The organism is Adhaeribacter rhizoryzae (assembly GCF_008629685.1).
GTDB lineage: Bacteria > Bacteroidota > Bacteroidia > Cytophagales > Hymenobacteraceae > Adhaeribacter > Adhaeribacter rhizoryzae.
In genome coordinates this window covers 1-115343 of the sequence record NZ_VWSF01000017.1, presented here as the reverse complement: position 1 = coordinate 115343, position 115343 = coordinate 1, and the positions used below count along the sequence as shown (strand labels likewise).

The following is a 115343-nucleotide window of genomic DNA, read 5'->3' as shown; positions in this document are numbered from 1 at the left end:
ATACGCTGGCCGAAGAATAAGGGCTATCATAATTTTCGATACCCACATTATCTTTGTAAGAAGCCGTTCTGATGCCTAAAGATAAGCCGGCATACGGGTCGAACTTATCTTCGCTCATACCCAGTTCTTTTAGTAAATCGCCTAAATGGTAAGAGCCGCGGGCACCAAAATACAGGAAGTTATAACTCCAGCGGTAGCCACCCCAGTTACGGCCATAACGGGCATAATCTACAAAACCACCCACTGCAATATTATCTTTAATGCCTACTTCAACGGAAGCACCAATGGGCAAGCCACCTGCATTGTAAACACCCAGGCCAATACCGGCATTAACATTTATACTGCGGCCACCATCCTGGGCTTGGGCTGGCAATAAAGCAAAGGCAAAAAAGAAAGCAACAAGAAGTAAGGTAACTTTTTTCATAGTTTCGGTTTAGTTTTTTTATTAGTGTACAGTTCGTTTAGCAATTAAATAGCTAAAAATCAGCTACTCAAAATGAGGTATAGTAGAATTTAAGGTCGGCACCAGCAAAAGAAAAAGATTAACTTCTGCGGTTAAATCCTGCTGTTTTATTACAGGAATATTTATTAGTAACGGGCATCTTTTGTTATTTAACTATTAGTAAACTCCTTTCTGTTTTGGTTTATTTTGTTTTGATGTTGTAAATATAGTAGTTGCCTGAGGGGCTAGGCAAATGATTATGGCTGAATACCGGAAAACGCACTTTGAAGGCGACAAATTGTAACTTGAATAGCTTTGGTTTTAATAAATTGACTACCCTGAAATTTATATTGGGTTATTTCTCTATCACCATTAATTTTTTCTGGATAATATTATTTGCGGGCAACCCGGCTAAGCAAAATTTTCAAATAAGTGCCGCCCTTTGTCCGCCACTATCCTGTACTATCCTGCCAATAAAGCGCCGTAAAAATGCGCTTCCTTAAACAAAGCTTCTTTACGCCCTGCTTGGGAATACATTTATAGCCAGCTAAAAATATAGCGCCCAATCAATTTTCTTTTTACAGTTGTAACCTGATTTTTTCTGCTTTAAAACCGAATATTTAGAAAATTAATGAAAAAAGTTTCCCAAAAAGGATACAACAGGATACGCGATTTAGAATTCCTGTTTACATTAGGCCATAATTGTTCTTTATACACTAAAACCTTAAAACCAATTTTGGGCCACGAACGAAAACTTTCCGGTTCCAGAAATAATAAATGTTTAATCCGGCAAATTCTTAAACACTTCCATGCAAGTACTTTTTGGTCTGTTATATCATTTTATTGGGGGCTTTGCTTCCGGCAGTTTTTATATTCCTTTTAATAAAGTAAAGAAATGGGCCTGGGAAAGTTACTGGTTGGTGGGCGGTGTTTTTTCCTGGCTGATTGTACCGCCTTTGGGTGCAGCCCTTACCGCGCCGGGTTACCTCGAAACTTTACTGAATACCGATTCTACTACTTTATTTTACACCTACCTCATGGGCTTGTTGTGGGGAATTGGGGGTTTAACCTTTGGTTTAACCATGCGTTACCTGGGTCTATCGCTGGGCATGGCCATTGTGCTGGGCTTTTGTGCGGCTTTCGGCACGCTTATACCGCCTATGTTTTACGAGTTTTTCGGCCGCTCCGGCAATGCTAAAACCATTTCGGAATTATTAAGCACCACTTCGGGCCTGGTTACTTTTGGGGGCGTTATGCTTACGTTGCTGGGCATTGCCATTTGCGGCAAAGCCGGCACCATGAAAGAAAAAGAACTTTCCGCTGAACAGAAAACCGAAAATATTAAAGAATTCAACTTCCCGAAAGGTTTGCTGGTGGCAATATTTTCGGGTGTTTTAAGTGCTTTTATGTCGTTTGGTTACGAAACCGGCAAGCCCATTGCCGAAGCCACCGTGGCCAAAGGTATCGATCCGCTCTGGCAAAACAACCCGGTACTGGTGGTAATATTATTGGGTGGCTTAACCACCAATTTTATCTGGTGTATTTATTTGAATATTAAAAATAAAACCGGCGGCGATTACATCAATAAAGCCACGCCCCTGGGCCGCAACTATTTATTTTCGGCTATTGCCGGTACTACCTGGTATTTGCAGTTCTTCTTTTACGGCATGGGCGAAAGCCTTTTTTCGGCCAACGGCTTAGGTTTTTCTAGCTGGACCCTACACATGGCGTTTATTATTATTGTAAGTAATATCTGGGGTATTTATTTTAACGAATGGAAAGGTGCCAGCCCCAAAACCATGCGCATGATTATTCTGGGTATTGCCACGGTAATATTATCTACAATGGTGGTGGGTTACGGCAATTACCTGGCCTCTTAAAGCCAAAAGTTAAAACCAGTAGCACAAAAATTTAAAAATATTCCGTAGCCGGGCGCAAAAAGTATTATTTTTTAAGAAAAATATAACAGATCTCAGGATAGTACAGGATGGATTACCCTTTTTAGAATTTTAGATTTGTTAACCATCACTTACTTAAATATGGGTTTTAGGCGGCAGTTCGGTTTAGTTGATAACGTTTAAGCAAAACAATTATTCATAATTATCAAAATATCATGGAAAATACGGTAGATAAAATCTCTTATAAGTATGTAAGTTATCTTTGGGACGAAGAAGTAGCAAGCTCGTTGGGCAACGACGAAGTAGCCCTTTTAATCTATCGTTCTAACCTGTTAGGTGCCGACTTACGCTTAACCAACTATGCCGGCGGCAATACCAGTTGTAAAGTAATGGAAACCGATCCGCTTACCGGCCAGGAAGTAGAAGTAATGTGGGTAAAAGGTTCCGGCGGAGATTTGGGTACTTTAAAGAAAAGCGGATTGGCCGCGCTTTACGTAGATAAACTGCACAGCCTGAAAAAACGCTACCGGGGTTTAGAAAACGAAGACGAAATGGTGGGTTTGTTTAACCACTGCATTTACGACCTCGATTCCAAAGCGCCCTCCATTGATACCCCTTTACACGCTTTCCTGCCTTTTAAGCACATAGATCATTTGCACCCCGATGCGATTATTGCTATTGCGGCGGCCAAAAATGGTGAGCAGATAACTAAAGAATTATTTGGCGGCAAACTGGCCTGGGTGCCCTGGCAAAAACCCGGTTTCGATTTAGGTTTAATTCTGGAAAGAACCGTACAGGAAAACCCCGGTATAACCGGCTTAATTTTAGGGAGCCACGGTTTATTTACCTGGGGCGATACCGCTTACGAAAGCTATATAAATACCTTAGAAACCATCGAGCGGGCTTCGGAATATTTGAACGAAAATTACGGCAAAAACCGCCCGGTATTTGGTGGCGCTAAAATTCAGTCTTTGCCCAAAGAACAACGCCTGGAAAAAGCCAGCACTTTAATTCCTTTGCTGCGCGGCTTGTGCTCTAGCCAGAACCGCATGATTGGCCATTTCACCGATGATGAGCGGGTACTGGAATATATTAACAGCAACGACTTAGACAAACTGGCGCCTATGGGTACCAGTTGCCCCGACCACTTCTTACGGACTAAAATTCGTCCGCTGGTATTAAACTTAACACCGGAGGCCGATTTATCGGATGCGCAGCAATTAAAAGAACAACTGGTGCAGCAGTTCGAAGATTATCGGGCGGGTTATAATGCGTACTACGAGCGCTGCAAGCACACCAACAGCCCGGCCGTCCGCGACACGAACCCGGTAATTATTTTGTACCCCGGCGTAGGCATGTTCTCTTTTGCCAAAGACAAGCAAACCGCTCGCGTGTCGAGCGAATTTTACATTAACGCCATTAACGTAATGCGCGGAGCCGAAGCCATTTCGGAATACCAGGGTTTACCCGAGCAGGAAGCTTTTAACATTGAATATTGGTTACTGGAAGAAGCGAAATTACAGCGGATGCCAAAAGAAAAACCTTTATCGCGGAAAATTGCCTTGGTAACCGGTGGTTCGGGCGGTATTGGTAAAGCCATTGCCGAAAAACTTGCCCAGGAAGGTGCCTGCGTGGTTATTACCGACATGAACGATAACGCGCTCAATGAGGTAAACGACGAATTCAAAAAAGTTTTTGGCAAAGATACCGCCGTAACCGCCACTTTAAACGTGACCGATGGTAACGCCATTGTAAATGCTTTTAAAACCGCTAATTTAAGCTTTGGCGGGGTCGATATTATTGTAAACTGCGCCGGCTTATCTATCTCTAAATCTATTGCCGATACCACCGAAGCTGATTACGATATTCTGCAGGATGTTTTGGTAAAAGGCCAGTTTTTGGTATCGAAAGAAGGTTTGGGCATATTGCGCAAGCAGCAAATTGGGGGCGACATTGTAAATATTGTAAGTAAAAACGCCTTGGTTTCCGGTCCGAACAACGTAGCCTATGGTACCGCCAAAGCCGCGCAGTTGCACATGTCGCGCCTGATGGCAGCCGAACTGGGGCCCGAAAAAATTCGCGTAAACGTAGTAAATCCGGATGCCGTAATCCGGGGCAGCAAAATTTGGGAAAGCGGTTGGGCCGCCGGTCGGGCCAAAGCCTACGGTATTTCTATTGAAGAACTGCCGGCTTATTATGCCAAACGCACCGTGTTAAACGAAGAAATATTAGCCGAAGATATTGCCAACGCAGTATTCTTATGCGTAGGTGGCCTGTTGCACAAGAGCACCGGCAACGTAATTAATGTAGATGGTGGCGTACCAGCCGCTTTTGTTCGATAATTTGCAGAAATAGTCGGTCACCGTGGAATTGGTTTGTTTTGGTTAAAAATTTGGGTGGTTTATTAACTTTAACTCTTTCCGGGCAGAAGCCTGGGAAAGCCATCCACGGTACCGCTATCTCTTTTCAAAATTAAAATAAACCCCGCATATAATCACCAATTATTTAGTTCCAAATAATGATTTTAGATAAATCGCTTATCGACCAGCATAACAGCCAGGGAAATGCTTTGCACCAAAAGAAATATGGGCTGCTGGCTTCTTTATTGCAGGACGAAGGGCATCAGGTGAATACTATTCTGGAACGGTTAGCGGCTTTTCAGGTAGCTATTCCGAGTTGGGCTTTAGGCACCGGTGGTACGCGTTTCGGGCGGTTTGCCGGGGGCGGCGAGCCCCGCAGCCTCGAAGAAAAAATTGAAGACGTGGGTTTGCTCCACGCCCTGAACCAATCGAGTGGCGCTATTTCGCTGCACATTCCCTGGGATATTCCGCAAAATCCGAAAGCCATTCAGCAACTGGCCGCTTCTTTTGAGCTGAAGTTCGATGCGGTTAATTCTAATACCTTCCAGGACCAGGAAAACCAGGATTACTCGTATAAATTTGGGTCGCTGTCGCATACCGATAAAGCCGTGCGCGACCAGGCCATTGCCCATAACGTAGAAGTTATCCGGCATGGCGTAGAGCTAGGCTCTAAATCTTTAACTATCTGGCTTTCGGATGGTACCGATTTTCCGGGTCAGCAGAATTTCCGGCGTTCTTTTGCCCGTACCTTAGATTCTTTCGAGCAAATTTACGCCCAATTACCCGCTGATTGGAAAGTGTTTATCGAGTACAAACCTTACGAGCCGCACTTCTACTCTACTGTTGTAGCCGACTGGGGTTCTTCGCTCCTTTTCTGCCAGAAATTGGGCGAAAAAGCTTTAGGATTGGTCGATTTAGGTCATCATTTGCCTAATACCAACATCGAGCAGATTGTATCGCGGTTTTTAATGGAAGGTAAACTGGGCGGCTTCCACTTCAACGATTCTAAATACGGCGACGATGATTTAACCGTGGGCGCCATGCGACCTTACCAGTTGTTTTTAATATTTAACGAACTGGTAGACGGCATGACCAGCAGCGAAATTAAAAATCCGGAATTAAGCTGGATGATTGATGCCAGCCACAACATAAAAGATCCGCTCGAAGATTTAATGCAATCGGTAGAAGCCATTATGATGGCCTATGCCCAAGCTTTGATTATTGACCGGCCGGCGCTGGAAAAAGCCCAATTGCAAAATGATGCCACTTTGGCCCAGGAAATATTGCAAAATGCTTACCGCACCGATGTAAGGCCTTTGCTGGCCGAGGCCCGTTTACAAGCCGGCGCTGCTTTAAACCCGGTTGCCTTTTACCGCGAGCAAAAAATCCGGCAAGCGTTAATCAAGCAGCGGGGCGAAAAAACCTACTCTACTGGTTTGTAATTTTCCGGCAAAGTTCTATATTAAAGTTAAATTTAAACAGCAGCCCCAGACACCCAGGTGCCTGAGGCTGCTGCCATTAATATCCCGTTCTTAATTATCCACTATTTTTAAACACCCGATTGCGTATGGTATCTTGTGTGGCAGTTTTCGATATTGGCAAAACAAATAAAAAGTGTATTCTCTTTGACCACTATTTTAATATTATTCATGAAATTGAAGCACGGTTTCCCGAAATCCTGGATGATGACGGTTATCCCTGCGAAGATGTAGATAGGCTTACCGCCTGGCTGCTGGCTACCTGGAAAGAACTGGAAGCCGACGAACGGTTTGATGTAGTTGGGGTAAACTTTACCACTTACGGTGCCAGCATGGTGCATTTAAATGCGCAACTTAAACCCGCTACGCCCCTTTACTCCTACTTAAAACCGTACCCCGAAGATTTAGAAAAACAGTTTTACGACCGTTACGGCGATAAATTAACTTTTGCTACCGTTACGGCTTCGCCTAACTTGGGCATGCTCAATTCTGGGTTGCAATTGTACTGGCTGAAATACAAGAAGCCGGAACTTTTCGCCAAAATAACAACCTCGCTCCATTTGCCGCAGTATGTTTCCTTCCTGTTCTCGGGCAATATGGTATCGGAATACACCAGCATTGGCTGCCACACCGGCCTCTGGAATTTCGAAACCAAATGCTATCACAACTGGGTTTACGAGGAAAATATTATTAGCTTACTGCCCCGCATTACCGAACAAAGCAATACCTTCGGTACCACTTTCCGGAAGAAAAGAATACCGGCCGGCATTGGGTTACACGACAGTTCTTCGGCCCTGATTCCTTATTTGTATAAATATACCGATCCATTTTTATTGCTTTCTACGGGTACTTGGGGCATTACTTTAAATCCGTTTGCCAAAGAAAATTTAACCAAAGAAGAACTGCAGCAGGATTGTTTAAATTTTTTAACCTACAACGGTCAGCGGGTTAAAGCGTCCAGAATGTTTATTGGCAACGAGCACGAAGAGCAGGTAAAAAAATTGGCCAGCCACTACAACAAACCCGCCGATTATTTTAAAATAGTTACTTACAATCCGGCTTATAGCAAGCCCCAACCCGATGAACCTGTTACGCCGGACGATAGCACCTTAACGGCCACTAAAACCACCAAGCTTAACATTCAGTTAGATCTAACGCAGTTCGAAACGTACGAAGAAGCTTACCACGTGCTCATGCAAAAAATTACCGAACCCCAGGTAGAAGCTATTCGCCTGGCCGGTGAGTACAACCTAAGTAATTTCGAATATTTACTGGTTGATGGCGGCTTTAGTAAAAACAAAATATTCATGCACCTGCTGCAAGCTAATTTCCCCGATTTAAATATTGTAATTTCGGAGAACTCGCAAGGCACGGCGCTAGGCGCAGCAATGATTCTGAATATCTGGTAAATGCATATGTTCTAGCAGAAGATTTAAAATAAAACAGCAAAGCCTACCTCACCTGGTGGGCTTTGCTGTTCTGGGATATCAATCAAAATTTCAGTAAGGTAGTGAATCGGACTATAAATTAGTAGAAAATCAGCGGGGAGCTTACCCGCTTAAAGTTGATTTAATAAACGGCTACGTCTTGTTCACTTCATGTACTAACCTGTTAGGCCCAGGCTGAAGAAACCAAAACTTAAAAAAAACGATTATATTTATAAAAGTACTGGAATATGCGAACCGTAAACTTAAACTTACCAGAAAACCTGGATTTAAATGAATCAGAACTAAAAGTAATTTTAGCTGGTGAGTTATACGAAAGGGAAAAACTTTCTTTAGGACAGGCCGCTGATTTAGCTGGGCTTTCTAAAAGAGCTTTCATAGAAATAATGGGTGTGTACGGATTTTCTGTCTTCAGCAAATCAGAAGCTGATTTACTATCCGACATTGCCAATGCCTGAATTAATAATTTGTGATACTAGTTGTTTAATTTTGTTGGATAAGCTAAATAAACTAGATCTACTAAAGCTTTGCTACTCAAATATTTATATTACAACAGAAATTGCAGAAGGATTTGGCAAAACACTACCTGATTGGCTAATAATAAAAGAAGCAAGCAACCAAGCACTTCAACAAACACTAACACAGATTTTAGGTAGAGGAGAAGCTAGTGCCATTGCATTAACCTTTGATATACCTGATAATGTAGTTGTGCTGGACGATCTGAAAGCAAGAAAAATTGCTAAATCTTTAAACCTGAAAATTACTGGGAGTTTAGGAATTTTAGTTAAAGCAAAACAACAAGGATTTATAGAAAAGCTTTCGCCCATTCTTGAACAAGTGCAGCAAACCAACTTCAGAATAGCTGAAAACATCATCAGAAAAATTTTAGCTACAGTAGGCGAATAATATAGCATTAAAAGGCTTTGCAGCCACATTTGATAAGTAGGCTTTTAACTAATACGCATACAATATTAGCCTTAGCTGCCGCTGATGTGCAGTTTTTGGTACAGATCTTCTTTATAATTTGCGCCAATCGGAATTTCGGCATCCCCAATAAATACCATATTACCGTAAATAGAAGTTATTTTGGCCGCATTGATAATATAAGAGCGGTGTACCCGAAAAAACATTTCTGCAGGCAAAGCAGCTTCCAGCAATTTTAAATGCATACTCAGCAATAATTTTTTATCTGTCAGGTAAACAGTACTAAAATCTTTCTCCGCCCGGATGTATTGGATTTCATCGAAGTATATTTTTATTAAGCGGCCGTTGTGCTTTACAAAAATATAGACAGGCTTTTCCGGAGTAGATTGCAACGGATTTTGCTTTAAAGCTAGTAATTCCTGCACCCTTTCTACGGCCTGAAAAAACCGGCTTAGGGTAATGGGTTTTAACAAATAATCGGCGGCGTGTAAGGCAAAACCTTCTACGGCGTAATGGCTGTAAGCGGTGGTAAAAACCACCAGCGGCGGGTTTTTAAGGGAACGCAGAAAATCAATGCCCGAAATAACCGGCATCTGAATATCCAGAAACAAGACATCAACCCCGTTCTGCATTAAAGCCTCGTACGCTTCTTCGGCATTTATACAAGTTTTTACCACTTCCCAATTTGGAATATGCTTCAGATACGTCTGAATAATTTCCCGGGCCAAGGGCTCATCATCTACAATCAGGCAGCGAATAATTTTCATGCAAGATTTATGGTTAGCTGGGTTTCGTAGGCGGTTCCGTTAATTTGGGTATGGTACGTGTGCTTGCCCGGATAATAAATTGCCAGTCGCTTTTGCAGGTTTGCCAAGCCAATGCCGCCGGTTTGGTTTTTTGCCCGCTGCGGTTCAAAACTGTTTTGGCAACAAAAGTGCAATACATGGTCCTGAACCGTTAATTTAATGTGAATGGCCGGCGATTGCGGCGCATCCAGGTTGTACTTAAAAGCATTTTCGATGAGCGGCATAAACAATAAAGGCGGCACAATATACACCTGATTATCAATAACATATTCAAAACAAACCGGGGTATAATTTAGCCGCAGTTTTTCCAGTTCCAGGTAATTCTTAATTAAACTTACTTCTTTGTTTAGCGCAATTTTATCTTCCGCCGAATCGTACAAAGTATACCGCATAAAGTCCGAAAGCCGGGCCACAGTTTCGGCCGACTGTTCGTTGCGGCCATGAATAATTAAGCCGTACAAATTATTTAAGGTATTAAATAAAAAATGCGGATTTAGTTGGGCTTTTAAAAAGTTGAGTTCTAACTGAATATTGTCGCGGTTTAGCTTCAGGTTCTGAATATACTGCCGGTGGTATTCCAGGCCGGCTTTTATGGCGATGGCCGGCGTTATATACACAATAAGCCCGAATAAAACCCCTAAGCTTACTACCCGCGACGATACTACCGCCAACCAGCCACGTTGTAAATATCCGTAATATTTAGTTTGGGTTTGCACGGCCTCGCGGCAGGGCTGGCACAGGTTTAAGATTAACATTTCGGCAATGTAATCAATAAAGGTAAAGCTTATTAAAAGGGCCAGACTAGCCGCTATAACCGCCAACCACTTTTTTTTCGGAATAAGTTTTAACCCAACCCCATACACCAACGGGTAATAAATCAGGATAAGGGTAATGGTTCCGCGCAACGGACTCAGGTAAACCAGCGGCGAATTGCGGTAAGGATTAAACGATATAGAATTAAAATGCCAGATGCTGCCAAAAAATACCAGCCAGAAAAGTACATGCGACGCAATGCGCCAACTTGGTTTAATTTGTCTTTTCAGTAGTAAAGTGTCCAGGGGCAGGCGCATGAGCAGATTGGCCGTAAAATAATTTAAATTAGGTATTAACCAGTATAAATATCTGAATTGTCTAAATTTATAAATTCTGAAAAAGGCAAAACTTAAGATAATAGAAAAATTATTTAGTTGGTTGCATTAGCTTTTTTTGCCCTTGGTTAAAAACCTGGGCCATAACTTGATTCGATAATACCACCGCGGCACTATCGCCAACCTGGTGCTGCAAAACCGCAAACTGAATATTTTTGAGAAAGCCGATTGTACTGTTTTGTAGGTTTAAATTAAAGTTATCAGCAATATTTTGCCCATCGAAGCCAAATCGGCTCTGGCCGGTGGCCCTAATATTTAGCGCCGGAAATTGGCAGTTACTAAAAGTAGCCACCGCCTGGCCGCTTAAAGCCAAATCCAGATCAGTTTTCCTAAAATCTATAATCCGGACGAAAGTATTTTGGTTAGCTATTTTATTTACCGCATTGGTTTTAATAATTATACCGGCGGGGGTGGTATTTTTACTAGCTTCATCCAGCGGAATATTGGCACCCGAAAAAATTATTTCCAGCGTATCGGCCGTGTTTTTGGCCTTTAGAAAACTTTTTCTCCTTCGTAAAACCGTCAGGCTATTACCAGTATCGTACTGAATGTGGATGGGATAACCGTTGCTGCCGCTAATTTTTAAAACTTTGAAAGCCGCCGTTGGAGTAGTTTCATAATTCCGGAGCGGGTCGTTTAAATTTATTTTGGCGGCTTCTTTTTTCAGGATAAAACCGGTAGTGAGCATACCCGCGGTAAATATTAAGGCTAAACCCAGCAAAGCAATATTACTTTTTTTCATGTGGCAGATGTTTTAAACTTCTTTTTCCCGGAAGCGCAGCCAGGTAATGCTCCAAAAAATTAGCGGTAATACTGCCCGGGCAAAAATATTGCTTATGCTATCTATGTTTTCGGGAAGGTTCACGTAAATATTCTCGCCCTGGTGCTCGAACTGAAAACCACTGAGCGGCGTACTGGAATTAATATTCGGGATGCCTGAAATTATTCCCATCAGGAAATTATTAGCATAATTCAGGAAAACCAGCACCAGTAGTAAAACCAGCAGCGTTTTAACGAAACTTAGCTTGGTAAAATAAACGCTGCCCAGTAAAATAATGCCGTTAAACAAAAAGTACGCGCACACTAACCAGTAAAATCCATTCCGAAATAAATTCAGCGGCGTGGTTCCGTATTTTTGGTAAGTTAACAGCGTATACAATCCATCGGTCAGGTAATAAATACCTAAATACGCCACTAAAAAAGCAAAGCCCGATAACAAGATGGCCGCAGCTATTTTTTCGGCGGCGGTAGCCGGAATGCTTAAGAGCCAGATGCCTTTGGCGGATTCCGAAAATTCCTGGAACATGGTAGCGGTAAATATGCCGCCGCTCCCAAATAAACCAATCAGAAAAACGCCGTTTTGTACGGCTCCGCCAAAGCTGTCGCGCCAGTGGTGTACTATTAAAAACAGCGTTGCCAGCAAGCCAAATAATACCAGGCTGCCCAATAAATAAAGCTGAGATTGCTCCTTTAACTGGCGCTTCAGGAGCAAGGTTAAATTAACTAAGTTCATAAGCCGGTATTTTTGGGTTAGTGGTAAACATTGGTTGTAAAGCCGCATTATTTTCCAGCAAGGCATTAAAAAGCAGTTCCATGTCGAGGTAAGTCTTCTGGCCGGAAGTATTTTTAGCAATGTAAGGCCAGCCGGCGGGTGATTTTTCCTGGTAAAGCACCGCCGTTTCGGGTAATGAAGCCGGCGAAATGCCAAAAATTAACCGTTGCAGAATTTCATCTTTCGCGGCATGCAAAAGTACTTTGCCTTGGTCCAGAATAATGAGGCTGCTAATCAGTTCATCTAAATCACGCACCTGATGCGACGAAATAATTACCAGCCGGTCGGGTTTAAAGGCATCTTTTATCATGTTCCGGAAAATTCCTTTGGCCGGAATATCTAAGCCATTGGTGGGCTCGTCCAGAATAAGCACGCGGGTATTGGTAGCAAGGGCAAAGCCAATCAGGGTTTTCTTTTTCTGGCCGTAAGATAGAGACCGTAATTTCCGGCTGGGTGCAATGCCAAATAAATCTAAATAACTTTGGTACTGCGTTAAATCGAAGTTGGGGTAAAAGGGTGCGTAAACCTGAATAAATTCTTTTACCGTCAGGTTGGGCAAATAACATTCTTCCGGAATAAAAAATATATCCTTCAGAAAATTGACTTGCCTTAACCGGGACTCCTGACCAAAAACCTGAACCTGGCCGGTTGTCGGGAATAAAAGACCGCCAATATTTTTGATTAGCGTAGATTTACCTGCGCCGTTTTTGCCGAGCAAACCGTAAATCTGCCCCGACTGCAGCGTCAGGTTTAAGCCCCGAAACAGCTCCTGGTTACGGGAGTAGCGGTAACAAAAGTTGTTTAACTGAATCATCCGTAAAAGGGGTTTGGTTATACAAGGCTAACCTTATCCCGCTTTATTCAGAAAAAATATCGACCAATCCTGCTTATAAACCAACCAGACTGGCTCAAACCGCAACGAAAATATTTTACTTGAAGAAGAACGGTTTTTATATAAAGAAGGAATATTTATAGGAAAGGAAGAGTAGATTTTAAATACCTATGGTTATGCAAAAAGAAAATACGCAAAAGTAAAAGAATAAAAGTATAAGTAACCCACATTTGTCATTCAGGAGGAACCTATGTAGCTAGTTGCTAAATAGTTTCCTCCTGAATGACAGGTATGGATTTTAAAGACCTAAACCAATATTCTTAATACTAGGGTGGGCACATAAACCTAATCAATTTTTTTTAGTAGTTGGTTAATGGCAAATAAAACAAAAGCAGGCAAAGTATTCTGGCTATTAAAATAATCAGAATACTTTGCCTGCTTAAAAACAGAATAACTTTAGTCTTTTACAACGCTTCGGTTAAATCCTGGTAATATTCTAAACCCAGATGCGTAATAAGGTCCTCACCCATCATGTGGCGCAGGGTATTCTGCATTTTAATTAATTGCTTAAAAATATCGTGCTCAGGATTAAGGCCGGGGGCTGTTTGGGGCGATTTAAAGTAAAAAGATAACCACTCCTGAATGCCCGACATGCCGGCTCTTTTGGCCAAATCGCTGAACAAGGCTAAATCCAATACCAGCGGAGCGGCCAGAATAGAATCGCGGCACAAGAAGTTTACCTTTATTTGCATTTGGTAACCCATCCAGCCAAAAATATCAATATTATCCCAGCTTTCTTTGTTATCGCCGGCCGGCGGATAATAGTTAATTCTTACTTTATGGTAGATTTCGCCGTACAGTTCCGGGTTCATTTCGGGCTGAAAAATATCTTCCAGCACGCTTAGTTTAGATACTTCTTTGGTTTTAAAATTTTCCGGATGGTCCAGCACATAACCATCGCGGTTACCCAGAATATTAGAAGAAAACCAACCTCTTACACCCAAAGCCCTGGCCTGCAGGCCAGGAGCCAGAATGGTTTTCATGAGGGTTTGGCCAGTTTTAAAATCTTTACCACCAATTGGCGTACCGGTTTGTTTAGCCAGTTCAATCAGGGCCGGAATATCGCAGGTTAAATTAGGTGCGCCGTTCATAAACGGAACGCCCAGTTTAATGGCGGCATAGGCGTATATCATGGAAGGCGCAATGGCCGGATCATTATTCTGTAAACCTTCTTCAAAGCTTTCCAGGGTTTCGTGTACCGCCGATGGCTCTAAATATATTTCGGTAGAGCCGCACCAAACCACTACCATGCGCGCGCAATCGTTGGCTTCTTTAAAATTCTCGATGTCGTCCATTACCATTTTAGCCAGGTCGGCTTTGGTAGCGGCTTGCTTAATGTGGTCGCCATCGAGGTTAGATACATAAGAACGGTCAAAAACCGCTTTCATGGGCTTAATAGCTTCCAGCTCCGACTTAACGGCGTGCAACATCATGGGCTCAATTACCTTGGCCTTCAGGGCAGCTTCAAACACGTTGTCGTTATACACATCCCAGCCTCCAAAAACAATATCATTCAGGTCGGCCAGTGGCACAAAATCTTTAATTTTAGGAAAGCGGTTTTCGGTTCTTTTTCCTAACCGGATATTTCCCATTTGGGTTAAAGAACCAACGGGTTGCGCCAGATTCTTCTTAACGGCTTCTACACCGGCAATAAGCGTAGTAGCTACCGCACCTAAACCAGGAGTTAAGATACCAAGCTTTCCTGTTGCTTTTTCTATGGTATTATGCATGTGAATTGTTTTTAGAATAGTAAAAACTAATTATATCGGATGGCTGAAATCGTATTGAAATAGCCAAATTATTAATTGTTGTACTGGTTTTACCTGATTTATTTAATTCAAAGTAATAAAATCTGGTATGGGCAAAAATCTTTAAAGCAGGGCTTTAATTCTTACTTCGGTTAAAAGCAAAAATTAAATAACCAATCTTTTAAAGATTATAACGCTGGAATTCTTTTCAGAAAAATAAACCACTTTATATTAAGCCAATAGAGTTAACCTGGTATAATCTGGAAGATCGCCAACTAAAACTTACACCTGTGGCAATGCCTTTAACCGAAAATAATTAAAAAAGTTTTAAATAAACTTGGTTAAATTAAGGTATTAAATTCAACAGGTTCTTATTCAGTAAGTACAGGTTAAATATTTTGTTTAAGCCGCTAATAAAGCTTAAAAAGTAAGCCCGCCGGTATCGTTTACTAAAAGTATTTGGGCTGTTTCTGGGTAAAGCTGAATAATACTAATTGAAGCCGGGCTGATTTCGAGGCGTTGAAACATATCCAGGTGAATGCCGGCAAAATAAGCAATGGCAGCTTTTATTAAATCGGAGTGGCTTACCACAGCCACAGTTTCGTTGGGATGTTGCTGGGCTAATTTTATAAGTCCCGAAACAATCCGGGTTTGGGCTTCCAGCATCAGCTCGCCGCCCGGAATGCGCGCGCTGCTCCGGAAATAATTAAAATATTTAAATTGCTGGTCGTTGGCTAATTCCTTGAAATCGGCATTGGTCCATTCCCCAAAATTCATTTCGAGAAAACTTTCGTCTGTTTGGGGTTGCAAATTTAATATTGCGGCAATGGGCTGGGCCGTTTGTAAAGTCCGCTCCAAAGGGCTGCTGTAAATTGCGGCAATGGGCGCGCCGGCGAGCCGCTGGGCTAGTTTCTGTGCCTGTGCCTGCCCTTCTATATTTAAAGAAACACCCGGCATGCGGCCGCTCAATCGTTTGCCAACCGAATCGGTGGTGGCGTGCCGAATCAAAAGAAACTTGGTCATGGCGTAGTGCTTAGCTTGTTCTTATACCTGTTTTTCCAGCCAAGTTGATGCATATTCCTTTAAAAATAAATTTTTTATTCTTCTAAATTTAAGCGGAAAGAAGCAAGTGCCCTGTTCTCAGGCATTTATTTTTTACTGGCCTCCACCCTATTATTTTTAACAAAAATATTTATAACCAAAGGGCTGTTTCTTGCGTTGGCATTGACCAACGATTTGCCAGGGTAATTACCAATGCCCAACCAAAATATTCATGCGTTTTGGTTCACTTACAGCTAATAAATTTATTCCGAAATACATTGGAGCAAACAAGTAAAAATAATTCCTTAAAAATTGGGGTATTAACCTTTCATAGGTGCATTAATTATGGCAGTTACTGGCAGGCGCGTTGCCTGGCCGAAGGTTTACAGGCACGCGGGCACCAGGCCGAAATTCTTGACCACGACTCGGACCAGGTAAACCAGGCCGAATGGACCTGCGCCTTGCAACCCGTTTTACCTACCCGGGTTCCTAAATCAGATTATGCGCTTTACCGCGAAAAAACGCTTAAATTTTTCCGCCTTTTTCCTACCCTACCTCTATCTAACCGTTTTGCCTTAAACAATCCGGCAGCTATGGATAATTACGATTTGGTGGTAGTGGGCAGCGACGAAGTTTGGAATTTATCGCACCCGTGGTTTGGCGGCTGCTCGTTGTTTTACGGCGATGGCCTGAAAACCCAGAAGCTAATTTCTTACGCCGCCAGCTTTGGTAATTACGATGCTACCTGGGGCATGGAACCAACCTGGGCCGAAAAATTGCGGAAGTTTGATTTAATTTCTGTTCGGGACGAAAATTCCCAAAATATTATTAAAAATGCGCTTGGTTTTGAGCCCGAAATGGTGCTGGACCCTTGTTTGCAATTCCCGGTTTTACCGGATGCCAGAAATTTGGAAAACTTAACTAAACCGTACGTAGCGGTTTACGGACATAATTTTTCCGAATCTTTTGCCCGCGAAATCCGGAACTGGGCCGATAGCCGCCAATTGCCGCTCATTAGCATTGGTTACCGCAACGATTGGGCCGACGAACAATGGATTACCGCCGACCCGCACGATTTTGCTCATTTTATGGCGCAAGCCGAAGCCGTGGCTACTAACTTTTTTCACGGGTGCGTTTTTGCTTTGCGCAATGCCCGGCCTTTTGTGTGTGAATCTTCGCCTTACCGCCGGCACAAATTGCAAGGTTTAATGACTAAAATTGGCGGCGAAAAGCATTTGCTGCCGGAAGGTACCCCTTCGGACATTTACCGCGCCCGTTTAAACGAACCGCTGGACCAGGAAATTACCCAGAAAATAGAGCGCCTGCGCAAAACTTCTAACACCTACCTCGATCGGGCGCTGGGTACAAAACAACTGCAATTCGCATGACAGAGCCGCTAAGTCCGAAAGATATTGTTACTTCTGGTTTGTGCATTGGCTGTGGAAGTTGCGTGGCGCAGGCCAATTTACCCGATACCCACATGGCCTTTGATGCTTACGGCGAGTTAAAACCCAGTGGCGTACCAGCCTGGTACCGGCGGCCTTCCGATAGTTTTACCCGTACCTGCCCGTTTTCGCCGGCGGCTAAAAACGAAGATTATCTGGCTACTAATTTATACCCATTAGCGAAACACCAGGATGCCGCCATTGGGCGCTTCCAAACCGCTTACGTGGGTTATGTAGCCGAAGAAGAATATCGCTTGCAGGGCAGCTCCGGTGGCATGGTTACCTGGGTAGCTACCGAATTATTACGGCAGGGCTTAATTGATGGCGTAGCCCATGTAATTGCCACCAAAGAACCGCAAAAAGAAGGCCGGTATTTTCGTTACCGTATTTCGCGCACCGTAGCGCAAGTTCAGGAAGGCGCCAAATCCAGGTATTACCCAATTGAGTTATCCGAAATATTGCAAACTATCCGGGAAGTGCCGGGCCGGTATGCGGTGGTTGGGGTGCCTTGTTTTATTAAAGCCGTACAATTGCTCCGCAACGAAGATCCGCTGTTTCGCGAACGAATCCGGTTTACCTTGGGTTTGTTTTGCGGCCACATGAAAAGTGCCCGGTTTGTTGAGAGCTTTGCCTGGCAAATGAAGGTGCCGGTACACCAGATTGAGCAGGTTGAATTCCGGCACAAAGATCCAAACCGCCCGGCCAACTGGTATAATGCCCAGCTTACCTTGCGCGACGGCAGTACTATTAACCGCGACTGGTGGCATTTAAAAGATGGCGACTGGGGAGCAGGCTTTTACATGAATTCGGCTTGTAACTTCTGCGACGATGTAGTGGCCGAAACGGCCGATATTTCGTTTGGTGATGCCTGGGTAGAACCGTATTCCTCGGATGGCAAAGGCACCAACGTGGTTGTAGTTCGCTCAACCGTGGTGGAGGAATTAGTGGAGAACGCTATACAAGAAGGCCGTTTACAACTCGAAACCGTAGACCAGAAATTTGTGGAGCAAACGCAGGCGGCTGGTTTCCGGCAACGCCGCGAAGGCCTGGCATACCGCCTTACCTGGCCCCGCAAAGGTGTACAGCCCTGTAAGCGCGTAAAACCAGATGCGGAAACGGTGGCCAAACACCGGAAAACAATTTACCGGATGCGTAGTTTTATTTCGGCTGGCAGCCACCGCGTATTTTCGTTTGCCCGCCTCCTGCAGAAACCCGAATTATATTTTAAATGGGCCCGCATGGTAGCCGCCGTTTATCATGGTTTAGCTTATCACCAAGGCAAGTTCAGCGAAATGCGAAAGCGGTTTGGCGAATTAAAAGGATAAACAAAAGGCAGGAATAAATCCTGCCTTTTTAGTTTAAAGTTTAATTTAGGAAATATTACTTCGGCAATAACGCCAGGGTTTTGGTTTGAACCAAGTTCTCCAGCTCACCTGCTACCCGCAAAATCAGGCTTTCCCAATCGCCGGCTTGTGCTTGCCGGAAAAGCCGCATGGTTGGGTACCAGGGGCTGTCTTCTCTATCTTCCATCCACCGCCAATCAGCTTCGGCGTGCAGCAAAGTCCAAACGGGTACCCCTAGCGCGCCCGCCAGATGCACCGGCATTGAATCTACCGATATTAACAAATCTAAACCCTTTATTACTCGGGCAAACTCATACAAATTAAACGCGCCAGGGTTAATGCCAAAACCGTCCTGCCAACCGGCCTCTTGGGCATCGGCTTGGAGAATATAGAGATTGATGCCTTTAATATTGGCTAAGGGTGCCAGGTAATCGAACGGAATAGAGCGGTGCGGTGCCCAATCTCCCGGTTTCCAGACCAGCCCAACTGAGATTTGCTTGTTTGCAGGTGCAAGTGGCCGCGGTGCAACGTGCAAATACGGAATTTGCCGAGGAATAGTAGCCACGGTAGTCCGGAAGATGTGCGGCAACTCCATTATTTCTACATCTGCCTCGTAATCTGCTTCCGGTGTACCATCGTGCAGCGGCAATATTTCGTCAATTCCCGCAACAGTTTCCAGCAAAGGAATAAGTGGCTCCTGTGCCCAAACAATAACTTTAGCCGCCATTGCTTTTAGTAGTGGCGCGTAGCGGATAAACTGAATAGTATCGCCTAAACCATGGTAGCAGCGTACCAGCACGCGCTTTCCTTCCAGCGAACGGCCATCCCAAATATATTGAAAATGCCGCGGCCAATGCCAGCACGGTTTACCTGCCCTCGATGCCAGTACCTTATCGCTAAATTGCCATGCTTCTGCAAAAGCCCCTTGCCGCATCTTCCTTATCCAAAAATCTGACGAGTCTTCCTGATTATCCTGGCTCATTTAGTAATATTTGCCGTATTTTTAAATTGATTTTTTAGAATTGTAGCCATACCACCTTTAAGCATAACGGCGCATCATGGTTACGCAGAAATCGGCAAATTCCTCAATATTTTGGGGCGGCGAGGTATGGTGCGGCTGTATACCCCTGGATTCGGGCGTAAAGCAAAAAGTAACGGTTAAATCAAATTCTTCCAGCTTTTTCATTACGTGGTCAAACCATTTGTCGGCATCCGGTCGTAACCAATCGGCCCAGCTTAAGCCGGTGCGCAAACGTTTAACGCCTAATTTCCGGAGCCAGTCTATTGCATTGTCGAGGCGGTGATCTTCAAAATGAAACCACTGGCAAATACCAAACTCCGGGGTATAATCTGAGAAATGCTTTAACGCTAGTTTAGGGGTGCCATCTTCGCGCAGCAAGCCCATGTGAAAATGGCGGTAATAAGAAGAGCCCTCGGCTTCGCGGTGGCGGGTAGTTGCTTCCCAGTTCCGGGGTAAATCGTACAAGCTGTACCAAAGCGCCCGGTCCACACGGCCCAATAATAATTCGGCTGTCCGGCGCAAGCCAAACTCCTGCACTTCTTCGGCCCCAAAGCTCGAAATACCTACTTCGGTAACCCACACCGGCAAATTGGTTACTGCTTCAATTTCGGCAATTTTATCGGGCCACTCGTGTATTTGCCACAGGTTCCAATCTAACGGAAAGCCATGTACAGCCACGGCATCTAAATTTTCGAGGGCGCCGTGATTTTCTAGTTTCTTAATAAAATGCGGGTCTATGGGCGATATGCCACCCAGTACCCTTAAAATACCTGGATTTTCGGCTTTAACGGCGGCGGCCGCTAATTTTACCATGTTCCCAAATATTTGCCATTCCGGGTCAATTTCAAAAGCCCAATGCGATTTATTATTAGGTTCATTCCAAAACTTAACTGCTTCGATCATATTTTAATTTGTGTCGGTTTGTTTGCCGGATCACCTTACGGAGATTAGCCCCGGCAGTTTGGTGCGGCGGCAAATATATGCTTCTTTTTTAGGACACAATTTAATCGCAGGCCTTGAGCAGCCTAATACGTATCCGCACCTTCTGTTAAAAAGGCTTGTATTTTGCGGCTTTAGTAAACCCGTTAAAAATATCTCTAGTCTGGCAAAACCCGAATTAATTTAACATCAACTAAGGCTCCACTTTAAATTTAATATAGGTTGGTTTACACGGCATCATTAGTTAGACTAGCACATATCCCATGAGAATTAGCTTGATTAATCGTCTACAAAAATGCTTCATCAGTTTACGATATCAACTAGTTTATAGGCAAAAATTTGATTTTCTATTTAACATATTATTCACAATAAAAGCAATTTATAAGAATAATAAGAGCTTTACTAATAATAGAAAAAATCCACTCCTTGCAGCTGAGATATTAAAGAGATTAAGATTTATAGATAAAACTTGTTACAATTAGACTTTCGATTTTTAAGTGGTAAAATTTTTTTTTATTAAAATATTATTAATTATTCTAATTTTAACTATATTAAATACACTTTATTCCTGCACTAAATAGTTAGCTTGTATGAAAATATTATTTTCTAAATGGACCCAAATTGCAGCTTTGTTATTAATGGCCGGCGCACTGGCATGGGCTCTGAAACTAGGCGTTATTATTTCTACGAATGGCCGCATTATAAACACCGGGGCCGCCGCATTCTTCATGAGAGCCGGTCTGCTCCTGCTGGCAATTGGTTCAACGGGAATTGGTTACCGATTTAGTTTTAAAGGCCCACTACTACTTCGCATAATAGCCATCTTGCTTTCGCCGGTTGTAGTTTTTGGTTCGATTATGCTGTTGGGTATGCTAACCAACCCTTTATTTAAGGATACTGGCGTTTGGTATGCCCAGGAGGAAGGGCCCATTGGTGTAGCCGTAGTTGTTTATTTAATTATTGGGTATGTTCTTTATCGCAGCTATAAACCATTAACCGCACAATAATAAATTACTAGCTTAATAGCAGATTGCTTAAGTTTCTTTATTCAAACCAAGCCCACGGGTAAATATTCTTAACCGTTTCAGTGTAAATTTTATAAATCATTTAGGTTAACGCGCTGTATGCAAGCGCAAAGCGACCTACTAACTTTACATTGCCTGCACCTGTTGCCAAATCTGAGGATCAACAGGAATGCCTAACCTGATATTTTCCTGGCGGGTGCGCCACGTATTCTCGCCAGGATACAGAATCGACTCGTCCGGCGAAACGGGTGTACTGCTTTTAATAAAACTGAGCGTTTTTTGAATAATTTCGTCGGTAAAAGCGGCATCCTGAAACTGAGTTACATCGAGGCAAATAAAAGTCTGGGAAACCCCGTACTCATCGCCTAATTCTTTTAGATCGGCGGTGGTGCGGCCACCAGCTAAAACGCCCAAAGCCAAATCCAACAAAATACTTAAGCCCGAACCTTTCCAGAAACCTACCGGCAACGCACGTTCGGTTTGTTCAATGGCAGCCGGGTCTTGGGTTAAATTACCGGCCGCATCGTAACCGCCCGGCACCGGCAATTTTTTACTGGCCTGGGAATATTTGTACAGTTTGCCGTAAGAATACTGACTCATGGCCATATCCAGCACCACGTGTTGCCCATTAGTACGCGGCACCGCCATTACAAACGGGTTATTACCAATAGCTGGCGTTTTGCCGCCCCAAGGGGGCATGTTCGGGATGGTATTGGTAAAACAGAAAGCCACGCAACCCGCATCGGCGGCCAGCCAGCCGTAAGTGCCGCCCCGCATCCAGTGGTTGGTGTTGCGCAGGGCAACACCACCTATGCCACCTGCTTTGGCCAAAGCTACCGCGTGATTCATAGCGGCGTACGCATTTAAATTACCCGGCCCCTGGTTACCATTCCACCGTTCAAAGCTGCCGTGCTTGTTCTCGGACTGGGGTTCGGCCGCGGGCACCACATACCCTTTCTGAATATACTGCATAAACCTTGGAAAACGATTTAGGCCGTGGGAATAAACGCCGTCTTGGTCTGTTTCCGAGAATAATTGGGCACAAAGCGCAGCTCTTTCGGGCGTAAAACCTTTTTTATCGAGTACCCGCTGTAATTCGGCTTGTAAGGTGGTGAGTGGAATCCGCATCTTTTAAATATTAATATAATAATATAGGCGTGGCTAGTAAAAGAAGTTTGGTTATAAGGCCGGAAATTAAATAAGATCCCTAAGCAGCCAAAGGCAATATTTCAGAACCAAGCAAATGCCTCCGGGTTTAAAAAAACAAAACGGCCTAACTTTCATTGTCAGGCCGTGGCTGCTTAGTCTATCCGGTTATTTTTACGCTAATATTTTGGTTAGGTTTTTATAACTGGCCGTGATGCTATCGAGCGGGTTGCCGGGGGTTTGGTCTTGCTCTACGTAATAATATTTTAAGCCGGCTGTTTTAGCTGCCGCAAATATTGGTTTAAAGTTAATAACGCCATTGCCCACTTCGGTAAAGAATTTCTTTTCAGTTTTATCCATGTCTTTTACGTGCCACATCTCAAACCGGCCCGGATGCTTTTTAAACAAGCCTACCGGATCGTTGCCCGATTTTACGGCCCAGTATAAATCCAGCTCCATTTTGGCTTTGGTTTGCGTTAGCAGCATGTTGTAAGGCACCTGGCCTTCTAAGGTTTCGAATTCAAAATCGTGGTTGTGGTAAGCAAACTTAACTCCGGCTTTTTTACAGGCCTCGTCGGTTTTGTTAAACAGCTCAATGTGCTTTTTGTATTGGTCCAGGGTTTTCCGCTCATCCGGCATTAAATACGCGCAGGTCAAATATTCCTGGCCCGATTCGGCGGCCATATCTACCAGTTTCTGCATGTCGTTTTGCAGGGTTTCGAAAGGCATTTTGGGTCCGGACGAGCCTACCATTACGTGCGAACTGCGCAGCTTCATGCCCATATCCGCGAGCATTTGGGTAAATTCTTTGGGTTTCAGGCCATAATAATGCCCTTTAGCACCAGCCGCCGATTCCATATTTTTATAACCAATGCCGGCAACTTTCTGCAAGGTGCCTTTCAGGTCTTTATCCAGCAGGGTCCGGACGGTGTACAATTGCAGGCCCGGCGCGGGCAGTTTTTGGGGAGCTTGCGCGGCTTTTAATAAATTAGGCACCACCAGAGCGCCCGCCGATAACAGACCGGCCTGCTTTAAAAAATCTCTACGATTCAAATTCATGTAAGTACTGGCTTAAAAATTGTGGGTGGAAAAGTAATATTTTAAATAATAAAGGCTTACAAAACAACTTGCATACCAAGTTTAAAAGAATATTAAATTAATTGGGTTGAAATATATCACTTATTTATTTCTGTTAAAATATTCCTAGTTCTATTTCCGCTAAAGCAGGTAAATATTTAACAATATTAAATATCAAAAAAATTCATATTTTAATGATTTTTAGTAATTTACACCAACCAATCTATTTTTAAATATTACCCGGATTAATGCTGTTTTAAATTTAAAATAAAGGCTTAGTTAAATTTAAGCGGCTTTCCGCCAATCATATTTTTTTCCGTCGGATAAGCGTTTTATTTTTACCCCTGTTCCGCTAAGTTTAGGCCGGCAATAAACCTACTTTTCCGGAACAGCTTTTTAAAATTTGCAACTACCTACCCCATGACCGACGAACTGGCTCTCCTGAAAAATAACCTGGCAGGCGATTTTTATTTCCGCAATACCGGCATCGACAATGCCATGCGGATGATTTACGCCACCGATGCCTCTATTTACCAGGAAAAGCCGCTAGCCGTAGCCTTGCCCAAAACCACCGACGATATTAAAACTTTAATTAATTTTGCCCGGCAGCACCAGGTAACGCTTATACCCCGGGCTGCCGGCACTTCGCTGGCCGGGCAGGTGGTAGGCCAGGGCATTGTGGTCGATATTTCTACGCACTTTGGCCAGATTTTAGAAATAAATGCCCAAGAAAAATGGGCGCGGGTACAACCCGGCGTAATTCGCGACGACTTAAATAAACACCTGCTTCCTTACGGTTTAATGTTCGGGCCCGAAACCTCCACAGCCAGTCGGGCAATGATTGGGGGAATGGTGGGCAATAATTCCTGCGGGTTGCACAGCATTAAATGGGGCAGCACCCGCGATCACCTGCTCGAAGCCAAGGTTTTATTAAGCGATGGTTCCGAAGCTACTTTTAAAGCCTTAACCCCTACTGAAATAAAAGCGAAAACCCACGGCCCTGATTCGCTGGAGAAAAATATTTACCAGGAGGTGCTGCATTTACTGGAGCAACCCCAAAATCAACAACTAATCCAGGAAAAATTTCCTAAAAAATCGATAACCCGCCGCAACACCGGTTATGCCCTGGATGCTTTGCTCGCGACAGCGCCTTTCCAAAACCCCGATGTGCCTTTTAACTTGTGCCGCTTGGTGGCGGGCTCCGAAGGTACGCTTTGTTTTTTAACGGAGCTGAAAATAAACCTGCTGAATTTACCGCCCAAGGAAAACGCACTGGTTTGTATTCACTGCGCAACGCTCCAGGAATCTTTGGCGGCCAACTTAGTAGCACTGCAGCACGACCCTACCGCCTCGGAATTGGTGGATAAGCGGATAATGGATTTTACCAAACACAACCCGGGCCATCTGCCCAACCGCTTTTTTATTCAAGGCGATCCGGAAGCCATTTTAATGGTAGAATTTTTTTCTGATACCAAGGCAACTGTACAGGAATTAGCCCAAAACCTGGTGCGGGATTTACAAGCAAAAAATATTGGCTACGCCTATCCCATTCTGGTAGGTCCGGATGCTAACCGGGCTTGGGACGTCCGGAAAGGCGGATTAGGTTTATTACGCAACATGCCCGGCGATACCCAACCGGTAAATTTAATAGAAGATTGTGCCGTTGATGCCGCCGATTTACCAGCCTATGTGGCCGACATAGATGCCATGCTCCGGCAGCACAATTTGGTAGCTTCTTATTATGCCCACGCCGGCGCCGGCGAGCTGCACATCGAGCCCATGCTTAACCTGAAAACTTCGGAGGGTAAAAAATTATTCCGGCAGGTTTTGGCCGATACCGTTGAAATCCTGAAAAAATACGATGGTGCCCTCAGTGGCGAGCACGGCGATGGCCGGCTGCGCGGAGAATTTATTCCCGAAATAATGGGGCCGGCCGTTTACGAACTTTTCCGGCAGATAAAGCAGGTTTTCGACCCGCAGCATATTTTTAATGCCGGCAAAATAGTAGATACGCCGCCCATGGATGAATATTTGCGCTATACACCCGAACAGGAAACCCCGAAACACAGAACCGTTTTCAACTTTAATAAAGAAGGCAGCATTCTGCGGTTAGCCGAAAAATGTTCCGGCTCCGGCGACTGTCGCAAAACCAACTTAACGGGCGGTACCATGTGCCCCAGTTTTATGGCTACCCGCCAGGAACACGACACCACCCGCGCCCGCGCCAATATTCTGCGCCAGTTCCTCACCCACTCTGATAAGATCAACAACTTCGATCACGAAGAAATCCGGAGTGTAATGGATTTGTGCATTAGCTGTAAAGGTTGTAAAACCGAATGCCCGTCGGGGGTAGATGTGGCCAAAATGAAAGCCGAATTTCTGCAGCATTATTACGATGCTAACGGCATACCACTGCGTACCCGGCTGGTGGGTAATTTTACCAAGCTTAACGCGCTGGCTTCGGTGCTGCCCGGTGCTTATAATTTAATGATGAGCGATAATGCCGCCGGCAAACTGGCCAAGAAATTGATGGGTTTTGCGCCGGAACGTTCTTTACCGCGTTTGCACAAAACAACTTTTATTGCTTGGTTCCGCAAGTGGCAGGCTGGTAACCCGGCTGCGGCGGGTGCACCCAAAGTATATTTATTCGCCGATGAATTTACCAATTATAACGACGTAGCCGTAGGCCAGCGAGCGGTGCAATTACTGCATGCACTGGGTTACGAGGTGCAGGTGCCCAAACACGAAGAAAGTGGCCGCACTTATTTATCGAAAGGTTTACTGCGCGATGCGCAAAAACTGGCTATCAAAAACACAGAACTTTTAGGCCAGGTGCTGGCAGATGGTGCGCCAATTGTAGGCCTGGAACCTTCGGCGATACTTACTTTGCGCGATGAATATTTAGATTTGGTACCGGATAATTTATTGCCTCAAGCCCAGGCTATAGCCAAACAGGCATTTTTAATTGATGAGTTTCTGGCTACCGAAATAAGCCGGGGTTTTATTAAAGCCGATAGATTTACCACTGCCGAAAAAAAGATTAAAATTCATGGCCATTGCCATCAAAAAGCGTTGTCGTCGGTAAATGCTACGGTTAAAATATTATCGCTACCGGTAAATTACCACGTCGATGTTATTCCTTCGGGTTGCTGTGGCATGGCGGGCTCTTTTGGCTACGAAGCCGAACACTACGAGGTATCGATGAAAATTGGGGAGTTGGTGCTTTTCCCGGCTGTGCGGGCTTTAGCTGCCGAAGTTATGGTAGCCGCACCAGGCACCAGTTGCCGGCACCAGATAAAAGACGGTACTGGCCGATTGGCCCAGCACCCGGTAGAAATTCTGTGGGAAGCTTTAATTAAATAAAAACACGCTGAGCAAACAGGCTGCAATCGTAAAAGATAGCTGCAAAAAATCTGCGAACCCCGGCCTAAGGTTTATAGTAAAAGCCCCATACCTTTATTATTTAGAACATGCTGCACCTCGTTCTGCATTTATTAATACCAATTCTTGTTACACTAATTTTTTACCCTCGCTACGGCCGGGCAGCCTTTATTCGGTTAATGGCCGGCATGATTATCGACGTAGATCATATTATGGCCAATCCTTTTTACGATTCGGAACGATGCAGCATCAACTACCATTTATTTCATACGCCCATCCCCATTATTATTTACTGTGCGCTGTACTTTGTGCCCCGGCTCCGGATTTTTTCAGTAGGCCTAATTATTCATATTATCCTGGATTATCTTAACTGCCTGGGCTTTCCGGATAAGTTTGTGCATAATCTTTTTGCTTAACGCTCTCCAATTTGCCAACCAACACGTATTCCGTTTAGCCTTGTTCTAAATTAAACCAAAACTAATAGCTTGTCCTGTTCGCCTGATGCGGTGAATAAAAACAAACCGATAAGAAAGCCATTAATGAAATAAGCTATAAAATAAAAAAAGCACATGGATAAAGTGCTTTCAAGTTGGCCGTTTAGATTATACCATCGGGGTACCAATTCTCTAAATATTCAATCATTTCTTTTTCGGCCGGAATCAGGTGACGGTTGGCTTCGGTAACCGGGTAAGCATATTTTTCGGCGTTGTATTTTTTTATAGGAGTGGCATAAGTAGAATAAGTTTTCTGCACCGCCTGCTGGTAAACACCTGCTCCTGCTCCTAAAGTATACGTTTTAGGATAACCTAAAGCCGCATCGACCATGGTACAGAAAGCCTCCGCTTCTTCTTTTAAGTTAAAAACTATGTATTTCATGGTAAAATAAAGTAATTAGAATAGCCTTCTACGGTCCAAATTCCTTTAGGTATTAATAATTTAGATATAAATTAGATATACACCAATTTATATTTAAATATTTTTAAAATAACCTGAAATTTCTATTTAAATCTTATTTGTAAAGCTTAAAATAAGGTTCAAAACACATTTTTAAGGCTACTTCTTACCGTAATTGTTATAGAACAGATTTTGTGCCACAAGTTTATTAAACCAGTTGCCAAACAGAATTAATTAAAATTAGTATAAAGTAAAATTATGAAAAAATACAAGGTATTAACCACCGACTCGGCCGAAGCTTTTGAGATAGATTTAAACCAATTAGCCAAACAAGGCTGGAAAGTGGTATCAGCTAACTTAGCGCAAAATGGCTCAGATACGCTGCCCGTTTATTTTGCTTTACTGGTTTCTAATGGCACCGATCTGGTTCTGAAAGAACTGATGGAAGAAAATACCGATGAGCTGAACAACCCCGAAAATATTGGTTTAAGCCCTTCGGTTAATTAACATTTTAATAAATAAGGTTGCAAAATAACTGTACAAAGCTGGTGTGGAAATGTGCCAGCTTTGTACTTAAATTAAAAAGATGGGCTAATAATTATTGTAAGCGCAAAAATTTATTTAGCATAGTAGCAAAACTGCAATTGTAAAAACATTACGTTCCTTAACTTGTAAAACTGCTGGTTAAAGAACTTTATCCGGAGTAACTAGTAATATTTGCGCTTATATAAATTCTTAATACCATTACTAACAAGAGGTAAGTTGGTGTGCCAACTACTGGTGGTTAATATTAACAATTATAAAAAATCACCAACTTATACTTCTCACCCTGCTTACATAAAATATTTTTAAGTAAAATTTTATTGTATAAAGTTTATAGACTAAGTTTAAACGATTTTTTTTTTGATTAAACAACCTTGTAAATAAATTTATAAAAAAAGCATTAACTTAATAGTAACAAAAAGTTGGCTATTAACGTGTTGTTAAACTTATCATTGTCAAGTATAAAATTTTAGTTTTATGTATGATATTGAAAAAGATTTCGTATTCTTCCTGGAGAATGAAAATAATCTGAAGCGGGAGTACAAAGACCAGTACATTCTTATAAGGGAGCAAAAAGTAATAGAAGGATTTGATTCATTTTTTGCTGCTTACAAAAAAGGTTTAGAATTATTTGCCCAGGATAAACTTTGTATTCAGCATTGCGACCCTCGTAAAAAACTAAGCTGGATTAATCGTTAAATTAAACAAGTTATTTACCAGAACTATTATTTTTTTTAACGGGCCAAATACCGGGTTGCCTCTCTAATTTTTTAACGGCTTAATGCCTTTCAGTACCAATTCTCAACGCTCTTTTTAGTTTTACTTGCCCACCTTTTATAAATATTCCTCAGCCACTTTCCTACTGCTCTAAAATAATTTTATGCTGGCTGCATCAGATAAAATATTATACCTTATATTAATACTTTGGGACTATAACTAGTTTTTTAAATTGGGTACAAGCCTGCTATAAATTCTTATTTTCATTCTTAACTTAACAAATATAAACATGGGCTTACTCGATGGCTTAATGGGCAACGCTTCTGAAGTTTCGCTGGATAAGTTGCAAAAGGAATTTTCGATGGTATTGGTAGAAGGCGAACGCCTGGAAATAGCTTTTAAGGTAATCCGGGATATGTTTGTGTTTACGAATAAGCGCCTGATTTTGGTGGAGAAACAAGGTTTAACCGGTTCTAAAGCCGAATATTTATCGGTGCCTTATCGTTCTATAACTAAATTTTCGAAAGAAAGTGCGGGTCTCCTGGATTTAGATGCGGAATTAAAAATCTGGATTACTGGTCAGCCGGAGCCCATCCGAAAAGAGTTTAAAAAAGATAATAATATAAATGTGGTGTACCAACTGCTTAGTACGCATATTCTGAAATAATATTAGAGCAGGTTTGCCGGAAAAATTTACAGCGTTATGTGGGTATTGTAATCGTAATAGAGGGTTATTACTTCTTTGTTGCAATAAGTTTCTTTTTCAGTAGCAGTTGCTTCCCGTATTTCGTGGCGGTTCAACTTCCCGACAAATGTATACAAATCGGTATAATCAAAATATAAATCGGCGGGGATAATGTGGGGCATAAATAGTTCTACGTAGTGGCGGAGCAGCTTTATAATATTTTCGTTCAGAATTGCTTCTACTTCCTGCGCCGGCATACCGGTACTGGATTCGAACTGGTAACTGTTGTTTATTTTGGCTTGCACCGTATAATCTTTAGGAACTACCAGATAGGCAATGCCATCTATTTTAAACATTTCGAAACCCATAACTCGCAGCATTCAAAAAAAAAAATATGACCACTGTTACTCTTTTATAAGCTTTCACCTTAACGCATCAGTTAAGGCTAAAACCTGCCCGCTCTTTATCATTTACCCTGACTTCATTTTAAAAATAGTTTTAAAATTAAAAACACTCCCACCTAAATTAGATGTATTTTAGACACGTACACCCTTACTCAAACCAATAAATACAGGGTATTGGCTCCAAGAAATTTCATTATTAATTTCAGAACTGCTGCTTTTTGGCGTTTAGCTCAATATTTTTTGTAGTAAGCCCAAACAAGCTGCGAACTCTAATAAAATTTAAAAAATACAAGGCTGGTAGTAAATATAACAACAATATTAGTATAAAACAAATAATTAATATAAATTTTTTAACCTAAATATATCTATTGTTAAATTATTGAATTCTAAAGCCGGAATATAGTGCCAACTTTTTTAAGTTTACGGTCCTACCTTGATCCTCAATATTTTTTATAGTTAAATTTATTACTACATATATTATTAATGCATAGTAATTATTTCTATGGGTTTAGCAGCCTGAACTTGGCAGGTTATTGTTAATTTTGAAGCATGTACACAAGAGAACAAGCTTCGCAATTACGCCAGGCTTTCTGGACTACCTTTGGGCAATACATGGCACCCGTGCTGTCGGCGGAAGGATTAAAACCCAACTGGCTGAATTATAATACCGGCCAGAAACACGTTTATTTCCGGATGAAAGCTGATAAAAATATTGCTTCCATTGGCATAGAACTAACGCACCCGGACCCTGAAATTCAGGAAATATTTTTTGACCAGTTTACTACTTTAAAAACCTACCTGCACGAACAAGTTGGCGAAACCTGGGAATGGGCCTTGCATACGCAGGATGAAAACGGTAAAATTATTAGCCGGATATATAAAGAAATTAGTTCTGTAAATTTGTTTAACCGCGACGATTGGCCTACGCTCATTTCTTTTTTTAAGCCGCGAATTATTGCCCTGGATCAATTTTGGGGCGATGCACAGTACAGTTTTGAAGAATTACGCTAATATTTACCCCTGAGCACTGCTACCGCATACGCTGAACAATAAATATTTGCTGGCTAAGAATGCAGTAAAAAATGGGTTTATGATTAAAAAAGCCTTGTTTTTAACCTTACCAGATTACCCCAGAGCAAGGTACTTGCGGTATTCCGAACAAAAAATAATAGGAAATACCCAGATAATATAGCTATTTTGTTGCCGTTAATTTTAATTTAATTTATATACCACCAATTATGAAGAGGCCCTTTTTAGTTTTAGCCTTAAGTTTATCTGTAGCCGGAACTACTTTATTTACCGGGTGCCAGCAAAAAGGAGGCGATGCCGGAAAAACCACCACTCCCAACACGGCTGTTACCGCCGATTCCGGTGCCGTTGCCACTACCGAAACTTCGGCCACCAGCACCCCTGCCGCCACTGCTACCCCAACCACGGCAACTGCTCCCAACCAGAAGTTTGGTTACATTAACTCCGCAGAACTGCTTAAAGTAATGCCCGAAACCAAAAGAGCCGAAGCAAACCTGGAAGCTTTTGTAAAAAACCTGGAAAAACAATTTGGCGGTTTGCAGTCTGAATATCAAACCAAAATTACCGAATTCCAGTCTCAGGAGAAAACCATGGTAGATGCGGTAAAAGAAACCCGCATCCGGGCCCTGCAAGATTTAGAACAGCGTTTACAACAATCGCAGGTATCGGGGCAGCAGCAGGTAGCCAAAAAGCGGGAAGACTTGTTTAAGCCTATTCTGGACAAAGCCGAAAAAGCTGTGAAAGATGTAGGCAAAGAAAATGGCTACGATTATATTTTTGATACCAACACCGGCTCGTTTATTTACGCGAAAGAAAGCCACAACATAATGCCGCTGGTAAAAGCTAAATTAGGCATTAAATAAAATAATCCCATCATTTAGCAACAAGAGCACAACTGGTTAACAGTTGTGCTTTTTTGTTTTTGGCCAATTATATTCCTACTTGTTAATCTGTTAAAAACAAGTGCCCGGTCTTAGTTAAAACGCCAAAACAATTATTTAAATTAAAGACGAAATAATCCACCCAAACCTCTAAAATCGTTTGTTCAAACTTTTCTGTTATGAAACATAAATTATTCTTTTTTCAACTATTTGCGCTGGCCTTGCTGGCTTTAGCAGGTGCGCCTTACGCTTCTTGGGCCCAACAAAATAAGCTAGGTGTTTTCGAAGGACAATCCGATGTGGGACCGGTTTTACACAAAGGTTCGGCCACGTACAACGCCAAAACCCAGGAATATACGCTTACGGGCTCCGGCACCAATATTTGGGCCGAAAAAGATGAATTCCATTTTGTCTGGAAAAAGCTTAAAGGAGATTTTATTTTGTATACGCGGGGCAAACTAATGGGTAAAGGCGTAGATCCGCACCGTAAAATTGGCTGGATGGCCCGCACCAGTTTAGAACCTAACGCACCGCACGTAAACGCCGTGGTACACGGCGATGGCCTCACCGCCCTGCAATACCGGAAAGCAACCGCCGCTGTTACCGAAGAAGTTCGTTCTAAAGTTACAGCTCCCGATGTAATACAACTGGAACGGCGCGGCAATACTTACACCATGCGGGTAGCTAAGTTTGGCGAGCCTTTTGTAACCGAGCAGGTAGCTAACTTAAATATTGGCGATGAAATTTATGTAGGTTTATTTGTGTGCGCCCATAACAAAGATATAGTAGAAAAAGGCCTTTTCCGGGATGTGCGCCTAACCGTACCAGCCAAAGAAAACTTTGTGCCTTACCGCGAATACATTGGCAGCCAGATTGAGTTGCTGGAAATAGCTACCGGCAACCGCGACATTATTTATACCGCCCCCAAATCGTTGCAGGCGCCCAACTGGACTCCCGATAACAAAACGTTAATTTACAACAGCGAAGGCCTGATGTACCGATTCGATTTAGACCAGCGCACCCCCGAGGTAATAAATACCGGCAACGTTAAAAGCAACAACAACGACCATGTACTTTCTTTCGATGGCAAAATGCTGGGCTTAAGCAGTTCTTTGCCCAACCAGGGTTCTATTATCTGGACGGTACCGGTTACGGGCGGCACACCCAAACAAATTACGCCCACCGGCCCCTCTTATTTGCACGGCTGGTCGCCGGATGGCAAAACGCTTACCTTTACCGGCCAGCGCAACAATGAATTCGATATTTATACCGTACCCGCGGCGGGCGGCCCCGAAAAGCGTTTAACGAATCATCCGGCCCTCGACGATGGCTCCGAATATACCCCCGATGGCAAATGGATATATTTTAATTCCAATCGTACCGGCACCATGCAAATCTGGCGCATGAAACCCGACGGTAGCAACCAGGAAGCCGTAACTACCACTAACGAATTCCACGACTGGTTTCCGCATATATCGCCGGACGGTAAATGGATTGTGTTTTTATCTTTTTTGAAAGAAGAAGTAAAACCCGACGACCACCCATTTTACAAACACGTGTATTTGCGTTTGCTACCCATCAGCGGCGGTCAACCCAAAGTAATTGCTTATTTCTACGGCGGGCAAGGCAGCATCAACACACCTTCCTGGTCGCCGGACAGCAAGCGCGTAGCTTTTATTAGTAACACTGATGTTAATGTTATTAAATAATTAGCGGCCAACAGATAAGTAATCAGCCTTAATAAAAGCCAAAGATTTTGGCTTGCCTAAGTATAAACGGCTACTAAACCCGTCTTAAATTTACTTTTTTACCACCCCAATAAAAGGTTCTGCGTAAGTATACAAACAAAAGCAAAAAGCTTTTAATGTTTAACTTAACCTTAAATATTATGAAGGATAACAAAAATAAAGATCAGGATGCTGGCAAAGATATTTTAAAAGATATTAATTCGGTGCCTAAAATGGCCGGAAATAAAGACAATGTAGGCGATCCGAAAAGGCCAGCCAAAGGCGGCAGCCGGGGTACCAGCTCCGATCAGGATGGCGGACAAGATGCAGGTTCATCGGCCGGAAGCCATTAACAATATTTTCTTAAACAAACAGAAATAGCGCTGTGGCTAATGGGCACAGCGCTATTTTTTTGCATAAATATTTCCGGCAATATTTTAGGCTAAACTAAGTATATGCCCTTACTAATTTTATCTGGTTAAGCCAGCCGATTACGTATTTATGCCTAATAGCCGCGCTGATATTTTTAATATTTTTACCCGTAATTAAAAATATTCAATTAATTACTAGTTTATCCACCAAATGAAAACAAACAAAAGTGTATTGGGCCTGCTTTGGGCCGTGTTGTTCCTTAATTTTGTAGGGCTGGCTTTGCCTGCCTACAGTGCGCCCGCCCGCGAATTTTACGAGTTAAAAGTGTATTCGCTTAAAACCAAAGAACAGGAAGAACGGGTAGAAAATTATTTAAAAAACGCTTACCAGCCGGCCATGCACCGCGCGGGCATCAGTAAAGTGGGCGTATTTAAACCCATTAGCAACGATACCGCCCGCACCAAAAAAATATTTGTATTAGTGCCCATGAAGTCGCTGGACCAGTTAGTTAAACTGCCGCAAGCGTTGCAGAAAGACAAACAATATGCCCAGGCCGGTGCCGATTATATTAATGCGCCCTTCAACAATCCGCCTTATACCCGCATGGAAAGCATCGTTATTCAGGCGTTTGAGTTAATGCCCCAAATGGCTTTGCCTAAACTAAAAGGGCCAAAATCCGAACGCGTGTATGAACTACGCAGCTACGAAGGCCACACCGAAAAAATTTACCAGAACAAGGTACAAATGTTTAACCAGGGTGGCGAGATCGATATTTTTAACCGATTAGGCTTTAATGCGGTATTTTACGGCGAAGTAGTAGCCGGCAGCACCATGCCTAACCTGATGTACCTAACTACTTTCGAAGACCGCCCTACCCGCGACGAAAAATGGAAATCGTTCAGCGCCGATCCGGCCTGGAAAACTTTATCAGCCAAGCCCGAATACAAAAACAACGTATCTAAAAACGTAACTTTGTTTTTACGGCCCGCCGAATATTCCGATATTTAAGCAACTGGTTTAGATAAAACAAAAGCGGCCTGTTTTAAAAAGCAAGCCGCTTTTATTTTATCTATTGTTCACATTTCGTTAAAACTTGTTATTAAATACAAACCGTACTACCTGCCGGTAATCACTAAATATTTCTGGTTGGCAATTGTGCTGCTACCTGTATCTTTGCCCTCCCAAACTTTACCTAATTTTATTCATGCTGGTAACTTCCGAAGTAAAACTAGAAAATATTATTCTGCACAAAGTAGGCAATAAAAGTCGCGATGAAGATATCCGGTTTTCGAAAGAACCCTTAAAGCTGGATAACTTTGTAAAAGAACTCCTTTTAAAATATTTCTTGTCGCCGTTTAAATCCGAAGAATATTTTAACCTGCACCACGAATCGGATATAAACCTGAATGAGGTATTTAGTTTTGTCTCTAAGATTTTTGCGGAGCCCGAAACGCTGCACGAACAATCCATAAACCTGGCCCGGCACCTGTACGAGCAAAGCACCCACGCCAAAATTAAAGAAGGTGAGTTTTATGTAACTTACCTTTCAGATTGTGTGGTAGATGGCGAAGCCGTAGATGCCGTGGGTTTGTTTAAATCCGAGTCGCGGGAAACGTACCTGAAAGTTTTTCCGAACGGCGATAGCTTTGACATTGATAGCGAAGATGGCGTAAATATTAATAAACTGGATAAAGGCTGTTTAATATTTAACACCGACCAGGAACACGGTTATCTGGTAGCTACCGTCGATAATTTAAGCAAAAGCAACGAAGCCCTTTACTGGAAAGACGATTTTCTGAAGTTGAAATTCAGGCAGGATAGTTATTTTCATACCCAGAAAATAATGAACCTCTGCAAAAGTTTTGTGGAAGAGCGCCTACCCGAAGAATTTGAAGTAAGCCGTGCCGAACAAGCCAACCTGCTGCACAAATCGATGGACTTCATGAAAGAAAAAGAAGTCTTCGATTTAAATGAATTCCAGAACGAAGTTATTGGCCAGCCTGACCTTATTGAAAGCTTCCAGAACTACAAAACCACTTACGAAACCGAACGGAATTTTGAAATAAAACCCGAATTCGATATTCACGATTCGGCGGTAAAAAAGCAAACCCGCTACATGAAAAGCATTATCAAGCTCGACAAAAGCTTCCATATTTACGTACACGGGAATAGCCAGAACATAGAAAAAGGCTACGACGAAGAGCGCGGCATGCATTATTACCAGCTCTTTTTTAAAGAAGAAGCTTAGACAGTAAACAGTTATCAGTAAACAGTTAGCAGTTAGCAGTAAATGGTGAACTATAAAAATTGGTAGAATACTTCAGGCTTAATTATTTAGTTAATAAAATATTAAGGCTGAACAATCCACATCTTTCATTCAGGAGGAACCTATTGTGTTACCTGCTAAATAGTTTCCTCCTGAATGAAAGATATGGGTTTCAATAATTTAACTATTCATTATTAATTCTTGTTAACTGTTTACTGCTAACTGCTAACTGTTTACTGCTAACTGCTAACTGATAACCGTAAAACTATGGACGATACTGTTTATAAACCCATCGCCGAAACATTTTACGCCACGTTGGAAGACCTGGCGGCCCGCCGGAAATATTGCAAGGTGCAATATTTTACGCCTATACATGAATTTATAACTGCCCGCGCCGTTGTTACCGGTATTGTGCAGGAAGCCGGCGAAGAATATTTAACTTTGGCTACCGGCGAGCAAATACGGTTAGATCGCCTTTACAACGTAGACGACAACTTTGCGCCGGGCTTCGAAAATTACCACGAGTTTTCCTGCGACTGCTAATTAATATTACATAGTACGTACCTGCTTATCCGCTTGCCCGATAGTTCCCTCATCGGCTTTGATCCGCTTTGTAAAAAATAAAAAATAATCTCCTAAAATAATTTGGGCCTGGTTCCTTTCAGGCATAAATCTGGCAGCGCCATTTAGCTTTTGCCAAATAAAATATTTTAATTCCTATGTAGATAACCCATTTTTTATATTTTTACGCGGACTTAATTATTCACCAACTTAAACTCAGTATTATTCATCATGAAAGTAACCGTAGTTGGAGCAGGTAATGTGGGCGCCACGTGTGCCGACGTATTAGCTTATCGCGAAATAGCAAACGAAGTAGTATTATTAGATATTAAAGAAGGTGTTGCCGAAGGTAAAGCCTTGGATATTTGGCAGAAATCGCCCATTAATTTATACGATACCCGTACCGTGGGCGTAACCAACGACTATGCCCGTACTGCTAATTCGGATGTTGTAGTTATTACCTCGGGGTTACCCCGCAAACCCGGCATGACCCGCGATGACCTTATTTCTACGAATGCAGGCATTGTGCAGTCGGTTACCCAAAATATTGTTCAGCATTCGCCTAATGCCATTATTATAGTGGTATCCAATCCGCTGGATGTAATGACTTACGCAGCGCATATTACCTCTAAACTGCCGCGCAGCAAAGTTATTGGTATGGCCGGCATCCTGGATACCGCTCGTTACCGGGCTTTCCTGGCCGAAGCTTTAGATGTATCGCCTAAGGATATTCAGGCAGTGTTACTGGGTGGTCACGGCGATACCATGGTGCCGCTGCCCCGCTATACTACTGTAGGTGGCATACCGGTTACCGAATTAATTGAGGAAGAAGCGTTAAACGCCATTATTGAGCGCACGAAAAACGGTGGCGGCGAACTGGTGAAACTGATGGGAACTTCGGCCTGGTACGCACCGGGTTCGGCAGCAGCTCAAATGGTAGAAGCCATTGTGCGTGACCAAAAACGTGTTTTCCCGGTTTGTATTAAACTGGAAGGTGAATACGGCATTGATGGCACTTACCTGGGCGTGCCCGTAGTATTAGGCAAAAACGGCGTAGAAAAAGTAATTGAACTAAAGCTAAACGACCAGGAAATGGAATTACTGCACTTATCAGACAAGCACGTAAAAGAAGTAATGGCCGTGTTAGATAACATGCAATCGGGTAGCTAGTAATTAGTTGTTAGTAATTAGTTGTTAGTTAAAAATCATTAATAGGTTAAAACAAGAAAGCACTGCTTTAGCAGTGCTTTCTTGTTTATAACAGAATATTTAATTTCACTTATTACTAACAACTAACAACTAACAACTTGCAACCCTACTCCTTCTGGCTGGCGCGGAAAAGTTTTTGCTTTTCTTCTTTGCTGAGGCTTTCGTAACCGGATTTAGATATTTTATCCAGAATAAAATCAATCTCATTTTGACTGGGTTTGCCCGAATGAGATGAAAAAGTAGTGGCTGTAGCCGGGCTTTTATAACTTACTTTCATGCGCGGCCGACGGTTAAACAAACCGGTAATAAAATCCCAGGTACTATGAATTGGTCGGCCTAAATCGCTGCCATTTTTTAACTGCCGAATAAAAATATAGCCTAGCAAAGCGCCGCCTAAGTGCGCCACGTTACCACCGGCATTATCGCCCACTGCGCCCGAAACGGAAAGCAGTACCAGAAACCAGGCAATCCATTTAATTTTAACCGGCCCTAAAAGCAGCAAATTAAACGTATAATCGGGCAGCAAAGTGGCAGCGGCTACAATAATGGCCAACACACTCGCCGAGGCGCCAATCATTTCGGCACTGCCTCTTTGAATAAAAAAGGGCACAAAGTTATAGAACAGCAAGTACAGCAAGGCGCCGCACAAACCACCCAGAATATACAAACTCACGACTTTTTTGCTGCCCAAATATTCCTGCACCAGCATCCCGAACCAATACAGGTTAAGCATATTAAAAATAATGTGCAGCCAATCGCGGTGCGTAAAAAAGTACGTAAATATAGTCCAGGGGTGCCAAAGCAGTTCTCTGGGGTTAGACGGCAACGACAACCAGGTCATGATAGTCCCAAAATAATCGGTTTGGGCTAACCACAAAATGGTACGGAGTAAAATAAGGGCAACAAAAACCAGAATATTAATTAATATTAATTGGTTTAAGGCATTATCGCGCCGGTTAAAGGCATTTTTTATATCGTTAAAAATACTGTTCATCTTTAGTAAAAATGATTTTTATCTTTTTCCCAAACCTTTAACAGAATGAAAGCAAATAACATCCCGCCCAGGTGGGCATAGTGCGCTACGTTATCGCCCGGATTTCGTTGGATACCCGCGTATAACTCGTACGCACCGTAAAGCATTACAAAATACTTGGCTTTAATTGGAAACGGAAAGAACAACAACATGAGTTCGGTGTTCGGAAACAACATGCCAAAAGCCATGAGAATGCCAAAAACCGCGCCCGAAGCACCCAGCATGGGCACATTTATTAAATCGTTGTAGAGGTTACGCACCGATTGCACCGTAGCCTTTACCATAGACTGATCGGAAGCATTTTTGCGAAACTGTTCTACCGCCTGCTCGTTGTACCGCCCGGTTAGGTGTTCTTCCAAGTAATTCCGGAAATTAATGGGCGTAGGATCGGCAATATATTGAACCGTGTCTTGCTCCAGTTGGTGAAATTCGTAAGACCGTACTGCCGTAAATAATACGCTGGCGCCAAAGCCGGTTATCAGGTAAAACAACAAAAAACGCTGCGGGCCCCAGCGGTATTCCAGCATTGGCCCGAAAATAAATAAGCTGAACATGTTACTGAACAAGTGGCCCCAACCACCGTGCATAAACATGTGCGTCAAAAACTGGTAAGGCCGGAAATTAGCCGACCGGAAATCGTACAGCGCAAACATGTTGCCGCTCCCGAAATAACTAAAAGCTATAAAGGCAACCAGATTAATGATTAGGAGGTTCCTAACCATTGGTGTTATATTCATCATAAGTTATGCAGCAATTAAATCAGCTTTTCCCGAACAAATGCTGTAGTTGGTTCAGGTCCATCATGACCAAGGTTTTCTGGCCCGATGGGGTATAATTAGGAACCTGGGTGGCAAACAATTTATCAACCAGGGCATTAATTTCGGATTCGGTAATCCGGTTTACCAATCGGGCCGCCACCCGTTTGGCCATAGCCCGCGCCATGGCTTCTTTTTTATCCAACGCCAACTCGTCGCGGTTGTTTTGGTACTGCTCTATTAAACCTTCAAAAAGTTCTTTCTCGCGGTTAGGCGGTACATCGGCCGGAATGGCATTAATCACAATCGTGTTTTTGCCAAAATCGTTGTAAACAAACCCCAGGGCTTTTAACTCCTCTCCCATTTCCTGCACAATGGAAAAATCGGTAGGCGAAAACGACAATACTTCCGGGAATAACAAAGTTTGCGAAATGCCTTTGTTTTTTTGCAGCGCGGTGTAAAACTTCTCGTACAAAATTCGTTCCTGGGCCGCTTGCTGATCGACCATCATTACCCCTGATTTAACTTGTACCAGCAAATATTTATTGTGTATTTGCATGGCTTTGCTGCCCGCTGCGGGTACCGGCTCCGGCGCTTCAGTAAAAATATCGGCAAAAATATCTTCATTCTGGCTGTTAAACTTCTCTGGTTCGGGCCAGGTAATAGTAGCCCGGGGCATAGAAAAAGAAGAAGTCCGGATTTCGGTTGTTCCGTTACGGGAAGAAGCATTATTAGCCGGGTTAAACGCATGTATGGGAATTACCGGAGCTTCTGGTGCAGGCGGAAAATCAAAATCGGTATGCACTGGCCGAAGCGGCGCAAAATTCACATCGCCCTCAAAATCGAGCGAAGGGGCAATATTATTAAGGCCCAATGATTGTTTAGCCGCTGCCCGCACAATGGCGTAAACCGTTTTTTCGTCGTCGAATTTAATTTCGGTTTTAGTGGGATGTACGTTAATATCAATGCTCTCGGGGTCAATTTCCAGAAACAACACGTAAAACGGAAAACTGTCTTTCGGCAATAAACCTTCGTAGGCGGTTAATACAGCGTGGTTCAGGTAAGCATTCCGGATGTAGCGGTTATTTACAAAAAAGAATTGCTCACCCCGTGATTTTTTAGCAAACTCGGGCTTGCCCACGTAGCCGCTTATTTTAATAAAAGGGGTATTTTCTTCGCAGGCAGCTAATTGCTCTTTATAGCTTTTCCCAAATATGGCCACAATGCGCTGGCTCAGCTTGGCCGCCGGCAACTGAAAAACTTCCAGATCGTTTTGGTACAGCGAAAAAGCAATATTGGGATGCGCCAGGGCAATTCGGGTAAACTCGTCCAGAATGTGCCGCATTTCTACAGCGTTGGATTTTAAAAAATTACGGCGGGCCGGCACGTTAAAAAATAAATTTTTCACGCACAAATTAGTACCATCCGGCATGGCTACCGGCTCCTGATTTATTACTTCAGACCCTTCAATCACGAGCCGCGTACCCGTATCGGCGTCACGCTTTTTAGTTTTGAGTTCTACCTGGGCTACGGCCGCAATAGAAGCCAGCGCTTCGCCCCGGAACCCCATGGTCCGGATGCGGAATAAATCTTCCGTAGACTTTATTTTGGAGGTAGCGTGCCGTTCAAAACTCATGCGGGCATCGGTCGGCGACATGCCCATGCCGTTATCTACCACCTGAATAAGGGTTTTACCGGCTTCCTTTACAATTAACTGAATATTGGTACCACCGGCATCCACCGCATTTTCCATGAGTTCTTTCACCACCGAGGCTGGTCGTTGAACCACCTCACCGGCCGCTATCTGGTTCGCCAGATACTCAGGCAATAAATTTATTATATCGGCCATGCAGGTTTAATAGCTACTAGAAAAATAAATTATACAGCACAAAAAACGTTTTTACTAAACAAAAGCTTACCATCTATAGCCGTTTTACTGGCAACGCCGGTAAATAAAAACAAGCTCGTAGTTACCCAATCGTAAAAAGAGCAAGCATTTTGTTTAAATATTAAGCAACAATAAGGCCGCCGGGTTTAAACCCCAAAGCACTATATTTTGTTGTAGCCTTAAATCAGGATTAAAATTCATTTGCCGGATTAAACAAAAATTGTTTAATTTTCGAGTACGGTTCAGAACCGTATCGGGCGGACCAGCTGAATTTCTCTTCTGAAATTCCGGCTGCACCTAAAATCTGCTTCTTGCAAAATTAGATTTTATTCTGAGCTATTCAAATTACTAGGGTTAAGTGCGCATGCTGAAAGGCTTTAATATTTTATTAGTTTTATTATTGTTTGTAGGGGCTGGAATAATCAGTTCCTCGTCTCCGTCTGCCGAAAGAGTTGTTTCGGAAGCGGAACAGCATTGGGTAGATAGTGTTTTTACTTCTCTAACCCCGGATCAGCGTTTGGGCCAGCTTTTTATGGTTACGGCTTACTCCAACAAAGATGCGGCCCACGTGCGCCAGATCGAGCGTTTGGTTTCCCAATATAATGTGGGCGGCCTTATGTTTTTGCAGGGCGGCCCCAAGCGCCAGGTAAACCTGACGAACAAATACCAAAGTAAAGCCAAAGTGCCTTTGTTTATTGCCATGGATGCCGAGTGGGGCCTAAGTATGCGCCTGGATAGCAGCATGTACTTTGCGAAACAAATGACGCTGGGGGCAATTAACGAAGATAAATACGTGTACCTGATGGGTCGCGAAATTGCCTTAAAATTAAAGCGGATGGGCGTGCACGTGAGTTTTTCGCCGGTGCTGGATGTAAACAGCAACCCGCGTAATCCGGTAATTGGCAACCGTTCTTTCGGCGAATCTATCGAAAAAGTTTCCAGCCGAGGTATTGCGTATATTAAAGGTTTGCAAGACCACGGTATTCTGGCAGTAGCCAAACACTTTCCGGGCCACGGCGATACGGATAAAGATTCGCATAAAACCCTGCCGGTGATTAGAAGTGATATGCGGCGGTTGCAGTCCGTGGATTTATACCCGTTTAAAAAATCGTTTGATGCCGGCGTAATGGGCGTAATGGTGGCGCACATTCATTTACCGGTACTGGATACCACCGAAAATATTGCGGCCACGCTTTCGCATAACCTGGTTACGGGTTTACTGAAGCAAAAAATGAATTACAAAGGCCTGGTATTTACCGATGCCCTGAACATGCGCAGCGTTACCAAATTTCATAAGCCCGGCGAAGTAGATGCACTGGCCTTAATTGCCGGTAACGATATTTTACTGTATTCAGAAGATGTGCCCGTGGCCATGGCTAAAATAAAGGAAGCCGTTACCCAAGGTAAAATAAGCCAGGAAGAAGTAGATTACCGGATTAGAAAAGTGCTGCACGCTAAATATTGGGCTGGTCTGAATAATTATCAACCCGTAGAAACCAAAAACTTAACCGAGGATTTAAGCCGGCCGGTAAGTAAAATTATTCAGCAACAGTTGTACGAGCATTCGGTTACCGTGGTAACCAACAAAGATAGCTTTTTACCTTTCCGGACCCTCGATACCATTAATTTTGCTTCGGTAGCTTTTGGCGGCCGTACCGATAATACTTTTACCCGCACCCTGCAAAAGTACGCCCCGGTTACCGCTTACGAAGCCCCTATTCGCCCCACCGACGACTCGGCTTATGCCCAATTGTACCGGAAATTACAGGCGCATAACGTAGTAGTAATTAGCTTACAACGCATTAATAATACCCCGGTAAATAATTTTGGCATACCCGAAGCTACCCGCAATTTTATCCGGAAACTGCAAGCTAACCCGAAACAAAAAGTGGTGGTGGTAGCCATGGGAAACCCGTACAGTCTGCAATATTTCGAGCACAGCAACTGGCTGGTTTGTGGTTACGAAAACAATGAAGTTTCGCAACTGGTGGTACCTCAAATATTATTTGGCGCCTTGCCGGCTCAGGGCACTTTACCGGTTTCCCCTTCTACAATTTTATCGGTGGGCCGGGGCTTTGCGACCAACTCTTTAAACCGGCTGCGCTTTACCTTACCCGAAGCCGTGGGTTTAGATTCTAAAGTATTAACCCAGATTGATAATATTGCCCGTGAGGCCATTGCCTATGCCGCTACGCCGGGTTGCCAGGTGTTGGTAGCTAAAGATGGCGCGGTGGTATTCGAAAAAGCCTACGGCCACTATACTTACGATAAAACCTTACCGGTTACCACCAATACCATCTACGATATTGCATCTATTACCAAAGTATCGGCTACGCTGCAGGCTATTATGTATCTGAAAGACCGGGGCAAGCTGAACCTGGATGCCAAATTGGTGCAACATTTACCCGAACTGAAAGGTACTAACAAGCAAAATATTGTGATGCGGGATTTACTGGCGCACCAGGCCGGTTTACAACCAGGTTTGCCTTTTTACCAGCGTACCATCGACCCCAAAGTAAAACAAAAATATTACGCCGAAACGCAGAGCCTGGACTTTCCACACGAAGTAGTACCAGGCATGTATGCCGCCAAAGACATAGAAGAAACCATGTGGAAATGGCTGGTTGCTTCGCCGTTGCTAACTAAACCTAAAAACAGCAGCTACGAGTTTAAGTATTCGGACCTGACGTTCTATATATTGCGCCGGGTAGCCGAAAAACTCCTGAACCAGAACCTGAGCGACTTTATGGATCAGAATTTTTACGGACCAATGGGTTTAACCACGCTGGGTTATACCCCTTTAACCCGGTTTACCAAAGAACAAATTGCTCCAACCGAAAACGATACTTATTTCCGGAAGAGCTTAATCTGGGGCACCGTACACGATCAGGGAGCAGCCATGCTGGGCGGTATTGCCGGCCACGCCGGTTTATTCTCGAATGCTTTTGATTTAGCTGCCCTGATGCAGATGAATTTACAAGGCGGTTCTTATGGCGGTTATAAGTACTTTAACGCTGATGTGGTAAGTGAGTTTGCCCAGCGGCCTTTTAAAGGTAACCGCCGCGGTTTAGGCTGGGATATGGCCGCTCCGGATGGTGTTGGTGCTACCTCTAACCTGGCTTCTTTAAGTACCTACGGCCATACCGGCTTTACCGGCACCTGCGCCTGGGTAGATCCTGAAACCAATTTGGTATATATATTCCTGTCGAACCGGGTAAATCCGGATGCCGTGAATAATAAGTTAACGAGTTATAATATTCGTACGCGCATTCACGATGTAGTCTATAAAGCTATTATTCCCAAAACTTAATTATTGAATAAGTAAGCATTTAGTTCAACCCTAGCGCGAACTAACAGCTTAGTTAATTTTGATAATTGATGTTATGCAAAGCTTAATATTAGAAGTTTAAGTAATCCATCCCTGTCATTCAGGAGTAAACTATTTGGTTATCTGCAAAATAGGTTCCTCCTGAATGACAACAGGGGGCTCTTTTGACTAATAAACTGTTTGGAATAAAATTGGGCGTAGCTAAATCAAAAGTTATTTTATACCAGTATAAAACCAAGCTTGCGCTTAAGTGTTTACTACTGGGTCATCCTGAGCTTGCCGAAGGATCTAAATCAACTTTACAATGCTGTTATAGATCCTTCGGCAAGCTCAGGATGACTACAATAATGCAAGCGCACCTAATTAATATTCGTATTAGCTTAACCGCTCATCTACTTTATTGAATATTAGCTCAGCTTTAAATCAATTTCTATAATGGTGCCTTTACCGGCTTGAGAATTAATATTCAGGGTGCCGTTGAACAACTTTACCCGGTTGTGGATGCTGCTTAAACCAATGCCGTTAACCCAAGAATCCGGATCTTTGTGGTTAAAACCGCGGCCGTTATCTTCTACTGTTATCATTATTTTACGACCGGTTTTGGTTAGATGCACGTGCACTTCGGTAGCTTCGGCGTGTTTAATTACATTATTGAGTAACTCCTGAATAATGCGGTAAATAGCCGTTTCGTATTCTTTTTTCAAAGGCTTTTCTAAACCTTCAAAATGGAAATATAAATCGAAAGGTGCTTTAAAGAATTTTTGTTTTAAAGCCAACAGAGCGCGCTGCAAACCAAAATCCCGGAGAATAACCGGCACCAGTTCAAACGAAACGGCCCGTGTATCTTTAATGGCTTCGTTCAACAAACCCGAAATTTGTCCGCTTAATGTTATAAGTTCGTTATTTCGGGGATCTATCTGGCCTTGGAGTAATTCTAAATTAAGTTTAGTCGCATATAAAATTTGCCCAACCCCGTTGTGCAACGATTCGGCAATGCGCCGGCGCTCTTCTTCCTGGGTTTCCAAAATAGCATTTAATATTTCTTTCTGACGGCGCAATTTAAGGCGCGTACGTTCCTGCTCCAGTTTTACGCGCTCGGTAACATCGTGCAAAAACGCAATTCCACCGGCTACTTGTTTATCAGCATCAAAGAGGGGTACCACCACGGCATCTAAATATCCGTTCCAGTAAAAGCAGTATTTATTCTGGTGCCGGATTGTTTTGCCATTTAATACCTGTAAATAAGAATCGGCTTCTTCGTACAAATTCAGGGCTGTTGTTACCTCAGACAAGTGCTTGCCAATTGCATGTTCTTTTTTTAACGGATAGCGGGCTTCCATTACCCGGTTCCAGGCGTTAATTTGGCCGTTCTGGTCGAAAGCAAAAATACCATCTATGCTATTATCAATCAGGTTTTGGGTGAAATCGGCTTGCGCTTTAAGTTGTTCCTGGGTTTGCTTCAACTCGGTTACATCTAGGCAAAAACCTACGGCTTGCTGGCTTTCTAAATCGTAATAAAAATAATTCTGCTTGTATTTTCTTTCCCCGTTTTTATCTGATTGCTTTAAAAATGAGCGGGTATTTCCGGCCAACACCTGGCTGAGTACTTCTTTCAGTTCCGGGAATAATTCAAAATAATTTTCTCCTTTCAGTCCCTCTAAATTATTCATTTGCAAACCCGCCCCCATTGCTTCCCGGATAAGCCCCTGCTGGTCAATTCGCCAAACGGCTATGGGTAAATGGCTTAATATGCCGTTCAATAGCCTGGTTTTAGAACGGAGTTCGTGTAAAGCGGCTTTTTCATCCGAAATATCTTTGGCTAACCCAATTACCTGCAGCGGTTTTCCGGTGGCTTCGCGTTTAAACACGCGTTCGCGGGTATTTATCCAGCGCCAGTCGCCGTTTTTATGCTGAATGCGGTACTCGGTTTGGATAACTTCGTTTTCTTTGGCCCGCATCAATCGTTCTTCCCACTCCGCTATTTTTTTCTGGTCCTCGGCATGTAGAATTAAATTTACCAGCGATAGGCCCATTTGGTTTAGTTCCTGCGGGGTATAGCCCAAGGTACCGGCTATGCTGCGGTTGGTGTACAGGGTCTTTTTTTCTTTTAAATCCAGCAAATAAAGCGTGTCCGGCATGGCATCAGTTACCTGCTGTAGTAAAAACTGTGTTTCGGCTAATTGGGTATCGGCTTCAGCTTTAGAAGTGAAATCTTTGGAAATGCCCGATATTTTAGTCGGTTGCCCGGCTTCGTTGTAATAAGTTATGCCCCGGCTGTTAATATAACGCACCGAAGCGTCTTCGAGCACAATCCGGAAATTTACCGTTAACGCTGTTTTTTGCCGAATAGCAGCCTTAATTGCTTTTTTAACCAGCGGAAAGTCTTCCGGATGAATAAGATTTACAACGTCGTGGTAAGTACCAAAAAATGTACGCGGTGTCAGCTCGGTTTGTTCGTACTTAAAATCGTTCCAGTAAACATGCTGGTCTTTAAGATCCCACTCCCATATACCAATGCGGGCAGCTTGCGAGGCGAGTTTGAGCCGGTTTTCGTACTCCAATAATTGTTTCTGGGCAGCCTGTAACGCCGCATGTTCCAGGAGCGGCTGCTTACCGTCTTTTCCGGGCTGCCTATTGCCAGATAAATAAGTTTCGGCCGCTAAGTAACTTTCCTCCGGCCAATAATTTGCCCCAACAGGATTATTATTGGAAACCGACGAAGCTATTATTACTTCGGGGGGAATGTTGTTTAAGGTTAAAGTGCCTCCCGTAAACGCTTGGTTGGGGCCATAAAGAAAAGAAAACTCCAGCATAAAACGGCTGGCGGGGAACACAAAATAATCTGATTGCTGCGCTTCCTGGTAAAGATCTACTTCCTGTAACCCCGGAAAAAGTGTTTCCAGTAGCTGACCAATTGGCTCCTGGTTAAAACGGCCGAATTGCGCCCGGAATATTGCATTACAAGCGTAAACCCGAAAATATTGATCGAAAACGGCGGTACCGGCTTCTGCTTTTGCATAAGCGGGCGCCGTTTGGGAAAGCGATTGACTTGTATGAATACCTGACATAGCAAAAATATATACTTAAAATAAAAGCCAGGATACTTTGGTATTTAATAAAGTAAAGCCAGAAGAATTCCTCTTTGTATGAAATTAACTATTTAAAACCAGAAATTACCTTTTCGTGAGCGCGTTCTGTTAAAAATGGTTAGTAATCAGGTACTTCATCGGTAAAAACACTTAGGCTGCTACTGATAAATAACCACCTAAAATAACCCCAATAGTTGGTGTAAAAACCAGTACTATTTTTTTTCAGACGTTCGCTTTTTTTGTAATTGCTGCCAGAAATATTGCAGCGAATCGGAAGGTGGCGGGAAAGCGTTGTTTTGCTTTATTCTTTTCTGAATATTGCGGATGCGAGAACTTAAAGCCGGGTGCGTGCTAATAAACTCTAAATCCTGACTCCGGCCCTGGTTGTGCGCTTGCAACTGCTCGAAAAGTTGTACCATGCCCTTTGGGTTAAGCTGGTGCTGTTGCATTATTTGTAAGCCCAGCAAATCGGCTTCGGTTTCAAAGCTGCGGCTATATTCCAACGATTTCAGGGCATTGGCATTTTCGATTATTATAGCCGTAATGGCGCTTACATCGCCAATTATTGCCGATATAAAAATATACCCACTTAAACTCCGGAACAAAGCACGCAATGAGTGACGCAGTTTCAGATGGCCGTATTCATGGCCCAGCAAGGCCGCTAAGGCTTCGGGGCTTTTAATAATATGAAACATGCCCTGGTGCACCACAATGTGTCCGCCGGGTACGGCAAAAGCGTTTGGCTCTGCGTTACGAATAACCGTAAAAGTAATAGGATAAGGGGCAGGTAAATTAAGTTGCCGGGCAAAACCACGCAAATTAGCCGTTTGCAGGCTGTCTTCACTTTCCGAAATAATTTGAGTAGCCAACGTTTGGCCAAGTTTCTGCTCGTAGGCGGGTGGTATTTGGCGGGCGGCAAAATCGGCTACGGCGGGCAGCACCCAGAAGTACGTTACGGGTATTAACGCCAAGAAAAACAAAATAATCAGCCACCACCAACTGGTGCCCCGGTTAGCTTGTAAAGAAATTTGTTGCGTAACCAATGGCGCAGCGGCATAATAACTATCCAGGGCAGGCAAAAAATCGGGCACTGTTACTTCCAGCGATTGGGCCGGGTAATTGCCGTAGCGTAAAATTGTTTTGCCCGCCTCGGCGTATGCTTCTTTTTCGATGCGGTGGCTTTGCCAGTGAACGGTTACGGGCAGGGTACCATCCTGCGCTTTATAGGTAATTTGCAGCGCACCGGGCTCTAAACTTACTTGAGCCCGGTGCGGCTGCGACGATTTTCCATCAAAATAAATTACTTCGTAAACCGTCATTAGATTTATTTAAACAATACTAATATCCAACATATCGGATACGTCTTCGTAGGTAGCGTTTTTGTAAATAGCTTCGGTCTGCAGCAAGCTATCGGCATCAAAATCGCCTACTAGCTCTGCATTTTGCAACACAAACCGCATGGTCCGGATGGTGGCAAATGGTGCCGCAATTCCCAACGAAAATACTACAATAAATAAATTAACGGCAATTAACTTAAAATAACCCCAACCCGTTACCGACGAACTCAGGCGGGCAAAGCGCCTATCTTGCTCCAGATAAACATTGTTCAGGTAAAAATTGTGTAAATCGCGGGTGTACGCAAATAAATAAGCGCCCAACGTTACAACCGAAAGCAATATTCCCTTTAGATTAATCAGGAATAATTCGGTGCCGGTACCTTCGTAAGAAAACTGCACGTTACCCATCCGGATGTTGCCGATAATTTCTTTGCGTAAGTTTACGGTATACCACGAGCCATAAATACCCAGCGTAATAATAGTTAGCAGCAAATTAGAAATAAACAACCCGTAAAGCCGCATTAATTCGCCGCGGTAGCCAAAATGAATGCCCCGCCACGAGGTACGCGACATGCGGTAGCGCATGCGGCCGTGAATGGCCAGCGGTATAAGCGCCAGAAAACCAATGTAAAATATACCAAAACCAATGTACAAGCCCGTTTTTGAACCGGATATGACGCCGGCCATTAAAATGCCGTACAGCAAAATAAAAATACCAATGGCTTTAATAAAGCCCAGAAACATTTCTTTACCGGTGCCATGAAAAGTAAAGCGGCTGCCCGCAAATTCGGTTTTGCCGTAGAGGAAGCGTAAGGAGTTAGCTTTGGCCCACGGATAATAAAACCCCAGCGAAATAAAAGTAAGTACCCAGTTGGCTAACTGAATCTCGAAATAGGCTGTACCTTTACCGCGGAATACAAGCTGATGTGATGTTGTAGAATTTTCTTCCATATATTAATATTTAAAGTGAAATAAATGCGCAGCGTAAAATAGAAGCACTTAAATATAAATATTATTTTATATATAGAAAAAATCCATTTAATATTTTCTGAATTTATTTTTAATTTATTTTCGCTGGTTTGTTCCGATCATAATTATTTACGCAGCTTGTTTTCCGTTTTGTTAAATCAGCCTTTTCTTTGCTAAAATATTTTTAACCAAAATGGAATTAAGTTACACTTTATTCGCTTAAGAGAGAATAAAACTTCAAGCTAATTCTATATATTTAATTCGGATTATTAATCTAAATAAAATATGCATCCAACCCTGGACCTAATATTGCTGGTAGACGACGACGAAACAACAAACTATGTAAACAAGCGCCTGCTTACCCAATTAAATGTGGCTAAGGAAATAAAAATAATGACCAACGGTCAGGAAGCGCTCACTTATTTACAGAATGTAGCGGCTGGTAAAGGGGATATTAATCCGGATTTAATATTTTTAGATATTAAAATGCCTATTATGGATGGCTTTTCGTTTCTGGATGCTTTTGAAAAACACGATATGGGCAACAATAAACCCATTATTGTTATGATGCTTACTTCCTCGGCTAGCTTCTATGATTTGGAACGGCTTAAAAATTACAATAAAGTTAAAAAGCACATTTCCAAAGCCCTCACTAATGCCGATGTGCGGGAAATTTTACAGGAATATTTTCAAGGATAGTATTAATATTAATAAGCTGCAGCCATCAGGCTACTACGCTGTTTACTAATTCGTTGGCGGGCCAGGTAAATTTAAAAACGGCTCCCGCCGAGCCTTTAGATTCTACCCAAACCGCCGTACCTTTTACTTTTATTATTTTATCTACAATTGAAAGCCCGATGCCGCTGCTGGTATTGCGGTGCAAACTGCTGTTTTCAAATATCCGGAATATTCTTTCCTGATCAGCCAGCGGAATACCCGGTCCATTATCCGCAATGGCAAATTCCAGATACTTCTTTTCCTGGCGGTAATTAATCGAAATGGTGCCGTTTTCCTGGTTGGTATATTTACAGGCATTGCTGATGAGGTTGCCAAATACCTGTTGCAAATAAATTTCTTCGGAGAAAAGTGTGGGTAAATCTGGCTGTAAATAAACTTTTGTAGTGGCTTTAACCGGGTGAGCTGCCAGAATATTCCGGATTAATGTATTTAAATTTATTTCTTTGCGGGGCAAGTTGTGCCTGCCGGCGGTAGAATAAAGTAAAATATCGGTTATTAATTTATTCAGGTGGTTGGCTTGCTCGTTCAACATACCAATTGAGGAAACCGCTTCGGATAAGTTTTGCATTTGCAGGCATTCTTCTATTATACCCGAAAGCGCAATAATATTATACAGCGGTGCCTTTAAATCGTGCGATACCACGTGGGCAAACTGGTCGAGCTCTTTGTTAATTTTTTGCAGGTCTTGGTTGGCCACACTTCTTTCCTGCAACAGTTTACCTATTTCCTGGTTCGAGGTCTGTAATTCTTCGTTCAGGCGGGTAATTTCGGATAGCTGGGTTTCGGTCTGAATATTTTTCAGGCGCAGCTCTTCCAGCAACTCAATTAGCTGCATGTTCTGGTTTTTTATTTCGGCGTAAGGCGATAATTCTTTTTCCGAATCAAAATATTCTACCCAACCTTTAATAATACTGTTGTTAATGGGCGGATGATTAGCCGGTATGAGTTTGCGCAGTTGCACCCGGGTCCCTTTTTCGCTGTCGCTCTGAATAACAAACGATTCTACCAGCTTTTTAGAGTTAATCAGGCCCGAACCTTTGTGGCCTTCCTGCGGTGCCCGGTCCAGGATCTGCGGAAAATCCGGAATGCCACGCCCGCGGTCCGATACAAACCCTTCTAAAAATAAGCGGCCTTTATCTTCTGCCAAACTAAATTTTATTAGCCCCTGCCCTACGTGTTCCAGCACATTACGGCAAATTTCGGATACGGCCGTGGCAAATTTAGTTTGGTTAGCCGATGCCATACCGCACAAACCCGATAGCTGCATGGCCCGCTTATACGCCAGCACCACATCCAGTTCGTTCTGTATTTCTATTCTGATAATATCTTTGTCCATTTTTTTCCTGTTCTTCTGTTATCAGCTTCGGGTTCTGGCTACCAGCACCAGCGTATCGTCGGTGCCGCGGTTAAAATCTTTGTATAATACGGCTGCAATAATACTGGTATCGTGGCGCAGCAAATCTTTGTACCGGCTAAAATCCCACTTACTTTTCAGACCATCGGAATGCAAAACCAATAAATTATTGCCTACCCACGGAATAACATGATTATTAAGGGTATTGGGTATGTTGTGCCCCAAAATACCATTATACGAAATAATACTTTTAGGACCTTCGGGACCCGCAAGAACCCGGCCCGCAATATTCCCAACACCGCAATAAGTAAGCTCCTGATTTTTAACGTTAATGCTGGTAATATTAGCTACGGCTCCCCGCGTTTTTTTTATGGCCGCATGCACATTCCGGATCATGTCGGCGGGCGGCAGGTTGGTATTTTGCAGAAACGTTTGTACCGCGCCCTGGCTGGCAACTTCGGCATGTTCGCCGTGGCCCAAACCATCGGCCACCAGCAAAGAAAAATAATCAACGGCCTCGTAAATAGCCCAGCCATCGCCGCAATGTTTTTCACCGGCTTTTGGTACCATTACTACGCTTACATCAAATTTCTTCGGGGCCCTGGCTTTGGGTTTATGGCCTTTTTTATAAACCCGCGATAAAATAACGGTACCCACGCCTTTGGCCGAGTAAAGGTCAAATTCATCGGACTGTCGTTTAATAGCGCCCAAGCCTTCGCCGGCGGTGCCGGCCGTAGAAACCCCGTCTTCCTGCATCCGCAATGGCTCGCTCATGCCGGGGCCCTGGTCTAAGCAAATAATTTCGAAACCAATATTATGACGGCCAAAAGGTTTTACCAGCAATTCGCCGGCTATGGTGCCGTGTTTTAATAGGTTAGAGACCATTTCGGATATTATAATATTTATCCGGCCTACTTCGGTTTCGCTAAAGCCGGCGTTTTCGGCTACTTTGGCAATATCCCGTTTTATTAAATTCTGAAAAGTGCGATCGGTTAACGAAAACCGGGTGTGGGCTTTAAAGTCCATTTTTCCAGCGAATAATGGTTACGGTAGTTCCTTTTCCTACCTCCGATTTAATATCGAACTCGTTGGATAAACGTTTGGCACCGGGTAAACCCAAGCCTAAACTCCGGCCCGTAGAGAAACCGTCTTGCATGGCTTGTTTCACGTCTTTTATACCAGGGCCTTTGTCGGCGAAAGTTAAGCGTACGCCTTTTATGTTGTTCCGGATTACAATTTCCAGTACGGCTTCGCCGCCATTGGCGTAGCGTAGCATGTTCCGGACCAGCTCGCTGGCCGCGGTAATCAGTTTGGTTTGGCCCACCATGCTCATGCCTATTTTTACGGCATATTCTTTGGCTTTATTTCTAAAGTAAATTACATCTGGCTCGCGCTGTATGGTTAAAGTTTCCTTAGATAATGTCATCATACAGATCTTCCTCTTCTTTGGGCAGGTAACCAATTTTGTTCCGAAGAAGCTCCATACCTTTTTCTACGTCCAGCGCGGTGTGTACACCGGTTAGGGTTAAACCAAGTTCTACCAGGGTTATGGCCACGGCAGGCTGCATGCCTACCACCACGGTTTCGGCATCCATTATTTTAGACATAGATGCAATATTGCCCAGGATGCGGCCCATAAAAGAATCTACAATACTCACCGCCGAAATATCGATTAACACGCCCCGGGCCTCGGTTTTGCTAACCATGTTTATTAAATCGTTTTCCAGGGCCAAAGCCAGCCGGTCGTATAAATCTACCTGAATGGTCACGAGTAAAAACTCGCCCATTTTTAGGATCGGAATTTTATCCATTTACTCTAAATCTGCTTTCTAAAAAATTGTTTTCCGCTCGGCTCTTCTAACCTCAATGCCCAACATGCTGTAAGCCAATTTAAGCGCACTGGCCAAAGAGGCTTTGGTATTAATACCCGATAAATCAATACCTAAATGCACAATGGTTTGGGCAATTTCGGCGCGAATACCGCTAATAATACACTCGGCGCCCATTAAACGGGTAGCGCTTACGGTTTTAATTAAGTGCTGCGCCACCAAAGAATCTACGGTGGGCACGCCCGAAATATCCAGAATGGCAATGCGGCTGCCGGTTTCTACAATTTGCTGCAATAAATTTTCCATTACCACCTGCGTGCGGGCGCTATCGAGGGTACCAATAATGGGCAGGGCCAGAATACCTTCCCAAACCCGGATTACCGGCGTCGAGATTTCGCTTATTTCATCGGTCTGACGCAAAATAACCTCTTCCCGCCCTTGTATAAAGGTTTCCATGGTTACAATGCTCATGCTATCGAGCAGGTTGTTCAGTTCTACCGTTTCCTGGTACAACGTGGCCGGATCATTTTTATATTGATCTTCCAGCATGGCGTAAAAAGCTTTTTTCAGGCTCATTACAAACATACTGGTTTCGCGGGGCGAAAAGCCCTGACGCGCGCGGGTAACAGAAAGCTCGCTCAGAATATCTGATACAGGCTGAAATTTATCAGAATCAACATTCAGTTTTCCGGAACCCAACGCTACTAATAAGGCATCCAACAAATCATCCGACTGCTTGCTTAATTCTTCATTCGAAATTAAATCATCCCGCAGGGTACTATCGCTCATCTGGTTTTGTACCCAGGCTTCTAAAAGTCGCTTTTTGTTCTTTTTAAGGAAGGCAGCCGTTTCAGATTTCATATCAATAATCAAAATTTATCGGGTTTAGAAAGTATAGAGCAAAATTGCCCAAACAACAGAAATCAAAAGTAGAGATAATAATTTTAACTTTTCAGAAGATTACTACAACCGAAGCGGATAATTTTGCTATTTGCCTGAACTTAATGTTTTTGGTAAAAAGCAATAGTTACTAAATCCAGAATAATAATTTTTTTGGTTTTAAACAAGTAAACGTTTAGCCGGTATATTTTAAAAGCTGAGGAATAATGGCTGATAACCGCCTTAAACCTGCTCCGGCACAGCAACGTATGTGAGTGGCCTATCGGTTATTTTAGATTACTTAAATATTACCTAACTTTAAGTAAACAACGCTTAAACTATTATGTTTTAACCCCAAGCCCATGAACCTAAGCGAAAACCAGGAAAGCCTGCAGATTCTGGAACAAATTGCCGAACAGACCGACCAGGTTTTTTTTATTTATGATATTCAGCGCAACAATATTAGGTACCTGAACCCGAGTTTCGACGAAATTTGGGGCCGCAGCCGCCAGCATATTATGGATAACCCGGCACTTTTGCTGGAAACAGTTCATCCGGAAGATCAGGAATATGTGCGCAACAGCTTAACCCGAATAAGTAAGCGGGAGCAGCAAGTAAGTGAATTCCGGATAGTATCTAACGCCCAGCAGGAAAAATGGATTTCGGTTAGAACCTATGCTATTTATAATCCGGACAAAAGCTGGAGCATAGCCGGTTTTGCCGAAGATGTAACCGATAAAAAAGCCAAACACCATACCTTACTAAAATTTAGCGAACGGAAAAACAGCATCCTGCACAGTTTTTCGCACGAACTAGCCGGGCCCTTAGCTTTAATTCAGAGTTTATCGTCTTCGCTGGAAGGCGAAAAAGCAGATTCTGAAGTGGTGCACGAAACCTTGGGTTACATTCAGGAAACTTGTAAAAAAAGTATTTCGCTGATTAAAGAATTATTAAATAATGAATTTTTAGAATCGTCGGGGGTTACCGTCCGAAAAACCAGGTTTAACCTGTTGGCTAAAACCCACAATTCCGTAACCATGTTCCGGCAAGCCGATTTTAATGCCCGCAAAAATATTAAATTGATTTCGTCGCACGACCCGCTTTTTATTGTAGCCGATGAAGTTACGATGATGCAGGTAATTCATAATTTAATTGCCAACGCGTTAAAATTTACCCACGAGGGCGGCAATATTACCGTTACCTTGCTCGAACGGGAAAATACGGTTTTGCTTTCGGTGCACGACGATGGCATAGGTATACCCAAAGACTTACAGCCCTATGTTTTCGATAAATTTACCAAAGCGCGCCGGCCGGGTTTGCGCGGCGAAGAAACCGTAGGCCTGGGATTAAGTATTGTTAAAAATATTGTAGAACTACACCAGGGCCGCATCTGGGTTACCAGCGAAGAAAACCAGGGCTCAACTTTTTTTATAGAACTGCCGAAGGAATAATATTTTTCTTGCGCAGCCATGGCGACTATCGCCGCGCAAGAAAAATATTACTCTTTAAATTATTCGTACTTCCAAACCCGGTGGAAAGCTTGTTTACATTCCTCGCGAATATTTTCGGGTAAACCGGAGCCCTGGTTAAAAGTAAAGGAAACCTGGCCGCTGGCAGTGCGCAAAGCATAATGGTTGTGTAAGCGGTCGTGTTCCTCGGTTTCATTTGCGGGTGGGCGATTTTTAAAATAATCGGCGTGCCGTTCTTCTATCCTAAACATTTCTTCTTCAAAAGCTTTATTTCTTTCGGCGTAATCCTCGCCATAAATATATTCCGAGATATCGTGCATAGGTTAAGCTGTTAGTGCTGGCTTTGTTTACGGCTTTTTACCTAAATAATTTTCAGGAATTTTAAATTATTCTTCGGCTTAGTTGCGGCCAACCATTAAATATTAAAATATTAACCGCAATCCTGTTTCTTTATTTTTCCGGAAAACATACTACCTTTCTCGATTACTACCGAAGGCGATAAAATATTTAAATTAATTTACTTTATGAGATTAAAACCTTTACTAATTGGGTTGCTTTTGTTTCAGCTTTGCTTACCGGCTTTTCTGGTTAAAGCTCAGAACAGCGGCGCTTTGTACTGGCTAAAAACCGGTAATGCTTTTGCCCAGCACGAAGCCGGCAATATTGTAAAATTCACCTTACCCTCGCGCGAAAAACAGTTATTGGTAGCCAAAGAAAAATTAGTTCCCGCCGGCCAAAAGCAACCGTTGCGTATCCGCAGTTTTTCGTTATCCGGCGATGAGCAAAAAATATTAATTTATACCAATACCCAAAAAGTATGGCGGCTCGATACGCGCGGCGATTACTGGGTTTATAACCTGGCAACGAAAACCCTGCAACAGATTGGCCCAAAACAGCCGGCCGCTTCGCTGATGTTTGCCCAATTTTCGCCGGATGGCAACCAGGTTGCTTACGTGAGCCAGCACAATATTTTTGTAGATGATTTAACCAGTAAAACTACCAAACAACTTACCACCGATGGCACCCGCAAACTAATTAACGGCACCTTCGACTGGGCTTACGAAGAAGAATTTTTCTGTCGCAACGGTATTCGGTGGAGCCCCGATAGTAAAAAAATAGCTTTCTGGCAGCTAGATGCCACGCAGGTAAAAGATTACCTGATGATTAACCACACTGATTCTATTTACCCCGTAGTGCAACCCGTAGAATACCCGGTAGCTGGCGAAGCGCCTTCGCCTTACAAAATTGGGATAATAGAAGTAGCCGCAACCAAAACTACCTGGCTGCAAATTCCCGGTGATCCCCGGCAACATTATGTGCCGCGGATGGAATGGGCCGCTAACGCCGACGAAATTATTTTGCAGCAATTAAACCGCAAACAAAACGAGAGCCGGTTGTTTATTGGCCAGGCCGGCAGCGGTCGCGTTAACCAAATTTATCAGGAAAAAGATGCAGCCTGGATAGATATTTTACCTTCCTGGGACCAGAAATACACCAATGGCGGCTGGGACTGGCTGAACAACGGTCGCGATTTTTTGTGGGCGAGTGAAAAAGATGGCTGGCGTCATTTGTACCGCGTAAGCCGCAACGGCAAAAAAGAAACCTTAATTACCCGTGGCAACTACGATGTAATGGAAATTGTAAAAATAGACGAGCCGGGCAATTTTGTTTATTTTACGGCCTCGCCCGAAAATGCCACGCAAGCTTACCTCTACCGCACCCGCCTCGATGGCAAAGGCAAATTAGAGCGCGTATCACCAGCTTCGCAACCCGGCACCCACGCATACGAATTTTCGCCGGATGCTAAATTTGCCCGGCATAAATTCTCGAACTACTACACCCGGCCCACTACCGAATGGGTATCGGTGCCCGACCATAAACCCCTGGATAAAACCAGTGCCGTGGCGCAAGCAATTACAGAAGGAAGTAAAGCCAAGCCTAACCTGGAGTTTTTTAAAGTTAAAACCAGCGAAGGCGTAGAAATGGATGCCTGGATGGCAAAACCCGAAAACTTTGATCAGGCCAAAAAATATCCGGTGGTGTTTTATGTGTATACCGAGCCTTGGGGCCAAACCGTGAAAGACAGCTACGGCACCGGCAATAATCATTTGTACCAGGGCAATATGGCCCAGGATGGTTACCTATATGTATCCGTCGATAACCGGGGTACGCCCGTACCCAAAGGCCGCGCCTGGCGGAAAAGTGTTTACCGCAAAATTGGGGTTGTAAATATTAAAGATCAGGCGCTGGCGGCCCGCGAAATATTAAAACTGCCTTACGCCGATTCGTCGCGCGTAGCGGTTTGGGGCTGGAGCGGCGGCGGCTCAGCTACACTTAACCTACTTTTTCAGTACCCGCAAATTTACAAAACCGGTATTTCTATAGCCGCCGTGGGCAGCCAACTCACCTACGATAATATTTATCAGGAACGCTACATGGGTTTGCCCCAGGAAAATTTAGAAGATTTTGTAAAAGGTTCGCCTATCACTTACGCCAAAAACCTGCGCGGCAACTTGCTCTACATACATGGCACCGGCGACGACAACGTGCATTATAACAACGCCGAACTGTTGATTGATGAGCTGATAAAATATAACAAGCAATTTCAGGTAATGCCCTACCCCAACCGGACCCACAGCATATCAGAAGGCGAAGGCACCACCAAGCATTTAGGCACCTTGTTTACAAATTATTTAAAACAATATTGCCCGCCGGGCGGCAGATAACCCGAAGTTGATTAAGACAACCCTTAATTTAAGCGCATAAAAAAAGCCAGACGTTTCAAGTCTGGCTTCTTTTTGTTTACTAAAACTAATGTCTCAGCTTACATTTATCTTTAACGGCAAACTTGTTCTAGGGTTACAGTATTTTAAGCTTTTTTTATTTTTTGCTAGCTAATTTCCTGCGCTACTTACAACTGCTACTGTTAATTATGGTTTAATCTCTCGTTCAAACAGAATAAATGCTACTTAACTTTTGTAAAAAGAAAACCTCATAGCCTCTAACTTTATTTAATTATATTAGTTATTTAGGTAAGTGCGTTTAAACAGCGGTACTCCTTACCCCATGCATCTTTCTAAATTTTTTAAAAGAATATTAATTGGCATTCTGTTGCTGCTGGGCCTGGGCCTGGCGGGGCTGGAAGTCATGTCGCGGGTATACCAGCAAAACGCCGCTGATTATTTCCGGCAGAAGTTTACAGAGCAATCCGATTTAGTTTTGCAGCCTTTCGAAACCAGTATTTCGGTGTGGCGGCATTTCCCGAATGTTACGTTCTCGTTTAAGAATATTTCGTTGCTCGATACCAGCCATACAAATCCGGTACAGGTATTTTGGGTAAAGCGGGCTTCGGTAGCTGTACCATTGGGTCAGTTGCGGTTGCACCGGATAAAAATTAACCAGGTAGAGTTAGATGAGGTACTTTTTTACCAGCGGGTAGATAGCAGCGGCCAAAAAGTTGGTTTGCGGTTTAAGCCACGGGCCAACTCAGATACAACCGGCAGTAAATTTCCTTTTATTATTCCGCGGGTAACTATCCGGCAGGGCCGCATCATCACCCAGAATAAATATAAAAACAGCTCCTTTGCCTTAGATATAGCCCAAGCCAACCTCTCGGCCCGGTTAAGAAACCAGAAATTAAGCTTAGAAGGCAACTTAAACGGAAAAATAAAAGAAATAAAAAATAACAAACTAAGCCTTTTCCGAAACCAGACTTTTACTGCCAACGTGCATTACGTTTATGCTTTAAATCAGAAAACCGGGACTTTTTACAACACCCACGCCCTCGTAAACAATAATAAAATTTCTATTGCGGGTACGCACACCAAACTTACCTCCGGTCCGGGGGCTAAGTTAAACTTAAAGGTGGCGGGTTATCAGCCCCTGGTATATTTATTCCGGCAATTATTACCTCCGCAGGCGCAACCGTTTTTAAACCACTTTAGCACTAAGAGCAAATTACATTTTGTACTGCAACTAACCGGCGACAGCGGCCCCATGCAACGCCCCCACAACAGCATTGCTTTTAAGTTAAAGAACGGAGAATTTTATTTGCCGGCTAGTAAAAAAAATATTCGGGCGGTGCAAATAACCGGCGAAATGAACAACGGCCAGGCGCATTCGTTACAAACCAGCCAATTTACCATCTCCCATTTTTCGGCTAATACTGACGAAGGAAATATTAAATTAGGCTTACAAGTATCGGATTTTACCAAACCCACTTTTAAAGTAGAAGGTGAAGGGAAAATAGCTTTAACCGATATGGCCGGCTTTATAAATTTGCCTTTTACCCATATATCGGGCGGGGTTGTTTCGGGTAAATTAAGTTTCAGCGGCAATATTCCGGACACTTTACAAAATACCAGCTCCGACTGGCTGGGCAACGGTATTTTGCAATTACAGAATGCCGGTTTTCGGCCATTTGGTTTAAAAGTAAATTGCCGCCAGGTAAACAGCCGCTTAGCATTTACGGGCAAACTGCTGCAACTGCAAAATTTAAGCGGTACCCTCGGTGGCCGACCCTTTAAAATGCAGGCCTCTATTCAAAATTATTTTTCTTATTTGTTTAACGAACCAGGCTTTATTAAAGCTAGTGCGGATATTTACGCCGAGCACCTGGATACCGAGTGGCTGCCCGATAATTTACTGGCTTACCAGGAACCCGGAAATTCAGGCAATATTTTACTAACTAAACCAGCCCACTTACAAATTTCAACTGGTACAGCAACAGCAACGCAGCTAAACCAAAATATTAGTACTCCTGAAGTAACAAATAATGAATCGGCATTACCCACAATTCATCTGGTGCAAAAAAAACAACTAGATAAATATATGGGCCGGTACCGCAAAAACCCCTGGGAAAACACCCAAACGCAGGTAAACTTGCGGGTAGCCAATGTTAATTTGCCTGGTGGCGAAAAAATTAAAAATTTAACGGTTCAGGTAAACCAACTAAACCACCAGGTAAAATTAACACAGATGCACTTTATTACCACCGGGGGCGGCAAAGCTTCGGCAAATGGCGGTTTTAATTTAATTACTGCCGGCATTAGCCGGCCTTACTTAAACGTAAAATTGCAGTACAATAAGCTTAATTTACAGGAATTTATGCTCGATTTAGCTTCTTTAAACGAGCAAGACCAACCCCAAAATGCAGTATCGGCCAAAGCCCAAACCAAACGTAACCAGGAAAACCTGAATACCCTGCGGGAAAAAAATTATTGGTTAAACTTGCAGGTGCGCGCCAAACAAGTAGAATATTTATATTTAAAAGGCACCAACCTGCTGCTGGAGGCTAACCTGAATAAGAACCGGGCCCGGCTAACGCGGTTAAACTTACAAGCTTTCAACGGAAAAATAAGTGCGCGCGGCGAGATGCGCCTGGATGGTGCCGGAGGCAGTTTTCCGGTGCGGCTACGGTCGCAGGTAAATAATATTAACCTGCAACAGGTTTTCGCTTTTGCCGAATCGATGAAGCTGGACGTACTAAGCAGCCAAAGCATAAAAGGCACCGCCGATTGTAACTTAATGGTGTATACCCAACTGGATAAAACGTTTTCGCCTAGCTTTGCAGGAACAATAGCTTACGCCAAAGCCTCTTTTCGGAAAATGGAGCTAATACAGGTGGCTCCTATTCAAAATGCCCTGCGTTTTTTACGGAAAGAACGCACCAACCATTTATACTTCGAGGATGCCACCACCAATTTTGTAATGCAGGATTACGAGTTTATTACGCCCGGTTTAAAACTAAACAGCAACTTAACAGCTTTTGAACTGAGCGGTTCTTATACCATGGGCGGCCCCGCCCAATTAAACATGGATGTAAACGTGCTCAGTGTTTTATTCGGCAACAATAAGCGGCGCATCGAAAGAATAAAATCAGATTCGGCTACCACCCAACGCTTCCAACGAAAACAACATTTGCAGCTTTTACGCAATAATAATAAATATAAAGTGCGGCTAAGCGACCGGAAAGAACAAGAACAAACCCGCAAAGCCCTGCAACAACAATTTTTAACTTTTCTGCACCAGCACCAGATAGATACTGTTTTTTCGATGAACCGGTAGAAACCAGTTTCTTGAATATTTTTAAGGCTGCTTATTTTAGGTGCTTATCGGTTTAGCACTTCAACAATTTTACCGGAATTAAAACAAAGTTGCCGCAAAGCGGGTATTTAGCTGAATGTCCTGTTTATAAAATTAGCCTATATAAATATCTGCCGCATGCAACCTTCTTTTAGAATTGAACACGATTTTCTGGGCACCAAAGAAATTCCGAATAATGCCTACTATGGCGTGCAAACCATGCGGGCGCTGGAAAATTTTAATATTACCGGCATAACCAATGCCACCGAACCCTTGTTTATTAAAGCCTTGGGCTACGTGAAAAAAGCCGCTGCCCTGGCCAACCGCGATTGCGGTGTAATAGATCCCAAAATAGTTGAAGCCATTGTGTATGCCTGCGACAAATTAATTGCCGGCGAATACCAGGACCAGTTTTTAACCGATTTAATTCAGGGCGGCGCGGGTACTTCGGTAAACATGAATGCCAACGAAGTAATTGCCAATATTGGCCTCGAATATTTAGGCCACCAGAAAGGGCAATACGAATATTTGCACCCCAACAACCACGTTAACTTTTCGCAATCTACCAACGACGTATACCCCACCGCCCTGATGCTGGCGCTGTACCGGAAACTGGATTTTTACCAGGAAGCGCTCCTGGCCCTGCAAGCTTCGTTCGCCAACAAAGGCGTAGAATTTAAAGAAGTAATAAAAATGGGCCGCACCCAGTTGCAAGACGCCGTTCCTATGACTTTGGGTCAGGAATTTCAGGGTTTTGCTACTACGCTCGGCGACGAACTCAGGCAACTAAAACAAGCCCAAACCATGCTGCTGGAATGCAACATGGGCGGCACGGCCATTGGTACCCGTATTAATGCGCCCGAAGGTTATCCGGAGCTTTGCACCAAATATTTGGCCGAACTTACTGGCTTACCTTTTATCCTCGCCGCCGATTTAATTGAGGCTACTTCCGATACCGGTATATTTGTTCAGGTTTCGGCTGCTTTAAAACGCAGTGCGGTTAAACTTTCTAAAATTTGCAACGACTTGCGTTTGCTCTCGTCGGGCCCGCGCACCGGATTTAACGAAATATTTTTGCCGCCCATGCAGCCGGGCTCTTCTATTATGCCGGGCAAAGTAAACCCGGTAATTCCGGAAGTGGTAAACCAAACCGCTTTTTACGTAATTGGCGCCGATGCTACCGTAACCATGGCTGCCGAAGCCGGGCAATTGCAGTTAAATGTAATGGAACCGGTTATTGCTTTTAGCTTATTTACCTCCATTAATTACCTGACCAATGCCGCTACTACCTTGCGCACCCGTTGCGTAGATGGCATTAAAGCCAACGTAGAAGGCTGCCGCGAAATGGTAATGCGCAGTATTGGTATTGTTACGGCCCTAAACCCCATTGTGGGTTACGAAACCTCTGCTGCTATAGCCAAAGAAGCCCTAGCTACCGGCAAATCTATTCATCAGATAGTGGTGCTGGAACAACAACTGCTAACGCAAGCCAAATGGGACGAAGTGTATTCTTTCCAAAACATGATTCACCCGGTATTTATCAACGACAAACGCGTGGGTGTCGAGCGGAAATAATTTTCTTGGCTGAATATTAAGTAGCCAGATAAATTAAAGTAAGTATTAAGAACGAAATTAGTTTAAACTATAATTTATATTAAAATATTAATTATCAATATTTTAATATAAATTTTTAAGTTAAAATAATTTCTTCCTTACACTTCTACAAATAATAATGCCGGAAGCTCCCCTCCTGTTTTAGGAGGGGCAGAGGTGGCAAATATTTACCTGTTATTTTTTGCCTAATTTTTTATTCTTGTAATTATAATTAACCATAGTTTCTTTAATTAATATTCCCGAACCTTTAACCCTAACATGCATAAAACAAACGTTGCTATTGCTACTATTTCGTGGGTGCGCGATGCGCAGGAAGAAAAATTATTACGAGCATCTTTCTCCCAACTGGCTACTTTTGGAATTCCGGTTTTTATTACCGATGGTGGTTCTAATAGCAGTTTCCTGGATTTTCTGAGAACTTTTCCTCAGTTTAAAATATTAACCCCCACCGGTAAAGGAGTATGGGCGCAGGCGCGTACCAGTGTATTAGCCGCCACCGAAACCAAAGCGCCTTTTATTCTTTACACCGAACCGGATAAGCTTATTTTCTTCCGGGATTTTTTACCGGATTTTCTTTCCCAAGCCCCAACCGCTGAATCAACTGGCGTTGTACTGGCCTCCCGTTCGGCTACCGGATTTGCCACTTTCCCGGCTTTCCAAAGAACCACCGAAACTACCATAAACGCGTGCTGCACCGAAATAATTGGTCCTGCCGTTGATTACACGTACGGTCCTTTCCTGATGCGCCGCGAGCTGGCTCCTTACTTAAACCTGGTGCAGGAAGATATTGGCTGGGGCTGGCGGCCTTATGTGTTTGGCCTGGCACACCACTTAGGCTTCGAAGTTATTTCTTATGAAGCCGATCTTGCCTGCCCACCCGATCAACGCGAAGACAGCCGCGCCGAACGCATTTACCGGATGAAGCAGTTAACCCAGAATATTCAGGGCCTGGTTCTATCCACCACAGTGGCCTTAAAGTAAGCCGTAAATGCACTAACGCTAGTGGATAGAGACTAAAAAATATTATTTTGCCCATTCAGGGCTATGTTCTGGATGCGTATATAATCCGATGGGCTCTACCCATCGCTGATTTATTTCGCCCTTTCAGGGCTGTTCGAAGATTTTGGCATTTGCTTATCTGAACCGGGTTTGCCATTAGGCCTAGCAGTTCCACTACTTACAGGCGCTCCGGCACTAGTAAATTAAAACAAACAAGCCTTTTAGGTACTTTTATAATCTCATACCAACTTACGGTTTGTTTTCCTGTTTCATCCAGGGATAATTTTGTCCTCTTTTCAATATTTTAACTCTATGGACAAGAAAGTAATAGGCAATACCAAATAGAATAAAAAGCCTCCCATAGCGAGAACTTACCTCATTGTAGCCATTCCTGTCATTCCGCAGGAACCTTCTGCTTAGATGGCGTTACAGGTAAATTCCAGACGAGGTTTATTACCTGTTTATCCAACTCATGCACAAGATTCTTAACAGAATGACTGGGTGTGGAGGAAAGCCATTTGCTAGGCAGCTATGGAACAACATATTTACTATTTGGTATAAGTTGGTATCACTTCTGAGTTATTACACGCTAATTCCTAATAAAAAGAGGTCTGAATAATTAATTCAGACCTCTTTTTGTTTCTATTAAGTAGCTATTAAAAAGATTAGCGCTCTAAGGATTAATTCAAGGCCCGATCGAGGTGGACGTAACCGCCATCTACGTGAATAAGCTGGCCGGTAGTATGGCTGGATTTTGGTGACAGTAAAAAGGCGACCATATTGGCAATTTCTTCGGTAGTGGTCATGCGTTTTTCCAGCGGAATTTTTTCGGTAATGCATTTTAGCTTGGTTTCTGGATCGTCGAAAGTTTTAATCCAGTTTGCGTACAACGGCGTCCAGGCTTCGGCTACTATAATGGCATTTACCCGAATGTTGTAAGGCAATAATTCAACGGCCCATTCGCGCGTGAGGGCATTGCGCCCACCATTGGCGGCGGCGTAGGCCGAAGTGCCGCCCTGGCCGGTTTCGGCGGTTTTGGAGCCAATATTTACAATGCTGCCTTTGCTTTCTTTTAAGGATGGGAGTGCGTAATGCGCCATCAGGTAATAATGTACCAGATTTTTGTGCAGCGAAGCCATAAATCCTTCGTAACTACCTTTTTCCAGTCCCACCCCATCGTTTACCCCGGCATTATTTACCAGTCCGTCAATCCGGCCAAATTGATTTAAAACTACAGCAACGGCTGCCTGGTTGGCCGTTGGGTCGGTGAGTTCGGCTACAACCTGGGCGGCTTGCCCGCCAGCCTCATTTACCGCGGCTACAGTAGCTAAATTATCTTCTTCATTCCGGCCAATTATTACCGGAATTGCGCCTTCGGCGGCCAGTACTTTTACAATACCTTCGCCAATACCCTTGGCACCACCCGTTACAATAATTACTTTGTCTTTTAATCCCAGATCCATAAATTAAGTTATTACAAAGAAGGCTCAGATTTAAATAAAAATCTGAGCCTTCCAATTATAAAAGTATATTCCTTACATTCTGTTGAGTTCGGCCTCGGTAAAGGCTTTCTGGCGGCCTTTTAATTGCGTGCGAACTTTGGTTACATCCTCGGCGCTTACCTTATCGGCATTATTTTGCCACGATTTACGAATAAAGCTCAGCAACTCCGCAATATCTTCGTTGGGTAAATCTTTGTTGTAGCCAATGCCGGGCATATCGCCGTTAATCTCCGGGGCTTTGTAAACGTGGCCTTTTACGGTAACCGGACCAGTTAAACCAAATAATACCACCGAAATTAACCTGTCCTTTCTGCCGGTTACATATTCCGAGCCATTTAATGGCGGCCCTAAGGCATTAACACCATTACCGTCTGGTCCGTGGCAAGTCTGGCAGGTAGCATTAAACATAGCTGCGCCTTTCGGAAATTCTTTCCGCAGCATATCCGGATTGCGGTTAGCACGGGTATTCCGAATACTGGTAACAATGCGGCCCATTTGTTTATTAATAGCCAGGTCGGGTCCGGATGCCAGTGAAGCCAGTTCTTTGCCAAGAGTTTCTTCCTGGTCCTGCAAATTGCTGATTACAGCATCGGCTACGTACGGGTTATTGGGGTATTTTTTTACCACCTGGCGTAACAAATTATTAGCGGCCGTTTTATCGAGAGGCTGAATATTATTGGTAATAAAGGCAATATAAGGTGCCGCCAGCGTATCGGTTTCCAGCATTTGGGTTAGCACCGAAGTTACTTGCGCGTAATTGCTTTTATTTAGCACAGATGGTAAGGCGCTTAGTGCCTGCATCCGCAACGGCCAGGCCGGGTTATTTAATAAAGCTAATACTTCATCGGTTTGCAGCGCACCTAAACCTTCTAAGGTCCAGAGGGCGTGTATCGCCTGCAACTGGTTCTTCTTGTCTTTTACAATCTGCCGCAGGGCCGGAATAGCCTGAGTAAATTTGCCATCTATAAGCGTTTGCTGGGCATTATCGCGTACCCAACCGTTGGCATGACCCAATAATTTTACCAGTTGCTCCGGGTTCTGCGGCACGGTAACAGCGGCTGTTTTCTTGTTTTTGGGTACTACTTTGTAAATACGGCCGGCGCTTAAAGGCTGGGTTAACTGGCGCTTTCCAATTTCTTTTTTCAAGTAAGTGGTTAAGTAAGTTTCGTGCTGAATAATACCCCGGTACATATCTACCACGTACAACGCACCTTCGGGCGAATTATACAAACTTACCGGCCGGAAACGTTCATCCAGGCTGGAGATAAATTCGCGGTTCTGGTAAGCTTGCTGACCGTTTATGACGTAACCGGCTTCCGAAACAATATTCCGTTTAATTAAATTGGCCGAAGGTTCGGCTACAAAAATATTGCCGGCGTAGGCCGAACCAAATAAATCGCCGCGGTAAACCAAGGGTCCGCAGGCGGCGGTAAAGTTAGTCAGGCGCAGGCTTTCGTCTAAAACACCGGCCATATACCCGCGGTTTACACCCGGCGTTGGGCGAAGCGGATAAACTTTATTATCAGCTACAATTTTCCGGTTAAAGCCGGCTACACCGCGTTGGTTTTTGTTATTGGCACCTAAACCTGGCGCGAAATAATCGCCTAATAAATTTTCGGAGTTGGTGTTGTAAAACAAACGGCCGTAATTATCCTGGCTAATACCCCACTGCCCTCTGAAGTGCGTGCGTTCAATTTCCCATTTATCACCCCGCTTGCGGTAACGCTTACTCGATTTGGCATTGTAAATCCAGTTATCCATGGCGCGCAGCAAACCATTGGGCTGGTGCTCTACGTTACCGCCTTCGGTATATTTTTCGTCTACCAATATTTTTTGTACCGGCTTGTCGTTTTTAATTTTGTAATACCACAGGCGCGGCGGTTCAGCCACTAAAATACCATCTTCTATCAGGCAAATGGCCCGGGGCAACACCAGCGAATCCAGGAAAACTTTACGTTCATCGGCTACACCGTCTTTATTTTTGTCTTCCAGAATTACAATTTTACCATTGGGAATATCTTCGCCGGTACCCACGGTATCGGGCATGTAGCCAATCATTTCCACGGCCCAAATCCGGTTATTATTGTCGAAGGTTATGGCTACCGGCGTACTGATTAAGGGCTCGGAAGCTACCAATTTTACTTCAAACCCATCTTCTACCTGCATCATTTTTATGGCGTCGGATGCCGACACAAACGGCGAGGCGTTTAAATCTACCTGCGCATTGGTCAGTTTATCGTTCGCAGTTGGCGTGGTATCAGCGGCTTGCCCGCTCAGCGTTTTGTTAGACTTACAATAAAATAAAATACCTGTAAGCAGCAGTAACAGAAAGGGATAATATATTTTTTTCATCTAAATTTTAACAGCAGAAATATTAAATTAATTCAGCTCCTTTATTTTTAAGCTCCGGAAAGAAACCAGATCGCCGTGGTCCTGCAGCAAAATTCTGCCTTTAGGCGCCATGCCAAAATTAGGGTAGTCTTTGTATTTGCTGCGGGCTACCAGCGCTTGGTAAATGGGGGTACCGCGGGTATATTCAGTTACTTTCTGGCCGTTTAACCAATGCTCTACTTTGCCGTCCGGAAACACTTTTAAAATAGCGGTGTTCCACTGGCCAATGGGCCGGCGGGCCTGCGGGGTTTTAAGCGACGGAATTAAATCGTACAAAGAACCCAAGGTACGGTTGCCGGCAGCACCCATTTTGGCATCCGGGTGTTTTTCGTCGTCGAGGAGCTGGAATTCCAGACCAATAGCCGAGCCTTTGCTTTTTTCGGATTCGGTTACAAAATATTTGAGGCCGCTGTTGGCACCGGGCGTTAGTTTAAAATCAAATTTTAACTCAAAAGCGCCGTATTCTTTTTCAGTTACAATATCGCCACCGTTCGTCGATTCGCCGCCATCCGATTTTAGCACACTCAGTACGCCGTCTTTAATTTCCCAGCCTTGTTTCGGAAATTCGGTTTTGTGCGCCCCGCGCCAGCCATTAGTGGTTTTGCCATCCCATAACAAAGTATAGCCGTCTTTCTTTTCCTGCTCGGTTAATACGTTAGGCAAATTATTTACCACCGGAATATCTGCCGGCGGGCTGGCTTTCAGGTTGGTAGTTTGAATACGAATATTGCGCCACCGGATAGATTGGCCGTCGGTTTTTTGTTCTCTGCCAATAGAGTGTACCTGTAAAGCAATAAAGCCTTTGGCGGTTTCGGCATCGAGTAAATGGGCTACGGGCTGGCCATTTACCCAGGTCCGGATAGTATTACCAATACATTCCAGGCGATATTTGTTCCAGTCGGTTTTGTTAAAAGCTGTTTTGGCCGCCGGATTGGTTTCGAGTGTGTATAACCAGCCCCGGCGAGCTTCGTCGTAAATACCGCCGCTCCAGGCGCGGTCGCTGGGGTCAACTTCCATCTGGTAACCGTGTACGCGGCCATTCATGTAAGCCGGGTTGCTTAAACTCCGGAACTGAATGCCCGAATTCATGGGCTGGTCCAGTTTCAGTTCCAGTTCCAGAATAAAATCGCCGTATTCTTTTTCGGTAACTAAAAAAGAATTGGGTTCACCTTTAACAGTTGTGCCAATAATTTCGCCGTTTTTCACTTCGTAACGGGCTTTGCCGTTGAGCTGTTTCCAGCCTTTTAAATCTTTGCCGTTAAATAAACTTTGCCATTTGCCGGCACTTTTCCTTTGAGCCGATACCGAAAAACTAAAAAGCAACAACCCGGCAAAAAGTAATAATCTTAAATTCATGATAACAATTAAGTTTGGTATTAATGGTGGATAATTTAGAGTTCAACCGGTTTCATGCGGGCTGTCAGGAGCTGAATAATAATCCAGGCTAGGAAATACGCACAACCGCAAATAATAAACAGAATATTGTAACCAGCGCCAATATTGCCGGCGCTTTTGTAATATTCGAGTAAAGAGCCCACCAGCAACGGGAACAACGTAGACCCAATAGAACCGGCCATCCCGCCAATACCTACCACCGAACTAACCGCGCGTTTGGGAATAATATCCGAAACAATGGTAAAAATATTGGCACTCCAGGCCTGGTGCGCCGCAGCCGCTAAACTAATAATACCTACTGCTACCCAAATATTAGGGGCTTGCTGCGCCAACATAATGGGTAACACCGCAAAAGCCACAATTAGTAACGTGGTTTTACGGGCTTTTAAAATAGGCCAGCCTTTTTTAATTAAATAAGAAGATAAATACCCGCCGCCAATGCTGCCCAGGGTAGTAGCCGAATACACAATAGCCAAATGGATGCTTGGTTTTGTCAGGTCGAGGCTAAAGGTAGTGGCAAAGTAAGAAGGCAGCCAGAAAAGGAAAAACCACCAAATAGGGTCGGTGAGCAATTTACCAACTATAAAAACCCAGGTTTGTTTAATACCCAGCAGGCGGCTCCATTTAACTTTAGCCGCACCTTCGGCATCGGCCGGTTCGTTATCGCTGTGAATGTGGGCATACTCCTGCGGACTGATTTTTTTGTGGCGCGATGGAATTTCGTATAATAACCACCAGAAAATTAACCAGATAAAACCTATGGCACCCGTAATAATAAAAGCTTCTTGCCAGCCGTAAGCGCTTAACAACCAAGGCACTAACAGCGGCGCCGCCACTGCCCCAATACTGGTACCGGAGTTAAAAATACCGGTGGCCAATGCCCGTTCTTTTTTCGGGAACCACTCAGCTACTGCTTTTACGGCCGCCGGAAAGTTACCGGCTTCGGCCAAGCCTAATAAACCGCGTACTACACCAAAACCAAAAGTGCTTTTAACGGCGGCGTGCAACATGGCAGCAATACTCCAAACCACAACCGAAATGCCGTAGCCCATTTTGGTGCCAATTTTATCGATAAAGTTGCCGAAAATAACGTAGCCCAAAGCATAACAACCAGCAAAAATCATTACAATATTGCCGTAGTCTACTTCGGTCCAGTTAAACTGCTTTTCCAGCGTTGGTTTCAGTAAACCAATAACTTGCCGGTCGATGTAGTTGATGGTGGTAGCAAAAAACAAAAGGGCGCAAATGACCCAGCGATAATTAGTTATTTTGGATTTGTCTTCGGTTAAATCGGTTTCTGATGGCAATTTAGTGGAGTTAGGGGAGTCGGTTTTAAGCATGTGTGGTGGTAAATAATTATAATAGAAACTAAATCTGAAAACACTTTAAATTGCAATTAACTAAACCATGGGCAACTTAACAACCCTTTCTTTAAATATTGAGTTACATTATAGGAATAATTAAATAATATGTTTAAAGAAATTAATTATAGCTATGAGTTAATATCCTAAAACTGTTGCGGTATTTCGTTACAGGCGTTTAAGGGGGTTAAAAAAAGCTCCTGGCAAAAATATATTTGACAGGAGCTTTTTTTTAAATATTAAATATTAAAGATTTGTTATTTTATCTTAAAGTTACGAACAAGAGCGCTCTACGCCATATTATTGCATACTACTCTTTTAAACTTTTGAGGTAAGCCATGGTTTGCGGTACCTGCTGCCGGAACTTCGGGCTTTCGTCTTCGATAAAGTAATATTTTACACCCACTTTTTTAGCTGCTTTTAAAATGGCCGGTAAATCCAGTTGGCCGGTTCCCAAAGCAACATCGTTATCGGTAGAAGTGCCACCGGTATGGTCGCCTTTAACCCCTTTGCGCAAATCTTTCAGGTGCATCAGTTTCCAACGGTTCGGATATTTTAACAGCAACTTAGCCGGGTCGCCGCCCCCGTGAAACACCCATAAAATATCCATCTCGAACGAAACGTATTCCGGGTTGGTGTTTTTAACCATGTAATCGAAGAGGGTACCGTTTTGGTACGGAATAAATTCGTAACCGTGGGTATGGTAGCAAAAGGTTATACCATTCTCCTTTAATATTTTACCAGCCCGGTTAAAATCAGCTACGGCTTTCTGCGCATCGGCCAGCGTAAACTCTTTTTGATGCGGTATCCAGGCCGTCATAACGTAAGAAGCACCAATAATTTTTGCTTTACGCGCTACTTCTGCCGGGTCTTTTACCAACTCTTCGTAGCCAGCTCCTACCGACGGACTAGTCATACCGCGCGCATCGAGTAACTTCCGGAAGGCTTCCGGGGTAAGGCCATTAGGGTTAGTGCTGCTTTCGAGTACAGTTATTCCCAGGCTTTTAATAGAATCGAGGGTGGCCGCTACATCTACCTTCATACTGTTCCGGAAGGTATAAGTTTGCATCCCTGGCGCTTGCGGAAACAACGGCTTTCCTTTTTGGGCAAAAGTGGCGGTTACCCCAAACGTTACTATTAAGGCTAAACACAACAAGGCAATAATTTTCTTCATAATAACTTTGTGTAGTTTTTAATATTTACAACAGCTTTAATTAAATATTACTTTCTAATTTTAAATAAATCACTTTTCTGAAATAAGATTATTCTTGGTTAACAGACCAAAACTAGATTTCTGGTAAAATAATTATGGGCGTAAAAACCATTTTAAATATATAGAAAAGAATCAGAAACTATTGCCTGCCTTCCATATAAAGGACAACAGCCCAATATTTTTAAACCGGTAATTAATCATTGTTTCGCCAATAATCGTACTTTTCTCCGGGTTAATATTCTTTATTAAACAGATAAAAATTAATCCGGGACAGTAGCAGCGCTTATTAAAGCTGGTAATTACAATATTATTTATTAATAAAATAGCTATACTTTTTGTGATAAACCGGCCCAAGTTTAAGTTAAAATCAAAAATAATATGAAAGCAAAATTGCTTATACTTAAGCTTTTAGTTGCCTTCCTGCTCTGCTTAACAATTATTCCGGGGTTTTCTCAGCCTCCTAATAAAATGAAAGTTTTGGCTTATTATGCAGGAGGAGTTGAAGGATTAGATATTTATGATGTTAACCAGGTAACGCATCTGATTTTCTGTTTAGGCCGGCTGGACGGCAATAAATTTAAAGTACGCACTGCCCGCGACACGGCTATTATTCAGAAAATGGTTTTGCTAAAAAAGAAGAATCCGCAACTTAAAATAATATTATCGTTAGGTGGCTGGGGAGGCTGCGAAACCTGCTCCATTGTTTTTGCAACCAAAAAAGGCCGGCAGGAATTTGCCCAATCTATAAAAGCCCACCACCAATATTTTGGCACCGATGGTCTGGATTTGGATTGGGAATATCCTACTATACCGGGTTTTACAGGGCATAAATATGGGCCGCACGATAAAAAGAATTTTACCCGCCTGGTGCAGGAATTACGGAAAATAGGCACCCAATACGAGTTAAGTTTTGCGGCGGGCGGCTTCCGGCAATTTTTAGAAGAAGCTGTGGACTGGAAGAAAGTGATGCAACAGGTAGATTATGTAAACCTGATGACCTACGATTTAATCAGCGGCTATTCCAAAACCACCGGTCACCATACACCTTTATATTCAACGCCACAACAAGAAAACTCAACAGATTTTGCGGTTAAATATTTATTAAAAGCGGGAGTTCCGGCCGAAAAACTAATTGTGGGCGCTGCTTTTTACGGCCGGGTTTTCGAAAACGTACCCAACGTAAATAATGGCTTGTACCAACCGGGCCAATTTAAAACTACCATAAACTTTAAAAATATACCTACCCAATTGGCGCCCGACAGCGGTTTTGTTTACCACTGGGATAATATCGCCCAGGCACCTTATCTTTACCATCCGGAAAAGAAATTATTTTTTACTTACGACGATAAGCGCTCTCTGGAATTAAAAACCAAATACGTAATGGATAATCGTTTGGGCGGCATCATGTTCTGGCAACTGGCCCACGACCCTTACTACAACGGTTTGCTAAACACCATAGATTTGGTAAAAAAGAACTACACACCGGCATTACAGTCAGCAGAATAAATGGCAGTTTTAATTATAAGTGTAATTTTTAATATACTTAAAACTTTCTGTAAATATTTAAGGCTATTTAATTAATTTGCAAGCTAGTAGAGAAATAATACTTTTTAATATATAATACATAATGTTAAAGATTTCTTTGAGTTTGTTTTACGTTTTTTTCATTCTGTTTGGCTTAGGCAAAAAAACCGAACTGACGGAAGCAGCTAACCCGAAAGCGCCAGTCAAAAACGCAAAAATTATTGCTCCGGCTTTAACTGCCGATGGTTCCACTGAATTAGATATTACCAATTTTGCTGGTCCGGACCTGACGCCAAGCCCTGCCTGTTTGGCCGTGGCCCCTACCGGCGAAGTTTATGTGGGGGTTGACATGATGGGCTCTTTAGGTAAAAAACCCGGCAAAGGCAGCATTGTAAAACTGATTGATAAAAATAACGATGGAAAAGTAGATGCGCATACTACTTTTGCCCAGGTAGATAACCCGCGGGGTATTATTTCGCTCGGCGACCAGCTATTTGTATTACACACTACCTTCTCTAAAGAAACCGGCATTGCATCGGGCATGGATTTGGTAGTTTTTGAAGATAAAAACCAGGACGGCGTAGCCGATGGCCCTTCTAAACCGCTTATTCAAAATATCAGCTCGCCTAAATTTCTGCAAAGCCGCGGTACCGACCATGCTACCAATGGCATCCGGATGGGAATTGACGGCTGGATTTACATTGCCGTTGGCGACTTTGGTTTTCATGATGCGGTAGATCGTAGCGGTAAAAAAATGACCATGCTGGGCGGCGGCATTGTACGCGTTCGGCCCGATGGCACCGAAATGGAAGTTTATACCCATGGCATGCGTAATATTTACGATGTGGCCATAGACCCTTACATGAATATTTTTACCCGGGGCAATACCAATGACGGTGGCGGCTGGAACATTCGTTTTAGCCACCAGGTGCAATCCGGCGAATACGGCTACCCGGTATTATTTAAAAACTTTACCGACGAAATTATTCCGGCCCTGATAGATTTGGGTGGTGGTTCCGGCACCGGCTCACTTTTTATGGATGAGCCTACCTGGCCCGAAAAATACAACAAAGTGCCTATGATGGCCGACTGGGGCCGTAGCCAGCTATATATTCACCGGGTAACGCCTACGGGCGCCGGCTTCACCCAAAAAGAAGAAGAATTTATTAAATTGCCCCAGATTACCGATTTAGACGTGGATGGTTCCGGCCGGATGTATATGGCTGCCTGGGATGGTGCGGGCTACTCTGGTAACCCCGGCAAAGGCTTTGTAGTGCGGGCCGTGCCTAAAAACTGGCAGTATAAAGCTTTCCCTAACCTGAAAAAAGCTTCTGATAAAGAATTAATTTCTTTGTTAAAATCGCCAAGCGCCGTAGCTCGTTTACACGCGCAGCAGGAATTTATTTCCCGCTCCTCTAAAAAAGCTGCGAAAGCCGCCTGGCAAATTGCCGCTGATAAAAAGCAACCGTTAGAAGTTCGGGTAGCGGGCATATTTACCTACGCCCAGGCTGCCGGCGAAAGTGGTGTTAAAAACCTAACCAAACTTACCGCCGAAGCAGATGTGCGGGAATTTGCTTTACGTGCCCTCACCGACCGCAAAACCAACCTGAAGAATGTACCCACCGAGCCCTTTATGCTGGGCTTGAAAGATGCCTCCCCCAGAGTACAGGTAGCCGCCATAGTTGGTTTAGGCCGCTTGGGTCGCCCGGAAGTAGCCCCGGCTTTACTGCAAACAACTGTACCCGCCAACCATAAAGCTCCGGCAAAAGGTACCGAAGGTCCGCACGCAACGCCCAATGCGGCTATTATTCCGGCGCACGTTGCCGTACGGGCCTTAGTAGACCTGAATGCTGTAGATGCCAGCGTTAAAGCCATTGGCACCGAAAATTCTAAATTAGCCTTGTGGGCTTTGCGCTACATGCACGACACCAAAGCAGTAGATGGTTTAATTGCCGCGTACCAGCAAGCCCAGGACGAAAACCTGAAAAAAGAAATTCTGACTACGTTATCGCGGTTGTACCAGAAAGAAGCGCCTTACGATGGTTCGTGGTGGTGGAGTACCCGGCCCGATACCCGCGGCCCTTACTACAAACCTATTGCCTGGGAAGCTTCGCCGAAAATTCAAAAATTACTGAAAGACGAATGGCAGAAAGCTGATGCCAGTGGTAAAGAGTTTTTTGCCGAACTGAATGGCCGTAATCGCATGGGCATAGTTGAATTTGGCGGCGAAGAAACCGTGGCTACCACCGAAGAAGTAAAAGTGGATCTGGAAAAAATCCGGAATCAGAAAGGCCAGATTGGAAAATCTTCGATTGAAGACGTAATGCTGGCGATGGCTAAAATAAAAGGCGATCCAATAAAAGGCAAAGCCCTTTTTGCCCAGCAAGGCTGTATTGCCTGCCATAGCTTAAGCCGCAGCGAAACCCAGAAAGGTCCGTTTATGGGCCAGATTGGCTCTATCATGAACCGCGAACAAATTGCCGAATCTATCCTGAAACCCAATGCTTCTATTTCGCAGGGCTTTGCCTCGGTACTGGTAAACACCAAAAAGGGCCAGAGCATTATGGGGTTTGTGTCGGAAGAAACCGCCGATAAAATTGTAATGCGGAATATTGCCGGTCAGGTATTTACAGTAAAAACCAACGAAATTGCTTCCCGCAAAGAATTGGAAACATCTATGATGCCGGCCGGTTTGGCAAACTCCTTGTCTTACGAAGAATTTGCCTCTTTAATCACATTCCTGTCGCAGCAGAAAAAATAAGAATATTATAGAAATACCTTTTTCTAAGTGCAATAAAAAAACCTGGTTTATAAAGCTATAAACCAGGTTTTTTTATTTTATATAACTCCAATAAATATTCCCGTTGGTTTTCCTAACCATTATTGCACGCCCAACCTTTTCAAAAGCAACTCCCCTTACTTAGATAATTTCGTTTTTTAGTATACAAGTATTTATACTTATTTAAATAATACTAATTACTGATAAACAGATATTTGCTGGTTAAGCTGTTTTAATCGCGCAACTTATCCTGATAGAATGCGTCCTGATTCTTGGTAAAAGCACTTAAAATCCAAATTACTTTCTTTTCCATTTTGAATTTAATCAAGTCATTAGTATTTGTAATTCGGCTTTGTATTATTAGGAACTAGTATTGCCTTTATTTTATAAAACAGTAGTTGCGCAAACAATAAAAAAATTTTAACGAATTATATATATAAATAATAAAATATTCTATATTTACAATGTAATCACCCACTGGCCTTCAGGTATTTGTAGTTCTAGTTACCTAAATAGTAACGAATAAATTATTCGGAGTAAGCCAGGTATTACAGCGTTTATAACAATTTCAGTTCTATTTCTATGAGTAATAATAGCCGAGCCCTTTTTTCTGAATCACCACTAATAAATTTTAGTTTACTTTTTACTTTCTGCTGCTTTTTGTTCATGCTGGTCATGCGCATTTTGCTAATATTTAGCCCGGCCGCCGATTTGGGTGGCGGCGTAGAACAGAATGTTATTTACAGCATCCAAATGTTTCTGGATAATCAGCCTTTATATACCAATCCGCATTATTTACCTTTTTCTATTACCCAATATACACCGCTCTATTATTATGTATGCGGCTTAACGGCCAAAATATTGGGGTTGGACCCACTGCAGCATATTCGGGAATTATATATTATTGGGCGGTCGTGGAGCATTGTTTTCAATTTATTTTCGGCCGCGGCTATTTATTTTATCAGCCGCCGAATATTTAGTATTACCCAACCGGTAGCCTATATTCTTAGTTTTGCTTCGTTTGTGCTTGTATTACTCTGGGATATTGCGGCCCGGCCCGATTCGCTGCACGATGCTTTTGCCTTATGGTCGGTTTACCTGGTTATGCTTTATCTTAATACCAGCGAGGGGGCAAAACAAAACGCAAAGTTGTTAATTGGCGCAGCATTGCTCGCGGTAGCGGCCATTTATACCAAACAAAGCGGTATACAACTGCCGGTGCTTTTTATTAGTTTCTTTCTTTTTATTAAAGATTGGCGTTCGGCCTTTCTTACCGCTGTAGTTATGGGGTTGGCCTTTGCAGCTTTATTGGTGGTTTTTACCGGCCTTTACCACGAAGCCTTTTTAATGAATGTAATTGGCGGTGTAGATAACGGCATTAGTTTACCTTATTTTAAAAAGTTTGTAATGGGTAAATTTTTGTATAAATCCGAATTATTGCCGCTGGCTTTACTGGTAGTTTATATCAGTTTGGGCAAAATGGTGGTTTTTAAGGGCCGCTTGCCTTTGCGTTTTCTTTGCTGCTGCTGCGTGGGCATGTTTGTTTTTGCTACCGGTACGGCTCTTAAACAAGGTTCCAGCATTCACTACTACTTTTTATTTCTGAATTTAGCCCTAGTACTGCTATTTTATTATTTTGTAAACCAAGCCATTTCAGTTCATGCGCAGGCCAGTTCTACAAAAAAAGGCGCTTTCGCCAGCTTTGCCACTTATGGCTATGTAGTGTATTTTCTTGCCTTACTGGCCCTGAATATGCTGGTACAATTCCGTAATGTAGCCGATTTCCGATACGGCAATGCTGCGCAAATTCGGCAAGAAAGAGATTTAGCTGCCGCCCAGGTGGCTACTTTCTTAAAAAATAACCTTTCGAATAATTCAGATGAATACGTGTTTGCTAATTTACCCATTCAGGAAACAACAGCAAACCGCAGCTTAATTGATAATGTGCTTTTCCGGAACTGCGTTATTCCGCAATTAGATATTTTTGAATCGTCTACCCGCCCGTCTAAAGTGCTGGGTTACGATAACATAGAAAAATGCCTGCGCAACGGTACCATTAAATTTATTGTGGAGCCCAACACACCTTATCATTTTTCTATTCTGCAAAACTTTAAAGAATTAAAAAAACATAATTACCGGCTGGATAAAGTTATAGGTCCTTACCGCATTTTTAAATACGATCACCACTCGCTTCAGCCAACTCAGATTACGGGAGCCGCCATATAAATTTATTTTATTGTACCAATGGAAAATAATATAGCCATTATAACGCCCTGCTTTAACGAAAACGTTACGGTAATTGCTTTCTTAAAAGAATTAACCCAAATAATTAAAAACCTGCCATTTCAGTTTACGGTAATAGTTGTTGATGATGCCTCTACCGATAATACCTTAAAATTACTCCGGGCTTTTCGCCCCGAAGCCGCAAATATTGATTTGCAAATATTAACGCTTAAATACAATTCCGGTCACCAGGGCGCTATTTACCAGGGTTTGTTGTTTGCCCGTAACCTCGACTGCAGCAAATTTATTATTATGGATTCGGACGGCGAAGACGACCCGGCGGCCATAAAAGAATTGGTGCAAATTGATGACTTTAGAGTGGTAAATGTGGTGCGGGGCAAACGCCAGGAAAGCCTGTCGTTCCGGCTTTCTTATGTTATTTATAAAGTTATTTTTAAAGCCATAACGGGCCGCACCATGAACTTTGGCAATTATTGCATGATCGATAACAGCATTTTACAAAGTGCTTCTTATACCTCGTTTGTGCATCTGGCGGCTTATTTATCGAAACAACGGGTAGAAACCAAAAAGCTGGTATACAACCGGCGTAAGCGGCTCGATGGTTCGTCTAAAATGAACCTGACCAGTTTGGTACACCATGCTTTTAAATCTTTTGTAGAATATGCCGAAGATTTTCTGATGTTGTTTTTAAAACTTTTTATGGTAATTGCTATTGCCATTGGCGGTTTATTAGGGGTGGTACTGTATAAAAAATTTATTTCGCACCAGGCTGTATTAGGTTGGGCCAGTACCTTATCGGTTAATTTATTTAATACCGCGCTTATTTGTCTCGGCTTTTTTATTATTGGTATTTTACTTTTAAATATTGCGGCCAAAAACAAAGCTTCTAATGCCGAAATCTACATAAATATTTCGGAGCATAATCCGGCTTATCTCGAATCTGTGGGCCGGTAAATAGCCGGAAAATCTTTACTTTCAACCTAATTTGGCATGAGCAGCTGTTAGCTTAATTAAACCTGCCCGATATTTAGCCTATGCTGGGTAAAGAAAATCTATATCTGAAATATTGGTTAATTGCTTTACTCGGGCTATTGCGTTTACCAGTACAGGCCCAGGCTTACCAAAAAATTCACCAGGAGGCTTTGGTAATAGATTTGCACAACGATGTGCTGATTGCCGTGATGCGTGGTGCCATTATCAGCCAAAACCTTAGTCAGAAAACCCACTCCGATTTAAGCAGATTTAGCCAGGGCGGCGTAGATGCCCAGTTTTTTTCAATTTGGTGTAGTCAGCAATACGGTGCGGGTAAAGCTTTCCGGTATGCCAACCGCCAGATAGATTCGCTGGAAAAGATTATTAACCGGCATCCAGATAAAATAATGCTGGTGCGCACGCCCGCCCAATTAAACCAGGCTTTAAAACTTAATAAATTGGCGGCCCTGATGGGGGTAGAAGGCGGCCACATGCTGGAAAATAACCTGGCTAACCTAAATAAGTTTTATGCGCGCGGCGTTCGTTACCTTACCTTAACCTGGAATAATTCTACTACTTGGGCCAGCTCGGCCAAAGACGAAAGCCGGCGTAATTTTCCGGCTCAACGCAAAGGCTTAACGCTGTTTGGCCAGCAAGTTATCCGGCAAATGAACCAGTTAGGCATGTTAGTAGATTTAAGCCATGTGGGCGAAAAAACGTTTTGGGACGCGCTTAATACCACCACTAAACCCGTAATTATTTCGCACAGCAATGTTTACCGGCTGGCCCCCCATTTCCGGAATTTAAAAGATGCCCAAATAAAAGCCATTGCCCAAAACGGCGGCATTATTGGCTTAAATTTTAATGCTGAATTCATCGACCCCGCCTATTTGGCCCGCGAGAAAAGTTTTTTTAACAAACACCAAACCGAGGTGGCAGCGCTCCGGAAATTAAAGAAAAGTAAAGCTTATATCCTGAAAACCCTTGCCCGAAAATACCCGCAGGAAGCAATATTAATGCGCCCTCCTCTTTCTAAATTGCTCGACCACCTGGATTATATTGTTAAGTTGGTAGGCGTTGATTACGTAGGGCTGGGCTCCGATTTTGATGGCATTACTGCTACGCCCCGCGAACTAAACAGTGTTGCCGATTTTCCGCAGGTAACCAAAGCATTATTGGCCCGCGGCTATTCCCAAGCAGCTATTAACAAAATACTAGGTGGTAATTTTATGCGGGTTTGGTTGGCAAACACCACAGAATAAATCTCAATAACAGTAGTACTACCACAACTAAGAAGGCATTGCTAAAATATCCTGCAATTATTAATCAACAATTATTTAACATAATAATTAAAATATTAACCCCAATATTCTTCGTTACAGATTTGCTTCATAACTTTACCGTTACTTGCTGAATAGTTGATTTATTAGTTCCACCTCAATCCTAAGCTAAATAATAACGTTTAACTCTTTTAATTGCCTATTATTCTCTAAACAAACACCAAGCATGTCTTTCTGGACACGATTACTTACCCTTACCAAACCTAAATCTGCCGCCGGCAAACCACATCTATCGGTAAAAGAACGGTTTACCGCTTTAAAAAATATTCCGGCTTTTCTGAAATTAATCTGGGAAACCCACCGGGGTATGGCTTTGGGCAGCATATTAGTGCGGGTAGTGCGGGCGGCTATTCCGCTGGCCATGTTACAGGTAGCCCGCCTAATAATTGACGAAGTTATTTTCCTGACGCAGCATACCGGCCAGTACAGCCATTCGCATTTATTTAATTTGGTGCTGATTGAGTTTGCCTTAGCAATATTCTCGGATGTGCTGAACCGGGGCGCGGCTTTACTCGATAGTTTGCTCGGTGATTTACTTTCCAACAGCACCTCGGTAAAATTAATGGAACACGCCGCTTCCCTGGACCTGGACCAATTTGAAGATGCAAATTTTTACGATAAACTCGAAAGGGCCCGCCGCCAAACCCTAAGCCGCACGGTTTTAATGTCGCAGGTGCTGGGGCAAATGCAGGATGCCATTACCATGGCTTTCCTGGCGGTGGGTTTACTTACTTTCAACCCGTGGCTGATTGTGCTATTGGTAATTGCGGTTATTCCGGCCTTTTTAGGCGAATCGCATTTTAACGAGCGGAGCTACTCTTTGGTACACGGCTGGACACCCGAACGCCGCGAACTGGATTATTTACGCCTGACCGGGGCCAGCGACGAAACCGCCAAAGAAATTAAAATATTCGGTTTATCAGGTTTTCTCATCGACCGCTTTCGCGAACTTTCGGACCAATTTTACAACGATAACCGCAAACTGGCCATCCGGCGGGCGAGTTGGGGTAGTTTGTTTGCCGCGCTGGGCAGCGCCGGTTATTACGGCGCTTACCTGTTTATTATTATTCGTACCGTAAACGGGCATATTTCTATCGGAGACCTTACTTTTTATGCTGGCTCTTTTGCGCGCATGCGCGGCTTACTCGAAAGTATTCTCAACCGTTTTTCTAGTATTGCCGAAGGTGCCCTGTACCTACAGGATTTCTTTGATTTTTTTGCCATTCAACCCAATATTTTACCTAAACCCAATGCCCGAGCTTTCCCTAATCCCATTCAGGAAGGTTTTCGGTTCAATAACGTAGGCTTTAAATATGGCAACTCCGATAAATGGGCCATTCGCAACCTGAACTTTACCTTACAAGCCGGCGAAAAACTGGCGTTGGTTGGGGAGAACGGCGCTGGCAAAACCACTTTGGTTAAATTATTGGCCCGGCTTTACGACCCTACCGAAGGCCGCATTTTGCTCGATGGCTACGATTTAAAAGAATATAACCCGGTAGATTTGCGCAAAAATATTGGGGTAATATTTCAGGACTTTGTAAAATTCCAGATGACGGCTTCGCATAATATTGCCGTAGGCCGCATCGAAGAAAAAGATAACCAACCGCGCATTCAAACTTCGGCGGCACAGAGTTTAGCTGATACCGTAATCAGTAAATTGCCCGAAGGCTATAACCAGATGATTGGCCGCCGCTTTGCTAAAGGTGTTGATTTATCGGGCGGCGAATGGCAGAAAATAGCCTTGGGCCGCGCTTACATGCGCGATGCCCAGTTATTAATTCTGGACGAACCCACGGCGGCGCTGGACGCCCGCGCCGAGCACGAAGTTTTCCAACGTTTCGCCGAACTAACCCACGGCAAAACCGCCGTATTAATTTCGCACCGCTTTTCAACCGTTAGAATGGCCGATAGGATTCTGGTAATTGAACGGGGGCAACTGCTGGAAATTGGTTCGCATCAGGAATTATTAAGCCTTAATGGCCGCTACGCCGAGTTGTTTAACCTGCAAGCCAAGGGTTACCAATAATTTGCAAGGGCTTTTAACTAAATAATGTCCCGCAATATTTCTTTAAAAACAATTTTAATCAATTACTCTAAGCAACCCACTCGTGTCATTCAGGAGGAACCTATTTAGCAGGTAGCCAAATAGTTTCCTCCTGAATGACAGAATTGGGATCTAAAGCCTCATATTTTTTAAATAGTGCGCGACTTCAGTTAACCAATTAAATATATTACCGGGTGTAAAATATACCCTACATAAACAATTTACCTTATTACAACCTTAGTCTAAAGTGTACCGGCATTGTTCAGAAACTATCCCGGCAATATTTAGCTCCTATTCACCCAAAGTTTATACAAGCGAAATTTTATAGCTGCATTATTACAATATTCGTTTAATTAATTTAAAGCCTTGCTTATTGGTTTTGTTTTGGCACATTGGAATAGCGTATATTTCGTAAAACAAACAAGATGAAAATTAAGCTTTACCTGATTCTGCTCCTATTTATAATGGCTTGCCAGCGGCCGGTACAAATTGGTCGGGTAAAGCAGGAAAAGCAGTCGCTGCCGGTAAATAAATTTTCGGATGCGACCCTCCGGAAAATTTATACCTTACAAGATGAACGGAAAGCCGACGAAATAATATCTTTTCTAAAACACGAATTGCCGGTATACCGGCAGCATGCCGCACTGGCCTTAGCCTCCGTGCAGGCAAAAGAAACCATACCGGCTTTAATGCCCCTGCTGGCCGATAAAGAACCAGCTGTTCGTCGGGCGGCGGCTTATGCTCTGGGCCAGATTGGCGATGTTGCCGCCGAAGATGGTTTAATAAAATATTCTACTTTGGAAAAAACCGCCTATGTGCACGCCGAAATAACCGAAGCCTTAGGCAAATGCGCTACCCAGAAAGGTTTAAATTATTTAACCAGTTTTACCCCCACCAACGATACCGAAAAAGCTGGTCAGATTTGGGGATTGTACCGGACCAATGCTAAAAATTTAAACTACGATGCAGTAGCCCGCAAAGCCATTAGTTACCTGGCAATAAGTAATATTCAGTTGGTTAGGTTAGGAGCTGCGCATTTCCTGGCCCGCACGCCCAAACTAAACTTAAATTCGCGAAGTAAATATTTAATTCAGGCCGTTACTACGGAGCCCAGCCCCGAAGTGCGCATGGCACTTGCTACCGCGCTAGGCAAAGTAAAACCGGCCGATGCTACAACAATATTATTGCAATTAATTCAAAAAGATCCGGATTACCGGGTACGCCTTAATGCTATTCGGGCTTTAAACAACGCTAATTTTTCGGAAGTTAAAGAAATTGTTTACACTGCCTTAGGGGATAAAAACGCGCATACGGCCTTAACCGCAGCCGAATATTTAGCTACCAAAGCGCCACCGCAGGAAGCCGCTATAATATTAAAGCAAGCAGATAAACAAACCCATTGGCGAGTACGGGCCGCTTTGCTGGCTGCTGCCCTTAAAGAACATCCGGAGAAAGAATTAGTGCTGAGAAAGATTAAACAGCGCTACGCCCAAAGCAATAATATTTATGAAAAAGGCGCTTTATTGAGCGCGTTAGCGGCAGATGTAAATGCCTATAATTTTATTCAGCAGGAAACATTTAGCGGCGCTTCTACTGTGCTGGCAACTTACGGTATTCAGGCCCTGGCCGATATGCGCCAGCAAAAAGCATTTCCGGAAAACTTAAAAGCGCCGTTCGCAGCTATATTCCAAAAAGCCATTGAATCGGGCGATGTGGCGTTAATTGGCATTACGGCCGGGGTTTTACAAGCCCCAACTTTAAATATGAAAGAAGCTTACCCCGATTGGAGCTTTCTGAAAATAGCCCAGGATAAACTGGTACTGCCCCGCGACATGGAAACCTACCAGGAACTAACCAAAACTATCCGGTTCTTCGAAGGTTTACCGCCCGCCACACCACCTAAAAATCCGTTTACCCACCCCATTGATTGGGACTTCGCCAAAAAAATACACCCGGCGCAAAACGTAATTTTAACTACAGCCAAAGGCACCATTACCCTGCAATTATTTACCGAAGAAGCTCCCGGCACGGTAACTAATTTTGTACAACTGGCCCAGGCAGGTTTTTTTAACGGCAAAAATTTTCATAGGGTAGTGCCTAACTTTGTGGCGCAGGCCGGCGACCCGCGTGGCGACGGCTGGGGCAGCACCGATTATGCGATTCGGTCGGAGTTGGCCAATTTGCGGTACGGCGAAGGATTTGTGGGCATGGCCTCGGCCGGCAAAGACACCGAAAGCTGCCAATGGTTTATAACGCACTCCCCTACGCCGCACCTCGATGGCCGTTATACTATTTTTGCCCGGGTGATTTCGGGCATGCCCGTGGTGCACCTCTTAGAAATCGGTGATAAAATCGAAGCGGTTACTATTCCGGAATAAGCTTTTACTTAGAACCAAACCGCTAAAGCAGGTAAATATTTTAAGCATTTAAACCGATTACTATATTGCTTTCCGGACACCTTGTAAGGTAATATTTTCGCGGTCGAAGGCGGCGCGGCTGCGGTCGTGTAAATCGTTGGTAAGGCCACCAATATTTTCGCGGGTAGCCCAGGCCCTGATAATAATTGCAATGCCCAAGTCCGTATTTTCGGTTACAACCTGCGGCGCCGGTTCCGGCAATATACGGTGGTCGGTTTTTATGATATCCTGAACTAAGTTTTTGGCGAGCTCTATATCATTACCGTGTTGCACCAACAAGCGAATTTCGGTGCGGCGGTTGGGTTCTACATCGTAATTGGTAATGGTACTATTAGCCAGCGGGCCGTTGGGAATATAAATGGTTTTGTTGTCGTTGGTTTTAATAACGGTATTCAAAATATTAATAATAGAAACCCGGCCGCCCACGCCCTGCGCTTCTATGTAATCGCCGACCCGGAATGGTTTAACCGCCAGAATAAGTACCCCGCCCGCAAAATTAGACAGGCTGCCCTGCAAGGCCAAACCTACGGCTAACCCCGCCGAAGCCAAAACCGCAAAGATTGATGTCATCTCTACTCCTAACTGACCGATTACCGCAATTATGAGCAAAACCCGGAGCGTAACACTTAAAATATTGCTCATGAAGGGCCGCAACGTCGGGTCAACGTGGTACGATGTCATGATGTTGTTGACAATTCTTATCAGTCTTTTAATAACCCACAAGCCTATCAGGAAAATAATAAGGGCTGCCAACAGGCGGGTACCGTAGGTAATCAGGTAAGTGGTTATGAGTTGCGGGTAGCGGCTTAAATCAAACATGGGAAACAGCTTCGGGTAAAATAAATATTTTAGGCTTTGGTTTTGGTAAACAGAATAGCGGCGTTCGGATAAAAAAATTAATCTAAATACTTACACTGCAGCATAAGGTTGGGATTGGGGCAGATTTGCCGGAATTGCGCCAGTTGGCTCGGAGCGCATACCCCCGGAAAATCGCCGGCTAAGCTCAGCATATCCGTCATTACCTGGAAATGCAAATGCGGCGGCCAATCGCCGTTCTCGGGAAAAGGACCAACTTGGGAAAAAATATTGCCTTTATTTACTCTTTGCCCTACTGCTAAATTCAGCAACGACAAGCGGGTTAAGTGGCCGTACAAGGTGTAAAAAATTTGGTTTTCCAGTTCGTGTTCCAGAATAATACAGGGGCCGTAATCGCCAAAATTACTGTTATCGCGGAAGCTGTGTACCCGACCATTGAGCGGCGCCAGCACTGGGGTAAAAGCCGGCAGCCAAACATCTACTCCCAGGTGAATGGTACGCTTTTCGGAAGCGGTAGTAAAATGTTCGCTACGCCGGTAAATCACCCTATCTTCTAAATAGCCGCCTACGCCAATTGCAGCATTTTTTGCCCGCAACAACGCCTGAACCATTGCCTCAAAATCAGCAGTATCTTCTAAAGACGCATCTTGCCAAAAAGGATTTTCTGCCGAAAAGTCGAGGCGGCATACCGCTGGCCCATTTAAATCCAGAGGTAAAACCGGACCAATTTCTGCCGAATATTTTCGTAAAATATCGGGTAAAACTTCTGCTGCCATAAATAAGTTAATATTGCCCGTAAAAGTAAGAATGTTCCGAAAACCTCGCCTAGAAAAATTAAGTCGTAACTTTGCCCGTATATATATGTTTAAGGAATATTCGTTTTTAAGCCGAAAGAATATTAATGAGTAGTGCTTACCACCAGTTAAAAGTAGTTCAGGTTATCCGCGAAACCCCGGATGCCGTTACCATTTATTTTGAACACCCGGAAAGAAAAGTTATTCCAAGTAAAGCCGGTCAGTTTTTGACCTTAATACTGCCGTTTAAAGGCAAAAAAGAAAGACGTTCTTACTCTTTAAGCAGTGCCCCGCACGAAGCTCCGCGCCTGGCAGTAACAGTAAAGCGGGTTGATAATGGCTTGGTTTCTAATTATTTAGTAGATAAATGTACCGAAGGCACCCTGATAGAAGTGATGGAGCCTTTAGGCAATTTTAATATTGTACCCGACCCAACGCTAGCGCGCAATCTGGTACTGATTGGCGCCGGCAGCGGCATTACACCCCTTATTTCTATTGCCAAAGCGGTGCTGCACGACGAACCTAAAAGCCACGTAACACTCATTTACGGCAACCGCCACGAAGGCACCATTATTTTCCGGGAAAAGCTGACGCAAATGGGGGCAGAATACCCGGGGCGGCTAGTGGTGGAACATGTGCTGAGCCAACCAAAATATTCTCCGGATAGCGCCGCTATTGCAAGCTCACCCGCTCAGCCAGCTAAACTTTCTTTCAAAGACCGACTGAAATCATTATTCGGGCAACCGGCAACTGCGCCGGAACAAAACCGGAATATTTCGCCGCTGGAAAATCTAAAATATACCGGCCGCTTAAACCGGAAAATGCTGCTGGATATTCTGCGGTACCACAACCTGACCGATTACCTGGACACGGAATTTTACCTTTGCGGCCCCGAAGGTTTAATGGACGAAGCCCGCGAAGCTTTAAAAATATTAAAAGTAGGTCCGGAACGAATTCACAAAGAAAATTTTGTAATTACCCATACCGATCCGCTTCCGGATTCCGGCAAGGTGAGCACAGCAGCCGATACAACAACAACTTCTGACTGCCCGGTGGTAACCTTAATTTACGAAGGAACTGAGTATAAAGTACCCGTGCCGAAAGACCAAACTATTCTGGAAGCTGGTTTGGCTCAGGACATTGATTTGCCTTATTCGTGCCAGGCCGGTTTGTGTACCGCTTGCCGGGGCAAATGCTTATCGGGCAAAGTACACCTGGATGAGCGCGAAGGGCTCTCGGATGCTGAAATGGAAGAAGGTTACGTTTTAAACTGCGTAGGCCACCCCTTAACCGATGATGTGGTAATTGAAATTGGTTAGTTGGATGTTGGACGTTGGTAGTTGGATGTTGGTAATTGGAAAATATTTCTAAAGCATCCAATATTTTAAAGGCTGGCGCAAGTTTAGCGAAGCGTAACTTGTGCTTGATGATTAAAGATGATGAAAGGAAATCTGTGGCTTCCGGAAGCTGGAAACTTCTCTAACCAGGCCACTAACATTTTTTAGAAAATCCATATAGGAAAAGATAAAATCAAAAAACTTAAAAATATGGCAGAAAATACAGCCGTTTTAACACCCAGAACCCGCACCTTGTTACCCACCAATTTCACCGTAACCGATTGGGCAGCGTTAGAACCTTACCTCGAAAATTTAAAAACCCGGGAAATAAATTCGGCGGACGATTTAGAACAATGGTTACTGGACCGGAGCGAACTGGAAAGCGTAATAGCCGAAGACATGGGCTGGCGTTATATCCGGATGACCATAGATACCCAGGACGAAGCCGCTACCGAAGCTTTTCAATATTTTGTAAACGAGATTGAGCCCAATATTGCGCCCTACGACCATGCTTTTAACCAGAAGCTGGTAGATTCGCCGTATTTGCCGGAATTAGACGAAGAAAAATACCGGATTTATTTGCGTTCAGTGAAAAAAGCCATTGAAATATTCCGGGAAGAAAATATTCCGCTTAATACCGAAATAACTACCAAACAACAGCAATATGCCGCTATTACCGGTGCCATGACTGTAACGTTAGATGGCGAAGAAATGACCTTACCACGCGCCGCCGACCGGCTGAAGAACCTGAACCGGGACGTACGCCACGAAGCTTACCTGGCCATTCAGGAACGGCGGATGCAGAACAAAGACGAGCTGAATAATTTATTTACCGAACTCATCCGGTTACGCCACCAGGTTGCTCAAAATGCGGGTTTTGCCAACTTCCGCGATTATATGTTTGCCGCCCTGGGCCGCTTTGATTATACCGTACAAGATTGCTTTAACTTCCACGAAGCCATTGCCACCAACGTAGTACCGTTGAATAGTGCTATAGACCGCGAGCGCAAGCAAAACCTGGGTTTACCCGAACTAAAGCCCTGGGATTTAGATGTGGATGATACCGGCAAGCCGCCGCTAGAACCATTTAAAACCGGCGAAGAGTTACTGCAAAAGACCACCAAAATATTCTATCGCTTAGATCCGTTGTTGGGCGATTGCCTCGTAACCATGAAAAATATGGGCCGTTTGGATCTGGAATCGCGGAAAGGAAAAGCACCCGGTGGCTATAATTACCCGCTCGATGAAACCGGCGTGCCCTTTATTTTTATGAACGCTACTTCTTCGTTGCGCGATGTGGTAACCATGTTGCACGAAGGCGGCCACGCGGTGCATAATTTCTTAACCCACGAATTGCCGCTGGGTGCTTTTAAACACACGCCTTCCGAAGTTGCAGAACTTGCTTCTATGTCGATGGAACTCATTAGCATGGACCACTGGGATTTATTTTTTGAAGACGAAGCAGAATTGCGCCGGGCGAAGAAAACACACCTCGAAAGTGTGCTGGAAACTTTCCCGTGGGTGGCCACCATCGACCGTTTTCAGCACTGGATTTACGAAAACCCGGATCATACCCTCGCGGAACGGGAAAAAGCCTGGCTCCAAATATTCGACCAATTTAACCAGCACGAAGTAAACTGGGCCGGACTGGAAAATTATAAATCTTATATCTGGCAAAAACAACTTCATTTGTACGAAGTGCCTTTTTACTACATAGAATACGCCATGGCCCAACTGGGTGCCATGGCCGTCTGGAAAAATTATAAGCAAGACCCGCAAGCAGCATTAACTGGCTACAAGAATGCGTTAAGCCTGGGCTATACCAAGTCTATTGCGGAAGTCTACGCGGCTGCAAATATTAAATTCGATTTTTCGGCCGAGTATATTAAAACCCTCACCGATTTTGTGCAAGCCGAAATGGAGAAGCTTTAATCGTTAATCGTTAGTCGTTGTTCGTTAATCGTTGTTCGGAGTGGGGAGATTAACTAACTGCTAACAAACCTCACAGGTCTTTAAGACCTGTGAGGTTTATTTTTACCTTTAAACCATAGAGCAGCTATGAAAGCAACTTCAAACAATTCGGTATATGCAAATAAATAAATCCAGAATTTCAAATTGCGTGTAGCTGCTTTCGTTCATTTGGCAACCGAACAACGATTAACGAATAACGAACAACGCCTACAGCGGCTTAAACTGCTCGAACATTTGGCGGCAGTTGTTACAGTAATGCATGGCCCGGCATAAGGTAGGGCCGAAAGGCGTTCGTAAAATAGTATTGGTGCTGTTGCAATATGGGCAGGCAATGTGCTCCAAAATATCTAAATCCGGTACAACCTGGTAAACCGGTGGCGGAGCTAAACCAAATGCTTGCAGCGCCTTGCGACCATTAGCGGTAATTTTATTTGTATTCCAGGGCTTATCAAAACTCATTTGTACTTTAAAATCCTGAACGCCCGCTTCGGTTAAAGTTTCCTCTACGCTTCTGCGCATATATTCCATGGCCGGGCAACCCGAAAAAGTAGGCGTCATTCTCACCATAACCTGATTTTCCTGAGTAATATTAATGTCAGTAATAACTCCCAAATCCAGGAGCGAAAGCACCGGTATTTCGGGGTCCATTACTTTTGCCAGCAAAGCCAATATTTCTTCCTTTGTCCACATCAGGTATTTACCATTCGGTGCTGGGATCTATATTAATTACTTCGGCCATTTCATCGAGTAAAGGTTGCAAATATTCAGAATGCTGCCCCAGCCTACCACCCAAAACCGGCGAAATGGTATGAACAGCGGTCTGTTGCAACTGGGTTTGCGCTAATATTTTTTGTATACTTTCCAGCCATTGCGCTTGAATATTACTTTCCCGCGGGAATATATTGCTGCTTGCCAGATCTGCCTCGTACGGCGATGGCTGGAACATACCCAGCGCATAGGGGAACGCATAATTTAAAGATTGCTGCAACCGGCTGATGCTCTCAGCGGTTGCATTGCCCAATTGCTTTACCATAGTATTGGCATGCAACAAATGGTATTTTAACTCTCCTCTTAACTTGGCCGCTACTTTGGCAGCGGGTTCATAACTACTTTGAGCTAAATATTCGAACCGGATAGCTTCGGCGTGATCATATAAAAAGTGCCGGATTAAGCTAAAGTCGTACTCACCAATAGGCAACTCAACCAAGTGGCAACAATGAAACTGCGCAGCGTTTCGCATAAAAGCTAGGGTATCCGGGTCCGATTCGCCGAGTTCGTGCAACAACGTATAAAAAGCCAGGCTATGCCCCAGCTTGTCCTGCGCCATCGAAGAAAAAGCAATATCTTCTTCCAGAATCGGACCAATGCCTGTCCACTCAGAATTGCGGTGTCCCAGAATTAATTGGTTATCGGCCAACGTATAGAGTAATTCTTTTATAGCAAGCTCGTTCATGGGGTGTTAGTCGTTCGGTTTTTGAAAGCATTAATTTTATCGAGCACTTTATACGCCACTGGCTCGCGATATTTTTTCTCGTTCAGCGTTAACCACCAATCCTTATCTTCTTCCGAAGATTTTAATATTTTTGCTGCCGGTGCTACCCAAATATTTACACACGGTATTTGTTCACCAAACTGCTGTTTGGCCTGAGCTAAAGCATTCTGATAACCCGAAGCTAAAACGGTGCCCGCATGCGTATGCGCTTTGCCCCTTTTTTTCAGCATAAATATTTCGAATGCCTCGCTTTGCTCAGAAGCCGTAGCTGGAGCGGGAATATTTAGTAAGTTAAAAACAGATTCGTTGTCGTCGACATAAGGCGTATGTTGAATATCCTGGGTTTTAACCACCCAGAGTCCGAAGCAAGCAGCCCGCCGGCTGTATTGTTCTTTCGCAAATACAAAGGCCACTTCTAAATCCGGAGCGTGTACCGGCCCCACGTAAGCATAAGGTGTATTTTCCCGCTTCTGTGTAAATACCTCGTAAGTGGCCCATTGGTCCAGTTGCTTTTTAACTGCTGAATTAGGCCAATCTGCCGGAACTTGCAACCGGTTTATGCGGGGATCGAGCGAGGTAAGCAGCATATATTAAATAATTAGAAAATAGAAATTAGAAATTATGAATTCCTTCATGTCAGATCTTATGCGTTTGGAAATTTTAATTTCCGGAAATCAAAGACTTCCCTCTTTCAAAAGGTACAAGTGACGCTTCGCTTAACACTTGCGCCAGTCTAAATTATAAGCCCACTTCAACTAATCAACAATCCGGAATAAATTAGCTCTAAACAACAACTAACAACCAGCAACCACTAATCAAGCCAGTGGTTTTACGTAAGTTGCTTCGGGTTTTAAAAGGGCTTCTCTTACCCAGGCACCTTTTTCCTCAGCCATGCGCCGTACGGCTAGCCTTTCTTTGTTGCAAGTCCCTTTACCGTTAATTACCTGTTTAAATTCTTCCCAGTCTGGTTCGGTATATTCCCAAGTGCCGGCTTCATTTTTGCGAAGGAGCGGGTCGGGTAAAGTCAGGGTTAGTTCCCATACTTTAGGCACGTACATATCCAGAAATTGCTGGCGGCACTCGTCGTTGGTAGCCATCTTCACTTTCCACCGCATCAATATTTCGGTGTGGGCCGATATTTTGTCGGCTGGGCCGAAGAAAGTCATAATGGGTGGCCACCAGCGGTTTAGGGCTTCCTGAATCATTTGCCGTTGTTTAGATGAACCCGTAGCTAAGTAAACCACCGCATCGTGGCCGTATTTCAGGTGAAAAGATTCTTCGGCGCAAATCCGCTCCAAAGCCCGGCAATACGGACCATAACTACCACGGGCATTAGCCATCTGGTTTACAATGGCACCGGCATCAATCAGCCACGAAATAACCGTAGAATCGGCCCAGGTAAACGTGGGGTAATTAAAAACGTTGGAATATTTAGATTTGCCCGAAATTAAATCCAGCGTCATTTGCTCCCGGGTTTTACCCAAGGTTTCGGCGGCGCTGTAAAGCAACTGCGCGTGGCCCACCTCGTCCTGTACTTTCGCCAGTAAAGCCATTTTCCGCCGGAAACCGGGTGCCCGGGTAATCCAGGTACCTTCGGGTAAGGCGCCAATAATTTCGGAATGGGCATGTTGCTCTATCATCCGGATTACTTGTTTCCGGTACAAAGCCGGCATCCAATCGTCGGGTTCAATTTTTTCGCCCCGCTGAATTCTTGCTTCAAATTCGGCCAGTTTTACCGGATCTTCGTGCGCCAATTCATCCAGTTTAACCGGCTCAAATATGCTTCCTCCTCCGTACATCTTTTTTAGTTATGAATTAGAAATAATGAATTGCTGCAATTAGCAGTTTTATGTAAATTCTATATTATTAGCATATCAGACAACGGATAACGAACAACGATTAACGACTAACGAGCTAATGATACTTTGGCCGGTCATCTTTGTGGGTGTTTAGGCCGTTTAAAAATAAATCGGCCAGATTGCCAGCAATTGCTTCGGGACTTAATTCGCCATCTAGTTTGTACCATTGCGTAATACCATTGAGGCTCGAAAGCAAGGTGCGTGTAACAAAGCGGGTATCCGACGAAATAAATTCTCCTGTTTCAATTCCCTGTTGGATTAATTCGCGGATGCGGTGCTCGTATTTTTCGCGTAGGCTTAAAAAATCTGTTAAAAATGGCTCGCTCAGGTGCCGCCACTCCTGCTGAAAAACAGTTGAAGCTGCTATGTTGTGGGTTATTATTTTTATGTGAGCGGTTATTACCTGCCGTAGCTTCTGGGTATAGGTTATAGATTGTGATTCAATTTCGGCTAGTTCCGCAAAAAACTCGTTCGCCATTTTAAAACATATACTTTGCAGAATTTCTTCTTTGGAGCGTACGTGGGCATAAATACTGGCAGCCTCAATCCCGACTGCACTGGCTAAATCGCGCATAGAAGTAGCCGCAAAACCGCGCTGCTTAAACAAAGCCGTGGCAATGCTTTCTATCTGCTCTTTGCGGGTAAGTTTAGCCTTATTCTGGCTTTCGGTTGCTGCCATTCCTATTTTAACCAAAATCTACAATTATCATATTTAGGTTAGGCGTTGGAGCCTATTTCTGTCATTCAGGAGGAACCTATTTGGCTAACTGCTAAATAGGTTCCTCCTGAATGACAACTGTGGGTTTCTTAAAACTATTTTCATTTTAACTTATTTGAAAAACCACCTATTAATTTTATAAGAAAGCACTTATTAATATTTATACCCTTACACAATAAAAAAACACATATAAAACTGATAACTGATTACTAACAACTAACTTCTAAAATTTATACGCAAACTAACGTTCGTTAGGTATGTGGTTTAATAAAAATTTACAGAATATATCTATTTACCAAAGTGCCCAGATTTAATAATAACTTTGCCGTATTAAAACTTGCCTGCAGCTTTTGAAATTTTTGAAATAAAATAACTATGAGTGAATTTACTTCTTTAGATAAACTAGGTGAATTTGGCCTGATCCGGAAAATAAAAGAAACGGTTAAACTCGAAAATGCTTCTACGCTGGTGGGCATTGGCGATGATGCCGCGGTGCTGGAACCCGGCGAGAAAAATATTGTGGTCTCAACGGATATGCTGGTAGAAGGCGTGCATTTCGATTTAACTTTTTGTCCTTTGCGGCACCTGGGCTACAAAGCTGTGGCGGTAAATGTATCGGATATTGCGGCTATGAATGCCATACCTACCCAAATTACAGTAAGCCTGGGCATCAGCGCCCGTTACACCGTAGAAGCTATTGATGATTTATACGAAGGCATCCGGTTTGCCTGCGAAAATTACAAAGTAGACTTAGTGGGCGGCGATACTACTTCTTCTAAATCGGGTTTAATTATAAGCATTACGGCTATTGGCGAGGTGGCCAAAGGCGAAGCAGTATTGCGCAGCACGGCTAAACCCAACGATTTAATTTGTGTAACCGGCGATTTAGGGGCGGCCTATTTAGGTTTACAGGTACTGGAACGGGAAAAACAGGTTTACCTGGATAACCCTGAAATGCAGCCCGATTTGCAGGAAAAAGAATATTTGGTACAGCGCCAGCTTAAACCCGAAGCCCGGATGGATTTTATTCATGAACTGAAAGAACTGGCCGTAAAACCAACTGCTATGATCGATATTTCGGACGGACTGGCTTCGGAGTTGCTGCACATTTGTACCCAATCTAACACCGGCGCTGCCATTTACCAGGATAAACTGCCCGCCGACCAGCAGGTATTAAACACGGCCGAAGAATTTCAACTGGACCCGGTAATGTGTATCCTGAACGGTGGCGAAGATTACGAGCTACTTTTTACGGTTAATTTGGCCGATTACGATAAAATCCGGAACCATCCGGATATTACCATTATTGGTAAAATGACCGAGGCCTCAGAAGGCGTACGGTTAGTTACGCCCAGCGGCAATGCTTTTCCAATTCAGGCCCAAGGCTGGACACATTTTTAAGCAATATTGCTGCCTGCGTAATTGTATTCAGAAGCATTTTTAAACAACCCTAATATTTGTAGTAAACAATTTATAATAAACAAAAAGAGCGGTTACTGGTAACCGCTCTTTTTGTTTATTATAAATTGTTTACTAATATTTAAGTATTTATTGCCTCGTAGCGGGCTCTAACAAACATAAAAACGCCGTAGCAAACCAAACCTAAGGCAATAGCCCCCAGCAAAATAGAACCATAAGATTGCTCCAGAAACTGAAAAGCACTGGTGGTTCCACCGGCTTCCTGGGCGTTTGAGTTCATAGCTGCTTTCAAAAACAAAAAGCCAATAATGCCCCAAACAATACCCCGTGCAATGTAACCTACTTTACCCGCTTTCATCAGCATATCTTTAATATCGGATTTTATTTGGGCGGTCTGTATATTTTTCAGGTATTTACCCGTAATGGCTTTATAAATCTGGTATAAGCCCATGGCCATAGTACCCACGGCTACAATACCTACCAGCCATTGCCCAAAAGGCTGTTCCAGCAATTTACCGGCCAGGGTTTGCCGCGAATCGCCACCGCCGCTGCCACCGCCGCTACCCAGCACCAGTTTCGCTGCATAAAAGGCTAAACTACCATAAATTAAACCGCTAAACGCGTAGCCAAGCCTTTTGCCAATTCCTTTGGCATCGCCACCTTTTCGCTCCGAATCCATAAAGGCCTGAATAAAGCGCCAGATGGTGTAACAAACAAGGCCTAATGCTACAATACCCAATAATATTTTACCAAAAGGCTGCTCCAAAATAAATTGAAAAACACCTTGTTTACCGGCTCCTTGTTCTGAGTTGCCATTTATTTCGAAGGCTGCCATAAAAGCAAGCGCTCCTACCAGGGTATAAACAACGCCTTTTGCGGCCATACCAAAACGGGCAAAACTTTCGGTCCATTGTGGCCTGGGGTGAGGTATGCGTGTATTATGAATTGAAATTTCCATAGTTTTATTTTATGTATAGTTCTATAAGCCTATACACGTAAAAATTAAACCAGGGTTAATCTTTTATACAGAATAAATATTTAGCAAATAACCTTAACCATTGATTTACAAAATATTGCGGATTAAGTGCAGGAATATATTTAATTAAAATTTATTATAAACCATTAATTAACAAAGGCAACCATGCATAAGGGCACTTAAATACAAATTGTATTTAAACAACAATTTTTAATCTTCCGGAAAAGGAATAAAAACAAAATTGGTAAATCCTTCGTCGATTACAAACAAGCAACAGAATTCATCCGGATCTTTATAGGCCAGTTCAAACTCTTCTACCTTTTCTACACTAATTACATTGCGTTGCACAAAATCGAAGAGATACGAGGCGTATACGTGCCACTCCAAATCCATTTCATCGGCATTAATTAGTAAGGAGCCCAAAGGCGTAGCTTGTTTGGTAAAAATAAAAATAGGATACTTTGATATTTCTCTTTTGCGAATCTGGTAAGAGGCCTCTTTCAGGGTATCGGAAACTAAAGCAAAATCTTTGGTTATGGTGCCTAAATATTTACCGTTTAGTTCAGGATCGTTATTCATACAACAAAGCAGGTTTAAGAGAATAAATTATCTTTTACGAAAATTAGAACAGAAAAACTATAGGTGTTTAGGTCTTAACTTTTAAGATTTTAATTCCAGGGTTACAATATTCTCGACGTGGTGGGTTTGCGGAAACATATCTACCGGCTGAATTTGGGTAACTTCGTAATTCGCCGAAAGTCCTTCTAAATCGCGGGCCTGCGTAGCCGGGTTACAGCTTACGTACACAATTCTTTTGGCCTTTAGCTGGTTTAGTTTTTCTACCACGTCGGGGTGCATCCCAGCCCGGGGCGGGTCGGTAATAATTACGTCCGGCTGTCCGTGTTCGGCAATAAAAGCATCGTTCAGTACATCTTTCATATCGCCGGCGTAAAACTTGGTGTTGGTAATGTTATTTATTTGGGAGTTAATGCGGGCATCCACAATAGCACTTTCTACATACTCCACCCCTATTACTGCTTTGCATTGGCGCGCTACAAAGTTGGCAATGGTGCCAGCTCCGGTGTATAAATCATAAACCAATTCTGAACCCGTTAAGCCAGCCATTTCGCGGGTGAGGCGGTACAGTTCGTAAGCCTGGTCGGAGTTGGTCTGGTAAAAAGATTTTGGCCCCACCCGGAAACGCAAATCTTCCATTTGCTCATGAATATAAGGTTCACCGTGGTAACAAATTACCTCTAAATCGTGAAAGGTTTCGTTGCCTTTGGGGTTTACGACGTATTGCAGCGAGGTAATCTCGGGAAAAGAATTTTTCAGCTGTTCGAGCAGCCCGAATACCGCTTCGTTGTCTTCGTAATACACCTGTAAAATTACCATTACATCGCCGGTGTTGGCTGTCCGGATAATCAGGTTGCGCAAGAAACCTTGCATCTTCACCATATCGAAAAATACCAACCCGTGCATTTTGGCGTATTGCCGCACCGCCAACCGAATATTATTAGAAGGCTCTGGTTGCAGGTAACAATGCTTAATATCTAATATTTTATCGAACCGGCCCGGAATATGAAAGCCCAACGCGTTGCGGTCGTATTCCTGCCCTGATTTTATTTGTTCCGAGGTAAGCCAACTGTTGTTAGAGAAGGTATATTCTAATTTATTGCGGTAATACGTGGTTTTTTCGGAGCCAATAATAGCGTTTACGGGTTTGTGCCCAATTTTGCCAATTCGCTCCAGGTTGTCTTTTACTTGTTTTTGCTTATAAAATAATTGGGTATCGTAGCCAATGTGCTGCCACTTGCAACCGCCGCAAACGCCAAAATGCTCGCAAAACGGTTCAATACGCAACTCCGAATATTCATGGAAGTGTACTGGCGCAGCTTCCAGAAAATTTTTCTTCTGTTTCGTTACCTGCAGGTCCACCACATCGCCGGGGGCCACATCTTTTACAAAAATTACCAGGTTCTCGTGCCGGGCCAGACACTTGCCTTCGGCGGCCATTTCTTCTATCCGAATATTCCGGATAATTTCAAATTGCTTTTTCTTTTTTTGCTTTCTCACAGTTCCGCAAAATTACGCCAAATATTATTGGTTTTAAACCCGAATTTTTAAGTACTTATTCTAATTGACTTCTTAGAATTTCCGGTTAGCTACACCTGTAGCTGTTAGGTTTGGATAGCCCATGAGTTGCTCTTCTTATTAAACCAACGTAAAATATTACCTTTGTGCGGTTTGTGGTAAGCTTATATTCACCGCAAATATTAAACAGCAGATTAGAATAAATATGAAAAATAAAGTGGTGCTGATTACCGGCGCAACCTCCGGCATTGGGAAAGCTTTGGCGCTTGCTTTTGGCAATGCTGGTGCCGTTGTGGTAATTACCGGACGAAACGAGCTGAATTTAAAACAAACAGCCCAGGAATTAAACCAGCAAAATATCCGGCATTTAGCTTTGCAAGCCGATGTAAGCCAGGAGCAAGATTGTGAACGCATGGTAACCGAAACAATTGCGCAATTTGGCAAATTGGATGTTCTTATTAACAATGCGGGTATTTCTATGCGGGCCATGTTCGAACAATTAGACTTGGATGTTATCCGGAAGGTAATGGATATTAATTTTTATGGTACTGTTTACGCTACCAAGTATGCATTGCCTCATATATTAAATACCAAAGGCTCTGTTATTGGTATTTCGTCTATTGCGGGTTACCGGGGTTTGCCCGGCCGCACCGGCTATTCTGCTTCGAAATTTGCCATGCACGGATTTTTAGAAACCTTACGTACCGAGTTGCTGGACCGCGGTGTACACGTAATGATTGCCTGCCCCGGTTTTACGGCTTCTAACATCCGCAATGCTGCTTTAGCTGCCAACGGTCAGGCCCAGGGCGAATCGCCGCGTGAGGAAGATAAAATGATGTCTGCTGAAGAAGTAGCGGCCCGCATCTTAAAAGCCACTTACCAGCGCAAGCGCGATTTAGTAATGACTGCACAAGGCAAATTAACGGTTTTCCTGAATAAATGGCTACCTAGCCTAACCGACCGCCTCGTGCTCAACCATTTCAAAAAAGAAAAAGACTCACCGGTTTAAACAGTTATCAGTTAGCAATTATCAGTAAACAGTTATCAGTTATCTAAATTATTTAACAGGAAAAAGTAGTAGTACGCGTTATTTCTTTAAATACAGCAAAAATAAAGAGAAAGGAAGTAAGCTTTACTTTGATACTTCTATTTAGGTTAACTGATACATCGTTAACTATTTACTGATAACTGTTTACTGCTAACTGTCACGGCAGTTCCAATACGTTCTTTTTCCGGATAAAGGCCCGCTGGCCGTTCCATTCGGTTTCGTACCAGATATCCCTTTCACCTTTTAAATTAATGCGGTGCCCTTGGTTAGTGGTTGCCAGCCAACGTGCGCCTGCTGCAGGCGCGGCCATAATGGCAATACCGTTCTGCCTGATTATTCCCTTTCGGCCAAAACTAAGAAAGTTGATATAAAAACCAATGAATAATAAATAGCCTAGGAACAACACCTGTTCTGTGCGACCGGGTAATATTTTTTTCTGACGGTAAATAAAAATCATGATAGTCAGGATTGCCACAGCCAACATTAGCATTCCTTGCAAAATCGGGTAATAATATTTCTGAAGTTGCGTTTGAAAAAATTCAAAATCGCTGTATTCGTACCCTAAATATTGCTGCCGTTGCGCTAAATCTTCCATTTTCTTCAAGACTGCCCGGCTGGGCCGTTTGTTGTAATACAGGTGCAGGTAATAAATAGTAGCCGTATAATTTTGCTGAGCTTCCTGCGTATAAGCCATTTTCAGGAGCATCTGCGCTGAATATTTTTCTTCCTTATCGAGGATTTTTTTATAAGTAGCAAAGCTTTGGGCGTATTGGTGCTCTTGGAACAAACTATCGGCCCTTTTTAATTCAATGCTATTCTCCTGAGCGTAAACAGGTTGGGTTAAAATGAAAAAAAAATTAAAAAATATTAAAGAAAAACTACTCAATTTATTTGCCATTTATAAAATAGTGTCTTAGTTTTGCATCGCAATTCAGGGAAACGCCCGGCGGTTGTAAAGATAATAAAAAGATTCTGTAGCTCAGCTGGTAGAGCAATACACTTTTAATGTATGGGTCCTGGGTTCGAATCCCAGCGGGATCACTTTTCATTTAGATAAAGCCTTATAAGTCAATAGCTTATAAGGCTTTTTTGTTTGCAGGTTACATTATAGGTTCCATTTACTTTTGTCCTAAACATTTGATGTACCTTTTTAATGTAACTCTTAAACATTTAATGCTTTAAAAGGCATACTTCCGCATGAATAAATAATTTATATAACTTTAATAGCCTGTTTTTATTTTTTACTTTAAAAGCTAATATAGGAATCGATTTATAAATTAAAATCATGGTAAATAAAGTTATTAGTTATAAAGGAGCATGGGATATTGTTAAAGAGGAAAATAGGTTAGAATTAGACGAGATAATCGAAATATTGCCAGAATTCATCGAAGAATTCCATAAACGAATAAAAGAAGGAAAGAGTATTTCCCAATCAGAAATAATGAGTGAACTTTTATTGCAAATGGATTGGATAACTAATATTCGAGGGTTAGGAGTAGAACATAATATGAAATTAAGAGGAGTTGGGAATTTAAAAAATGGAATTTCTATTATGGCTTATCACGGATCAATTAATAATATACATAGTTGGATTTTTAATACCTCTACTTTTGCAGTGAAATACAATTATGTTAAAGTCCCTATAATGTTGCTCCCATCTAAAAACTTTGCGCAAAGTATTAATATAAATAGATTAGGCGTAGCAACTATTGAAAGATGTGAAGAACAGCTTTTGCCGCTTACACCTTTTAGCCACCCATATCCATTCCTAATCCTTGGTTTTACATTTCCATCATATTCTGACTCGTTTTCTTTAGATGATTTTAGAAATGTAGTGGAATTGAAAACCACTAACTTAAATGAAAAAAGTAATGAAATAATAAATAAAAGTATAGAGTTTCCAGAGGAATACCATGAAGCCGGCTTAGGGATTTTGAACTTTTTTGGAACTTATATTCGGGAGCAGTATCCGAATGAGAAAGCAAAAGTAAAGATTGAACAAGAAGGCAAGCTTGTTAGATTAATTGTAGAAACTAAGGATGGTAAGTCCGAAATAATCGAAAAAGCACTTGAAGAATACCAACTTATAGTTTCTAGGAAAGCCCAACCAGAAGAATTTATCAAAAATGATATATTACTTCTAAAAATGGAAAATCAATTACAATTGGCTGAAGTTCAAATAAAAAATCAAGATCGTATTATAGGAATTCAGAGGAAAGATAACGAAACATTAACGAAGCTTCTTAGTGATGCTTTATCCAGTAATCATAATATTTCTATTGTTGTAAACTCAAGTAACTCAAATTCTATTGATAATAATATAACCTTTACTCAAAGTATTTCTTCTGCTTTTGGAAACATCAGCGAGTTAAAAGAATTATTAACAGATGACATTGAAATTCAGAAGAAGTTCCAAGCGTTAGAAACTGCTCTTGAGAAAATAGAAAAAGAAACCAACCCGGAGGAAGTTAAGAAATCGCCAGCCATGAGCAAATTTAAGCGCATAGTTGAAACAATGACCGATGGCAACGAGCAATTAGGAAAAGCCATAAAAGCCTTAGAAGGCGGCATAGACATAGCCCGGGATTTAGCAGGAAAATACAATAATATTGCACAATGGTGTGGTTTACCCCAAGTTCCTACAATTTTTACCAAATGAATTCTATAATTTAATAAAAAAGCTGTTTTACCCTACTTACTATTTATAAACTGGTTATTAGCATTATTTACCTGCACCACTAAATTCATTTTCCGCATCTTAGAAAGCAACTCCAGGGCCCTAGTATAACGCCGGCTGGCAAAGGCTAATCGCTTTTCCCAATAAATACCTAATTCAATACTAGGAGATTGAGAAAGGATATTGGCGTGTTCTATTTCGGTTTGGTGGTGGTTAAACCAGCAAAGGACTATTTGCTCAATTGCCAGCTTCTCTAATCGGTTTGAAGTTGAATAACCCAATTCTTGGCGTAGTTCCTCACATTTAACATACATGACCTCCCTAAAAGAATCTGAGCAACTCATATTCTCAATCCGGGTACTTAGTGCAACAGGATACATATCTTCCTGTGCTTGAACATACTCTTTACATTCCGGACTGTTTTGGATAAGCTGTTTTATTTCTTTTCTAACATTAGCATTAATTTTATCCGAATCGTTACAGATTTTCATGAGGTCACGAAAGCGGTTTAACTCTGTTCCTTTTAGCGTTTCTTTCTCCATTGCCTTTTAGGTTTATGGTAGCCATTTGCTACGGCTATCCAGGTAAACAATTCTTTTAATTTTTCTTCCAGGTATTTTAACTCGTTATCCGCTTGGAGGTGTAAAGCCTGTTCTTTCCGTTCTAAATTCTTTTCTTGTGTATTATTATATCGTTCGTAAAAATCTAGGTCGGCTGAAACCAAAGCAAATTCACCACTGCCAACATAAATAGAAATTACTTTATTGCCTTTTCTTTTCTTACGATAGTAATATGGTCTTCCATTTCTAATTTCTAATGCCATTGTGCTACAGTATTTTAAATGCCCCACTTACCTACCTTTGCTTTACCCTTTTATTTTAAGTAAGCTTCACATCTTTAACTACTAATCCAAGCTTTTCGGTTAGGCTCCACAGTATTGGGTTATTATGGAATAGGACCTCTAACATTACTTTTTTATTCTCAGGTAAGGTATTAACCACGGGTATTTGCCGGCTTATTACTTCTGTTTTATTTGTATGATGAAGCGAAATAATATAATCAGCTAAGTCTGTTTTATCATTTCTTTCCGGAAATAGGTCCAGAATTTTGTTGGATATACTCAGCTTGGTTAAAATTTGAGAAGTACTTTCTGAACCTTTACGTCCTGGCTCATCTGCATCTGGCAAAATTATGACTTGACGGCCTTTTAAAGCATTAGCCCGTTCCAGGTTTACCTTATCTCCGCCTATTGCTACCCAGATGTATTGGGGCATAGCTAAATAACCAATACAAGCTGTTTTCTCGCTTTCAACCATAAATACAGGGGTATCTACCGGAAAGTAATTTTTTTGTAGCTGGTGTTCTCCAAACAAGCAGAGCCTATAACCTTTATCATTGGTATAACCCCCAAAATTAGGCTTCTTACCTTTAATTCTTTTACCATCTAAATTATAATATACAACCTTTGGTTTTCGGACATTGCGGGCTTTATCAACGTACCAAAAAACTGTTCCTCCATTTTTAGCTGTTCCAATCCTAAATTGACTCAGTACTTTTTGAGTGCCATCCTTCCCGAATTGGCTTTCCAGAAATAGAACGAACGGGTTTAAATCATAGCACTTCAAACTTTTTTGAACTATCTCTTCACTTATATATTTATCCGGTAATAGTGGTTTCTCTTTTAAGGCATAAGATTGAGTTGGGATATTCAAATTTTTTCCCGGGAAATTTTTTTTACCACAAGAGAAACATTGGCCAAACTCTTTGCCATGATTTCGCAAATAAGACCAACCTGTTCCGGAAGAACAATAAGGGCATTTATAGCCGCCTCCGCTAAACCTGAATTTAGTAGTTTCTCTAGGTTCCATTGTTGTACACTTTAGTGTTTCCATGTTTCCATTTCCTATGGGTTTGGAAACATGGAAACTGGAAACTTCTTTAGCCATTTAGATATAGTTCCTTTAGCGATACCTACTTCCAAAGCAATTTCATCATATTTTTTACCTTGATTTAGTAGGGTTATTACCTGAAGCATTTTATCTGTTCGCGCACTTTCTTTTGGATTTTCTTCTACTCTTTTTAATGCTTCAAAACCCGTACGTTCGCCGGTATTGGTGAAAATCATGTTTGCATCAAAGTGGAGTTCGTATGATTGATTTTTATATGCCTGTGGAAGGTAGTTTCCTTTAACCAGGCAAAAGTGCCGGATTTCTTCTCTTTCGGGGTCAGTTCTAAGCTCTACAACCAAGCGCATCTTCGCTTCAAATCCCTGACTACCTAATAAATTATGTTTAGAAGGAGTGCCGGTATCTGTACGTTTTCCGGTATGATGCAGGAATACTATTAAACAGTCGTATTTATCCGAAAGTAGTTTGTACCGGTTCAGAAAAGACCTTACTTCATTTGTCTGGTTTAAGCTCCCGACAAATAAATCTGAAAAGGCATCTATAATAACTAAATCAGCGGGATTAGCTGCTAGTTCTTTTCCTAGCTTATCCAATATATCTTCCGTATCGAAAATAAACCTTAAACCTTGGTATTGCTCCGGACTATACCCCTTACCTTGATTCTGTTTACGCAACAGGAAATTAATGGCTAGTTCGTCATCTTCGGTAGATACATAAATAGCACTTGAATAACGGGCCTGAATTGGGAAATTTAGAAAGTGCGTTTCCTTACAGCTTACTGCTATAGCTAACTGCCTTAATAAGGTACTCTTTCCGGTGTCACTACTTCCAGCCAGTGCAATTAATCCCCGTTGTGGAAAAATGGGTTTAATAAGGGTTGGAATCTCTTGGACGGCATGGGCTAGTAATTCTTTACCAGTATAAACAAATGGGTGTTTACTTTGCTGATGGCCCGAGTCCGGTTCTGAAACTTTAAAATTTGTTGCCTCATTAGCTAGTTTACTCAGTACGGGATCTGAATTTACATTCAAATGCTCTAGGTTAAGTTTACCCGAACCATTTACGGCGGAAGTGTAGAGCCCACTCATTTCCGGCCTGAATTGATGTAAGCTAGTAAATCTTGTTTCTGAAACCGAAGCCGGTTTATTCCCAGGTAAGTTGACTTCAACTTACCCTCTTTCATAAGGGAATAAATAGTAGGTTTGGATAAGCCTAAGTATTTACAGGCTTCTCTGATGGTATATAACTTCTCAGTTTCAGGTTCCGTGTGGTAGTTATGATTTTTGTTAATTTCTTCGCTTACTACCTCCGCTAATATTTTACGAAATTGAGGTAGTGTAATAATAGGGATTAATAATTCTAAATGTTCCTGCATCGCTTTATTTGTTAAAAGTACAATGCAAGTCTAGTTAAGCAGAGAAAAATAGTTCTTTTACTAAAAGCTTACTAAAAGCAAATTTTTTTTACTCATCTTTATTCAAATAGTTTATAAAGCCATCTTTGAGTTTATCAAGTAAAATAGTTGGGTTATCACTATTTCTCCTTTTTATTGCATTAAGAGTTTGGTTTGGATTGGGAATTTTAAAATTAAAAAATTCCGAAAAGGCATTAACTACATCTTTCTTCTTATTGTACTTGATAACACCACTTTCTATTAAAGCATATACTAATTCAATTAAATTAGTCTGATCATCCTGCCATTTTATATTGTATTTGTTACCTATATTAAACTCCTTATTCAAGGTAACACCAATATCCTCTTTCCTTTTAGAAACCCAACCTATGATAAGTTTCTTAAAGTTCTCAGTTTCCTTTTTATCAAAAACCTTATTGGTTATAATTTCATATTCTAAATGTTTTAACCATAACTCAGGTTTGAAATCAGTTTTACTAAAATGATATTCTAAAAATTCTTCTACTTCGTACGCTGGGTAAAAATTAACTAGGCGGCCTATAAATTCATTGTCATAATCCTGAATAGTTGTTGGTCTGGTTCTATTTTCCCTAGAGGCCTCTCCCGTTCTCCTAACCCTAGTTCCTCCTATCCCGGTTCTTTCTCCTAAATTCCTGAGGTTATATGGGTGGTCAGAACTTATACCTTGAACCTGATAAAGCGTTTGCATATTATAGAAAGATTAAGCTTTAATTTTGATAGTCTTTCCCGGCTTCTCCTTCACAAATAAACCAGCGGTATATTTCTCGTACAGCTCAAACAAAAACTCCATGCGTTTGGCTTCGGAGGCGAAGGGTTGCGGACGGTAGCAAAGGTCTACGGCTTTATCGAGGTCTTGGTGGGCTTTTACGAGGGCGGGCGGCATGGTGAGCGGGTCGTAGAGGTCGGCGAGGGAGCTGGTGGGGAAGCCTGCGCGGGCATCCAGCACTTTTTGCGCGGCCACTTCTACGGCTTTTATTTGCTTTTCGTTCGGGTTCTCCGGCCACGGAAAGTTGTTATAGACAATATCTTTAGAATATCGAAAATCACTCTTTAATCTGCCACAAATATATTTTACCCAAGCCATGTGCATTTCAGATGTTAATATACCAAAATGATATAATGTTCCATTAGGCACTGTATGACAGCTATTATTAGCAATATATTCTTTAGTAAAGAAGCCAAGAGGTATATATCTTCGATTTTCTGAAGTCGTGCTTGGAATTAATATATAAGTATCTGGTTGATTTCTATCTCTGAATAAAGTAGGAGTTGCTGCAAATTTTTGAGTTGATGGTGCCACACTAGCTAAACGGAATTTCTTTACTAAATCAACTCTTTTTAAAATTTCCGGCATTTGTTTTAACTCACTTGGATTTGCATCTACTAACCAAATACACCAGCGGCTTTTTCCATTTAAAAATTCATAAGCCGAAATTAATGGCTTAATATATTTTGCCGAGCTAGGTTCTTTAATTAATAGTTCATTTTTCTCCTCGTCCGATAACAATAAGTTTCCACCGTCTAAAGGCATATTCCCAAAACTCATTTTTGGCACATTACTTATCGGATTAGATTTACTATTAATTAATAAATCTGTGGCATCAACCAAATAAGGATTGATATTCTTTGCTTTTACTTCGTGGGGCTCACCTTTAATATTTTCGTACTCATAAATATATTTATTAGCTACATCAAAATTAGCAAAGCCAATAATTACGCAATAAACGGCTGCATTACCTTTTGCCTCATTGCTCCATTTAAAAGTCCGGTGCGCAAAATGAATTTTAATATTATATTTATTCAGTAGCAGCCCCCATAAAATACTGGTTTGTTCACCTTGCACAATGGAATTAGTCGAAACAAAACCGACTTTTATTTGTGTATTCTGAATATATTTAGCCGCTTTTACATACCAACCGGTTACATAATCCAAAACACCAGCATTATCTGAATTTCCAAATAATCTTATTACATCATCCCGCTGGTTTTGCTTCATTATTTTGGAACCTATAAAAGGCGGATTTCCTAAGATATAGGAAAGCTGGTTAATAGAAATTATTGATTCCCAATCAATAGCTAAAGCATCTCCGTGGGTAATATTCGCGGATTTTTTCAGGGGCAAACGCGCAAAATATTGCCCAAACTCTTGGCTGATGCGCATGTTCATCTGGTGGTCGATGAGCCACATGGCTACTTCGGCAATACGGGCCGGAAATTCTTCGTACTCAATGCCGTACACCATATCCACATCGAGCCAGATAATATCGCTTACATTTAGCCAGCCCTGGCCGCTTTTGTTCAGGGCACGCAAGACTTCTATTTCGAGCAGGCGCAACTCGCGGTAGGTAATAATTAAAAAGTTGCCGCAGCCGCAGGCCGGGTCCAGGAATTTTAAGGTGCTTAGTTTTTTATGAAACTCCGGCAGTTTGTTTTTATTCGTTTTTATGCTTTCAAACTCCTGCCAGAGCGCATCTAAAAACAGCGGCTTTATGAGTTTTAAAATATTCTTTTCGGAGGTATAGTGCGCGCCCAGGTTGCGGCGTTCCTGCGGGTTCATTACGCTCTGGAACAACGACCCAAATATAGCCGGCGATATTTTGCTCCAGTCCAGGGCACAGCAGTTGAGCAGAACCTCCCGCATTTTGCTGTCAAAACTGGCCGGTGACAAATATTCGGCAAACAGCTTGCCGTTCACGTATGGGAACCCGTTCAGGTGCTCATCAATATTCCGAAGGCGCTTCTCAGGGGGTGTATTCAGGATATGAAACAACTGAGCCAAGTGCGCCGCTAAATCGTGGCCGTCTTCGGCGGTTTTCTGCTCAATATAATCCTGGAAATACCGCTTCTCAAAAATGCTGGTGTCTTCTGCAAACAAGCAAAACAGGATGCGTACCAGGTATACTTCCAGTTCGTGGCCTTCGTAGCCAATGGCTTTTAGCTGGTCGTGCAGTTTGCCCATGCGCCCGGCGGCCTCAATATTTACGGGGTCTTCGCTCTTGTAGCTCTTAGTTTGGTAGCCCAGTATAAACCCAAACAGCTTTACGTTTTGGTAAAAGTCTTTTAATAAAAATTCGTGCTGCGTGTTTTCTTCCAGGTCGTAGAGCCGGAACTTCTCAAAATCCGAAACCAGAATATATTTGGGCAAATCGTAATCTTTCAGGCCCGGAAAATAATCAATGGCTTGTTTATAGGCTTTGGTTAAATCTTTGCCCCGGCTTTTCATTTCCACCAGAATTACGCCTTTCCAGAGCAAATCAATAAACCCATCCCGGTCGCCGGCTTTTTTTACGCGCTGTTCAAAGGCGGCCATGCGCCGGCGGGTAATGCCAAACACGTTAAAAAAGCCATCCAGAAAAGATTTGGCTTCCGCGTCTTCGCTGGTTTCGTTTTCCCATTCTTTGCTAAACCGCACAGCGCGGTCTTTTACTTCGTTCCAGCTTAAAGCTGCCATAAGAGGTGTTTAAAATAAAAAGCGATTGTTGCTATACCTGCTGCGTTAAGTGCTAAGCATGCTTCGAAAGCTTAAAATAAGCAAAATACAGGAAAGTAAAATAAAGAACGGAAAATATATAAAATTTTGCTTTATTGATAAAGGGATTATTGTTTAAAGACCTTATCTAAAGGAAACTTCTATTTTGAATGAATTGGCAGTTGAAGAATCGGTTCCTAATGATAAAATTATTGAGGATGCAATTTTAGTTAAATAGCCTTTTTAAAAGCAAACTATCTTACCAAGCCCCTTTATATTTTTAACATCTTAATATAAAGAGTACTTAAATCTATGAAAAAGAACTTAAAAAATGCTGACTTTCTTCTGTTTACCATAGATGCAATTTTACCTTTTGGAAAATATTGTGGCAAAATAGTTGAGGAGGTATGTATTGAAAATGTTAATTATTTAAGTTGGTGTATTATTAACATTCATAATTTTACACTTACTCAAAAATGTTTTGATGGAGTTCAGTTTCTTTCTAATTCTGGTTTATCCCCAAACGCTGTAGGTAAGAACTATACCAAGTTAGCTAATATCTCAAATATCTTAAAAATTAAAAGTTGCTATATGGTTAGAGATAATGTTGCCGAAAAAGGGGAAGACTTTTATTCTTATAACAGTAATATTTTCATTTGTTACAATAGAAATAAATTTACGAGAATAAAGAGCTCTTATTTAAGGAATTCAGAAAATCTATCCTTTAAAGGCCAACACAATGGCTTTTATTATGCTAGGTATTTTTCTAAGAGAGTTCATAGCTTTTTGAATAAGAATTATTTAGTGAAACCCTCTGACAAGAAAGTTAAAATTAAAATAAAATTAGTTGACTTTAATGATTTTAAGGTATTTAGTAAATATCAGGAGGACTATTTTTTTAAAAAACACCATATTTTTAAAATGGTTGGAGATGCTATCGTAGTTCTTTATGTAGATATAGATTATTCAAACTTTGAATATGAAGATTACTTTTTTGAAAATGGCTATGGTATTAATGCTTTTATGACCCCATTCTGTTCGGATAATGTTGAATCTATTCTGTTCAGTGAAATAACAAATTTGGACCAAGCTTTGAAAGACTATGTTAAATACAGGGAGAAATTTCCTTCTTTAAATCTAAATAATTTAATAATTCAAAATTGGGAAAATAAAAAATCTTTAGAGTCTTTCTGCCAAAAGGATTTTCAAATTGAATTAGGATTAGAAGAATTAACTAAATATGTTTATGATTGGTGTGTAAAGTTTAAATTGACCGATAAGTATTTGAGTTTACAATTGACATTAGTAACCAGGTATTTAAAAAATTTTGATGGTGATAGCTCTCTTAGTTATGCAGAAAGTGAAAAGGATGCTTTTGATGCGTTAACAGATGGGCAATATGGCACCTGGGAAGACTATAATGGTGATTTAGATTTTGTGAACGACTAAATTGGTAATTTATATCTTTTATAATTTTAAATTATTGTTGCCCGGTTAAAATATTGGCTAAGCAGTGTTGAAATTGTCCCAAGCCTTTAACATTTCTACTTCTTTAACTTTATCTGTTATTTTTACATAGCGCATAAGAGTTTTAGTATCCTTATGACCACTTATTTTCATAACAGTTTCGGCTCTCATTCCTTTTTCTAATGAAAGAGTGATAAAGGTTCGCCGGCCAGTATGGCTGGTAAGCAATTCGTACTTAGGAGAGGTATTTTTAATTCTGGTACTTCCGTTATACTTTATTACTTCAGTAGGTTCATCTATTCCACATAATTGACCTAACTCTTTGATATAATTATTAAACTTTTGCTGTGATAATTTTGGCGGGCTATTGTCATACTTAGCTAATATAGCTTTAGAATAATAATTAAGGGGTATCTTTAGCGGGTCCTTTGTTTTTTGAGTAGAAAGGGTAATATAATTTTCTTTAATGTTTTCCGGCTTCAAAGCGGTAAAGTCAGAATGACGGAGACCGGTGGTACAGGCTAATACAAATAAATCCCGTACTTTTTCAAGCCTTTTATTTCCTTCCAAATTATAAGTATATAAAGTATTTAATTCATATTGAGTTAAGTATACAATATCACATTCATTTTGCTTAACTCTTTGAAATTTTTTAAAGGATAAATCGGTATGTATACCTCTTTCATATAAATAACCGAGAAAGACCTTCAACCTTTTTATCTGATTATTAACTGAACCACCACTCATTTTTTTATTAGTTGTAAGAAACTGAATAAATTTATCGTAGAACTCCAGGTTCATTTTTTCTAATGAGATTTTAATTTTTTTGGAAATAGAGAATTCCCTTAAATGGTTGAGGGAGGACTTATAATGCTTATTCGTTCCGTAGGCTTTAGAAGAGGCAGTTTCCAGTATATACTTTTCAAATAAGGAGAAGAAATCTTTGTTTACTTCCGGAAAATTTGGCTTTTTAGAATTCCAAACTGATTTAACGTGCTCTAAAGTTGGGTCTAGTTTATTCTGCTTCGCAATACGGGAAATTTCCTTAATTTCCTCAGCCTTAACCTGGATGGTTTCATTTAAGGCATTAAATCCCCGTAAAGACTTTCTTGCCTTTTGATTTCGAGCATCCCAGTATTCCGGCGCAACTTTCTCACCGGTGCTAAATAAGGTATAGTTTTGATTATGGGTGTACTTAACGTAGATGACACATAATCCTTCTGAATTTATTTTATTTTCCCGGATAATCAGCTTTACTGTGGCCATACTTTCATAATTTAGGTTCCGTTATAGGTTCCATTAAGTATAGTAAAGATAAGAAAAAAAGGGTAAAATATTTATAGAAAATAGCTTTATTTGATAATTAAAGGCATTTTAAGTAAATGTTAGTTAAAAGGTATGTGATCCCAGCGGGATCACAAAAGTAAAATAAAAAAGCCTCTTAGATAATATCTGGGAGGCTTTTTTATTTTAACAATATAAACTTTCTGAATAAAGCTTATACGAATAGCGTTAAGCAGATGTAAAGTTTTAGGGCGCAGAGAAGTGGCTTAAAAGAATTAGCGTAAACATCAAGCCGTTGGTAGAAGATGAAGTAGATAAAGGCATATTGGCCTTTAAACACCCTCTCGCGGCTCTGTTATAGTTGAGAATGCACGGATGTTTAAAATAGCAAACTGAAGCCATCTAGAGCAAGAGGAATAACCGCTGCATCAATGTAACTGACGAGCAGTTCAGAACTGGTATTCAAAAAAAAATACTTACATCTTTTATCGATGAAAATTTAAATAAAGTCAGGACAGAGTAGAAAGGCGTAATATTCAAATATGTAGTAGATATATTGATAGAATCGATATAATCGTGTCAGTACACTTAAAAGTGTGCTGTATAACAATAGCCATACAAGAACGCTAAGTCAAACACTTACTTTACCGACAAAAACGCTTCTGCCATGTTAAAGCGACAGTTGTAAGTGAGTTTTCTATAGTGTTCTTGTGTAGAATAACAGAAACGGGGCGAAAAGTTTACTATTATTACTAACGTGAATTGGCTACCATGTTGTAGCGTTAAAGCAAGAGCAATTAGGGAAAATATGCTGACACCACAAACGGCATTATGGCTGTAGCCAACTGTTGGCTGATTTTCGGCAGCAGTTATAACCTTGGTCACCGGCCAGGAAAATTCATGCGCAACCACGATGCCCAAAATTATCCCAATCATTCCGAAATAATCAATGTTTAGATCCAGTTTTATTTCCGCAATAAGATAGCAAGCATAATAAGCATCTATGCAAATCTCTTATTCGGACCCTCATTGTCTAGTGCAACCAATCAGCTATAGGTACGTGATATTACTTACGAGCCTATCTAGGCCCCTTACCTCAACTATCCTTAACTAGCGGAGAATTATAAGTAGACAGAGCAAAACTCAATAAATTTTGCTCTATTCGTATGCGTGAAAAATATTTAATTCCATCTGCAAAAAGGATACAGCACTTTTCATATACTAAAGTTTTATTAAAAAAGAGAAGCAGAGCAGTCGGATTTACAAAGACTATATTAAGACAAGTGGAAGAAAGCTTTTTCAAGACTATGAAAACTTAAAAATGTATCATCAGAAACGTACCACCAATAAAAAACGGGTTAGCAGTGTCTATTATGAATCATAATTTAAGGTCTTTTAAACTACAAGAGCCCCAAGTTCATAATTGTAGTAGACTTCGTTATAGTCTTCTTCAGGATATTAAAGAGCGGTTAATAACTTCCCCCCCCTCTTAACCTTCCCAATCTCCCTATAAAGCAAAAAGCCCCGTTACATTGCTGTACCGGGGCTTGAGGTTCTTACTTCTTACAACTACTACTTATTACTAATCAGTAGTCAAGCAGCAAAGAGGAAATAAATAAGGTTGGCGGCTA

The 115343-nt window shown here is 42.6% G+C and carries 93 protein-coding genes and 1 tRNA gene (1 of these 94 running past the window's edge); 43 read left to right on the top strand and 51 right to left on the bottom strand.

The genetic code is table 11. The features are described from left to right. Positions 1–424 carry the 5' portion of a hypothetical protein gene (locus F0145_RS18855; protein WP_150090838.1) on the bottom strand. 113 nt of this gene lie to the left of the window's left edge, so the window shows 424 of its 537 coding nt (coding positions 1–424); it begins with the start codon at positions 422–424; its stop codon lies beyond the left edge, outside the window. A gap of 827 nt (positions 425–1251) precedes the next feature. Here F0145_RS18855 and rhaT point away from each other — a divergent pair. The 6 genes from rhaT to F0145_RS18825 all read left to right on the top strand — a co-directional run bounded on the left by rhaT (position 1252) and on the right by F0145_RS18825 (position 8529). Further along, positions 1252–2322 carry an L-rhamnose/proton symporter RhaT gene (gene rhaT, locus F0145_RS18850; RefSeq protein ID WP_150090836.1) on the top strand — a complete coding sequence of 357 codons (1071 nt, stop codon included), beginning with the start codon at positions 1252–1254 and terminating at the stop codon, positions 2320–2322. Between the two features lie 233 nt (positions 2323–2555). Beyond that, the gene (locus tag F0145_RS18845; RefSeq protein WP_150090834.1) at positions 2556–4682 is read left to right on the top strand and encodes a bifunctional aldolase/short-chain dehydrogenase; all 2127 of its coding nucleotides are present in this window, start codon (positions 2556–2558) and stop codon (positions 4680–4682) included. A 176-nt stretch (positions 4683–4858) separates the two neighbouring features. Further along, positions 4859–6142: a sugar isomerase gene (locus F0145_RS18840; protein ID WP_150090832.1), complete on the top strand. Its 1284-nt coding sequence runs from the start codon at positions 4859–4861 to the stop codon at positions 6140–6142. A 125-nt stretch (positions 6143–6267) separates the two neighbouring features. Further along, a complete protein-coding gene (locus F0145_RS18835) occupies positions 6268–7587 on the top strand; it encodes an FGGY-family carbohydrate kinase (RefSeq protein WP_150090830.1) in 1320 nt (439 codons plus the stop codon). Positions 7588–7853: 266 nt separating this feature from the next. Next, complete coding sequence (locus F0145_RS18830; protein ID WP_150090828.1) at positions 7854–8081, top strand: UPF0175 family protein; 228 nt, start codon at positions 7854–7856, stop codon at positions 8079–8081. Continuing rightward, complete coding sequence (locus F0145_RS18825) at positions 8074–8529, top strand: DUF3368 domain-containing protein (RefSeq protein ID WP_150090826.1); 456 nt, start codon at positions 8074–8076, stop codon at positions 8527–8529. Before F0145_RS18830 ends, F0145_RS18825 begins: the two co-directional genes overlap by 8 nt. 71 nt (positions 8530–8600) lie before the next feature. On the opposite strand, the gene F0145_RS18820 is transcribed toward F0145_RS18825, so the two are convergent. From F0145_RS18820 to F0145_RS18790, 7 genes are all read right to left on the bottom strand, one after another. After that, a complete protein-coding gene (locus F0145_RS18820; RefSeq protein WP_150090824.1) occupies positions 8601–9314 on the bottom strand; it encodes a LytR/AlgR family response regulator transcription factor in 714 nt (237 codons plus the stop codon). After that, the gene (locus F0145_RS18815) at positions 9311–10423 is read right to left on the bottom strand and encodes a sensor histidine kinase (RefSeq protein ID WP_150090822.1); all 1113 of its coding nucleotides are present in this window, start codon (positions 10421–10423) and stop codon (positions 9311–9313) included. Before F0145_RS18815 ends, F0145_RS18820 begins: the two co-directional genes overlap by 4 nt. A gap of 109 nt (positions 10424–10532) precedes the next feature. Beyond that, complete coding sequence (locus tag F0145_RS18810; RefSeq protein ID WP_150090820.1) at positions 10533–11243, bottom strand: hypothetical protein; 711 nt, start codon at positions 11241–11243, stop codon at positions 10533–10535. Between the two features lie 12 nt (positions 11244–11255). Next, positions 11256–12014, bottom strand: coding sequence for a hypothetical protein (locus F0145_RS18805; protein ID WP_150090818.1), 759 nt, complete (start codon positions 12012–12014; stop codon positions 11256–11258). After that, positions 12001–12867 carry an ABC transporter ATP-binding protein gene (locus F0145_RS18800; protein ID WP_150090816.1) on the bottom strand — a complete coding sequence of 289 codons (867 nt, stop codon included), beginning with the start codon at positions 12865–12867 and terminating at the stop codon, positions 12001–12003. The genes F0145_RS18805 and F0145_RS18800 overlap by 14 nt, the downstream gene beginning before the upstream one ends. A 482-nt stretch (positions 12868–13349) precedes the next feature. Beyond that, positions 13350–14675 carry an inositol-3-phosphate synthase gene (locus F0145_RS18795; protein WP_150090814.1) on the bottom strand — a complete coding sequence of 442 codons (1326 nt, stop codon included), beginning with the start codon at positions 14673–14675 and terminating at the stop codon, positions 13350–13352. 438 nt (positions 14676–15113) lie between these two features. Continuing rightward, a complete protein-coding gene (locus tag F0145_RS18790) occupies positions 15114–15716 on the bottom strand; it encodes a histidine phosphatase family protein (protein WP_150090812.1) in 603 nt (200 codons plus the stop codon). Positions 15717–16012: 296 nt separating this feature from the next. Between F0145_RS18790 and F0145_RS18785 the strand changes: the two genes are divergently transcribed. Together F0145_RS18785 and F0145_RS18780 are read left to right on the top strand one after the other, a co-directional pair. After that, positions 16013–17122: a polysaccharide pyruvyl transferase family protein gene (locus tag F0145_RS18785; protein ID WP_150090810.1), complete on the top strand. Its 1110-nt coding sequence runs from the start codon at positions 16013–16015 to the stop codon at positions 17120–17122. Then, positions 17119–18504 (top strand): Coenzyme F420 hydrogenase/dehydrogenase, beta subunit C-terminal domain, encoded by a 1386-nt coding sequence (locus F0145_RS18780; protein WP_223816147.1) that lies wholly within the window; start codon positions 17119–17121, stop codon positions 18502–18504. The genes F0145_RS18785 and F0145_RS18780 overlap by 4 nt, the downstream gene beginning before the upstream one ends. Before the next feature lie 55 nt (positions 18505–18559). On the opposite strand, the gene F0145_RS18775 is transcribed toward F0145_RS18780, so the two are convergent. Then, positions 18560–19504 (bottom strand): glycosyltransferase family 9 protein, encoded by a 945-nt coding sequence (locus tag F0145_RS18775; RefSeq protein ID WP_150090809.1) that lies wholly within the window; start codon positions 19502–19504, stop codon positions 18560–18562. Positions 19505–19561: 57 nt separating this feature from the next. Next, positions 19562–20446 carry a glycoside hydrolase 5 family protein gene (locus tag F0145_RS18770; protein ID WP_150090807.1) on the bottom strand — a complete coding sequence of 295 codons (885 nt, stop codon included), beginning with the start codon at positions 20444–20446 and terminating at the stop codon, positions 19562–19564. Positions 20447–21072: 626 nt separating this feature from the next. On the opposite strand from F0145_RS18770, the gene F0145_RS18765 reads away from it, so the two are divergent. Then, positions 21073–21489, top strand: coding sequence for a hypothetical protein (locus F0145_RS18765; RefSeq protein ID WP_150090805.1), 417 nt, complete (start codon positions 21073–21075; stop codon positions 21487–21489). A gap of 144 nt (positions 21490–21633) precedes the next feature. Here F0145_RS18765 and yiaK read toward each other — a convergent pair whose 3' ends face one another. Both yiaK and F0145_RS18755 read right to left on the bottom strand, forming a co-directional pair. Continuing rightward, the gene (gene yiaK / locus F0145_RS18760; RefSeq protein ID WP_150090803.1) at positions 21634–22635 is read right to left on the bottom strand and encodes a 3-dehydro-L-gulonate 2-dehydrogenase; all 1002 of its coding nucleotides are present in this window, start codon (positions 22633–22635) and stop codon (positions 21634–21636) included. Positions 22636–22827: 192 nt separating this feature from the next. Then, the gene (locus tag F0145_RS18755) at positions 22828–23712 is read right to left on the bottom strand and encodes a sugar phosphate isomerase/epimerase family protein (protein ID WP_150090801.1); all 885 of its coding nucleotides are present in this window, start codon (positions 23710–23712) and stop codon (positions 22828–22830) included. Between the two features lie 438 nt (positions 23713–24150). Here F0145_RS18755 and F0145_RS18750 point away from each other — a divergent pair, with 438 nt between their 5' ends. Further along, positions 24151–27093, top strand: coding sequence for an FAD-binding and (Fe-S)-binding domain-containing protein (locus F0145_RS18750; protein WP_150090799.1), 2943 nt, complete (start codon positions 24151–24153; stop codon positions 27091–27093). Between the two features lie 107 nt (positions 27094–27200). Then, positions 27201–27527 carry a DUF6122 family protein gene (locus F0145_RS18745; RefSeq protein WP_150090797.1) on the top strand — a complete coding sequence of 109 codons (327 nt, stop codon included), beginning with the start codon at positions 27201–27203 and terminating at the stop codon, positions 27525–27527. A gap of 181 nt (positions 27528–27708) precedes the next feature. Here the strand turns inward: F0145_RS18745 and F0145_RS18740 are convergent, their stop codons facing one another. After that, a complete protein-coding gene (locus tag F0145_RS18740) occupies positions 27709–27987 on the bottom strand; it encodes a hypothetical protein (protein ID WP_150090795.1) in 279 nt (92 codons plus the stop codon). A 276-nt stretch (positions 27988–28263) separates the two neighbouring features. Between F0145_RS18740 and F0145_RS18735 the strand changes: the two genes are divergently transcribed. From F0145_RS18735 to F0145_RS18725, 3 genes are all read left to right on the top strand, one after another. After that, on the top strand, positions 28264–28512 hold the full coding sequence (locus F0145_RS18735) for a hypothetical protein (RefSeq protein ID WP_150090793.1): 249 nt from the start codon (positions 28264–28266) through the stop codon (positions 28510–28512). Positions 28513–29025: 513 nt separating this feature from the next. Continuing rightward, complete coding sequence (locus tag F0145_RS18730) at positions 29026–29247, top strand: hypothetical protein (protein WP_150090791.1); 222 nt, start codon at positions 29026–29028, stop codon at positions 29245–29247. A 307-nt stretch (positions 29248–29554) separates the two neighbouring features. Continuing rightward, positions 29555–29932, top strand: coding sequence for a PH domain-containing protein (locus F0145_RS18725; protein ID WP_150090789.1), 378 nt, complete (start codon positions 29555–29557; stop codon positions 29930–29932). A 26-nt stretch (positions 29933–29958) separates the two neighbouring features. On the opposite strand, the gene F0145_RS18720 is transcribed toward F0145_RS18725, so the two are convergent. After that, positions 29959–30330: a hypothetical protein gene (locus F0145_RS18720; protein ID WP_150090787.1), complete on the bottom strand. Its 372-nt coding sequence runs from the start codon at positions 30328–30330 to the stop codon at positions 29959–29961. Between the two features lie 573 nt (positions 30331–30903). Between F0145_RS18720 and F0145_RS18715 the strand changes: the two genes are divergently transcribed. The 8 genes from F0145_RS18715 to mdh all read left to right on the top strand — a co-directional run bounded on the left by F0145_RS18715 (position 30904) and on the right by mdh (position 38360). After that, on the top strand, positions 30904–31365 hold the full coding sequence (locus tag F0145_RS18715; RefSeq protein ID WP_150090785.1) for a DUF4268 domain-containing protein: 462 nt from the start codon (positions 30904–30906) through the stop codon (positions 31363–31365). A 227-nt stretch (positions 31366–31592) separates the two neighbouring features. Beyond that, the gene (locus F0145_RS18710) at positions 31593–32246 is read left to right on the top strand and encodes an OmpH family outer membrane protein (RefSeq protein ID WP_150090783.1); all 654 of its coding nucleotides are present in this window, start codon (positions 31593–31595) and stop codon (positions 32244–32246) included. Positions 32247–32443: 197 nt separating this feature from the next. Further along, positions 32444–33973 (top strand): TolB family protein, encoded by a 1530-nt coding sequence (locus F0145_RS18705; RefSeq protein WP_150090781.1) that lies wholly within the window; start codon positions 32444–32446, stop codon positions 33971–33973. Positions 33974–34152: 179 nt separating this feature from the next. After that, positions 34153–34344, top strand: a complete 192-nt coding sequence (locus F0145_RS18700; RefSeq protein ID WP_150090779.1) for a hypothetical protein — start codon at positions 34153–34155, stop codon at positions 34342–34344. A gap of 229 nt (positions 34345–34573) precedes the next feature. After that, a complete protein-coding gene (locus tag F0145_RS18695; protein ID WP_150090777.1) occupies positions 34574–35371 on the top strand; it encodes an NIPSNAP family protein in 798 nt (265 codons plus the stop codon). Positions 35372–35567: 196 nt separating this feature from the next. Next, on the top strand, positions 35568–36611 hold the full coding sequence (locus F0145_RS18690) for a nucleoid-associated protein (protein WP_150090775.1): 1044 nt from the start codon (positions 35568–35570) through the stop codon (positions 36609–36611). 285 nt (positions 36612–36896) lie between these two features. After that, a complete protein-coding gene (locus F0145_RS18685) occupies positions 36897–37172 on the top strand; it encodes a hypothetical protein (RefSeq protein WP_150090773.1) in 276 nt (91 codons plus the stop codon). 249 nt (positions 37173–37421) lie between these two features. After that, complete coding sequence (gene mdh, locus F0145_RS18680) at positions 37422–38360, top strand: malate dehydrogenase (protein WP_150090771.1); 939 nt, start codon at positions 37422–37424, stop codon at positions 38358–38360. Between the two features lie 145 nt (positions 38361–38505). Here mdh and F0145_RS18675 read toward each other — a convergent pair whose 3' ends face one another. Genes F0145_RS18675 through mutL form a run of 3 tightly spaced genes read right to left on the bottom strand, consistent with a single transcriptional unit; the run spans position 38506 to position 42036 of the window. Then, positions 38506–39393 carry a rhomboid family intramembrane serine protease gene (locus F0145_RS18675; protein ID WP_150090769.1) on the bottom strand — a complete coding sequence of 296 codons (888 nt, stop codon included), beginning with the start codon at positions 39391–39393 and terminating at the stop codon, positions 38506–38508. Positions 39394–39395: 2 nt separating this feature from the next. Continuing rightward, on the bottom strand, positions 39396–40154 hold the full coding sequence (locus F0145_RS18670) for a rhomboid family intramembrane serine protease (protein WP_223816146.1): 759 nt from the start codon (positions 40152–40154) through the stop codon (positions 39396–39398). Positions 40155–40191: 37 nt separating this feature from the next. Further along, positions 40192–42036, bottom strand: coding sequence for a DNA mismatch repair endonuclease MutL (mutL, locus tag F0145_RS18665; protein WP_150090765.1), 1845 nt, complete (start codon positions 42034–42036; stop codon positions 40192–40194). A gap of 403 nt (positions 42037–42439) precedes the next feature. Between mutL and F0145_RS18660 the strand changes: the two genes are divergently transcribed. Further along, a complete protein-coding gene (locus tag F0145_RS18660; RefSeq protein WP_150090763.1) occupies positions 42440–45385 on the top strand; it encodes a glycoside hydrolase family 3 N-terminal domain-containing protein in 2946 nt (981 codons plus the stop codon). Positions 45386–45810: 425 nt separating this feature from the next. On the opposite strand, the gene F0145_RS18655 is transcribed toward F0145_RS18660, so the two are convergent. The 3 genes from F0145_RS18655 to F0145_RS18645 all read right to left on the bottom strand — a co-directional run bounded on the left by F0145_RS18655 (position 45811) and on the right by F0145_RS18645 (position 50780). Then, entirely contained in the window at positions 45811–48471 is a 2661-nt protein-coding gene (locus F0145_RS18655) for a PAS domain-containing sensor histidine kinase (RefSeq protein WP_150090761.1), read from the bottom strand. A gap of 233 nt (positions 48472–48704) precedes the next feature. Next, a complete protein-coding gene (locus tag F0145_RS18650) occupies positions 48705–49811 on the bottom strand; it encodes a M48 family metallopeptidase (RefSeq protein WP_150090759.1) in 1107 nt (368 codons plus the stop codon). A gap of 9 nt (positions 49812–49820) precedes the next feature. Next, positions 49821–50780 (bottom strand): YjgN family protein, encoded by a 960-nt coding sequence (locus F0145_RS18645; RefSeq protein WP_150090757.1) that lies wholly within the window; start codon positions 50778–50780, stop codon positions 49821–49823. 303 nt (positions 50781–51083) lie between these two features. Here F0145_RS18645 and F0145_RS18640 point away from each other — a divergent pair, with 303 nt between their 5' ends. Then, entirely contained in the window at positions 51084–51497 is a 414-nt protein-coding gene (locus F0145_RS18640) for a response regulator (RefSeq protein ID WP_150090755.1), read from the top strand. A 25-nt stretch (positions 51498–51522) separates the two neighbouring features. On the opposite strand, the gene F0145_RS18635 is transcribed toward F0145_RS18640, so the two are convergent. From F0145_RS18635 to F0145_RS18615, 5 genes are read right to left on the bottom strand one after another with little or no spacing between them, the layout of a single operon-like run. Further along, positions 51523–52872, bottom strand: a complete 1350-nt coding sequence (locus F0145_RS18635; protein WP_150090753.1) for a sensor histidine kinase — start codon at positions 52870–52872, stop codon at positions 51523–51525. Positions 52873–52893: 21 nt separating this feature from the next. Next, positions 52894–53916 carry an ATP-binding protein gene (locus tag F0145_RS18630; protein WP_150090750.1) on the bottom strand — a complete coding sequence of 341 codons (1023 nt, stop codon included), beginning with the start codon at positions 53914–53916 and terminating at the stop codon, positions 52894–52896. After that, complete coding sequence (locus F0145_RS18625) at positions 53906–54319, bottom strand: anti-sigma regulatory factor (RefSeq protein WP_150090747.1); 414 nt, start codon at positions 54317–54319, stop codon at positions 53906–53908. Before F0145_RS18625 ends, F0145_RS18630 begins: the two co-directional genes overlap by 11 nt. Continuing rightward, positions 54303–54701, bottom strand: a complete 399-nt coding sequence (locus F0145_RS18620; RefSeq protein WP_150090745.1) for an STAS domain-containing protein — start codon at positions 54699–54701, stop codon at positions 54303–54305. The genes F0145_RS18625 and F0145_RS18620 overlap by 17 nt, the downstream gene beginning before the upstream one ends. Positions 54702–54719: 18 nt before the next feature. Further along, positions 54720–55580, bottom strand: a complete 861-nt coding sequence (locus F0145_RS18615) for an STAS domain-containing protein (protein ID WP_150090743.1) — start codon at positions 55578–55580, stop codon at positions 54720–54722. 380 nt (positions 55581–55960) lie between these two features. On the opposite strand from F0145_RS18615, the gene F0145_RS18610 reads away from it, so the two are divergent. Continuing rightward, on the top strand, positions 55961–57049 hold the full coding sequence (locus F0145_RS18610) for a PAS domain-containing sensor histidine kinase (RefSeq protein WP_150090741.1): 1089 nt from the start codon (positions 55961–55963) through the stop codon (positions 57047–57049). 59 nt (positions 57050–57108) lie between these two features. On the opposite strand, the gene F0145_RS18605 is transcribed toward F0145_RS18610, so the two are convergent. Beyond that, positions 57109–57387 (bottom strand): hypothetical protein, encoded by a 279-nt coding sequence (locus F0145_RS18605; RefSeq protein ID WP_150090739.1) that lies wholly within the window; start codon positions 57385–57387, stop codon positions 57109–57111. A 204-nt stretch (positions 57388–57591) separates the two neighbouring features. Here F0145_RS18605 and F0145_RS18600 point away from each other — a divergent pair, with 204 nt between their 5' ends. The 4 genes from F0145_RS18600 to F0145_RS18585 all read left to right on the top strand — a co-directional run bounded on the left by F0145_RS18600 (position 57592) and on the right by F0145_RS18585 (position 65746). Beyond that, entirely contained in the window at positions 57592–59793 is a 2202-nt protein-coding gene (locus tag F0145_RS18600) for a S9 family peptidase (protein ID WP_150090737.1), read from the top strand. Positions 59794–60103: 310 nt separating this feature from the next. Beyond that, on the top strand, positions 60104–63133 hold the full coding sequence (locus F0145_RS18595; RefSeq protein WP_150090735.1) for an AsmA-like C-terminal region-containing protein: 3030 nt from the start codon (positions 60104–60106) through the stop codon (positions 63131–63133). A gap of 156 nt (positions 63134–63289) precedes the next feature. Next, positions 63290–64726 carry an aspartate ammonia-lyase gene (gene aspA, locus F0145_RS18590; RefSeq protein ID WP_150090733.1) on the top strand — a complete coding sequence of 479 codons (1437 nt, stop codon included), beginning with the start codon at positions 63290–63292 and terminating at the stop codon, positions 64724–64726. A gap of 297 nt (positions 64727–65023) precedes the next feature. After that, positions 65024–65746: a hypothetical protein gene (locus tag F0145_RS18585; protein ID WP_150090731.1), complete on the top strand. Its 723-nt coding sequence runs from the start codon at positions 65024–65026 to the stop codon at positions 65744–65746. Between the two features lie 698 nt (positions 65747–66444). On the opposite strand, the gene F0145_RS18580 is transcribed toward F0145_RS18585, so the two are convergent. From F0145_RS18580 to F0145_RS18560, 5 genes are all read right to left on the bottom strand, one after another. Next, positions 66445–67227: an L-fucose dehydrogenase gene (locus F0145_RS18580; protein WP_150090729.1), complete on the bottom strand. Its 783-nt coding sequence runs from the start codon at positions 67225–67227 to the stop codon at positions 66445–66447. A 72-nt stretch (positions 67228–67299) separates the two neighbouring features. Next, complete coding sequence (locus F0145_RS18575; RefSeq protein WP_150090727.1) at positions 67300–69618, bottom strand: DUF7133 domain-containing protein; 2319 nt, start codon at positions 69616–69618, stop codon at positions 67300–67302. 27 nt (positions 69619–69645) lie between these two features. Next, positions 69646–71013 (bottom strand): 3-keto-disaccharide hydrolase, encoded by a 1368-nt coding sequence (locus F0145_RS18570; RefSeq protein ID WP_150090725.1) that lies wholly within the window; start codon positions 71011–71013, stop codon positions 69646–69648. A gap of 35 nt (positions 71014–71048) precedes the next feature. Continuing rightward, positions 71049–72392: an MFS transporter gene (locus F0145_RS18565; RefSeq protein WP_150090723.1), complete on the bottom strand. Its 1344-nt coding sequence runs from the start codon at positions 72390–72392 to the stop codon at positions 71049–71051. A gap of 331 nt (positions 72393–72723) precedes the next feature. Next, the gene (locus F0145_RS18560; RefSeq protein WP_150090721.1) at positions 72724–73587 is read right to left on the bottom strand and encodes a sugar phosphate isomerase/epimerase family protein; all 864 of its coding nucleotides are present in this window, start codon (positions 73585–73587) and stop codon (positions 72724–72726) included. 507 nt (positions 73588–74094) lie between these two features. On the opposite strand from F0145_RS18560, the gene F0145_RS18555 reads away from it, so the two are divergent. From F0145_RS18555 to F0145_RS18525, 7 genes are all read left to right on the top strand, one after another. After that, the gene (locus F0145_RS18555; protein ID WP_223816145.1) at positions 74095–75132 is read left to right on the top strand and encodes a glycoside hydrolase family 18 protein; all 1038 of its coding nucleotides are present in this window, start codon (positions 74095–74097) and stop codon (positions 75130–75132) included. 121 nt (positions 75133–75253) lie between these two features. Beyond that, a complete protein-coding gene (locus tag F0145_RS18550; protein ID WP_150090717.1) occupies positions 75254–77911 on the top strand; it encodes a DUF7133 domain-containing protein in 2658 nt (885 codons plus the stop codon). A 684-nt stretch (positions 77912–78595) separates the two neighbouring features. Then, on the top strand, positions 78596–80155 hold the full coding sequence (locus F0145_RS18545) for an ArnT family glycosyltransferase (RefSeq protein ID WP_223816152.1): 1560 nt from the start codon (positions 78596–78598) through the stop codon (positions 80153–80155). Positions 80156–80173: 18 nt separating this feature from the next. Then, the gene (locus tag F0145_RS18540; RefSeq protein WP_150090713.1) at positions 80174–81127 is read left to right on the top strand and encodes a glycosyltransferase; all 954 of its coding nucleotides are present in this window, start codon (positions 80174–80176) and stop codon (positions 81125–81127) included. 80 nt (positions 81128–81207) lie between these two features. Continuing rightward, positions 81208–82407, top strand: coding sequence for a dipeptidase (locus F0145_RS18535; RefSeq protein WP_150090710.1), 1200 nt, complete (start codon positions 81208–81210; stop codon positions 82405–82407). Positions 82408–82651: 244 nt separating this feature from the next. Further along, complete coding sequence (locus F0145_RS18530; protein ID WP_150090708.1) at positions 82652–84514, top strand: ABC transporter ATP-binding protein; 1863 nt, start codon at positions 82652–82654, stop codon at positions 84512–84514. 443 nt (positions 84515–84957) lie between these two features. Then, positions 84958–86910: a peptidylprolyl isomerase gene (locus F0145_RS18525; RefSeq protein ID WP_150090706.1), complete on the top strand. Its 1953-nt coding sequence runs from the start codon at positions 84958–84960 to the stop codon at positions 86908–86910. A gap of 60 nt (positions 86911–86970) precedes the next feature. On the opposite strand, the gene F0145_RS18520 is transcribed toward F0145_RS18525, so the two are convergent. Beyond that, positions 86971–87768 (bottom strand): mechanosensitive ion channel family protein, encoded by a 798-nt coding sequence (locus F0145_RS18520; RefSeq protein WP_150090704.1) that lies wholly within the window; start codon positions 87766–87768, stop codon positions 86971–86973. A 77-nt stretch (positions 87769–87845) separates the two neighbouring features. Continuing rightward, positions 87846–88541: a peptidoglycan DD-metalloendopeptidase family protein gene (locus tag F0145_RS18515; protein ID WP_150090702.1), complete on the bottom strand. Its 696-nt coding sequence runs from the start codon at positions 88539–88541 to the stop codon at positions 87846–87848. Between the two features lie 125 nt (positions 88542–88666). Here F0145_RS18515 and F0145_RS18510 point away from each other — a divergent pair, with 125 nt between their 5' ends. Together F0145_RS18510 and F0145_RS18505 are read left to right on the top strand one after the other, a co-directional pair. After that, positions 88667–89878 (top strand): ferredoxin--NADP reductase, encoded by a 1212-nt coding sequence (locus F0145_RS18510; RefSeq protein WP_150090700.1) that lies wholly within the window; start codon positions 88667–88669, stop codon positions 89876–89878. Positions 89879–90106: 228 nt separating this feature from the next. Beyond that, positions 90107–91828: a M3 family oligoendopeptidase gene (locus F0145_RS18505; protein WP_150090698.1), complete on the top strand. Its 1722-nt coding sequence runs from the start codon at positions 90107–90109 to the stop codon at positions 91826–91828. 246 nt (positions 91829–92074) lie between these two features. Here F0145_RS18505 and paaD read toward each other — a convergent pair whose 3' ends face one another. The 5 genes from paaD to F0145_RS18480 form a co-directional block, all read right to left on the bottom strand. Beyond that, the gene (paaD, locus tag F0145_RS18500) at positions 92075–92557 is read right to left on the bottom strand and encodes a 1,2-phenylacetyl-CoA epoxidase subunit PaaD (RefSeq protein ID WP_317133194.1); all 483 of its coding nucleotides are present in this window, start codon (positions 92555–92557) and stop codon (positions 92075–92077) included. A gap of 7 nt (positions 92558–92564) precedes the next feature. Continuing rightward, complete coding sequence (paaC, locus tag F0145_RS18495; protein ID WP_150090694.1) at positions 92565–93320, bottom strand: 1,2-phenylacetyl-CoA epoxidase subunit PaaC; 756 nt, start codon at positions 93318–93320, stop codon at positions 92565–92567. Further along, positions 93317–93946: a phenylacetic acid degradation b gene (locus tag F0145_RS18490; RefSeq protein ID WP_150090692.1), complete on the bottom strand. Its 630-nt coding sequence runs from the start codon at positions 93944–93946 to the stop codon at positions 93317–93319. Before F0145_RS18490 ends, paaC begins: the two co-directional genes overlap by 4 nt. A 228-nt stretch (positions 93947–94174) precedes the next feature. Next, entirely contained in the window at positions 94175–95158 is a 984-nt protein-coding gene (gene paaA / locus F0145_RS18485; protein WP_150090690.1) for a 1,2-phenylacetyl-CoA epoxidase subunit PaaA, read from the bottom strand. Between the two features lie 115 nt (positions 95159–95273). After that, positions 95274–95897 (bottom strand): TetR/AcrR family transcriptional regulator, encoded by a 624-nt coding sequence (locus F0145_RS18480; RefSeq protein WP_150090688.1) that lies wholly within the window; start codon positions 95895–95897, stop codon positions 95274–95276. 414 nt (positions 95898–96311) lie between these two features. Here F0145_RS18480 and thiL point away from each other — a divergent pair, with 414 nt between their 5' ends. After that, positions 96312–97337 carry a thiamine-phosphate kinase gene (gene thiL / locus F0145_RS18475; RefSeq protein ID WP_150090686.1) on the top strand — a complete coding sequence of 342 codons (1026 nt, stop codon included), beginning with the start codon at positions 96312–96314 and terminating at the stop codon, positions 97335–97337. A 139-nt stretch (positions 97338–97476) separates the two neighbouring features. On the opposite strand, the gene F0145_RS18470 is transcribed toward thiL, so the two are convergent. The 3 genes from F0145_RS18470 to rlmD all read right to left on the bottom strand — a co-directional run bounded on the left by F0145_RS18470 (position 97477) and on the right by rlmD (position 100407). Further along, positions 97477–98313, bottom strand: coding sequence for a DUF1206 domain-containing protein (locus tag F0145_RS18470; RefSeq protein ID WP_150090684.1), 837 nt, complete (start codon positions 98311–98313; stop codon positions 97477–97479). 228 nt (positions 98314–98541) lie between these two features. Then, complete coding sequence (locus tag F0145_RS18465) at positions 98542–98910, bottom strand: hypothetical protein (RefSeq protein ID WP_150090682.1); 369 nt, start codon at positions 98908–98910, stop codon at positions 98542–98544. An 81-nt stretch (positions 98911–98991) separates the two neighbouring features. Next, a complete protein-coding gene (gene rlmD / locus F0145_RS18460; protein WP_150090680.1) occupies positions 98992–100407 on the bottom strand; it encodes a 23S rRNA (uracil(1939)-C(5))-methyltransferase RlmD in 1416 nt (471 codons plus the stop codon). 223 nt (positions 100408–100630) lie between these two features. Here rlmD and F0145_RS18455 point away from each other — a divergent pair, with 223 nt between their 5' ends. Further along, positions 100631–101434: an SDR family oxidoreductase gene (locus F0145_RS18455; protein WP_190277594.1), complete on the top strand. Its 804-nt coding sequence runs from the start codon at positions 100631–100633 to the stop codon at positions 101432–101434. Between the two features lie 196 nt (positions 101435–101630). On the opposite strand, the gene F0145_RS18450 is transcribed toward F0145_RS18455, so the two are convergent. After that, a complete protein-coding gene (locus F0145_RS18450; RefSeq protein WP_150090676.1) occupies positions 101631–102371 on the bottom strand; it encodes an SH3 domain-containing protein in 741 nt (246 codons plus the stop codon). Positions 102372–102441: 70 nt separating this feature from the next. Between F0145_RS18450 and F0145_RS18445 the strand changes: the two genes are divergently transcribed. Both F0145_RS18445 and F0145_RS18440 read left to right on the top strand, forming a co-directional pair. Continuing rightward, positions 102442–102514, top strand: a tRNA-Lys gene (locus F0145_RS18445). A gap of 244 nt (positions 102515–102758) precedes the next feature. Next, positions 102759–104132: a hypothetical protein gene (locus F0145_RS18440; protein WP_150090674.1), complete on the top strand. Its 1374-nt coding sequence runs from the start codon at positions 102759–102761 to the stop codon at positions 104130–104132. Between the two features lie 32 nt (positions 104133–104164). Here F0145_RS18440 and F0145_RS18435 read toward each other — a convergent pair whose 3' ends face one another. The 7 genes from F0145_RS18435 to F0145_RS18405 all read right to left on the bottom strand — a co-directional run bounded on the left by F0145_RS18435 (position 104165) and on the right by F0145_RS18405 (position 110943). Continuing rightward, positions 104165–104692, bottom strand: a complete 528-nt coding sequence (locus F0145_RS18435) for a hypothetical protein (RefSeq protein WP_150090672.1) — start codon at positions 104690–104692, stop codon at positions 104165–104167. Beyond that, entirely contained in the window at positions 104674–104973 is a 300-nt protein-coding gene (locus tag F0145_RS18430) for a hypothetical protein (protein ID WP_150090670.1), read from the bottom strand. The genes F0145_RS18435 and F0145_RS18430 overlap by 19 nt, the downstream gene beginning before the upstream one ends. Before the next feature lie 55 nt (positions 104974–105028). Next, positions 105029–106018 (bottom strand): DUF6371 domain-containing protein, encoded by a 990-nt coding sequence (locus F0145_RS18425; RefSeq protein ID WP_150090668.1) that lies wholly within the window; start codon positions 106016–106018, stop codon positions 105029–105031. Positions 106019–106053: 35 nt separating this feature from the next. Then, positions 106054–107145, bottom strand: coding sequence for an AAA family ATPase (locus F0145_RS18420; protein ID WP_150090666.1), 1092 nt, complete (start codon positions 107143–107145; stop codon positions 106054–106056). Then, the gene (locus F0145_RS27040) at positions 107142–107432 is read right to left on the bottom strand and encodes a helix-turn-helix transcriptional regulator (protein WP_150090664.1); all 291 of its coding nucleotides are present in this window, start codon (positions 107430–107432) and stop codon (positions 107142–107144) included. The genes F0145_RS18420 and F0145_RS27040 overlap by 4 nt, the downstream gene beginning before the upstream one ends. 88 nt (positions 107433–107520) lie before the next feature. Continuing rightward, positions 107521–108180, bottom strand: a complete 660-nt coding sequence (locus F0145_RS18410) for an RteC domain-containing protein (protein ID WP_150090662.1) — start codon at positions 108178–108180, stop codon at positions 107521–107523. 12 nt (positions 108181–108192) lie between these two features. Next, complete coding sequence (locus tag F0145_RS18405; RefSeq protein ID WP_150090660.1) at positions 108193–110943, bottom strand: class I SAM-dependent DNA methyltransferase; 2751 nt, start codon at positions 110941–110943, stop codon at positions 108193–108195. A 330-nt stretch (positions 110944–111273) separates the two neighbouring features. Between F0145_RS18405 and F0145_RS18400 the strand changes: the two genes are divergently transcribed. Next, positions 111274–112410 carry an exodeoxyribonuclease X C-terminal domain-containing protein gene (locus F0145_RS18400; RefSeq protein WP_150090658.1) on the top strand — a complete coding sequence of 379 codons (1137 nt, stop codon included), beginning with the start codon at positions 111274–111276 and terminating at the stop codon, positions 112408–112410. A 57-nt stretch (positions 112411–112467) separates the two neighbouring features. Here the strand turns inward: F0145_RS18400 and F0145_RS18395 are convergent, their stop codons facing one another. Beyond that, positions 112468–113694, bottom strand: a complete 1227-nt coding sequence (locus F0145_RS18395; RefSeq protein WP_150090655.1) for a site-specific integrase — start codon at positions 113692–113694, stop codon at positions 112468–112470. A 657-nt stretch (positions 113695–114351) separates the two neighbouring features. Next, complete coding sequence (locus F0145_RS18390; RefSeq protein ID WP_150090653.1) at positions 114352–114648, bottom strand: hypothetical protein; 297 nt, start codon at positions 114646–114648, stop codon at positions 114352–114354. Between the last annotated feature and the right edge of the window lie 695 nt (positions 114649–115343).

What these genes read in the sequence shown, in the direction of transcription:
- paaC (WP_150090694.1), bottom strand. Translation starts at nt 93,320, where the DNA reads ATGAACGAGCTTGCTATAAAAGAATTACTCTATACGTTGGCCGATAAC.
- F0145_RS18810 (WP_150090820.1), bottom strand. Translation starts at nt 11,243, where the DNA reads ATGAAAAAAAGTAATATTGCTTTGCTGGGTTTAGCCTTAATATTTACC.
- F0145_RS18470 (WP_150090684.1), bottom strand. Translation starts at nt 98,313, where the DNA reads ATGGAAATTTCAATTCATAATACACGCATACCTCACCCCAGGCCACAA.
- F0145_RS18690 (WP_150090775.1), top strand. Translation starts at nt 35,568, where the DNA reads ATGCTGGTAACTTCCGAAGTAAAACTAGAAAATATTATTCTGCACAAA.
- F0145_RS18725 (WP_150090789.1), top strand. Translation starts at nt 29,555, where the DNA reads ATGGGCTTACTCGATGGCTTAATGGGCAACGCTTCTGAAGTTTCGCTG.
- yiaK (WP_150090803.1), bottom strand. Translation starts at nt 22,635, where the DNA reads ATGCGGATTCCACTCACCACCTTACAAGCCGAATTACAGCGGGTACTC.
- F0145_RS18555 (WP_223816145.1), top strand. Translation starts at nt 74,095, where the DNA reads ATGAAAGTTTTGGCTTATTATGCAGGAGGAGTTGAAGGATTAGATATT.
- F0145_RS18560 (WP_150090721.1), bottom strand. Translation starts at nt 73,587, where the DNA reads ATGAAGAAAATTATTGCCTTGTTGTGTTTAGCCTTAATAGTAACGTTT.
- F0145_RS18490 (WP_150090692.1), bottom strand. Translation starts at nt 93,946, where the DNA reads ATGCTGCTTACCTCGCTCGATCCCCGCATAAACCGGTTGCAAGTTCCG.
- F0145_RS18430 (WP_150090670.1), bottom strand. Translation starts at nt 104,973, where the DNA reads ATGGCATTAGAAATTAGAAATGGAAGACCATATTACTATCGTAAGAAA.
- F0145_RS18410 (WP_150090662.1), bottom strand. Translation starts at nt 108,180, where the DNA reads ATGCAAACGCTTTATCAGGTTCAAGGTATAAGTTCTGACCACCCATAT.
- F0145_RS18730 (WP_150090791.1), top strand. Translation starts at nt 29,026, where the DNA reads ATGTATGATATTGAAAAAGATTTCGTATTCTTCCTGGAGAATGAAAAT.
- F0145_RS18820 (WP_150090824.1), bottom strand. Translation starts at nt 9,314, where the DNA reads ATGAAAATTATTCGCTGCCTGATTGTAGATGATGAGCCCTTGGCCCGG.
- rhaT (WP_150090836.1), top strand. Translation starts at nt 1,252, where the DNA reads ATGCAAGTACTTTTTGGTCTGTTATATCATTTTATTGGGGGCTTTGCT.
- F0145_RS18710 (WP_150090783.1), top strand. Translation starts at nt 31,593, where the DNA reads ATGAAGAGGCCCTTTTTAGTTTTAGCCTTAAGTTTATCTGTAGCCGGA.
- F0145_RS18455 (WP_190277594.1), top strand. Translation starts at nt 100,631, where the DNA reads ATGAAAAATAAAGTGGTGCTGATTACCGGCGCAACCTCCGGCATTGGG.
- F0145_RS18815 (WP_150090822.1), bottom strand. Translation starts at nt 10,423, where the DNA reads ATGCGCCTGCCCCTGGACACTTTACTACTGAAAAGACAAATTAAACCA.
- paaD (WP_317133194.1), bottom strand. Translation starts at nt 92,557, where the DNA reads ATGTGGACAAAGGAAGAAATATTGGCTTTGCTGGCAAAAGTAATGGAC.
- F0145_RS18670 (WP_223816146.1), bottom strand. Translation starts at nt 40,154, where the DNA reads ATGGTTAGGAACCTCCTAATCATTAATCTGGTTGCCTTTATAGCTTTT.
- F0145_RS18765 (WP_150090805.1), top strand. Translation starts at nt 21,073, where the DNA reads ATGAAAATATTATTTTCTAAATGGACCCAAATTGCAGCTTTGTTATTA.
- F0145_RS18745 (WP_150090797.1), top strand. Translation starts at nt 27,201, where the DNA reads ATGCTGCACCTCGTTCTGCATTTATTAATACCAATTCTTGTTACACTA.
- F0145_RS18650 (WP_150090759.1), bottom strand. Translation starts at nt 49,811, where the DNA reads ATGACGGTTTACGAAGTAATTTATTTTGATGGAAAATCGTCGCAGCCG.
- F0145_RS18775 (WP_150090809.1), bottom strand. Translation starts at nt 19,504, where the DNA reads ATGAGCCAGGATAATCAGGAAGACTCGTCAGATTTTTGGATAAGGAAG.
- F0145_RS18615 (WP_150090743.1), bottom strand. Translation starts at nt 55,580, where the DNA reads ATGAAATCTGAAACGGCTGCCTTCCTTAAAAAGAACAAAAAGCGACTT.
- F0145_RS18540 (WP_150090713.1), top strand. Translation starts at nt 80,174, where the DNA reads ATGGAAAATAATATAGCCATTATAACGCCCTGCTTTAACGAAAACGTT.
- F0145_RS18630 (WP_150090750.1), bottom strand. Translation starts at nt 53,916, where the DNA reads ATGGACTTTAAAGCCCACACCCGGTTTTCGTTAACCGATCGCACTTTT.
- F0145_RS18480 (WP_150090688.1), bottom strand. Translation starts at nt 95,897, where the DNA reads ATGGCAGCAACCGAAAGCCAGAATAAGGCTAAACTTACCCGCAAAGAG.
- thiL (WP_150090686.1), top strand. Translation starts at nt 96,312, where the DNA reads ATGAGTGAATTTACTTCTTTAGATAAACTAGGTGAATTTGGCCTGATC.
- F0145_RS18545 (WP_223816152.1), top strand. Translation starts at nt 78,596, where the DNA reads ATGCTGGTCATGCGCATTTTGCTAATATTTAGCCCGGCCGCCGATTTG.
- F0145_RS18600 (WP_150090737.1), top strand. Translation starts at nt 57,592, where the DNA reads ATGAGATTAAAACCTTTACTAATTGGGTTGCTTTTGTTTCAGCTTTGC.
- F0145_RS18585 (WP_150090731.1), top strand. Translation starts at nt 65,024, where the DNA reads ATGCATAAAACAAACGTTGCTATTGCTACTATTTCGTGGGTGCGCGAT.
- F0145_RS18390 (WP_150090653.1), bottom strand. Translation starts at nt 114,648, where the DNA reads ATGATTGGGATAATTTTGGGCATCGTGGTTGCGCATGAATTTTCCTGG.
- F0145_RS18645 (WP_150090757.1), bottom strand. Translation starts at nt 50,780, where the DNA reads ATGGAAGAAAATTCTACAACATCACATCAGCTTGTATTCCGCGGTAAA.
- F0145_RS18570 (WP_150090725.1), bottom strand. Translation starts at nt 71,013, where the DNA reads ATGAATTTAAGATTATTACTTTTTGCCGGGTTGTTGCTTTTTAGTTTT.
- F0145_RS18840 (WP_150090832.1), top strand. Translation starts at nt 4,859, where the DNA reads ATGATTTTAGATAAATCGCTTATCGACCAGCATAACAGCCAGGGAAAT.
- F0145_RS18525 (WP_150090706.1), top strand. Translation starts at nt 84,958, where the DNA reads ATGAAAATTAAGCTTTACCTGATTCTGCTCCTATTTATAATGGCTTGC.
- F0145_RS18635 (WP_150090753.1), bottom strand. Translation starts at nt 52,872, where the DNA reads ATGGACAAAGATATTATCAGAATAGAAATACAGAACGAACTGGATGTG.
- F0145_RS18625 (WP_150090747.1), bottom strand. Translation starts at nt 54,319, where the DNA reads ATGATGACATTATCTAAGGAAACTTTAACCATACAGCGCGAGCCAGAT.
- F0145_RS18660 (WP_150090763.1), top strand. Translation starts at nt 42,440, where the DNA reads ATGCTGAAAGGCTTTAATATTTTATTAGTTTTATTATTGTTTGTAGGG.
- F0145_RS18395 (WP_150090655.1), bottom strand. Translation starts at nt 113,694, where the DNA reads ATGGCCACAGTAAAGCTGATTATCCGGGAAAATAAAATAAATTCAGAA.
- F0145_RS18715 (WP_150090785.1), top strand. Translation starts at nt 30,904, where the DNA reads ATGTACACAAGAGAACAAGCTTCGCAATTACGCCAGGCTTTCTGGACT.
- F0145_RS18780 (WP_223816147.1), top strand. Translation starts at nt 17,119, where the DNA reads ATGACAGAGCCGCTAAGTCCGAAAGATATTGTTACTTCTGGTTTGTGC.
- F0145_RS18510 (WP_150090700.1), top strand. Translation starts at nt 88,667, where the DNA reads ATGAGTAGTGCTTACCACCAGTTAAAAGTAGTTCAGGTTATCCGCGAA.
- F0145_RS18610 (WP_150090741.1), top strand. Translation starts at nt 55,961, where the DNA reads ATGAACCTAAGCGAAAACCAGGAAAGCCTGCAGATTCTGGAACAAATT.
- F0145_RS18640 (WP_150090755.1), top strand. Translation starts at nt 51,084, where the DNA reads ATGCATCCAACCCTGGACCTAATATTGCTGGTAGACGACGACGAAACA.
- F0145_RS18845 (WP_150090834.1), top strand. Translation starts at nt 2,556, where the DNA reads ATGGAAAATACGGTAGATAAAATCTCTTATAAGTATGTAAGTTATCTT.
- F0145_RS18705 (WP_150090781.1), top strand. Translation starts at nt 32,444, where the DNA reads ATGAAACATAAATTATTCTTTTTTCAACTATTTGCGCTGGCCTTGCTG.
- F0145_RS18675 (WP_150090769.1), bottom strand. Translation starts at nt 39,393, where the DNA reads ATGAACAGTATTTTTAACGATATAAAAAATGCCTTTAACCGGCGCGAT.
- F0145_RS18795 (WP_150090814.1), bottom strand. Translation starts at nt 14,675, where the DNA reads ATGCATAATACCATAGAAAAAGCAACAGGAAAGCTTGGTATCTTAACT.
- F0145_RS18515 (WP_150090702.1), bottom strand. Translation starts at nt 88,541, where the DNA reads ATGGCAGCAGAAGTTTTACCCGATATTTTACGAAAATATTCGGCAGAA.
- F0145_RS18835 (WP_150090830.1), top strand. Translation starts at nt 6,268, where the DNA reads ATGGTATCTTGTGTGGCAGTTTTCGATATTGGCAAAACAAATAAAAAG.
- F0145_RS18700 (WP_150090779.1), top strand. Translation starts at nt 34,153, where the DNA reads ATGAAGGATAACAAAAATAAAGATCAGGATGCTGGCAAAGATATTTTA.
- F0145_RS18825 (WP_150090826.1), top strand. Translation starts at nt 8,074, where the DNA reads ATGCCTGAATTAATAATTTGTGATACTAGTTGTTTAATTTTGTTGGAT.
- F0145_RS18685 (WP_150090773.1), top strand. Translation starts at nt 36,897, where the DNA reads ATGGACGATACTGTTTATAAACCCATCGCCGAAACATTTTACGCCACG.
- F0145_RS18425 (WP_150090668.1), bottom strand. Translation starts at nt 106,018, where the DNA reads ATGGAACCTAGAGAAACTACTAAATTCAGGTTTAGCGGAGGCGGCTAT.
- F0145_RS18750 (WP_150090799.1), top strand. Translation starts at nt 24,151, where the DNA reads ATGACCGACGAACTGGCTCTCCTGAAAAATAACCTGGCAGGCGATTTT.
- F0145_RS18720 (WP_150090787.1), bottom strand. Translation starts at nt 30,330, where the DNA reads ATGCTGCGAGTTATGGGTTTCGAAATGTTTAAAATAGATGGCATTGCC.
- F0145_RS18575 (WP_150090727.1), bottom strand. Translation starts at nt 69,618, where the DNA reads ATGAAAAAAATATATTATCCCTTTCTGTTACTGCTGCTTACAGGTATT.
- F0145_RS18740 (WP_150090795.1), bottom strand. Translation starts at nt 27,987, where the DNA reads ATGAAATACATAGTTTTTAACTTAAAAGAAGAAGCGGAGGCTTTCTGT.
- F0145_RS18435 (WP_150090672.1), bottom strand. Translation starts at nt 104,692, where the DNA reads ATGGAGAAAGAAACGCTAAAAGGAACAGAGTTAAACCGCTTTCGTGAC.
- F0145_RS18605 (WP_150090739.1), bottom strand. Translation starts at nt 57,387, where the DNA reads ATGCACGATATCTCGGAATATATTTATGGCGAGGATTACGCCGAAAGA.
- F0145_RS18440 (WP_150090674.1), top strand. Translation starts at nt 102,759, where the DNA reads ATGGTAAATAAAGTTATTAGTTATAAAGGAGCATGGGATATTGTTAAA.
- F0145_RS18530 (WP_150090708.1), top strand. Translation starts at nt 82,652, where the DNA reads ATGTCTTTCTGGACACGATTACTTACCCTTACCAAACCTAAATCTGCC.
- F0145_RS18565 (WP_150090723.1), bottom strand. Translation starts at nt 72,392, where the DNA reads ATGCTTAAAACCGACTCCCCTAACTCCACTAAATTGCCATCAGAAACC.
- F0145_RS18805 (WP_150090818.1), bottom strand. Translation starts at nt 12,014, where the DNA reads ATGAACTTAGTTAATTTAACCTTGCTCCTGAAGCGCCAGTTAAAGGAG.
- F0145_RS18830 (WP_150090828.1), top strand. Translation starts at nt 7,854, where the DNA reads ATGCGAACCGTAAACTTAAACTTACCAGAAAACCTGGATTTAAATGAA.
- F0145_RS18420 (WP_150090666.1), bottom strand. Translation starts at nt 107,145, where the DNA reads ATGAGTGGGCTCTACACTTCCGCCGTAAATGGTTCGGGTAAACTTAAC.
- F0145_RS18735 (WP_150090793.1), top strand. Translation starts at nt 28,264, where the DNA reads ATGAAAAAATACAAGGTATTAACCACCGACTCGGCCGAAGCTTTTGAG.
- F0145_RS18400 (WP_150090658.1), top strand. Translation starts at nt 111,274, where the DNA reads ATGAAAAAGAACTTAAAAAATGCTGACTTTCTTCTGTTTACCATAGAT.
- mdh (WP_150090771.1), top strand. Translation starts at nt 37,422, where the DNA reads ATGAAAGTAACCGTAGTTGGAGCAGGTAATGTGGGCGCCACGTGTGCC.
- F0145_RS18800 (WP_150090816.1), bottom strand. Translation starts at nt 12,867, where the DNA reads ATGATTCAGTTAAACAACTTTTGTTACCGCTACTCCCGTAACCAGGAG.
- F0145_RS27040 (WP_150090664.1), bottom strand. Translation starts at nt 107,432, where the DNA reads ATGCAGGAACATTTAGAATTATTAATCCCTATTATTACACTACCTCAA.
- aspA (WP_150090733.1), top strand. Translation starts at nt 63,290, where the DNA reads ATGCAACCTTCTTTTAGAATTGAACACGATTTTCTGGGCACCAAAGAA.
- F0145_RS18655 (WP_150090761.1), bottom strand. Translation starts at nt 48,471, where the DNA reads ATGTCAGGTATTCATACAAGTCAATCGCTTTCCCAAACGGCGCCCGCT.
- F0145_RS18770 (WP_150090807.1), bottom strand. Translation starts at nt 20,446, where the DNA reads ATGATCGAAGCAGTTAAGTTTTGGAATGAACCTAATAATAAATCGCAT.
- mutL (WP_150090765.1), bottom strand. Translation starts at nt 42,036, where the DNA reads ATGGCCGATATAATAAATTTATTGCCTGAGTATCTGGCGAACCAGATA.
- F0145_RS18520 (WP_150090704.1), bottom strand. Translation starts at nt 87,768, where the DNA reads ATGTTTGATTTAAGCCGCTACCCGCAACTCATAACCACTTACCTGATT.
- F0145_RS18550 (WP_150090717.1), top strand. Translation starts at nt 75,254, where the DNA reads ATGTTAAAGATTTCTTTGAGTTTGTTTTACGTTTTTTTCATTCTGTTT.
- F0145_RS18620 (WP_150090745.1), bottom strand. Translation starts at nt 54,701, where the DNA reads ATGGATAAAATTCCGATCCTAAAAATGGGCGAGTTTTTACTCGTGACC.
- F0145_RS18505 (WP_150090698.1), top strand. Translation starts at nt 90,107, where the DNA reads ATGGCAGAAAATACAGCCGTTTTAACACCCAGAACCCGCACCTTGTTA.
- F0145_RS18695 (WP_150090777.1), top strand. Translation starts at nt 34,574, where the DNA reads ATGAAAACAAACAAAAGTGTATTGGGCCTGCTTTGGGCCGTGTTGTTC.
- F0145_RS18465 (WP_150090682.1), bottom strand. Translation starts at nt 98,910, where the DNA reads ATGAATAACGATCCTGAACTAAACGGTAAATATTTAGGCACCATAACC.
- F0145_RS18450 (WP_150090676.1), bottom strand. Translation starts at nt 102,371, where the DNA reads ATGGCAAATAAATTGAGTAGTTTTTCTTTAATATTTTTTAATTTTTTT.
- F0145_RS18790 (WP_150090812.1), bottom strand. Translation starts at nt 15,716, where the DNA reads ATGACCAAGTTTCTTTTGATTCGGCACGCCACCACCGATTCGGTTGGC.
- F0145_RS18580 (WP_150090729.1), bottom strand. Translation starts at nt 67,227, where the DNA reads ATGGATCTGGGATTAAAAGACAAAGTAATTATTGTAACGGGTGGTGCC.
- F0145_RS18755 (WP_150090801.1), bottom strand. Translation starts at nt 23,712, where the DNA reads ATGAATTTGAATCGTAGAGATTTTTTAAAGCAGGCCGGTCTGTTATCG.
- paaA (WP_150090690.1), bottom strand. Translation starts at nt 95,158, where the DNA reads ATGTACGGAGGAGGAAGCATATTTGAGCCGGTTAAACTGGATGAATTG.
- F0145_RS18535 (WP_150090710.1), top strand. Translation starts at nt 81,208, where the DNA reads ATGCTGGGTAAAGAAAATCTATATCTGAAATATTGGTTAATTGCTTTA.
- F0145_RS18405 (WP_150090660.1), bottom strand. Translation starts at nt 110,943, where the DNA reads ATGGCAGCTTTAAGCTGGAACGAAGTAAAAGACCGCGCTGTGCGGTTT.